The sequence below is a fragment of the Pseudomonas sp. B19125 genome (assembly GCF_044218855.1).
Taxonomy (GTDB): Bacteria; Pseudomonadota; Gammaproteobacteria; order Pseudomonadales; family Pseudomonadaceae; genus Aquipseudomonas; species Aquipseudomonas edaphica.
In genome coordinates, this window is sequence record NZ_CP162589.1 from 2,758,248 (window position 1) to 2,872,387 (window position 114,140).

Annotated in this window: 101 protein-coding genes and 4 tRNA genes (2 of these 105 cut by a window edge); 43 read left to right on the top strand and 62 right to left on the bottom strand. The window is 61.2% G+C overall.

Features of this window, described 5'->3' with window-relative positions:
* The 4 genes from AB4P96_RS12620 to AB4P96_RS12635 all read left to right on the top strand — a co-directional run.
* A protein-coding gene (locus AB4P96_RS12620; RefSeq protein WP_236447291.1) for an ABC transporter permease crosses the window boundary here: on the top strand, positions 1-68 show its 3' end. It extends 925 nt beyond the left edge of the window; only the last 68 of its 993 coding nucleotides appear in the window; the start codon falls outside the window, past its left edge; it ends in the stop codon at positions 66-68.
* Positions 69-94: 26 nt separating this feature from the next.
* Positions 95-1,174: an alcohol dehydrogenase catalytic domain-containing protein gene (locus tag AB4P96_RS12625; RefSeq protein ID WP_395600834.1), complete on the top strand. Its 1,080-nt coding sequence runs from the start codon at positions 95-97 to the stop codon at positions 1,172-1,174.
* Positions 1,175-1,177: 3 nt separating this feature from the next.
* Positions 1,178-2,710, top strand: coding sequence for an FGGY-family carbohydrate kinase (locus tag AB4P96_RS12630; protein WP_236461817.1), 1,533 nt, complete (start codon positions 1,178-1,180; stop codon positions 2,708-2,710).
* A 137-nt stretch (positions 2,711-2,847) separates the two neighbouring features.
* Positions 2,848-3,573: an SDR family oxidoreductase gene (locus tag AB4P96_RS12635; protein WP_099549978.1), complete on the top strand. Its 726-nt coding sequence runs from the start codon at positions 2,848-2,850 to the stop codon at positions 3,571-3,573.
* Here AB4P96_RS12635 and AB4P96_RS12640 read toward each other — a convergent pair.
* Entirely contained in the window at positions 3,570-4,574 is a 1,005-nt protein-coding gene (locus AB4P96_RS12640; RefSeq protein ID WP_395600835.1) for a LacI family DNA-binding transcriptional regulator, read from the bottom strand. The genes AB4P96_RS12635 and AB4P96_RS12640 overlap by 4 nt on opposite strands.
* Positions 4,575-4,632: 58 nt before the next feature.
* Positions 4,633-5,496 (bottom strand): LysR family transcriptional regulator, encoded by an 864-nt coding sequence (locus tag AB4P96_RS12645; protein WP_099549979.1) that lies wholly within the window; start codon positions 5,494-5,496, stop codon positions 4,633-4,635.
* A gap of 243 nt (positions 5,497-5,739) precedes the next feature.
* Between AB4P96_RS12645 and AB4P96_RS12650 the strand changes: the two genes are divergently transcribed.
* Together AB4P96_RS12650 and AB4P96_RS12655 are read left to right on the top strand one after the other, a co-directional pair.
* Positions 5,740-7,047 carry an IS4 family transposase gene (locus tag AB4P96_RS12650; protein WP_170040993.1) on the top strand — a complete coding sequence of 436 codons (1,308 nt, stop codon included), beginning with the start codon at positions 5,740-5,742 and terminating at the stop codon, positions 7,045-7,047.
* A 502-nt stretch (positions 7,048-7,549) separates the two neighbouring features.
* Entirely contained in the window at positions 7,550-7,831 is a 282-nt protein-coding gene (locus AB4P96_RS12655) for a hypothetical protein (RefSeq protein WP_395600836.1), read from the top strand.
* A gap of 396 nt (positions 7,832-8,227) precedes the next feature.
* Here the strand turns inward: AB4P96_RS12655 and AB4P96_RS12660 are convergent, their stop codons facing one another.
* The 13 genes from AB4P96_RS12660 to AB4P96_RS12720 all read right to left on the bottom strand — a co-directional run bounded on the left by AB4P96_RS12660 (position 8,228) and on the right by AB4P96_RS12720 (position 22,348).
* Entirely contained in the window at positions 8,228-8,482 is a 255-nt protein-coding gene (locus AB4P96_RS12660) for a hypothetical protein (RefSeq protein ID WP_017136281.1), read from the bottom strand.
* An 89-nt stretch (positions 8,483-8,571) separates the two neighbouring features.
* On the bottom strand, positions 8,572-9,972 hold the full coding sequence (locus AB4P96_RS12665) for an amidase (protein WP_169988113.1): 1,401 nt from the start codon (positions 9,970-9,972) through the stop codon (positions 8,572-8,574).
* Positions 9,969-11,237, bottom strand: a complete 1,269-nt coding sequence (locus AB4P96_RS12670; protein ID WP_395600837.1) for a Zn-dependent hydrolase — start codon at positions 11,235-11,237, stop codon at positions 9,969-9,971. The genes AB4P96_RS12665 and AB4P96_RS12670 overlap by 4 nt, the downstream gene beginning before the upstream one ends.
* Positions 11,238-11,251: 14 nt before the next feature.
* On the bottom strand, positions 11,252-11,947 hold the full coding sequence (locus tag AB4P96_RS12675) for an ABC transporter ATP-binding protein (RefSeq protein WP_017136278.1): 696 nt from the start codon (positions 11,945-11,947) through the stop codon (positions 11,252-11,254).
* On the bottom strand, positions 11,947-12,696 hold the full coding sequence (locus AB4P96_RS12680) for an ABC transporter ATP-binding protein (RefSeq protein WP_017136277.1): 750 nt from the start codon (positions 12,694-12,696) through the stop codon (positions 11,947-11,949). Before AB4P96_RS12680 ends, AB4P96_RS12675 begins: the two co-directional genes overlap by 1 nt.
* Positions 12,693-13,703 (bottom strand): branched-chain amino acid ABC transporter permease, encoded by a 1,011-nt coding sequence (locus AB4P96_RS12685; RefSeq protein WP_017136276.1) that lies wholly within the window; start codon positions 13,701-13,703, stop codon positions 12,693-12,695. Before AB4P96_RS12685 ends, AB4P96_RS12680 begins: the two co-directional genes overlap by 4 nt.
* Before the next feature lies 1 nt (position 13,704).
* Complete coding sequence (locus AB4P96_RS12690; RefSeq protein ID WP_056861341.1) at positions 13,705-14,565, bottom strand: branched-chain amino acid ABC transporter permease; 861 nt, start codon at positions 14,563-14,565, stop codon at positions 13,705-13,707.
* A 57-nt stretch (positions 14,566-14,622) separates the two neighbouring features.
* Entirely contained in the window at positions 14,623-15,825 is a 1,203-nt protein-coding gene (locus AB4P96_RS12695; protein WP_099549984.1) for an ABC transporter substrate-binding protein, read from the bottom strand.
* Between the two features lie 243 nt (positions 15,826-16,068).
* Entirely contained in the window at positions 16,069-16,836 is a 768-nt protein-coding gene (locus AB4P96_RS12700) for a FadR/GntR family transcriptional regulator (RefSeq protein ID WP_017136273.1), read from the bottom strand.
* Between the two features lie 109 nt (positions 16,837-16,945).
* Positions 16,946-17,704 carry an alpha/beta fold hydrolase gene (locus AB4P96_RS12705; RefSeq protein WP_395600838.1) on the bottom strand — a complete coding sequence of 253 codons (759 nt, stop codon included), beginning with the start codon at positions 17,702-17,704 and terminating at the stop codon, positions 16,946-16,948.
* A 100-nt stretch (positions 17,705-17,804) separates the two neighbouring features.
* Complete coding sequence (locus tag AB4P96_RS12710) at positions 17,805-19,208, bottom strand: efflux transporter outer membrane subunit (protein WP_169988120.1); 1,404 nt, start codon at positions 19,206-19,208, stop codon at positions 17,805-17,807.
* Positions 19,201-21,186: a MacB family efflux pump subunit gene (locus AB4P96_RS12715; protein ID WP_169988122.1), complete on the bottom strand. Its 1,986-nt coding sequence runs from the start codon at positions 21,184-21,186 to the stop codon at positions 19,201-19,203. The genes AB4P96_RS12710 and AB4P96_RS12715 overlap by 8 nt, the downstream gene beginning before the upstream one ends.
* Positions 21,176-22,348, bottom strand: a complete 1,173-nt coding sequence (locus AB4P96_RS12720) for an efflux RND transporter periplasmic adaptor subunit (RefSeq protein ID WP_169988125.1) — start codon at positions 22,346-22,348, stop codon at positions 21,176-21,178. Before AB4P96_RS12720 ends, AB4P96_RS12715 begins: the two co-directional genes overlap by 11 nt.
* 257 nt (positions 22,349-22,605) lie before the next feature.
* Between AB4P96_RS12720 and AB4P96_RS12725 the strand changes: the two genes are divergently transcribed.
* The 4 genes from AB4P96_RS12725 to AB4P96_RS12740 all read left to right on the top strand — a co-directional run bounded on the left by AB4P96_RS12725 (position 22,606) and on the right by AB4P96_RS12740 (position 26,775).
* Positions 22,606-23,088: a sigma-70 family RNA polymerase sigma factor gene (locus AB4P96_RS12725; protein WP_017136268.1), complete on the top strand. Its 483-nt coding sequence runs from the start codon at positions 22,606-22,608 to the stop codon at positions 23,086-23,088.
* Positions 23,089-23,207: 119 nt separating this feature from the next.
* Complete coding sequence (locus AB4P96_RS12730; protein WP_395600839.1) at positions 23,208-24,545, top strand: lysine N(6)-hydroxylase/L-ornithine N(5)-oxygenase family protein; 1,338 nt, start codon at positions 23,208-23,210, stop codon at positions 24,543-24,545.
* Between the two features lie 179 nt (positions 24,546-24,724).
* Positions 24,725-25,945: a putative DNA modification/repair radical SAM protein gene (locus AB4P96_RS12735; protein ID WP_138814781.1), complete on the top strand. Its 1,221-nt coding sequence runs from the start codon at positions 24,725-24,727 to the stop codon at positions 25,943-25,945.
* Positions 25,942-26,775: a TIGR03915 family putative DNA repair protein gene (locus AB4P96_RS12740; protein WP_017136265.1), complete on the top strand. Its 834-nt coding sequence runs from the start codon at positions 25,942-25,944 to the stop codon at positions 26,773-26,775. Before AB4P96_RS12735 ends, AB4P96_RS12740 begins: the two co-directional genes overlap by 4 nt.
* A 552-nt stretch (positions 26,776-27,327) precedes the next feature.
* Here the strand turns inward: AB4P96_RS12740 and AB4P96_RS12745 are convergent.
* The 7 genes from AB4P96_RS12745 to ctlX all read right to left on the bottom strand — a co-directional run bounded on the left by AB4P96_RS12745 (position 27,328) and on the right by ctlX (position 33,242).
* Complete coding sequence (locus AB4P96_RS12745; RefSeq protein ID WP_003192319.1) at positions 27,328-27,825, bottom strand: Lrp/AsnC family transcriptional regulator; 498 nt, start codon at positions 27,823-27,825, stop codon at positions 27,328-27,330.
* A 4-nt stretch (positions 27,826-27,829) separates the two neighbouring features.
* Positions 27,830-28,660, bottom strand: a complete 831-nt coding sequence (locus AB4P96_RS12750; protein WP_178111031.1) for an ABC transporter ATP-binding protein — start codon at positions 28,658-28,660, stop codon at positions 27,830-27,832.
* A gap of 3 nt (positions 28,661-28,663) precedes the next feature.
* Complete coding sequence (locus AB4P96_RS12755) at positions 28,664-29,377, bottom strand: ABC transporter permease (protein WP_056861353.1); 714 nt, start codon at positions 29,375-29,377, stop codon at positions 28,664-28,666.
* On the bottom strand, positions 29,374-30,075 hold the full coding sequence (locus tag AB4P96_RS12760; protein WP_017136263.1) for an ABC transporter permease: 702 nt from the start codon (positions 30,073-30,075) through the stop codon (positions 29,374-29,376). Before AB4P96_RS12760 ends, AB4P96_RS12755 begins: the two co-directional genes overlap by 4 nt.
* A gap of 176 nt (positions 30,076-30,251) precedes the next feature.
* On the bottom strand, positions 30,252-31,031 hold the full coding sequence (locus AB4P96_RS12765) for an ABC transporter substrate-binding protein (RefSeq protein ID WP_395600840.1): 780 nt from the start codon (positions 31,029-31,031) through the stop codon (positions 30,252-30,254).
* Positions 31,032-31,257: 226 nt separating this feature from the next.
* A complete protein-coding gene (locus tag AB4P96_RS12770; RefSeq protein ID WP_170040874.1) occupies positions 31,258-32,304 on the bottom strand; it encodes an ornithine cyclodeaminase in 1,047 nt (348 codons plus the stop codon).
* 11 nt (positions 32,305-32,315) lie between these two features.
* Entirely contained in the window at positions 32,316-33,242 is a 927-nt protein-coding gene (ctlX, locus tag AB4P96_RS12775; protein ID WP_395600841.1) for a citrulline utilization hydrolase CtlX, read from the bottom strand.
* Positions 33,243-33,525: 283 nt separating this feature from the next.
* Between ctlX and AB4P96_RS12780 the strand changes: the two genes are divergently transcribed.
* Entirely contained in the window at positions 33,526-34,419 is an 894-nt protein-coding gene (locus AB4P96_RS12780; protein ID WP_395600842.1) for a GNAT family acetyltransferase, read from the top strand.
* A 66-nt stretch (positions 34,420-34,485) separates the two neighbouring features.
* On the opposite strand, the gene AB4P96_RS12785 is transcribed toward AB4P96_RS12780, so the two are convergent.
* The 5 genes from AB4P96_RS12785 to AB4P96_RS12805 form a co-directional block, all read right to left on the bottom strand.
* Positions 34,486-35,505, bottom strand: a complete 1,020-nt coding sequence (locus AB4P96_RS12785; RefSeq protein ID WP_017136260.1) for a branched-chain amino acid aminotransferase — start codon at positions 35,503-35,505, stop codon at positions 34,486-34,488.
* A 224-nt stretch (positions 35,506-35,729) separates the two neighbouring features.
* The gene (gene lpdA / locus AB4P96_RS12790; protein ID WP_395600843.1) at positions 35,730-37,109 is read right to left on the bottom strand and encodes a dihydrolipoyl dehydrogenase; all 1,380 of its coding nucleotides are present in this window, start codon (positions 37,107-37,109) and stop codon (positions 35,730-35,732) included.
* A gap of 3 nt (positions 37,110-37,112) precedes the next feature.
* Positions 37,113-38,372, bottom strand: coding sequence for a dihydrolipoamide acetyltransferase family protein (locus tag AB4P96_RS12795; protein WP_138450569.1), 1,260 nt, complete (start codon positions 38,370-38,372; stop codon positions 37,113-37,115).
* Positions 38,373-39,431: an alpha-ketoacid dehydrogenase subunit beta gene (locus AB4P96_RS12800; RefSeq protein WP_138450567.1), complete on the bottom strand. Its 1,059-nt coding sequence runs from the start codon at positions 39,429-39,431 to the stop codon at positions 38,373-38,375.
* 1 nt (position 39,432) lies between these two features.
* Positions 39,433-40,668 carry a 3-methyl-2-oxobutanoate dehydrogenase (2-methylpropanoyl-transferring) subunit alpha gene (locus AB4P96_RS12805; protein WP_017136256.1) on the bottom strand — a complete coding sequence of 412 codons (1,236 nt, stop codon included), beginning with the start codon at positions 40,666-40,668 and terminating at the stop codon, positions 39,433-39,435.
* A gap of 195 nt (positions 40,669-40,863) precedes the next feature.
* Between AB4P96_RS12805 and bkdR the strand changes: the two genes are divergently transcribed.
* On the top strand, positions 40,864-41,352 hold the full coding sequence (bkdR, locus tag AB4P96_RS12810; protein ID WP_017136255.1) for a Bkd operon transcriptional regulator BkdR: 489 nt from the start codon (positions 40,864-40,866) through the stop codon (positions 41,350-41,352).
* Positions 41,353-41,473: 121 nt separating this feature from the next.
* Here the strand turns inward: bkdR and AB4P96_RS12815 are convergent, their stop codons facing one another.
* The gene (locus AB4P96_RS12815; RefSeq protein ID WP_017136254.1) at positions 41,474-42,337 is read right to left on the bottom strand and encodes an MBL fold metallo-hydrolase; all 864 of its coding nucleotides are present in this window, start codon (positions 42,335-42,337) and stop codon (positions 41,474-41,476) included.
* Positions 42,338-42,431: 94 nt separating this feature from the next.
* On the opposite strand from AB4P96_RS12815, the gene AB4P96_RS12820 reads away from it, so the two are divergent.
* The 5 genes from AB4P96_RS12820 to AB4P96_RS12840 all read left to right on the top strand — a co-directional run bounded on the left by AB4P96_RS12820 (position 42,432) and on the right by AB4P96_RS12840 (position 48,289).
* A complete protein-coding gene (locus tag AB4P96_RS12820) occupies positions 42,432-42,767 on the top strand; it encodes a helix-turn-helix transcriptional regulator (protein WP_017136253.1) in 336 nt (111 codons plus the stop codon).
* 51 nt (positions 42,768-42,818) lie between these two features.
* A complete protein-coding gene (locus tag AB4P96_RS12825; protein ID WP_017136252.1) occupies positions 42,819-44,063 on the top strand; it encodes an FAD/NAD(P)-binding oxidoreductase in 1,245 nt (414 codons plus the stop codon).
* Positions 44,064-44,870 (top strand): sulfite exporter TauE/SafE family protein, encoded by an 807-nt coding sequence (locus AB4P96_RS12830; protein ID WP_017136251.1) that lies wholly within the window; start codon positions 44,064-44,066, stop codon positions 44,868-44,870.
* A gap of 627 nt (positions 44,871-45,497) precedes the next feature.
* Positions 45,498-47,144 (top strand): MFS transporter, encoded by a 1,647-nt coding sequence (locus tag AB4P96_RS12835; protein WP_395600844.1) that lies wholly within the window; start codon positions 45,498-45,500, stop codon positions 47,142-47,144.
* Positions 47,141-48,289, top strand: a complete 1,149-nt coding sequence (locus tag AB4P96_RS12840) for an HlyD family secretion protein (RefSeq protein ID WP_017136436.1) — start codon at positions 47,141-47,143, stop codon at positions 48,287-48,289. Before AB4P96_RS12835 ends, AB4P96_RS12840 begins: the two co-directional genes overlap by 4 nt.
* 121 nt (positions 48,290-48,410) lie before the next feature.
* Here AB4P96_RS12840 and AB4P96_RS12845 read toward each other — a convergent pair whose 3' ends face one another.
* The 11 genes from AB4P96_RS12845 to AB4P96_RS12895 all read right to left on the bottom strand — a co-directional run bounded on the left by AB4P96_RS12845 (position 48,411) and on the right by AB4P96_RS12895 (position 58,157).
* The gene (locus AB4P96_RS12845) at positions 48,411-49,268 is read right to left on the bottom strand and encodes an aldose 1-epimerase (protein ID WP_099550002.1); all 858 of its coding nucleotides are present in this window, start codon (positions 49,266-49,268) and stop codon (positions 48,411-48,413) included.
* Positions 49,268-50,548 carry a TRAP transporter large permease gene (locus AB4P96_RS12850; RefSeq protein ID WP_017136438.1) on the bottom strand — a complete coding sequence of 427 codons (1,281 nt, stop codon included), beginning with the start codon at positions 50,546-50,548 and terminating at the stop codon, positions 49,268-49,270. The genes AB4P96_RS12845 and AB4P96_RS12850 overlap by 1 nt, the downstream gene beginning before the upstream one ends.
* Complete coding sequence (locus AB4P96_RS12855) at positions 50,548-51,075, bottom strand: TRAP transporter small permease (protein ID WP_017136439.1); 528 nt, start codon at positions 51,073-51,075, stop codon at positions 50,548-50,550. The genes AB4P96_RS12850 and AB4P96_RS12855 overlap by 1 nt, the downstream gene beginning before the upstream one ends.
* A gap of 64 nt (positions 51,076-51,139) precedes the next feature.
* On the bottom strand, positions 51,140-52,102 hold the full coding sequence (locus AB4P96_RS12860) for a TRAP transporter substrate-binding protein (RefSeq protein ID WP_170040744.1): 963 nt from the start codon (positions 52,100-52,102) through the stop codon (positions 51,140-51,142).
* 51 nt (positions 52,103-52,153) lie between these two features.
* Positions 52,154-53,029, bottom strand: coding sequence for an SMP-30/gluconolactonase/LRE family protein (locus AB4P96_RS12865; RefSeq protein ID WP_099550004.1), 876 nt, complete (start codon positions 53,027-53,029; stop codon positions 52,154-52,156).
* A gap of 30 nt (positions 53,030-53,059) precedes the next feature.
* Positions 53,060-53,878 carry an NAD(P)-dependent oxidoreductase gene (locus AB4P96_RS12870; RefSeq protein ID WP_099550005.1) on the bottom strand — a complete coding sequence of 273 codons (819 nt, stop codon included), beginning with the start codon at positions 53,876-53,878 and terminating at the stop codon, positions 53,060-53,062.
* 146 nt (positions 53,879-54,024) lie between these two features.
* Positions 54,025-55,287, bottom strand: a complete 1,263-nt coding sequence (locus AB4P96_RS12875) for an OprD family porin (protein WP_169988145.1) — start codon at positions 55,285-55,287, stop codon at positions 54,025-54,027.
* Between the two features lie 243 nt (positions 55,288-55,530).
* On the bottom strand, positions 55,531-56,388 hold the full coding sequence (gene copD / locus AB4P96_RS12880; protein ID WP_395600845.1) for a copper homeostasis membrane protein CopD: 858 nt from the start codon (positions 56,386-56,388) through the stop codon (positions 55,531-55,533).
* Between the two features lie 3 nt (positions 56,389-56,391).
* Entirely contained in the window at positions 56,392-56,757 is a 366-nt protein-coding gene (gene copC / locus AB4P96_RS12885) for a copper homeostasis periplasmic binding protein CopC (protein ID WP_099550007.1), read from the bottom strand.
* Entirely contained in the window at positions 56,751-57,218 is a 468-nt protein-coding gene (locus tag AB4P96_RS12890; protein WP_017136446.1) for a GNAT family N-acetyltransferase, read from the bottom strand. Before AB4P96_RS12890 ends, copC begins: the two co-directional genes overlap by 7 nt.
* Before the next feature lie 75 nt (positions 57,219-57,293).
* Positions 57,294-58,157 carry a diguanylate cyclase domain-containing protein gene (locus tag AB4P96_RS12895; RefSeq protein WP_395600846.1) on the bottom strand — a complete coding sequence of 288 codons (864 nt, stop codon included), beginning with the start codon at positions 58,155-58,157 and terminating at the stop codon, positions 57,294-57,296.
* A 188-nt stretch (positions 58,158-58,345) separates the two neighbouring features.
* On the opposite strand from AB4P96_RS12895, the gene AB4P96_RS12900 reads away from it, so the two are divergent.
* Positions 58,346-58,966 (top strand): TetR/AcrR family transcriptional regulator, encoded by a 621-nt coding sequence (locus AB4P96_RS12900; RefSeq protein ID WP_017136448.1) that lies wholly within the window; start codon positions 58,346-58,348, stop codon positions 58,964-58,966.
* 123 nt (positions 58,967-59,089) lie between these two features.
* On the opposite strand, the gene preA is transcribed toward AB4P96_RS12900, so the two are convergent.
* The 3 genes from preA to hydA form a co-directional block, all read right to left on the bottom strand.
* Entirely contained in the window at positions 59,090-60,364 is a 1,275-nt protein-coding gene (gene preA / locus AB4P96_RS12905; protein ID WP_395600847.1) for an NAD-dependent dihydropyrimidine dehydrogenase subunit PreA, read from the bottom strand.
* Positions 60,364-61,731 carry an NAD(P)-dependent oxidoreductase gene (locus tag AB4P96_RS12910; protein WP_177034307.1) on the bottom strand — a complete coding sequence of 456 codons (1,368 nt, stop codon included), beginning with the start codon at positions 61,729-61,731 and terminating at the stop codon, positions 60,364-60,366. The genes preA and AB4P96_RS12910 overlap by 1 nt, the downstream gene beginning before the upstream one ends.
* 145 nt (positions 61,732-61,876) lie before the next feature.
* Positions 61,877-63,316, bottom strand: a complete 1,440-nt coding sequence (gene hydA, locus AB4P96_RS12915) for a dihydropyrimidinase (RefSeq protein WP_017136451.1) — start codon at positions 63,314-63,316, stop codon at positions 61,877-61,879.
* Between the two features lie 592 nt (positions 63,317-63,908).
* Here hydA and AB4P96_RS12920 point away from each other — a divergent pair.
* Together AB4P96_RS12920 and AB4P96_RS12925 are read left to right on the top strand one after the other, a co-directional pair.
* On the top strand, positions 63,909-65,396 hold the full coding sequence (locus AB4P96_RS12920) for an NCS1 family nucleobase:cation symporter-1 (protein WP_236448116.1): 1,488 nt from the start codon (positions 63,909-63,911) through the stop codon (positions 65,394-65,396).
* Positions 65,397-65,584: 188 nt separating this feature from the next.
* Complete coding sequence (locus AB4P96_RS12925; RefSeq protein WP_395600848.1) at positions 65,585-66,868, top strand: Zn-dependent hydrolase; 1,284 nt, start codon at positions 65,585-65,587, stop codon at positions 66,866-66,868.
* 261 nt (positions 66,869-67,129) lie between these two features.
* Here the strand turns inward: AB4P96_RS12925 and AB4P96_RS12930 are convergent, their stop codons facing one another.
* From AB4P96_RS12930 to AB4P96_RS12940, 3 genes are read right to left on the bottom strand one after another with little or no spacing between them, the layout of a single operon-like run.
* A complete protein-coding gene (locus tag AB4P96_RS12930; RefSeq protein WP_170040751.1) occupies positions 67,130-68,548 on the bottom strand; it encodes an efflux transporter outer membrane subunit in 1,419 nt (472 codons plus the stop codon).
* Complete coding sequence (locus AB4P96_RS12935; protein WP_099550015.1) at positions 68,532-69,698, bottom strand: efflux RND transporter periplasmic adaptor subunit; 1,167 nt, start codon at positions 69,696-69,698, stop codon at positions 68,532-68,534. Before AB4P96_RS12935 ends, AB4P96_RS12930 begins: the two co-directional genes overlap by 17 nt.
* Positions 69,688-72,909: an efflux RND transporter permease subunit gene (locus tag AB4P96_RS12940; protein WP_395600849.1), complete on the bottom strand. Its 3,222-nt coding sequence runs from the start codon at positions 72,907-72,909 to the stop codon at positions 69,688-69,690. Before AB4P96_RS12940 ends, AB4P96_RS12935 begins: the two co-directional genes overlap by 11 nt.
* Positions 72,910-73,134: 225 nt before the next feature.
* Between AB4P96_RS12940 and AB4P96_RS12945 the strand changes: the two genes are divergently transcribed.
* Positions 73,135-73,545 carry a hypothetical protein gene (locus AB4P96_RS12945; protein ID WP_099550017.1) on the top strand — a complete coding sequence of 137 codons (411 nt, stop codon included), beginning with the start codon at positions 73,135-73,137 and terminating at the stop codon, positions 73,543-73,545.
* Here the strand turns inward: AB4P96_RS12945 and AB4P96_RS12950 are convergent.
* Positions 73,542-73,703 carry a hypothetical protein gene (locus AB4P96_RS12950; RefSeq protein ID WP_017136458.1) on the bottom strand — a complete coding sequence of 54 codons (162 nt, stop codon included), beginning with the start codon at positions 73,701-73,703 and terminating at the stop codon, positions 73,542-73,544. The two genes, AB4P96_RS12945 and AB4P96_RS12950, sit on opposite strands and share 4 nt — an antisense overlap.
* A gap of 197 nt (positions 73,704-73,900) precedes the next feature.
* On the opposite strand from AB4P96_RS12950, the gene AB4P96_RS12955 reads away from it, so the two are divergent.
* Positions 73,901-74,563: a peptidase C39 family protein gene (locus tag AB4P96_RS12955; RefSeq protein WP_395600850.1), complete on the top strand. Its 663-nt coding sequence runs from the start codon at positions 73,901-73,903 to the stop codon at positions 74,561-74,563.
* A 111-nt stretch (positions 74,564-74,674) separates the two neighbouring features.
* On the opposite strand, the gene pbpG is transcribed toward AB4P96_RS12955, so the two are convergent.
* Both pbpG and folD read right to left on the bottom strand, forming a co-directional pair.
* Entirely contained in the window at positions 74,675-75,598 is a 924-nt protein-coding gene (gene pbpG, locus AB4P96_RS12960; protein WP_017136460.1) for a D-alanyl-D-alanine endopeptidase, read from the bottom strand.
* A 208-nt stretch (positions 75,599-75,806) separates the two neighbouring features.
* Complete coding sequence (gene folD / locus AB4P96_RS12965) at positions 75,807-76,661, bottom strand: bifunctional methylenetetrahydrofolate dehydrogenase/methenyltetrahydrofolate cyclohydrolase FolD (protein ID WP_017136461.1); 855 nt, start codon at positions 76,659-76,661, stop codon at positions 75,807-75,809.
* Positions 76,662-76,937: 276 nt separating this feature from the next.
* On the opposite strand from folD, the gene AB4P96_RS12970 reads away from it, so the two are divergent.
* The 5 genes from AB4P96_RS12970 (at position 76,938) to AB4P96_RS12990 (ending at position 78,177) form a co-directional block, all read left to right on the top strand.
* Positions 76,938-77,014, top strand: a tRNA-Arg gene (locus tag AB4P96_RS12970).
* A 32-nt stretch (positions 77,015-77,046) separates the two neighbouring features.
* Positions 77,047-77,122: transfer RNA gene (locus AB4P96_RS12975), tRNA-His, on the top strand.
* A 56-nt stretch (positions 77,123-77,178) separates the two neighbouring features.
* Positions 77,179-77,263 (top strand) — tRNA-Leu (locus tag AB4P96_RS12980).
* 76 nt (positions 77,264-77,339) lie between these two features.
* A tRNA-His gene (locus AB4P96_RS12985) sits at positions 77,340-77,415 on the top strand.
* 168 nt (positions 77,416-77,583) lie between these two features.
* Positions 77,584-78,177, top strand: coding sequence for an RNA polymerase sigma factor (locus AB4P96_RS12990; RefSeq protein WP_099550018.1), 594 nt, complete (start codon positions 77,584-77,586; stop codon positions 78,175-78,177).
* Positions 78,178-78,179: 2 nt separating this feature from the next.
* Here the strand turns inward: AB4P96_RS12990 and AB4P96_RS12995 are convergent, their stop codons facing one another.
* The gene (locus tag AB4P96_RS12995) at positions 78,180-78,440 is read right to left on the bottom strand and encodes a hypothetical protein (protein ID WP_032865532.1); all 261 of its coding nucleotides are present in this window, start codon (positions 78,438-78,440) and stop codon (positions 78,180-78,182) included.
* Positions 78,441-78,664: 224 nt separating this feature from the next.
* Between AB4P96_RS12995 and tig the strand changes: the two genes are divergently transcribed.
* The 6 genes from tig (at position 78,665) to AB4P96_RS13025 (ending at position 87,222) form a co-directional block, all read left to right on the top strand.
* Complete coding sequence (gene tig, locus AB4P96_RS13000; RefSeq protein ID WP_017136463.1) at positions 78,665-79,975, top strand: trigger factor; 1,311 nt, start codon at positions 78,665-78,667, stop codon at positions 79,973-79,975.
* 91 nt (positions 79,976-80,066) lie between these two features.
* Positions 80,067-80,702, top strand: coding sequence for an ATP-dependent Clp endopeptidase proteolytic subunit ClpP (gene clpP / locus AB4P96_RS13005; RefSeq protein ID WP_003174822.1), 636 nt, complete (start codon positions 80,067-80,069; stop codon positions 80,700-80,702).
* A gap of 112 nt (positions 80,703-80,814) precedes the next feature.
* The gene (gene clpX, locus AB4P96_RS13010) at positions 80,815-82,098 is read left to right on the top strand and encodes an ATP-dependent Clp protease ATP-binding subunit ClpX (RefSeq protein WP_017136464.1); all 1,284 of its coding nucleotides are present in this window, start codon (positions 80,815-80,817) and stop codon (positions 82,096-82,098) included.
* Between the two features lie 199 nt (positions 82,099-82,297).
* Complete coding sequence (gene lon / locus AB4P96_RS13015) at positions 82,298-84,694, top strand: endopeptidase La (protein WP_065931108.1); 2,397 nt, start codon at positions 82,298-82,300, stop codon at positions 84,692-84,694.
* A gap of 148 nt (positions 84,695-84,842) precedes the next feature.
* The gene (locus AB4P96_RS13020) at positions 84,843-85,115 is read left to right on the top strand and encodes an HU family DNA-binding protein (protein WP_003174819.1); all 273 of its coding nucleotides are present in this window, start codon (positions 84,843-84,845) and stop codon (positions 85,113-85,115) included.
* A 232-nt stretch (positions 85,116-85,347) separates the two neighbouring features.
* Complete coding sequence (locus AB4P96_RS13025; protein WP_017136466.1) at positions 85,348-87,222, top strand: SurA N-terminal domain-containing protein; 1,875 nt, start codon at positions 85,348-85,350, stop codon at positions 87,220-87,222.
* Between the two features lie 165 nt (positions 87,223-87,387).
* Here the strand turns inward: AB4P96_RS13025 and nhaA are convergent, their stop codons facing one another.
* From nhaA to AB4P96_RS13040, 3 genes are all read right to left on the bottom strand, one after another.
* On the bottom strand, positions 87,388-88,716 hold the full coding sequence (gene nhaA / locus AB4P96_RS13030) for a Na+/H+ antiporter NhaA (protein ID WP_395600851.1): 1,329 nt from the start codon (positions 88,714-88,716) through the stop codon (positions 87,388-87,390).
* Between the two features lie 122 nt (positions 88,717-88,838).
* On the bottom strand, positions 88,839-90,140 hold the full coding sequence (locus tag AB4P96_RS13035; protein WP_395600977.1) for a chloride channel protein: 1,302 nt from the start codon (positions 90,138-90,140) through the stop codon (positions 88,839-88,841).
* 49 nt (positions 90,141-90,189) lie between these two features.
* Positions 90,190-91,377: an MFS transporter gene (locus AB4P96_RS13040; RefSeq protein WP_017136469.1), complete on the bottom strand. Its 1,188-nt coding sequence runs from the start codon at positions 91,375-91,377 to the stop codon at positions 90,190-90,192.
* Between the two features lie 117 nt (positions 91,378-91,494).
* Between AB4P96_RS13040 and AB4P96_RS13045 the strand changes: the two genes are divergently transcribed.
* Together AB4P96_RS13045 and AB4P96_RS13050 are read left to right on the top strand one after the other, a co-directional pair.
* Entirely contained in the window at positions 91,495-92,391 is an 897-nt protein-coding gene (locus AB4P96_RS13045; RefSeq protein ID WP_099550022.1) for a LysR family transcriptional regulator, read from the top strand.
* A gap of 92 nt (positions 92,392-92,483) precedes the next feature.
* Entirely contained in the window at positions 92,484-93,362 is an 879-nt protein-coding gene (locus AB4P96_RS13050; RefSeq protein ID WP_236447907.1) for a DUF2242 domain-containing protein, read from the top strand.
* A gap of 1 nt (position 93,363) precedes the next feature.
* Here the strand turns inward: AB4P96_RS13050 and aceE are convergent, their stop codons facing one another.
* Positions 93,364-96,024 (bottom strand): pyruvate dehydrogenase (acetyl-transferring), homodimeric type, encoded by a 2,661-nt coding sequence (gene aceE / locus AB4P96_RS13055; protein WP_395600852.1) that lies wholly within the window; start codon positions 96,022-96,024, stop codon positions 93,364-93,366.
* 145 nt (positions 96,025-96,169) lie between these two features.
* Between aceE and AB4P96_RS13060 the strand changes: the two genes are divergently transcribed.
* Positions 96,170-96,640, top strand: a complete 471-nt coding sequence (locus AB4P96_RS13060) for a MarR family winged helix-turn-helix transcriptional regulator (RefSeq protein WP_017136473.1) — start codon at positions 96,170-96,172, stop codon at positions 96,638-96,640.
* A gap of 141 nt (positions 96,641-96,781) precedes the next feature.
* On the opposite strand, the gene AB4P96_RS13065 is transcribed toward AB4P96_RS13060, so the two are convergent.
* On the bottom strand, positions 96,782-97,783 hold the full coding sequence (locus tag AB4P96_RS13065; RefSeq protein ID WP_017136474.1) for a hypothetical protein: 1,002 nt from the start codon (positions 97,781-97,783) through the stop codon (positions 96,782-96,784).
* Positions 97,784-97,971: 188 nt separating this feature from the next.
* Between AB4P96_RS13065 and AB4P96_RS13070 the strand changes: the two genes are divergently transcribed.
* A complete protein-coding gene (locus AB4P96_RS13070; RefSeq protein WP_017136475.1) occupies positions 97,972-98,106 on the top strand; it encodes a hypothetical protein in 135 nt (44 codons plus the stop codon).
* Between the two features lie 8 nt (positions 98,107-98,114).
* On the opposite strand, the gene AB4P96_RS13075 is transcribed toward AB4P96_RS13070, so the two are convergent.
* The gene (locus AB4P96_RS13075) at positions 98,115-99,149 is read right to left on the bottom strand and encodes an AraC family transcriptional regulator (protein WP_177034323.1); all 1,035 of its coding nucleotides are present in this window, start codon (positions 99,147-99,149) and stop codon (positions 98,115-98,117) included.
* Between the two features lie 4 nt (positions 99,150-99,153).
* On the bottom strand, positions 99,154-100,284 hold the full coding sequence (locus AB4P96_RS13080) for a carbon-nitrogen hydrolase family protein (protein WP_099550028.1): 1,131 nt from the start codon (positions 100,282-100,284) through the stop codon (positions 99,154-99,156).
* A gap of 212 nt (positions 100,285-100,496) precedes the next feature.
* Between AB4P96_RS13080 and AB4P96_RS13085 the strand changes: the two genes are divergently transcribed.
* Both AB4P96_RS13085 and AB4P96_RS13090 read left to right on the top strand, forming a co-directional pair.
* Positions 100,497-102,536: an FAD-dependent oxidoreductase gene (locus AB4P96_RS13085; RefSeq protein ID WP_395600853.1), complete on the top strand. Its 2,040-nt coding sequence runs from the start codon at positions 100,497-100,499 to the stop codon at positions 102,534-102,536.
* Positions 102,537-102,592: 56 nt separating this feature from the next.
* On the top strand, positions 102,593-103,483 hold the full coding sequence (locus AB4P96_RS13090; RefSeq protein ID WP_169988179.1) for a 1-aminocyclopropane-1-carboxylate deaminase/D-cysteine desulfhydrase: 891 nt from the start codon (positions 102,593-102,595) through the stop codon (positions 103,481-103,483).
* On the opposite strand, the gene AB4P96_RS13095 is transcribed toward AB4P96_RS13090, so the two are convergent.
* The 3 genes from AB4P96_RS13095 to AB4P96_RS13105 all read right to left on the bottom strand — a co-directional run bounded on the left by AB4P96_RS13095 (position 103,480) and on the right by AB4P96_RS13105 (position 106,106).
* The gene (locus AB4P96_RS13095) at positions 103,480-104,025 is read right to left on the bottom strand and encodes a cytochrome b (protein ID WP_017136480.1); all 546 of its coding nucleotides are present in this window, start codon (positions 104,023-104,025) and stop codon (positions 103,480-103,482) included. The two genes, AB4P96_RS13090 and AB4P96_RS13095, sit on opposite strands and share 4 nt — an antisense overlap.
* Before the next feature lie 114 nt (positions 104,026-104,139).
* A complete protein-coding gene (gene phnX, locus AB4P96_RS13100; protein WP_099550031.1) occupies positions 104,140-104,967 on the bottom strand; it encodes a phosphonoacetaldehyde hydrolase in 828 nt (275 codons plus the stop codon).
* A gap of 29 nt (positions 104,968-104,996) precedes the next feature.
* Entirely contained in the window at positions 104,997-106,106 is a 1,110-nt protein-coding gene (locus tag AB4P96_RS13105) for a 2-aminoethylphosphonate--pyruvate transaminase (protein WP_099550032.1), read from the bottom strand.
* A gap of 114 nt (positions 106,107-106,220) precedes the next feature.
* Here AB4P96_RS13105 and AB4P96_RS13110 point away from each other — a divergent pair, with 114 nt between their 5' ends.
* On the top strand, positions 106,221-107,078 hold the full coding sequence (locus tag AB4P96_RS13110; RefSeq protein ID WP_017136483.1) for a LysR substrate-binding domain-containing protein: 858 nt from the start codon (positions 106,221-106,223) through the stop codon (positions 107,076-107,078).
* A gap of 117 nt (positions 107,079-107,195) precedes the next feature.
* On the opposite strand, the gene AB4P96_RS13115 is transcribed toward AB4P96_RS13110, so the two are convergent.
* On the bottom strand, positions 107,196-108,068 hold the full coding sequence (locus AB4P96_RS13115; RefSeq protein ID WP_017136484.1) for a LysR substrate-binding domain-containing protein: 873 nt from the start codon (positions 108,066-108,068) through the stop codon (positions 107,196-107,198).
* A 255-nt stretch (positions 108,069-108,323) separates the two neighbouring features.
* Here AB4P96_RS13115 and AB4P96_RS13120 point away from each other — a divergent pair, with 255 nt between their 5' ends.
* The gene (locus AB4P96_RS13120) at positions 108,324-109,637 is read left to right on the top strand and encodes an MFS transporter (RefSeq protein ID WP_017136485.1); all 1,314 of its coding nucleotides are present in this window, start codon (positions 108,324-108,326) and stop codon (positions 109,635-109,637) included.
* A gap of 110 nt (positions 109,638-109,747) precedes the next feature.
* On the top strand, positions 109,748-110,455 hold the full coding sequence (locus tag AB4P96_RS13125; RefSeq protein ID WP_056858461.1) for a YebC/PmpR family DNA-binding transcriptional regulator: 708 nt from the start codon (positions 109,748-109,750) through the stop codon (positions 110,453-110,455).
* A gap of 890 nt (positions 110,456-111,345) precedes the next feature.
* Here AB4P96_RS13125 and AB4P96_RS13130 read toward each other — a convergent pair.
* Together AB4P96_RS13130 and zapE are read right to left on the bottom strand one after the other, a co-directional pair.
* Positions 111,346-112,650: a protein kinase gene (locus tag AB4P96_RS13130; protein WP_236462605.1), complete on the bottom strand. Its 1,305-nt coding sequence runs from the start codon at positions 112,648-112,650 to the stop codon at positions 111,346-111,348.
* A gap of 40 nt (positions 112,651-112,690) precedes the next feature.
* On the bottom strand, positions 112,691-113,785 hold the full coding sequence (gene zapE / locus AB4P96_RS13135) for a cell division protein ZapE (RefSeq protein ID WP_017136488.1): 1,095 nt from the start codon (positions 113,783-113,785) through the stop codon (positions 112,691-112,693).
* A 224-nt stretch (positions 113,786-114,009) separates the two neighbouring features.
* Here zapE and AB4P96_RS13140 point away from each other — a divergent pair, with 224 nt between their 5' ends.
* Positions 114,010-114,140, top strand: partial view of a spore coat U domain-containing protein gene (locus AB4P96_RS13140; RefSeq protein WP_169988243.1) — the 5' end (the start) only. It continues 361 nt past the right edge of the window; only the first 131 of its 492 coding nucleotides appear in the window; the start codon lies at positions 114,010-114,012; its stop codon lies off the right edge, out of view.

A 114,140-nucleotide genomic window follows, 5' to 3' on the forward strand; every position in this document is an offset into this window, starting at 1 on the left:
TCCAGAGCGTGATCAAGGGCGGGATCATTTTGCTGGCGATTTTCATCAGCCGTCAGCGCCATAAATAAACACCTGACAAGAAAGGACCGAACACATGGACAAGCACACCGAGATGCAAGCCGTCGTTTGCCACGGCCCGAAAGACTACCGCCTGGAGCGAATCGGCAAACCCAAGGCGCGCCCCAATGAACTGGTGATCCGTATCGCCGCCTGCGGCATCTGCGCCAGTGACTGCAAGTGCCATTCCGGCGCGGCGATGTTCTGGGGTGGCGATAACCCGTGGGTCAAGGCGCCGGTGGTGCCGGGCCATGAGTTTTTCGGCTACGTGGAAGAAGTGGGCGAGGGCGCCGGCGAGCACTTTGAAGTGGCGGTGGGCGACAAGGTGATCGCCGAGCAGATCGTGCCGTGCGGCAAGTGCCGCTTCTGCAAGTCGGGCAAGTACTGGATGTGTGAAGTGCACAATATCTTCGGCTTCCAGCGTGAAGTCGCCGAAGGCGGCATGGCCCAGTTCATGCGCATTCCCAAGACCGCCATCGTGCACAAGATTCCCGAGTCGGTGTCGCTGGAAGACTCCGCATTGGTGGAGCCGATGGCGTGTTCGATCCACACCGTCAACCGTGGCGAAATCCAGCTCGATGACGTGGTGGTGATCGCCGGTGCCGGTACGCTGGGGCTGTGCATGGTCCAGGTGGCTGCGCTGAAAACCCCGAAGAAACTGGTGGTGATCGACATGGTCGACGAGCGCCTGGAACTGGCCAAGCAATTTGGCGCCGACGTGGTGATCAACCCGTCCCGCGACAATGCCCGCGAGATTATCAACGGCCTCACCGATAACTATGGCTGCGACGTGTACATCGAAACCACGGGCGTGCCCGCCGGCGTGACCCAAGGCCTGGACCTGATCCGCAAGCTCGGGCGTTTTGTCGAGTTCAGTGTGTTCGGCGCCGAAACCAGCGTCGACTGGTCGATCATCGGCGACCGCAAGGAGCTGGACGTACGCGGCGCGCACCTCGGCCCGTATTGCTACCCGATCGCTATCGACCTGTTCGAGCGCGGCCTGGTGACGTCCAAGGGCATTGTTACCCATGACTTCCCGCTGGATGATTTTGCCGAGGCCTTCGCGTTGGCCAACTCAACCAAATCGATCAAGGTGCTGTTGAAGCCGGTGATTTGATCTATGAACTACGTAATGGGTGTCGATATAGGAACCCAGAGCACCAAGGCGCTGCTGGTGGATGGTCAAGGTACGATCATCGCCCAGCACAGCCAGGGGTATCGCGTCGATACCCCGAAAGTGCGCTGGGCCGAGCAATGGCCGCAGGTGTGGCTGGAGGCCGTCGAGGCGTGTGTGGCGCAGTGCATGGCCAAGTCCGGTGTGGCGGCCGGGCAGGTCAAGGCGCTGTGCATCAGCAGCCTGTATGGCGGTTCGGGGATTGCCGTTGACGCGCAGATGACGCCGCTGCACCCGTGCCTTATCTGGATGGACCGGCGCGCCGGCGAGCAGGTGGCGTGGGTGCGTGAGCACCTGGACCAGGAACGCTTGTTCGAAGTAACGGGCAACTCGGTGGACAGCTATTACGGCTTCACCAAGATGCTCTGGCTCAAGCAGCATCAGCCGCAGGTGTGGGCCGACACGCGCTACCTGCTGCCGCCCAACAGCTATATCAACTGGTGCCTTACCGGCGAATTGGCGGTGGACCATAGCAGCGCCGGCAATATCGGTGGGGTTTACGATGTGAAGGCGCGCGGCTGGTCCGCCGAGATGCTCGATGCATTGGGCATTCCACAGGCCATGATGCCCGAGCGATTGGTGTACTCCGGTGACGTGGTGGGCGGTTTGCTCGAAAGCTGGGCCACGCGCCTGGGCTTGCAGGCAGGCACGCCACTCCTCGCCGGCGGTGTGGATGCGGCGATGGCGACATTGGCAGCGGGTGTTACGCAGCCGGGTAACCATGTGGCGATGATCGGCACCAGCATGTGCTGGGGGTATTTGAACCAGCACGTGGACGCACATCACGGCCTGGTGAGCATGCCTCACGTCTACAACGGCCATCGAGACCTGTACATCTTTGGCGGTGCGATCACCGCCGGGGCGTCGGTCAGCTGGTTTCGCGAACAGTTCTGCCAGGCCGAAGAACAGCAGGCCCAGGCCACCGGCCAGGACAGCCTGGTGTTGCTGGAGCAGAGCGCCACCCAGGTTCCGGCGGGCAGCGAAGGTTTGTTGTTTTTGCCGTACCTGATGGGCGAACGCAGCCCGGTATGGGACGACCGCGCCAGCGGCAGCTTTGTCGGGCTGAACCTGTATCACAGCCGTATTCACCTGTACCGCGCGGTGCTTGAAGGCGTGAGTTTTGCCCTGCGCCACAACATTGAAGCCGGTACCCAGGGCGCGCATTCGCTGGACCCGCGCTTGATTGTGGTGGGAGGCGCGAGCCATTCGGATTTGTGGATGCAGATTATTGCCGATGTCACGCGCTACCCGGTCTACACCATTGTGCAGGAGGTGGAAGCGGCCTTGGGCGCAGCGTTGCTGGCGGCGCATACGGTGGGCTTGGTGAGTGATGACGAGATGGACAAAGGCTGGGTGCAGCTGGAACTGCGGGCGCAGCCCAAGCGCGAGAATGTCATGACGTATGACCGGGCGTTTGCCGAGTACCTGAAGCTGTATCCGGCCCTCAAGCCGATCATGCATAGCCTGCAAACCAACTGACCCAACACAGATCAAAAATGTGGGAGCTGGCTTGCCTGCGATAGCGGTGTATCAGTGCCAAATGTGCTGGCTGACACGCTGTTATCGCAGGCAAGCCAGCTCCCACAGGGATCTTCAGTGTTTATCGAGAAGTGACCATGACCACCACCTTCAACTTCACCCGCCAGCGCATTCTCGTCACCGGCGCCAGCAGCGGCATCGGTCGCGAAATCGCTCAACAGCTGATTGCCGCCGGTGCCGAAGTCTTCGCCCTTGGCCGCGACGCGCAAGCCTTGTCACAGCTGGGCTGCAACAGCTTATGCGTGGATATCGCCGACAGCATCGCCCTGGACAAAGCCCTGTCAGACTTGCCGCCGCTGAACGGCCTGGTCAACTGCGCCGGTATCTCACGCCTGGAGCCCGCCGCCGCCATCAGCGCGGAGGCGTTCGATCAGGTCATGCAGGTCAACGCCCGCGCCGCCGCACAGGTCGCCAGCCGAGTGGCGGCAAAAATGATCGAAGCGAAAATCCCCGGCAGCATCGTCAATGTCTCAAGCCAGGCGTCACTGGTGGCGCTGGACGATCACCTCGGCTACTGCGCCTCAAAGGCCGCGCTGGACGCGATCACCCGCGTGCAGTGCGCCGAGTGGGGGCGCTTTGGCATTCGTGTGAACAGCGTCAACCCCACGGTCACACTTACGCCAATGGCGACAAAGGCCTGGTCGGATCCGGCCAAACGCGACCCGGCGCTGGCGGCCATTCCGCTGGGGCGTTTCGCACAAACCGTGGAAGTCGCATTGCCGGTGCTGTTCCTGCTCAGCGATGCCGCCAGCATGATCAGCGGCGTGAGCCTGCCGATCGATGGCGGCTACACCAGCCGCTAGCCGTTTTCCAGCACGCCGGCGATCACCACTTTGTCCCGTGGCTTGTACGGGTCTTGCAAGCGGTCAAGCAGCAGGCGTACCGCGCTGCTGCCGGCCAGTGAGGCGTCGTGGGCCACGCAGGCGATCGGCACGCCGAAGATATCGGCGAAGGGCAGGCGGTCGATGCCGCAAATGGTCAGGCTGTCGTGGGCGATGTTGTGCATGCGCAAGGCACGCAGGGCGCCGAGGGTGATCAACTGGTTGAAACCCATGATTGCATCGGGCGCCGAGTGCTCGGCCAGGTAGTCGAGAGTGTGCAGGTAAGACGGCATCAGCGTGTAGTCACCGGCCTGCACTTCGACCTGAACATGGGGGTGTTCAGCCAGCACTTCGCGCAACCCTTTGAGGCGCTCCACGGTGATACGTGAGTGCTGCGGGCCGGTCAGCACCAGCAGGCGTTTAAGGTCGGGTGTCTGGCGCAGCAGGTAGTGCGCCGCCTGGATACCGCTGTGGTAGTTGTCGAGCACTACGCGGCTGAACGGGCTGTCGTGGATCGTGCGGTCGAGCAACACCACCGGAGTTTTGCCGTTGCCCAGGCGCTCCAGATAGTCGGGTTGGTAGCTGGGTTCGTCCGAGACCGGCGACAAGATAATCCCCGCCACGCGATAGCCCAGCAGGGTATCGACGGCTTTGCTTTCGAGTTCTTCCAGCTCATCGGTGTCCACCAGCATGATGGTGTAGCCGTGCTTCTTCGCCTCGCGGGAAATCGCCTTGATCATCTCGCTGTAGAACGGGTTGTCGACTGAGGCGGTGATCACCCCGATGATCAGGCTCTCACTGCGCTTGAGCCCGCGTGCGAAGGCATTGGGCACGTAGTCCAGCTCGCGCGCCACTTCGAGAATGCGCGCCAGGGTGGCGGGCTTGACCAGGTCGGGCTTGCTCAATGCGCGGGACACCGTGATGGTGGTCATGCCCACCCGTTTGGCGATGTCGCTGATGGTGACGGACTTTTTCTTGTTCATCGGTAAGGCTGCGCTGGGAAACATCCGCAGGCTAGCATGCGCGCGGGCGTAGGGTGATTCAAATCAGCGGGTCCCAGCGTTGTGACCAGTCGCTTTCGGCCTTGACCACTTCGCGCAGCAGCCCCAGCGCCTGTTGCAATACCGCCGAATCCCGCGCCCGTGAGTAGACCAGATAGGTCGGGAAGCTGAATTCCGGCGCTTTCGGGACGCGCTGCATGACGCCGCTGTCCAGGTAGCTTTGCACCACCCGCGTGCGAAAATACCCGGCACCGCCATTTTCCAGGATGTACTGCAAGGCCAGCGGCCCGAGGTTGAAACTCAACGCGGCGCGGGCTTTGTCGGGCAGCGCGGCGTCGTGTTGCTGGCGAAAGCCTGGGCCCCAGTCGATATACACGTAAGGGGCGGGTTTGCTTGTTAACTGCACCAGGATCAGTTTTTCTTCCAGTACTTGCTCGACCTGCAGGCCAGGCCAGTATTGCGGCTGGAATACCAGCGCGGCATCGAGCACGCCCAGTTCCAGTTGGCGCAAGAGGTATTCACCTTCACGCACTTCGGTGCGCAGCGCGTGGCCGGGGATCTGTTCGCGCAAGGCCTTGGCCCAGCCCAGCATCAACGGGTTGCACAGGCTGACTTCGCCGCCGATATGCAGCACATTGCGGTAGCCATCGGGCAGCGGGAGGTCGCGCTTGGCGGCTTCCCAGGTTTGCAGCAATTGGTTGGCGTAGACCACAAACGCCTCGCCATCGGCGGTGAGCCTGGCGCCTGCGCGGTTACGCACAAACAGTGTGCTGCCCAACTGGCTTTCCAGGCTTTTGACCCGTGCGGTGATGGCGGTCTGGGTGACGTGCAGTTTCTCGGCAGCCGCGGCCAGGCTGCCGCAGCGGGTGATTTCGAGGAAGGTGCGTGCCAGTTCGATGTCCATGAAGCCCCCGGGGATGAATGGGGGACAGTGTAATGGAATGTGCTTGGAACTGGGGTGTGTGTGGGTTTGTTGGGGGGCTGGGTGTATATCCGTTATTTAGGTCACGGCGGCTTATGGTTCCGCTCTTACAGCCATGCCTTTCAAGGTCTTGGTTTAAAATCCCCTAATCAATTCAGTCAGGACGACGAAGCTATGTGGGAAAAGGTTTTAGAACGGTTTGAAAAACAAGCACCAGCCAGTGTCATGACCAAGCTGGTCTTGGAGCAGGCCGTAGATGCCAAGTGGGTAGACAAGGTGTTCGATGATCATCGCCAGCGTCAGTACTCCCGTGAGCTTTTGTTTTCAACCGTTGTTGAGCTGATGTCCCTTGTTTCATTGGGCTTGAGGCCGTCATTACACGCGGCGGCGCGCAAGATGGAGGGCCTTTCGGTCAGCCTTGCAGCCCTCTATGACAAGATCAAGCGAACCGAACCCGAGCTTCTGCGCGCCCTCATTTCGGGCAGTGCCGAGCGTTTGATACCGACCGTAGAAACGCTTGGCCATTCATCGATCCTTCCCGGTTGGCAGTTGCGTATTGTTGATGGCAACCATCTGCCGGCCACTGAAAAACGTCTAGGTGCTCTGCGCAATGAGCGCGGCGCAGCACGCCCAGGATTTTCAGTAGTTGCCTACGATCCGGATCTGGATTTAGTCGTTGATCTTCAGCCGTGGGAAGATGCCTACGCCAGTGAGCGAGTCAGTGTTTTACCGCTACTGGCCCGCGCATGCGCGGGCCAGTTGTGGATGGCTGACCGGCTCTATTGCACGCTGCCCGTCTTGCAAGCCTGCGAGGACACGGGGGCTTCGTTCATCGTTCGCCAACCCAGCAAACATCCACGACTCGTCCAAGAAAGTGAGTGGCAAGATTCAGGAGCAGTCGATAGCGGCACCGTTCGCGAACAAATCATCGAAGTGACCAGTGGCCGCCGCTGGAGACGCGTTGAATTGAGCCTGCAAACAGCGAATGACTCAGGTGATGTGGTGATGTGGTTCTGGAGCAATTTGCCCGACACCATCAGTGCTCAACAGATAGCTGATTTGTACCGTCGTCGCTGGAGTATTGAAGGCATGTTCCAACGCCTTGAATCGGTACTGGAGAGTGAAATCACAAGCTTTGGCAGCCCGAAAGCCGCGCTGCTGGGCTTTGCCTCGGCGGTGCTGGCTTACAACGTTTTATCGGTTCTCAAACGTAGTGTTGAGCAGGCGCACCGGGAAACACAGCCAGAGGGTTGGGAAGCTTCGATTTTCCACTTGGCGGTGCATGTTCGCAGTGATTATCAGGGTTTGCAGATCGCATTGCCTGCGGAAAATTTCCCCCTTGAAAAGACCTCGCAAGGGCTGGCAGAGCGATTACTGGCCCTGGCGAGGTTGATCAAACCCAAGTCCGTCGCAAAGAGCCCTCGCGGCGCCAAAGTCGCTAAACCCAAGGAGTGGCTGGAAGGTAAGGCGGCACGGGCGCATGTCTCAACAGCTCGGGTGCTTAAGGCTGCCAAGGCGGATAAACAGGCCTAAACATGACGTTAAACGGACTCTTAAACATAGACCTTGAAAGGCATGGCTCTTACAGCGGGTCACTTTTGGCAAACGCCCGGAATGCCGGCCCAGCCAAAAGTAACCAAAAGGTCTTCGCCCCACCACTCGGCACCTCGCTTAGGCTCGGTGTGCCCTCACTCCGGCTTGAATCCGTGGGCCGCCGCGATGGGCCATCCTTGGCCCAGCGCGGCTAACCCGGCGTCCTGCCGGGTTACCCACGGATTCAAGCCTGCGTTCGGCCATCGTGGTTAACGGGGCGCCTCAGATCAAAAGCAAGATCAAAAGCAGAGCACGGCGGCCTAGTAGCCGACCTGAGTGGTTGAATCAAAAACGAAAGGCGAAAGGCGAAAGGCGGATTTGCATACACTGAAGAGCTGCTTTTCTGTGGGAGCTGGCTTGCCTGCGATGCAGACACCTCGGTACATCAGGCACACCGAGTTGATGCCATCGCAGGCAAGCCAGCTCCCACCTTTGACCGAGTATGGCTCTGCTGTTGCTGTTGCTGTTGCTGTTGCTGTTGCTGTTGCTGTTGCTGTTGCTGTTGCTGTTGCTGTTGCTGTTGCTGTTGCTGTTGCTGTTGCTGTTGCTGTTGCTGTTGCTGTTGCTGTTGCTGTTGCTGTTGCTGTTGCTGTTGCTGTTGCTGTTGCTGTTGCTGTTGCTGTTGCTGTTGCTGTTGCTGTTGCTGTTGCTGTTGCTGTTGCTGTTGCTGTTGCTGTTGCTGTTGCTGTTGCTGTTGCTCTGGCCCTTACATCCTTTTCGATGACGAAGTCAGCGGTCTTTTGATCTGCGCTTTTGATCTTGATCTGAAATCGCCCCGTCAAACACGATGGCCGGAATTCGACAGGGATTTGGGGGGTAAACCGGCAGGGATGCCGGTTTAGCCGCGCTGGGCCAAGGATGGCCCATCGCGGCGGCCCCCCAAATCACTGGCGGATTGCGGGCATGCCGAGCCACAGCGAGGCACCGAGTGTTGGGGCGAGGACCTTTTGCTTACTTTTCGGTCCTTCGAAAAGTGAGTCGCTGTAAGAGCGAAACCATAGGCCGCCGTTACCGCAGCAATGGATATGTACCCCGACCAACCCCCCCCGCCAAACCGCTACCGCAGGCAAGCCAGCTCCCACAGTTGATGATTGCATTTCAGCCCAAGGCAGGCCGAACCCTAGTGAATACCGATGGACCAACTCTGCGTGGTCTGGTCTTCGTGCCGCTGCTCCAGGTCATCCTCATACTGACAACGCGGCCCCTTGCACTTGTACTCAAACGTCACCGGCGCCTGGGTCTGAACCGGGAACAACGATTTGGCCGTCGCCGGTGCATCGTGTGGCACCGCCTCAAGCACAGGCGCTTCGTAGCTCAAGTCCAACGCTGTGGCATGGACCATAACCGGCAGGACGGCGAGCACTGCACTCGCCATAAAAGTCCTTGTAAATAGCATCTAAAACAACCCGCGCAACAAAAAATGAAGCGCGGATTATAAGCCGGATGCGACCGCACATGCAGGGTTCAGAGCACCCGCGGTGCTTCAAGGTGTTCAGTAGGAAAGGCTTTGGCATAGGCCTGACACACCCTCAACACCTGCTCATCCGCAAACCGCGCAGCCACCACATGCAAGCCCACCGGCAAACCATTCGCTGCCAACCCGCAGGGCACCGAAGCTGCCGGTTGCTGCGTCAAATTGAAGGGATAAGTAAACGGCGTCCACTCCATCCATTCTTTCATCGACGAACCCGGCGGCACATTATGCCCAGCTGCAAACGCTGTAATCGGCATCATCGGCGAGACCAGCACATCATAATGCTCATGAAACGCCGCCATCCTCGCCACCAACGCCGCACGGGCTTCAAGGGCGTCGTTAAAATCGCCGAGGCTCAACTGCTGGCCGTGTTCGGCAATACGCAGCAAACCAGGGTCCAGCAATTGTTTTTGCGCATCACTCATGGAACCCGTGAGGCGAGCCGCACCGGCTGCCCACAAGGTGCTGAATACCTCCAGCGGATCGCTGAAACCTGGGTCGATCTGCTCGACATGCGCCCCCAGCTGTACCAAACCCTCAACCGCCTGGGCGACCACTTTGGCCACCTGTGGGTCCACGTCCACATACCCGAACGTAGGGCTATAGGCCACGCGTAAACCCTTCAAATCCGTAGCGCCCGGCAACCACGGCGTATGGCGCGGCGCCCCGATCAGGCCATCACGCGCATCCGGTTGGGCCACGGTTTGCAGCATCAGTACCGTGTCTTCCACCGTGCGGGTCATCGGCCCCAGGTGCGACAAAATCGTCATGGAACTGGCCGGCCACTGCGGCACATACCCGAAAGTTGGCTTGATGCCGAACGTACCGGTGAACGCACAGGGAATGCGGATCGAGCCACCGGCATCGCTGCCCTGGTGCAGCACGCCCAGGTTCAGCGCCGCCGCCGCACCGGCGCCACCCGACGAACCGCCCGCTGTGGTGCGCGTGTCCCACGGGTTGCGCGTGATGCCGTACAGCGGGTTGTCGGTGACGCCTTTCCAACCGAATTCCGGCGTGGTGGTCTTGCCCAGCAGCACCGCGCCGGCTTTGCGCATAAAAGCCGAGAAGGGCGCATCCACATCCCACGGCCCGTCGGCAGAGGAGGTGCGCGAACCCTTGCGGGTGGGCATGCCAATGGTCAGCGTCAGGTCTTTGATCGAGGCAGGCACGCCGTCCAGTGCGCCGCAGGGTTCACCTTTCAACCAGCGTTGTTCCGAGGCCCGCGCAGCGTTCAATGCGCCTTCAGGGTCTACGTGGCAATAGGCGTTCACCACCGGGTTATAGCGCTCGATCCGCAGCAGAGCGTCTTCAGTGACGTCTACCGGTGACAGGGTCTTGTCGCGAAAATGCTGCAGCAGTTGCACCGCCGTCAGTTGGCCAATCTCACTCATGCCACCTCTCCCTGCGCCGCGTTGACCATGGCGCGCAGCAGCACCGCGCAGCCCGCCGCCAGGTCATCCGGCGCGGCGTTTTCGATTTCGTTATGGCTGATGCCGCCTTCGCACGGCACAAAGATCATCCCGGCCGGGCCGAGTTCGGCGACGAAAATCGCGTCATGCCCGGCGCCACTGACGATGTCCATGTGGCTCAAGCCCAATGCCTGCGCACCGTCACGCACGGCGTTGACGCAGGCTGGGTTGAAGTCCAGCGGCGGGAAGTCGGCGGTGGGCGTCAGTTCAAAGGTCAGGCCATGCCGGGCGCAGGTGGCTTCGATCACGCTGCGCACTTCATCGACCATGGTTTGCAGCTTATCGGCATGCAGGTGGCGCAGGTCGATGGTCATGTGCACCTGGCCTGGAATCACATTGCGCGAGCCGGGGTGCAGGTTCAGGCAACCGACCGTGCCGCAGGCGTGGGGTTGCTGTTGATGGGCGATGCGGTTGACCGCGCTGACCACTTCGGCGGCGCCTACCAGGGCGTCCTTGCGCAGGTGCATGGGCGTTGGGCCGGCGTGGGCTTCGACGCCGGTAAGGGTCAGGTCGAACCATTTCTGGCCGAGGCAACCCATGACCACACCGATGGTGGTGGCGCGGTCTTCCAGCACCGGGCCTTGCTCGATGTGCGCCTCGAAATATGCGCCGACCGGGTGGCCGAGCACCGCGCGGGAGCCGGCGTAGCCGATGCGCTGCAATTCGGCGCCCACGGACAGGCCTTGGTCATCGAGTTTGTCGAGGGTGTCCTGCAAGTCGAACTTGCCGGCAAACACCCCGGAACCCATCATGCACGGCGGGAAGCGCGAGCCTTCTTCGTTGGTCCACACCACCACCTCGATGGGGGCCAGGGTCTGGATATTCAGGTCATTCAAGGTGCGGATCACTTCCAGCCCGGCCATCACGCCGTAGCAGCCATCGAACTTGCCGCCGGTGGGCTGCGTGTCGATATGGCTGCCGGTCATCACCGGGGGCAGGGCGGGATTGCGTCCGGCACGCCGCGCAAAGATATTGCCAATGGCATCGACACTGACACTGCACCCGGCGGCCTCGCACCATTGCACAAACAGGTCGCGGGCCTGGCGGTCGAGGTCGGTGAGCGCCAGGCGGCACACGCCGCCTTTGACCGTAGCGCCGAGCTGAGCCAGGTCCATCAACGATTGCCACAAGCGGTCGCGGTTGATCAACGGGGCATTGCTCTTGAGCGGTTGCGCAAAACTATTCATGTGCAAATCTCCGGTCAGGCACTCAGGGCCAGGTAGCGGTTCTTGATGGTCGGGTCGGCGCGGAAGTCAGCGGCGCTGCCCTCGTATACGACGCGGCCCTGTTCGAGCACGTAATGGCGGTCGGCGAGCTTGTCGCAGACCATCAGGTTCTGTTCCACCAGCAACACCGGCAGGCCGTCGTCCTTGACCTTGCGCAGGATTTTCACCAGCTCGTCAACGATCACCGGCGCCAGGCCTTCGGTGGGTTCGTCGAGGATCAGCAGCTTGGGGTCGTTGAGCAGCGCGCGGGCGATGGCGAGCATCTGTTGCTCGCCGCCGGACAGTGCGTGGCCGGCGTTTTTACGCCGTTCCTTGAGGCGCGGGAACATGCCGTACACGTCTTCGAGTTGCCAGCGGCTGGTCTTGCGCACGGCGATACGCAGGTTTTCCTCGACCGTCAGCAGGCGGAAAATCCCGCGGTTCTCCGGCACCAGCGCCAAGCCCTGACGGGCGATTTCAAAGATCTTCTGGCCCACCAACGCCTGGCCGTTGAAGTGAATCTGGCCCTGGCGCGGGCAAATAATCCCGAGGATGCTGCGCAGCGTGGTGGTCTTGCCCGCGCCATTTCGGCCCAGCAGCGTCACCAGTTCACCGGGGTTGACGGTCAGCGACACGCCTTCCAACACATGGCTCTTGTCATAGTAGGAATGGATATTCTCGACAATCAGCATCAGGCAGCCTCCCCAAGATAAGCCGTACGCACACGCTCATCGGCACGCACGAATTCCGGCGTGCCCTCCACCAGAATCTGCCCGTGACTCATCACGGTGATGCGTTGGCTGATGGACATGACAATGCTCATGTTGTGTTCGATCAACAGCACCGTGTGGTCGCGGCCAAGGTCGCTGATCAGCTGGGTCATGATCGGAATGTCATCGATGCCCATGCCCGACGTGGGCTCGTCGAGCATCAGCAGTTTGGGTTTGGAGCAGATCGACATGCCCACCTCCAGCACGCGTTGCTGGCCGTGGGATAACTCGCCCGCCAGGGTGTCGGCGCGGCGGGTCAGTTGCAGGCGTTCGAGGACTTGATCGGCCATCTCCAGGTGCTCGCGCTTGCTGTCGACGCGGCGCCAGAAGTTCAGCGCCCGCGCACCGTCGCGGCCTTGGGCGGCCAGGCGCAGGTTTTCGCGCACGCTGAGGTTCTGGAACAGGCTGGTGAGCTGGAACGAGCGCGCCATGCCCAGGCCCACACGGCCGTGGGCCGGTTTGCGTATCAGGTTCTTGCCGTCAAAATGAATCGCCCCGGCGGTGGCCTGGCGCTCGCCGGTGAGGCAGTGAAACAGGCTGGTCTTGCCCGCGCCGTTGGGGCCGATAATGGTGTGAATGGTGCCGGCTTCGACCTTGAGGTTGACGCCGTTGACCGCATGGAACGCGCCATAGGCCAGTTCCAGGTCTTTGGTTTCCAGCAGGATGCTCATAGCCCTTCCTCCTTGGCGACGACGGCGGTCTTGCGGCTGCCGCGTACCCGTTCGAACAACGACGCGAGGCCGCCCCACAAGCCGCCGCGCATGAAGATCACCACAAAGATCAGGATCACACCCAGCAGCATCAGCCAGCGTGGCCACAGGTCGGAGAGGAAGTCCCCCAACAGCACGATGGAGCCTGCGCCCAGCAATGAGCCGAACAGCGAGCCGGTGCCGCCGACGATGGTCATGATCAGGATGTTCTCGGACATCGCCAGGTCGATGTTCGACAGCGGCACAAAGTGCAGCAGCATCGCGTACAGCGCCCCGGCGATGCCGGTGACCGCGCCGGACAGCACGAACACCAGGATCTTGAAGTGGCGCGTGTCATAGCCGATGGCCGAGGCGCGGGTTTCGTTTTCGCGGATCGCCATCAAGGTGCTGCCGAATGGCGAGGCGATCACTCGGCGCGCGCCGATAAAGATCAGCAGGAACAGCACCGCGACAAAGCCATAGAACACCCGGGCATCGGCCAGCGACAGCAGCACGGTGTCACCGATGCGGATTTCCGGGCGCGGCACACTGAGCAGGCCGTTGTCGCCGCCGGTCCAGTCGCTCAAGGTGTAGGCGACGAAGTAGGCCATCTGGCTGAATGCCAACGTGAGCATCACGAAGTAAATGCCGGTGCGCCGGATTGCCAGCGCGCCGACCAGAAGCGCCAGGAAACCACCGGCAATGGCCGCGCCGAGCAACGCGGTGAACAAGCCCAGTTGCAGGTGGATCATCAGCAGCGCCGCGCAATACGCACCGGCACCAAAGAAGATGCCTTGGCCGAACGACAACAGCCCGGTGTAGCCCAGCAACAGGTTGCAGGCCAGCGCGGCGAGGGCAAAGATCAGGATCTCGGTGGCCAGGGTGGCCGAGGGCAGAATCAACGGCAAGCCGATCAGCACCGCCAGCACCCACAGCAACATGGCTTTGGATTGGGTTTTGGCAAACGGCAGGGGGTTTTTCTCGCTCATGTCAGGCTCTCCCGAACAGGCCGTAAGGGCGTACCAGAATCACCACGGCCATCGCGCCGTAGATCATCAGGCTCGCGCCTTGGGGCCAGAGTGTGGTCATCAGGCTTTGCACCACGCCCACCAGCAAACCGCCGACCAGCGCACCGCTGAACGAGCCCATGCCGCCGATCACCACCACCACGAAGGCCACGCCGAGGATCTCCGGGCCGACAAAGGGTTGCGCGCCGCGCAACGGTGCAAACAGCACACCCGCGACACCGGCCAGGGCCACGCCGAGGGCAAAGGTCATGGAAAACAGACGGAAGATATTGGTGCCCAGCAGCGACACGGTTTCGGTGCTTTCACTGCCGGCGCGCACCAGGGCGCCGAAGCGCGTGCGCTCCAGCAGCAGCCACAAGGCCAGGCCGATCAGCGCGGAAAACACGATGAGAAACAGGCGGTAGTAGGGGTAGACGAAATCGCCCACCACCAGCACGCCGCGCAGCAGTTCAGGCACGGCGACACTTTTGCCCACCGGGCCCCAGATCATCACGCTGGCTTCCTGGATGATCAGCGCGATCCCCAGGGTCACCAGAATCTGGAACATGTGTGGCAAGTGGTAAATCCGCTGGATCAACAATCGCTCGATCACCCACGCCAGCGCGGCCACCACCAGCGGCGCGATCAGCAGCGCCAGCCAGAAGTTGCCGGTGAGGCTTACGGCGGTGTAGCAGATGTACGCACCCAGCAGAAAGAACGCGCCGTGGGCGAAGTTGACGAAGTTGAGCAGGCCGAAAATGATCGTCAGCCCGACCGCGATCAGGAAGTAGATCATCCCCAACCCAAGGCCGTTGAGGATCTGGAACAGGTAAAGATTAAGCATGCAGAAACCCTCGGCAGGCAGCCGCTCGCGCGGCCCTGCGCTAAGCAATTCAGGGGATCAGGCGAGCGTGCAGCCCGTCGCCTCGACCGGCGGGAACGATTGCCCGGCGCTGAGCACCTTGGCCAGGTCGTCCTTGTCGGCCATGTCGCCGGCGGCTTTGCCGATCAGCAGGTAGTAATCCTTGATCACCTGATGGTCGCCGGCGCGGATCGACTCCTTGCCGGTCGGGCCTTCGTAGCTCAAGCCTTGCAGGGCTTTGGCCACGGTCGGGCCGTCGAAGCTGCCGGTGCTGATGATGGTTTCCAGCATGACTTTGGTGCTGATGTAATCAGCCGCCAGCGGGTAGGTGGGGTTGATGCCGTATTTGGCTTGAGTGAGCTTGACCAGTTCACGGTTGAGCGGGGTGTCGACCTGGTGCCAATACTGGGCGCCGAGGTACACGCCTTCGAGCACGTCGCTGCCCAGTTCCTGGAACTGGTCGAGCCCGGCGGACCATACCAGCAGCACTTTCATGCGCTCCTTGATACCGAAGTTCACCGCCTGGCGCAGGGTGTTGGACGACTGGCTGCCGAAGTTGAGCAGTACCAGCACATCGGGTTTGGCGGCGATGGCGTTGGTCAGGTAGCCGGAGAATTCCTGTTCCTGCAATGAGTGGTAGCTGTTGCCGACGTGTTCCAGCCCGTTGTCTTTGAGCACGGTTTTCGCGCCTTCGAGCAAGGCTTCGCCAAACACGTACTGCGGGGTGATGGTGTACCAGCGCTTGGCGTTGGGCAGCAGCTTGATCAGCGGCAGCATGGTTTCGCGGATCGCGCCGTAGGTGGGCACCGACCAGCGGAAGGTCGCCTTGTTGCAGTCTTTGCCGGTGACTTCATCGGCGCCCACCGGGGTCATGAACACGCCGCCGACCTTGTCGACTTCCTTGGCCACCGCCAGCGCGGAGGACGACAACGTGCAGCCCTGGAAGAACCGCGCGCCGTCCTGCTGGATCGCTTCCTGGACCTTGCGCACGGCTTTGCCGGCATTGCCTTCGGTGTCGATGACCTTGTAGTTGAGCGGGCGGCCGAGCAACTCGGGGTGCTGTTCCACCGCCAGGCGCGAACCCATGTCGGCAAACTTGCCATAGCTGGCAAACGCGCCGGACATGGACTTGAGGCCGTAAAAGGTAAAAGGCTCGGCGGCGAATGCAGAGCGCACACTCAGCGGAAGGCTGAGCGCGGCTGCGGCGGTAAGACTGGCTTTCAACAACGTACGACGCTGCATGGGGTGACTCCCTGGTTTAGTTATTGGCAGGAGCGGCAAGGGCGATACGGTGGAGCAAGGGCCTGTGGGCAGGCCTGTTATTGAATTGGGTGAAACGGTGTAACGGTTGGAACCGGCTCAAGTGTGGGAGCTGGCTTGCCTGCGATGGCATCAGTCAGGTTCAACTGATACACCGAGGCGCCCGCATCGCAGGCAAGCCAGCTCCCACATTGATTGGGTTTTCATATTGGGATGGGGTGCGCCTCAGCTATGATCAAACTCCAGCAAAAAGTGCGGGCTGACCTCGCCTTCCAGCGCCGTCATGTGGTGTTCGGCGTCGCACATATGTTCATGCATCAGGTTGCGCACGGCCGTTTCATCACCGGCGCGAAAGGCCAGCAGCAACTGCTTGTGATAGTCCAGGTTGGCCGCGTCAAATTGTTTGCGCTTGGGCTTGTAGGCTTTTTTCAGCACCACCAGGTCGCGCAACAAGTCGTTGAGAAACTGCGCCATAAAGCTCAGCAGCGGGTTGGGGCAGGCCTTGGCCAATAGGTTGTGGAACTCCAGTTCCGCCAGGCGCTGTTCGCGCTGGCCGGCTTCGCTGTCTTCGGGGGCGCTGCAAAAATCCACGTTGTCTTGCAGGGCTTGATAGTCGTCTTCGCTCAAGCGACCCAGCACCGATACTGCCAGTTCTACCTCGATGACCTTGCGCAGTTGGTACACCTGCTCGCCATCCAGGTGCTGGAAGTGCAGGTAGTTACGCAACGCGCGGCTGGCCGGTTCAGTGCCGGCCTGGTTCAGGTAGGCGCCACCACTGGGGCCGGTGCGTGTACTCACCAGACCTTCCACTTCCAGGGCCTTGAGCGCTTCACGGGCCGAGCCTTTGGAGCACTGGAAGCTTTCCATCAGCTCGCGCTCGGTAGGCAGGCGGTCGCCGGGCTTGAGCGCGTCGGTGACGATCGAGCGTTTGACCGACTCGACAATCACATCGGAAAGCTTCTGGCGTTTGCGTCGTAGCGGGCGGCTGAGCATGCTGTTCTATTGATCCTATTAATGCGGATTAATAGCACTTAATAACGATTGAGCCGGAGCGTCAACGCAAGGTGTCGTTTTCGGCCTGAAGTGGTCGCAAATGCGCGGGTTATTCCCAACTGCCGAGGTCGAGGCAGCGTGTGGACGCGGGCGGCTGTTTGCCGAATACGAGAAAATCGCCGACCCAGCGGTTAATGCACCCGGCGGCGGTGCCAGGCCGGGCTGGCTCTTTGAGCAGCAATTGCTCGATGCCGGCAGCGACCGGCTCGGCCCGCTCGGCATTGACCAGCACCATGCGTGCGACGCGCTCGGGAAACAGCGCGGCATAGCGGCTGCCGAGGCGAGTGGCCTGCGCGTTGCCGAGGTAATTGAGCTGGGCCTCGCCGAGTTGGGCGCGCACATACTCCATATCACGCGCCGCTTGCTCTACGCCGCTGGGCTGGCTCAGGTCACGGGGGCTCAGTTCGATCACGTCATAGCGGTTGGTCAAGGTGCGATAGGCCTGGGTAGCATAGGACTCCCAACGGCTGGTCAGGTGCAGGGCGAAGGTTGCGCCTTGGCCCTTTGGCGGCTCGCCACCCTGGATAAACACCACACCTTCACGGCTGAGCGGCTGGCGGGCGCCCACGCGGGTCAGGGCCAGGCGCACACTGCCGCGTTTGGGCGCGGCATAGTCGCGGGGCACATTCACACTGGCGCATTGGGTGCGTTCCAGCACTTCGGGGTCCGGCCGCTCCTGGGCGGGGAAGGGGCAATCCAGCAGCCAGTCAATCGCGGTCGGCGCGATCAGCGGCTCGGGCAACGCCTGGCCGGCGATCAGCCAGAGGCCGATACACGCCAGGTTTTTTACCAGAACGCTGGGTTTCATCAGGAGGGTCCGGGCTGCCGTATGAGGACGGCTTTTTTACCAAGGACCCAGGGTCGAAGAATGTAGGGCGAATAAACGCTTTGTGTAGGAGTTTACAGTTTTATTGTCGGATCTGCGTATCCCAGCCGCCGCCCAGCGCTTTGTACAAGGCAATGCTGGCTTGCAGCCGCGACAGCCGCAGTTGCACATTCGAGTCTTGGGCCGCATACAAGGTGCGTTGGGTTTCCAGCACCGTCAGCAAGTCCTCGGCGCCTGCCTGGTAGCGGCTCTCGGAGATCTGGAAGGCGGCCTGGGCCTGTTGCAGCTCTTCGGCCTGCCATTGGCGTTGCTGGTCCAGGCGCGTGATGCTGCTGAGGGCTTTCTCCACATCGGCAAAGCCGTTGATGATCGCACCGCGATAGGTTTGCAGCAGTTCATCCTGGCGGGCGCGAGCCTTGTCGCGCTCGGCGCTTAATCGGCCATTGTTGAAGATCGGCGCGACCAGCCCCGAGGTCAGGTTGTAGAACGGGCTGCGCAGGATGTCTTCAGCTTTATAGGCGCCGGAGCCAACTGTCGCGCCCAAGGTTACGCTGGGCAGCATCGCTGCGCGTGCCACCGTGACGTCGGCACTGGCCGCCGCCAGTTGCGCCTCGGCGCGGGCCAGGTCGGGGCGACGACTGAGCAATTGGCTCGGCACGCCCGGGCCAATGGTTGGCCAGGTCAGCGCCTGGAACGGCTCGGTGCCCAGGTCCAGGGCTTGTACGGGTTGACCGAGCAGGGCGGCGAGGGTGATCCGCGATTCTTCGGCCACTTGCGCAATCAGCGGCAATTGCCGTTGTTGGCCGGCCACCAGGCTTTTCTGTTGGGCCAACTCCAGGGCGGTGGCGGAGCCTGCGCTGTAGCGGGTTTGCACCAGGTCCAGCACGTTGCGCGCATTGGCCAGGTTCAGCTCGGCGATCTGCTGGCGTTGCTGCGCGGCGAGGGTTTGCGCGTAGCGGTCGGCGACGTTGCTGAGCAGGGTCAGCTCCACGGTGGCCTGGTCGAACTCACTGGCGCGCAGGCTTTGCAGGGCGCTGTCGCGGGCGGCAACGCGGCCGCCCCAGAAGTCCAGTTCATAGCTGGCTGAGAGGTTGGCACCGAAACTGTCGACGGTCTTGTTGCTGTCGGTGGCGTCCAAGGAGGCATTGCCGCTGCCGCGCAGCAGTTTTTCACGGCTGGCGGTGAGGTTGAACTTGACCTCAGGTAACAACGGCGCCCCGGCAATTACCGCACTCGCCTGGGCCTGGCGCACGCGTGCCATGGCGGCGGCCACGTCATAACTGTCGCGTCGCGCCTGGTCGATCAGGCGGTTGAGCGGCGGGCTGCCGAAGTGTGTCCACCAGCGTTGGTTGGTCGCCTGCGTGGCATCGCGTTCGGCGTACTGCCAGGCGGGCGGCGGCGCGAGGCCGCTGTCGACGCTCGGCGGGTTGCCGGTACAGGCGTTGAGCAACAGGCATACGCCCAGCAGGGAAGATCGTTTATTCACTGGTCAACGCCTTAACCGGATCGAGCCGGGCAGCTTTACGGGCCGGCATAAAGCCGAATACGACACCGGTGACCAGCGCACAGCCAAACGCGCCAAACACCGCCACCAGGGAAAATTGCACCGCCACCTCGGCCAGTACCAGCACGCCGCCCACCAGCAGCGCGAGGGCGATGCCGAACAGGCCGCCAACCACCGAGAGCATCACCGCCTCGGTTAGGAACTGGCGCAGGATGTCGCGCTGGCGCGCGCCGGTGGCCATGCGAATGCCGATTTCGCGGGTGCGTTCACGCACGGTCATCAGCATGATGTTCATTACACCGATCCCGCCCACCAGCAGGGAAATCGCCGCAATCGAACCGAGCATCAGCGACAGCGTGTTGGCCGTGCGGGCTTCGGCCTGGATCATCGCGGCGTTGTTGGTCAACTGGTAGTCACGTTTACCGTTGTGCAGCTTGAGCATCAGTTGATCAATGGCCATTTCAGCCTCATGGACCTTGCGCGCATCGGCGGCGGCAATCGCCACGTATTCGGGGTTATAAGTGCCGAACAGGCGCACGCTGGCGGCGGTATACGGGATGGCGACCCGGTCATCGCTGTCTTTATTGCCGGAGGCGGAGCCTTTTTCGGCGAGGACGCCGATGACCTGGAAAGGCACGTTTTCGATCAGGATGTACTGGCCGATCGGGCTGGCGACGTTTTTGAACAGCTTTTCGCGGATACGGTGGCCGATGACCGCGACGGTGGCGCCGGCGCGCTCGTCTTCCTGGGTGAAATAGCTGCCCTCGACCACCGGCCAGTTGAAAATTTCGGGGAAGTTGACGTCGTTGCCACCCACATAGGCCAGGTAATCCAGGTTGCCAAAGCGAACCCCGGCGTCGTTGCCGTTGACCGGCATGATGCGCTTGACCTGGGGCAACATCGCCAGTGCCGCGACATCGTTGAGGGTCACGATACCCGGCGGCGTGCGCGGGTTGGGCGAGGAGCCGCTGAGGTAAATGATATTGGAGCCGAACGCGCCCATCTGCGCCATCACCTGGCGCTTGCTGCCTTCGCCGACGGCCAGCATCACCACCACGGACGCCACGCCAATCACGATCCCCAGCAGCGTCAGCGCGGTGCGAAAACGATTGATCCACATCACTCGCCAGGCCGCGCGGACCGCATCGAGCAGTTCGGCTTTCCAGGCACCGTTGTGCTCGGCACCGTCGGCCAGGCGCTGGCGCAGGTCGACGGCTTGCAGCGCGTCGCTGTTGGCCATGGCCGGTACATGGGTGTCACTGTGCGCCGAGTCGCTGATGATCTGGCCGTCACGAATCTCGATGATGCGGTTGGCCCGCGCCGCGACTTCGCGGTCGTGGGTAATCAGGATCACCACATGGCCCTGGCTCGCCAGTTCGTCCAGCAGCGTCATCACCTCGGCGCCGCTGTGGCTGTCGAGGGCGCCGGTGGGTTCGTCGGCGAGGATGATATGCCCGCCGTTCATCAGGGCGCGGGCGATCGACACCCGTTGCTGCTGGCCGCCGGAGAGTTGGTGCGGGCGGTTGGCGGTGCGGTCGGCCAGGCCCAGGCGCGTGAGCAGGGCCTTGGCGCGGGCATGCCGCTCGGTGGCGCTGATGCCGGCATAGATCGCCGGCATCTCGACGTTTTCCTGGGCCGAACCGGACGGAATCAGGTGGTAGCCCTGGAACACAAACCCAAAGGCCTCGCGGCGCAGCCAGGCCAGTTCGTCGCTGCCCAGGTGCGCGACGTTTTCGCCGGCGAACAGGTAGTCACCCTCGGAAGGGCGGTCGAGGCAGCCGAGGATGTTCATCAGCGTGGACTTGCCGGAGCCGGAGGCGCCGACAATGGCGACGAATTCCCCGGCGTGGATCGACAGGTCGATGCCGCGCAACACGTCGACCTGCGGGCTGTCACCGCCGCCGTAGGATTTGCGGATGTTCTTGAGTTCGATCAGCGGCGTGGTCAACTCAACCCCCATTGCCGTCGGCTGGGCCGATCAACACGTGGTCGCCCTCGCTGAGGCCGTCCAACACTTCGACGCGCAAACGGTCACTGATGCCCAGGCGCACGTCGCGTTCTTCGATTGAGCCGTTTTTGGCCACGACGCGGGCGGTCTGTTTATCGGTGCCGTGGCTGCCGAGCAAGGCCGCAACCGGCACGGTGAGCACATCCTTGACCTGGCTGGCGACGAAAAAAACTTGGGTGGTCATTTCGGCCATCAGGGCATTGTCGGCGTTGTCCACATCCAGCAGCACGGTGTAGAGCACCACGCGACCGCTCCCGCTTTTGCTGGTGCTGCTGGGGCTGCCGTTGCCCTGGCTGGTTTCATTCAGGGGCTTGGGCGGGATCGGCAGGATCTGGCGCACGGTACTGGTCCAGCGCCGGCCGCCGCCGCTGAGCGTGGTGAAATAGGCGGTCATGCCGGGTTTGACGTGGCCGATGTCGGCTTCGGAGACCTCGGCCCATACGGTCATCGGCGACAACTTGGCGATACGCAGGATCAACGGGGTCTGCTGCTGGGCGTTGAGGGTCTGGCCGACCCGCGCATCCACCGCCACCACCGTGCCGCTCATCGGCGCGAAGATGCGTGTATAGCCCAATTCGGCCTCGTCGCTGCGCAAGCTGGCCTGGGCCTGGCGGATCTGCGCCTGAAACATGTCGACCCGTGCCTGGGTGGCACTCAGCTCGGCCTTGGCGGTTTGCACGTCTTCTTCGCGGGTGGCGTTGCCGGCCACCAGGCGTTGCTGGCGCTGGTATTTCTGGCGCGCCAGTTGGTGCTGGGCTTTCTGCTCCTGCAACTGGGCCTTGAGGTTGTCGATGGCATAGCGGCTGGCATCGAGCTTGGCCTGCTGCGTGGCCGGGTCGATTTCGACCAGCAACTGGCCTTCTTTGACCTGGTCACCGGCCTCGACATGGATCTTGCGGATCTGCCCGGATGCCTGTGCGCCCACATCGACATACCGGCGTGGTTGCAGGGTGCCCAGCGCCGTGACGCTGTTTTCGATATTGCCGCGAGTGACGGTGACAGTGGCGAGGCTGTCGCGGCCCGGCGGCAGTATCTGCCAGGCCGCCAGGGCAACGATGGGAATCAGGCACGCGACAACCAGCAGGGCGCGTCGGGCGGGGCGAGGGCGTTTCATGCGTTGGTTCCAGCCGGGAAGTGTGGACCGCAGTTAGCGGAGGGCTGACAGTTATACGAGAAAATTGCCCGACGATTTAGGCGCTTACATAGGTAGTAACAGCTCTGTCGAATAAAAAAATCGACGGTTGATGCAAGACTTCTTTAAAAGTAGATGAGAATTACTATAAATTGCACGCACTCAAACTGCCATCATCCATGGCCTGTCTTCGTAAGCACTCAAGGAACTGATGCCGTCCCCCCAGACGGTCGGGAGTCATGTTGGAAAACTACTATCGCGAGCTGGTGTGTTTCCTCAACGCCAAGCTGGGCAACCGTCAGGTGGCCGAAGATGTGGTGCATGACGCCTACGTGCGAGTACTGGAGCGCGCCAGCGACACGCCGATCGAACAGCCGCGCGCGTTTTTGTACCGTACTGCGCTGAACCTGGTGATCGACGGCCATCGGCGCAATGCCTTGCGCCAGTCCGAGCCGCTGGAGGTGCTGGACAGCGAAGAACGCTTCGCCACCAGTTCGCCCCACGCCAGCCACGATCAGGCCCAGCGCCTGGCCCTGCTCGAACGTGCCCTGGCCGAGCTGCCCAGCGCCTGCCGAGACAGCTTCCTGCTGCGCAAGCTCGACGGCCTTTCTCACCCGCAGATCGCCGAGCGCCTGAGCATTTCCCGCAGCCTGGTGGAAAAACATATCGTCAACGCCATGAAGCATTGCCGGGTGCGCATGCGTGAGTGGGACGCGCACTGATCATAGATCAGTTAAATTTTATTTCATTGTCCTCGTTTCCTATCAACACATGGCCTGTTGTTCAGGCTTTGCAGGTATTCCCGCCCCACCGCCAAGGGGCTTATCCAGAGGACACTGGAATGACACAGGCAATTGCTTCGCCCGCGGTTCACGATCTGATCGGGATCGGTTTCGGCCCTTCGAACCTGGCGCTGGCCATCGCCCTGCAGGAGCGTGAAAAAGCCCAGGGCAAACTGGACGTGGTGTTTCTCGACAAGCAGGCCGACTACCGCTGGCACGGCAATACCCTGGTCACCCAGAGCGAACTGCAGATTTCGTTCCTCAAGGATCTGGTGACGCTGCGCAACCCCACCAGCCCGTACTCGTTCGTCAACTACTTGAAGGCCCACGACCGTTTGGTGGACTTCATCAACCTGGGCACTTTCTATCCGTGCCGCATGGAGTACAACGACTACCTGCGCTGGGTCGCCGGGCAGTTCCAGGCCCAGGCGCGGTATGGCGAGGAAGTGCTGGCCATCGAGCCGATCCTGCACCAGCAGCAGGTTGAAGCGTTGCGCGTAATTTCCCGTGATGCCCAGGGCGAACAGCATGTGCGCACCACCCGTTCGGTGGTGGTCAGCGCCGGCGGCACGCCACGTGTGCCGGCGGCGTTCAAGGCGCTCAGGGACGACGGCCGGGTGTTCCACCATTCCCAATACCTCGAGCGCATGGCCCAGCAGCCGTGCGTGGACGGCAAGCCTATGCGCATTGCCATCATCGGCGGCGGGCAGAGCGCGGCCGAAGCCTTTATCGACCTCAACGACAGCTTCCCGTCGGTGCAGGTGGACATGATCCTGCGCGGTTCGGCGCTCAAACCGGCGGACGACAGTCCATTCGTCAACGAAGTGTTCTCGCCGGCCTTTACCGACCTGGTGTTCCAGCAAGTCGGCGCCGAGCGTGAGCGCCTGGTGGCCGAGTACCAGAACACCAACTATTCGGTGGTCGACCTGGACCTGATCGAGCGCATCTACGGGATTTTTTACCGCCAGAAAGTCTCCGGTATCAACCGCCAGGCCTTCCGCACCATGACCGTGGTCGAGCAAGCCACGGCCGGGCCGCTGGGCATCGAACTGGTGCTGCGCAACAACGCCAACGGCGACACCAGCGTGAGCCATTACGACGCGGTGATCCTGGCCACCGGCTATGAGCGCCAGATGCACCGCGAACTGCTGGCGCCACTGCAAGCCTATATGGGCGACTTCGAAGTGGCCCGCGACTATCGGATCGTCACCGACGAGCGCTGCAAGGCCGGTATCTATATCCAGGGGTTCAGCCAGGCCAGCCATGGTTTGAGCGACACCTTGCTGTCGGTACTGCCGATTCGGGCCGATGAGATTGCCGCCTCGTTGTATGAAAACGATCGTCACCGTGGCAAGGCGCGCTCGGTGCAGGATTTACTGCTGGCCACTGCCAGCTGATTACTGTGGCGAGGGAGCTTGCTCCCGCTCGGGTGCGTAGCGCCCGCACGTTTTTGGGGCCGCTTCGCAGCCCAGCGGGAGCAAGCTCCCTCGCCACAAAAGGCGCGCTCCTACAGACGGCACTTGTGACAACGTCGGGCTATTGGTACTGTACAAAAAACCAGTATCGGTAGCCCTTCATGCAGTTGATCGAAAAACTCAGCATCCTCGCCGACGCCGCCAAGTACGACGCTTCCTGCGCCAGCAGTGGCGCGCCCAAGCGCAGCTCCGAGGGCAAGGCCGGGCTGGGTTCTACCGACGGCATGGGCATCTGCCACAGCTACACGCCGGATGGGCGTTGTGTGTCGTTGCTCAAGGTGTTGCTCACCAACTTCTGCCTGTACGACTGCCAATACTGCGTCAACCGCCGCTCCAGCGACGTGCCCCGTGCGCGTTTCAGCCCGGAGGAGGTGGTTACCCTGACCCTGGACTTCTACAAACGCAATTGCGTCAGCGGGCTGTTTCTCAGCTCCGGCATCATCCGTTCGGCCGACTACACCATGGAGCAGTTGGTTCGGGTCGCCAAACTGTTGCGCGAAGAGCATGACTTTCGCGGTTACATCCACCTCAAGACCATTCCCGAAGCCGACCCTGCGCTGATCGCCGAAGCCGGGCGTTATGCCGATCGCCTCAGCGTGAACATCGAGTTGCCCACCGACGCCAGCCTGCAAACCCTGGCGCCGGAGAAGCAGATCGGCTCGATCAAGCAAGCCATGCAGACCATCTACACCGGCGAGCAGACGGTGTTCAACGAGCCGCGCGCACCGCGTTTTGCGCCAGCGGGGCAGAGCACGCAGATGATCGTCGGCGCCGATGACACCGACGACAGCACCATCCTGCACGGTGCCGAGGCGCTGTATGGCAACTACAAGCTGCGGCGCGTGTATTACTCGGCGTTCAGCCCCATCCCCAACAGCCCGAAAAGTGTGCCGCTGGCCGCGCCGCCGCTGATGCGTGAACACCGCTTGTACCAGGCCGACTTTCTGTTGCGCAGTTACGGTTTCAGCGCCAATGAGCTGTTCCAAGGCCCAGGCCACCTGGCGCTGGATATCGACCCCAAGCTGGCCTGGGCGCTGGAGCACCGCGAGGTGTTCCCGCTGGACCTGAACCGCGCCGAACCCACGCTGATCGCGCGTATCCCCGGCATTGGCCTGCGCACCACCCAGCGCCTGGTCGACCTGCGCCGCGAACGCAAAATTCGCTTTGAAGACCTGGCGCGCATGCGTTGCGTGCTGGCCAAGGCCAAGCCGTTTTTCATCACCAGCGACTACCACCCGCAACAGGCGGACAGCACCAGCGTGCTGCTGCGCGAGCAACTGCGCGACCGCCCGCAGCCACAACAGATGGGGCTGTGGGGATGATCAGCCTGGAATGCGACAACCTCTTCAGCACCTGGCGCGAGCAGGCGCGCTGGCTGCTCAGCCATCAGGTCGACCCCAGCCAGGTGAGCTGGGGCGAGGCCGAAGTGGCGGACCTGTTTGCCACGGACGAGCCTGTACCTGAGCAGCTCGGGCCGTTTCAGGCGCGGATTCCCAAGGCGTTGCTGGAGTTGTTGGAATCGGCCGCCTGTTACCACGGTGATCAGCGCTGGAGCCTGTTGTACGAGGTGTTGTGGCGTGTCAGCCATGGCGACCGCACCGCGATGCTGGCCGGGGACAAGTTGGGCAGTGAGTTACAGCGGCGCATCAAACAGGTCAGCCGCGAGGCCCATCACCTGCATGCGTTTGTGCGGTTTATTGCCTTGCCTGCGCAGGCCGGCCCGCAGTTGCCGGAGTATGTGGCGTGGCATGAACCGGCCCATGACATCTTGAAGTCCGCCAGCCAGCATTTTGTCGGGCGCATGGGCCGCCATCGCTGGATGATCGCAACGCCTTTGGACGGTGTGTATTACGACGGTGAGCAGTTGATTCATCAACGCCAGTGCCCTGAGGCGTGGCAACAGTTGGCGCAAAATGTCGAAGATCCACACAGTGCGATGTGGCTGACCTATTACAGCCATATCTTCAACCCGGCGCGGCTAAACCCCAAAGTGATGGAAGGGCATTTGCCCAGCCGGTTCTGGAAGAATCTGCCGGAGGGCAAGCTGATACCGGGGTTGATCAGCGAGGCGCGCACGGGCAAGCAGAAGGATGGGCAGGCGAAGCTGATCGGGGCCAGGCCGGGCAAGAAAATCTCAAGCGGGCACAGTTAAAAATGTGGGAGCTGGCTCGATGATCGTTCCCACGCTCTGCGTGGGAATGCCGCCCTGGACGCTCCGCGTCCGCTTTGAGGTCGTGACGCGGAGCGTCACTGGATGCATTCCCACGCGGAGCGTGGGAACGATCTACAGAAGGATGGGCAGGCGAAGCTGATCGGGGCCAGGCCGGGCAAGAAAATCTCAAGCGGGCACAGTTAAAAATGTGGGAGCTGGCTCGATGATCGTTCCCACGCTCTGCGTGGGAATGCCGCCCTGGACGCTCCGCGTCCGCTTTGAGGTCGTGACGCGGAGCGTCACTGGATGCATTCCCACGCGGAGCGTGGGAACGATCTACAGAAGGATGGGCAGGCGAAGCTGATCGGGGCCAGGCCGGGCAAGAAAATCTCAAGCGGGCACAGTTAAAAATGTGGGAGCTGGCTCGATGATCGTTCCCACGCTCTGCGTGGGAATGCCGCCCTGGACGCTCCGCGTCTGCTTTGAGGTCGTGACGCGGAGCGTCACTGGATGCATTCCTACGCGGAGCGCGGGAACGATCTAGCGTGGGTTTCAGGCCAGTTCGGTCGCGGTGTTTTTGACCACCGCCAACTCCGGGTGCGCCACTAACTTATCGATGTGCAGCTCATCGTTGTTCAACCAGGTCTCCGTCAGCACCCGGTAATGCTCCATATCCCGGCAGCGCATGCGCAAGCTGTAGTCGAACGGCCCGCTGATCAGTTGGCACTCGAACACCTGCGGGCAGGCTTTGACGCAGGCCTCAAAGGCCTTCTGCGCCGAGCGCCCGCTCTGATTGGACAAGGCCACCAGCACCAGCAGCGACAGCCCTGGCGAGACCATCTGCACATCGATGATCGCCCCATAACCACGGATCACCCCGCGTCGCTCCAGCTTGCGCACCCGTTCCAGGCACGGCCTGGGTGTCAGGTGTACAAGCGAGGAAAGCTTTTCGTAGGTGATACGCCCCTGGTGGCGCAACACGTCGATGATCGCCTCATCGATGCGGTCCAGCGTGGGCGAAGAGTGGGGTCCGTTGGCCTTGGTATCCATGAGTTCACTTCAAACGGTTGGAAAGAAATTGCTGCAAGCGTTCGCTGTTGGGATGGTCGAGGATCTCGGCGCCGCCTTGTTCCTCGACTCGGCCCTGGTGCAAAAACAGCACTTGGCTGGACACCTGGCGGGCAAAGCCCATTTCGTGGGTGACCATCAGCATGGTACGACCTTCCTCGGCCAACGTCTGTATGACTTTGAGGACTTCTCCTACAAGTTCCGGGTCCAGCGCTGAGGTCGGTTCATCGAACAGAATAATTTCCGGCTCCATCGCCAATGCCCTTGCGATGGCCACGCGTTGTTGCTGGCCGCCGGACAGAAACGCCGGGTATTGATCGGCCACGCGGCCGGGCAGGCCGACCTTGTCCAGGTACAGGCGTGCGCGTTTTTCCGCCTCTGCCGCGCTCACGTCCAACACCCGGCGCGGGGCCATGGTGATGTTTTCCAGCACGGTCATGTGGCTCCACAGGTTGAAGTGCTGGAACACCATGGCCAGGCGTGTGCGCAGGTTTTGCAGTTGTTCCTGGTGCGGCGCGCGGGTGCCGGCGCGGCCCTGGCGCATTTCGATGCTGATGCCATCGAGGGTGATGACCCCGGCGTCCGGCTGTTCGAGAAAGTTGATGCAGCGCAGCATCGTGCTTTTGCCCGAACCGCTGGCGCCGATCAGGCTGATGACGTCGCCGTTGCGTGCATTGAGGGACACGCCCTTGAGCACTTCGTGGTCGCCGTAACGTTTGTGGATGCCTTCGACTTGAAGCTTGATCGCAGCGGTTGCCGGTTTGGCAACGGGGGCGTCAACAGGGTAAGCGGCCAGGGCCTGCGCGGACTGATTCATGGGTTAGCCTCGGGTAGGAACAAGAAAACGCATCCAGCGACGTTCGGCCAGTCGGAACAGGCCCACCAGTGCAAAGGACAGCAGCATGTAGAGCAGGGCGGCGATGCCGAAAGCCTGGAACGTCAGGAACGTCTCGGCGTTGGCGTCGCGGGCGACCTTGAGGATATCGGCGACGGTGGCGGTAAAGGCCAGCGAGGTAGCGTGCAACATCAGGATCATTTCATTGCTGTAGGCTGGCAGCGCACGGCGCAGCGCGGCGGGCACCACCACAAACAGGTTGAGGCGCCAGCCGTGCAGGCCATAGGCACGCGCAGCTTCGATTTCGCCGTGGGGAATGTTGCGGATCGCCCCGGCGAAGATTTCCACGGTGTAGGCGCAGGTGTTGAGCACAAACGCCAGCAACGTGCAGTTGAGCGCATTACGGAAAAACTGATTAAGCAGCGCGTTGTCCTGCACCACTTCCAGACTGTAAAGCCCGGTGTAGCAAATCAGCAATTGGATATACAGCGGCGTGCCACGAAACAGATAGGTGTAGACCTCCACCGGCCAGCGCAGCCAGACGTGCTGCGAGACGCGCGCCAGCGCCAGCGGGATCGACAGCACAAAACCTGCGACCACCGAGATGATAAACAGCCACAAGGTCATGGCGACTCCGGACAACCCTGTGCCATCGCTGAACAGGTAGGCCAGGCCGTATTGCTGGAACAGTTCGATCATCGCGCCATCCCCTTGATGCCGAGGTTGTAGCGCCGTTCGAGGCGCTTGAAGATGCGGTTGGAGAGGGTGGTGATCACCAGGTACACCAGGCCCGCGAGGATCAGGAAGTACAGTGGCTCATTGGTGGTCTTGCCAGCGTTTTGCGCAGCCTTGACCAGGTCCGACAGGCCGATGATCGACACCAGCGCCGTGGACTTGAGCAGCACCAGCCAGTTGTTGCCCAGGCCCGGCAGGGCAAAGCGCATCAGTTGCGGGAACAGCACCAGGTGAAAACGCTGCCAGCGGCTCAGGCCGTAGGCGGTGGCGGCTTCCAGTTGCCCGGCCGGCACACTGAGAATGGCGCCGCGAAAGTTTTCGGTGAAATACGCGCCGTAGATAAACCCCAGGGTGATCACCCCGGCGGTAAACGGATCGATTTCAAAGTAATCCCAGCCGAACACTTCGCTCAGGTCGTTGAGCCACAGTTGCAGGCTGTAGAAAATCAGCAGGATCAGCACCAGGTCCGGCACGCTGCGTATCAGCGTGGTGTACAGGGTGGCGGGCACGCGCAGCCATTTGGCGCTCGAAAGCTTGGCACCGGCGGCGATCAGGCCCAGGGCGAGGCTCAGGGTCAGCGCCAGCAACGCCAGCTTGAGCGTCATCCAGGCACCCTGGGCCAGCATCGGGCCGTAGCCTTGCAGGTTGAGGAGTTCGTTCATTGAGGGGGTCTCAAATGGGCGTAGATATACCCCTGTGGGAGCGGGCTTTTGTGGCGAGGGAGCTTGCTCCCGTTCGACAGCGCAGCTGGCGCCGGCTTTTTTTGGAGCGCTTCGCACTCCAGCGCAAGCAAGCTTGCTCGCCACAAAAGCCAGCTCCCACAGGGGCCGAGGTGGGCCTATTCGTTGTAGATATCCTGATCGCCGAAGTACTTCTTCTGGATCTGTGCGTAGGTGCCATCGGCCTGCACGGCGGCGATGCCCTTATTGATCAGCGCACGCAGTTCGGCGTCGTTCTTGCGCAAGCCCATGGCGATATCCAGCGGCAAGGTCGGGTCCTTGAAGGCCGGGCCCGTCTTGTAGTCGGCGCCTTCAGGCTTGGACAGGAAGTTGAGCTGGGCTTCGAGCTTGTCGGTCAGGGTGGCGTCGAGGCGGCCGTTTTGCAGGTCGGCGTAGTTCTGCTCCTGGGACTGGTACGCCTTGATCTGCGCGCCGAGCCTGGCCAGGTGCGCACGTGCATAGGCTTCCTGCAGTGAACCTTGCAGCACGCCCACCTGCTTGCCTTTGAGCGACTCCGGCGTGTCGCCGAACTCGGTGTTTTTACGGGTGATCACCGAGGTGGGGCTGAGGAACAGGCGGTCGCTGAAGTCGATGACTTTTTCGCGAGCCGGTGTGACCGCCATGGACGACATGATCGCGTCGAACTTGCGCGCGCGCAGGGCCGGGATCATGCCGTCGAATTCGTTGTGCACCCAGGTGCATTTGACTTCGAGCTTGGCGCAGATGGCGTTGCCCAACTCGATATCAAAACCTTGCAGGCTGCCGTCGGCAGCGACGGACTCAAAGGGCGGGTATTCGGGGAACACGCCGAAGCGGATTTCTTTCCAGTCCTGGGCGTGGGCGGCGCTCGCGCACAGTGGCAACAGCAACGCGGCGAAGAGTGATCGCAATGGAGTCATGTGACAGTCCCTATATTTTGTAATTGATGTAAGGGCGGTGAATAGCTGGGAGCAGAGAATGCTTCATGGTGGTGCGTTTTTTGTGTCGTTTACCCCGTGCATAAAGCGCAAATTGCGCTGTTAAAAAGCGCAATGCAGCGGAATCGGCTGCGGCACGCGCAAAATCGGCTTTTAACTGATGTAAATCCGGCCTGCCTTGGGCGCAAAGCGGCAGGCCAGAGCGGTTTCAGGCGCGCTTTTTGTGCTGTACGCGTGGCTGTTGGGCCAGGCGTGCAAACAGGTCTTTCGGGTCGGCGAGGTCCGGCACCAGCTCAAGTGTGCTGCCCACATCCAGCGCCTTGGCCACGTCCAGCACGTAGCGAAGAGCCGAGTAGTCTTCGATGGCAAAGCCCACCGAGTCGAACAGCGTGACTTGGCGCGCGTTCTCGCGGCCGGGCTGCTGGCCATTGATCACTTGCCACAGCTCGGTCACCGGCGAATCTTCCGGCATGTGCTGGATTTCACCTTCGATACGGCTTTGCGGTTCGTACTCGACGATCACCCGGGCGCGCTCGACGATGCGGCGGTCCAGCTCGGTTTTGCCGGGGCAGTCGCCACCCACGGCATTCAGGTGCATGCCCGGTTCGATCATGTCGTCGGTGAGGATGGTGGCATAAGCCTTGTCGGCCGTGACGGTGGTGACGATGTCCGCGCCTTTGACCGCTTCGGCCACGCTGGCGGCCAGGATCACCTTGATCGCCGGGAACGCCTTGAGGTTGGCCGCCAGCTTGGCAGTGGCCTTGGCGTCGATATCGAACAGGCGGATTTCGGTGATACCGAGCATGGCGTGGAAGGCCAGGGCCTGGAACTCGCTTTGCGAGCCGTTGCCAATCAACGCCATGCTGCGGCTGTTGTCGCGCGCCAGGTAACGGGCTACCAGGGCAGAGGTGGCCGCGGTGCGGATCGCGGTGGTCAGGGTCATTTCGGCCAGCAGCACCGGCTTGCCGGTGTCGACATCGCCCAGGGCGCCAAAGGCCATCACTGTGAGCATGCCGGCCAGGGTGTTCTTCGGGTGGCCGTTCACGTACTTGAAGGCGTACAGCGAGGCGTCGGACACCGGCATCAGCTCGATCACGCCGTCCGGCGAATGGTTGGCCAGGCGCGCGCACTTTTCGAAGTCCTGCCAGCGCAGGTAGTCGGCGCGGATGTATTCGGCCATTTCGCTGATGCAGGTTTGCAGGCCTTTTTGTGAAACCAGGTAGCTGAGGTCGTTGACGTCGATATAACGGGTCATGGCAAGACTCCTTATTGAAATGAGGCGCGGGCGGGCAGGTGCACTTCCGCCAGCATGCAGCGGGCACTGCCGCCGCCGATGCGTTCGATGTTGTCGATGTTCACCACCACCGGGCGGGTGTGGCGTTCTACATGCGTGCGCTGGGCCGGGTGCAGGGCGCTCCAGGCGCTGGCCGACATCACCAGCAGCGGCTGGCCGTCACGGTCGTGGACTTCAAGCATGTTGCCGGCGAAGGCTTCGAGCTGGTCGAAGTCGAGGGCAAGGATGTCTTTGCCGGTGTCGCGCAGCGAGCGTTCCAGGGCCTGGCGTTCGCTGGCATCGGGCAGGGCTTGCAGGCACACCACCGAGAGGTCGCGGCCGACACTCATCATCACGTTGCTGTGGTAGATCGGCGCGTGGTGGCGGTCGACGGCGTGGAAGACGCAGAGTTGGTAGTCGAGGTGTTCAGCGAACTGGCGCAGAGCGTCTTGGTGGGTACGCCCGGAGTGGCAGGCATAGCTGATACGGTGCTGGCGGTCGAGCACCATGCTGCCGGTGCCTTCGAGGAAGATGTTCTGTTGTTCGAGGTGGCTGAGGTCGATGGTGCTGTGGATCGCAAAACGCTGCTCCAGCACTTGCAGCACACCTTTGTTGCGCTCCAGTCGTCGGTTCTGGCCTTCCATCGGGTACAGCACCAGGCTGCCATCGGCGTGGCTGCTCCACCAGTTGTTGGGGAAGATCGAGTCGGGCGTGTGGGGCGCCGGGGTGTCTTGCACCACCAGCACCTCTACGCCATGTTGGCGCAGGGTATCGACATAGCCGTCGAACTCCTGCAGCGCTTTTTGCTGCACGCTCAGCGGGTCAAGTGGCTGGCGTTGGAAGCGGTTGTTGATCGCGGTGTCCGGGTTGAAGGCAAAGCGCGCCGGGCGAATCATCAAGACGGTGTTGGTGGTTTGCATGGGGGCACGAATCCATGGGTGAGCAGTGGGGCTATTTTGTGCGCTGTGGCGGGTGAATCCCGGCTGATATAGCGGGGCGGCTCAGCCGGGAAAGCTGAAAAGTGGGGTAGGGCAGCCGAATCGGCTGGCGAGTTGAAATGCAATCAAACTGTGGGAGCTGGCTTGCCTGCGATGGCGGTCTGTCTGCGCCAGATGCGCTGACTGACAGACCGCTATCGCAGGCAAGCCAGCTCCCACATTAGTATGGTGGCGGTCGTGAAACCCGAGCCAGGAAGGAGAATGCATGTCTACCGCTGTTCGTCTTGCCCAACCCACCGATGCCGAGTGCATCAGCCAGGTCATCCTGGCCGCCTTGCACAGCAGCAATGCGCGGGACTACCCGGCGGAGGTGATTGCTCGGGTTGCCAGCAACTTCACACCCGACGCCGTGCTGGCCTTGCTCCAGCGCCGGGTGGTGCTGGTGGCGACCCAGGATCAGATGATCGTCGCCACCGCCGCCCTTGATGGCAATGTGGTGCGCTCGGTATTCGTCAACCCGGCATTGCAAGGGCAGGGCATTGGCCGGCTGCTGATGATCGAGATTGAGCTGCGGGCCGTTGAAGCCGGGGTGACGGTCCTGAGCGTGCCGTCATCGCTGACGGCCGAGCCGTTTTATACCAAGCTGGGCTTTCACACGGTACGCGACGTTTACCATGGCAATGAGCGCACGCTCGTGATGGAAAAGGCCTTGTTATCGCGCCATCCCATCGGGCCATATCGCGATCGTCCGCACCGATCCCAGGTGGTAGCGTTGTGGCAGCAGGCGTTTGGCTATGACACTGCGCATAACCTGCCAAGCCTGGCAATCGACAAAAAGCTGGCGGTAAACGATGGGTTGTTCTTTGTGGCGACGGATAAAAAGGCCGTGATCGGCACTATTCTGGCCGGCTATGACGGGCATCGCGGCTGGTTGTATTCGGTGGCGGTGCACCGCGATTATCGTCGGCAGGGCCTGGGTGCTTCGCTGGTGCGCTATGCCGAGCAGGCGTTGACTGCGTTGGGTTGCATGAAAATCAACCTGCAGATTACGGGCGGCAATGACGCGGTGGTGGGGTTCTACGAGGCGTTGGGGTATGGGGTGGAGCCGAGGATCAGCATGGGCAAGAAGATTGCGGTGAATATTCCCAAGGACGTGTGAGCACACCGAAATCAAATGTGGGAGCTGGCAAGCCCACTCCCACATTGGGTTTTGCGTTTTTTGGGGTTAGACCTTGACGATCCAACCCTCTGGCGCTTCAACGTCGCCGGTCTGCACGCCGGTCAGTTCTTTGTAGAGCGCCTGGGTGATCGGGCCCACTTCGGTTTCGCTGTGGAACACGTGCAGCTTGCCGTCGTACTGGATGCCGCCGATTGGCGAGATCACGGCAGCGGTGCCGCAGGCGCCGGCTTCCTTGAACTGGTCCAGTTTGTCGATGAACACGTCGCCCTCGACCACTTTCAGGCCCAGGCGGGTCTCGGCCAGTTCGATCAGCGACAGGCGGGTGATGCCTGGCAGCACCGAAGGCGACTTCGGCGTGATGAACTGGTTGTCGCGGGTGATACCAAAGAAGTTGGCCGAACCGACTTCCTCGATTTTCGAGTGGGTCATCGGGTCCAGGTAGATCGCGTCGGCGAAACCGGATTTCCTTGCTTCAGCGCCCGGCATCAGGCTGGCGGCATAGTTGCCACCGACCTTGGCGGCGCCGGTGCCCTGTGGCGCAGCGCGGTCGAACGTGGAGATCTGGAAATTGTGTGGCACCAGGCCGCCCTTGAAGTAGGCGCCGACCGGGATGGCGAATACCGAGAAGATAAACTCCGGTGCGCTACGCACGCCGATGTTTTCACCGGTGCCGATCACGAACGGGCGCAGGTACAGCGCGCCGCCACTGCCGTACGGCGGGATGAACCGCTCGTTGGCCTTGACCACTTGTTTGCAGGCTTCGATGAAGTCTTCGGTGGTCACATGCGGCATCAGCAAGCGTGCGCAGCTGCGTTGCATGCGGGCCGCGTTCTGGTCCGGACGGAACAGGTTGATCGAGCCGTCCTTGCAGCGGTAGGCCTTGAGGCCTTCAAAGCACTGCTGGCCATAGTGCAGGGCGGTGGAACCCTCGCTGATGTGCAGCACGTTATCGTCGGTCAGGGTGCCCGCTTGCCACTCGCCGTTTTTCCAGGTTTGGAGAAACCGCTTGTCGGTCTTGATGTAGTCAAAACCCAGCTTGTCCCAATTGATGCTTTCGTTACCCATGACACCCTCTATCTCTGGTCAACCGCCTGGTCGAAGGCAGGCTTGTCGGTTTTTTACTGGATGGGCGCAACAATACTTCATTCTTGGCCGGTGTGGGAGCAGGTGGGCGGACCATTGAGCGTGTGTATTGGCTGATACACCGCTATCGCAGGCAAGCCAGCTCCCACATTTGGAATACATTGCCCTGTGGGAGCTGGCTTGCCTGCGATGGCCTCACCCCGGTTTTAAAGGTGCAGCGCGTGGCCCAATGCTCTTAAAGCCGCTTCCTGAACCGCTTCGCCGAGGGTCGGATGCGCATGGATCGTGCCCGCCACATCTTCCAGGCGCGAACCCATCTCCAGGCACAGGCCAAAGGCCGTAGACAGCTCGGACACACCAACCCCCACCGCCTGCCAGCCGACAATCAGGTGGTTGTCACGCCGTGCTACCACGCGCACAAAGCCGGTTTTCGACTCCAGGGTCATCGCCCGGCCATTGGCCGCGAACGGGAAGCTCGACACAATGCAGTCGAGGCCAGCCGCCTTGGCTTCGTCCGGGGTCTTGCCGACCACCACCAGCTCAGGGTCGGTAAAGCACACCGCCGGGATCGCCGCCGGGTTGAACTCGCGGTGTTTGCCGCCGATCAGTTCGGCGACCATCTCGCCCTGGGCCATGGCCCGGTGCGCCAGCATCGGCTCACCGCTCAGGTCGCCGATGGCGTACACATTGCGCATGCTGGTCTGGCAACGGTTGTCGATCTTGATCGCCGCGCCGTTCATCGCCAGGTTCAGCGCTTCGAGGTTCCAGCCCTGGGTGTTGGGTTTGCGGCCCACGGCCACCAGCACCTGATCGGTTTGCAGCGACAGCGTGTCGCCGTTCGGGTCACGTACCTGCAGGCTGTTGTTTTCGAAACCGGTGACGCTGTGGCTGAGGTACAGCTTGACCCCCAACTGCTTGAGCGATTCGGCCACCGGCAGCGTCAGTTCGCCATCGTAGGCCGGCAGGATACGCTCCTGTGCCTCGACCACACTGACCTCGGCGCCGAGCTTGCGATAGGCAATGCCCAGCTCCAGGCCGATATAGCCGCCGCCCACCACAATCAGGCGCTTGGGCACGCGGGTCGGCGCCAGTGCTTCGGTTGACGAGATGATCGGCCCGCCAATCGGCAGCATCGGCAGGTTGACGCTTTTCGAGCCGGTGGCCAGCAGCAGGTGCTCGCACTGAATGCGCTGGTCGCCGACGTCGACGGTCTTGCCGTCCACCACCTTGGCCCAGCCGTGGATCACCTGCACTTTATGCTTCTTGAGCAAGGCGGCCACGCCGGTGGTCAGGCGATCAACAATGCCGTCTTTCCATTCCACGCTCTTGCGGATGTCCAGGGTCGGCACATCCACTTCAATGCCCAGTTGCGACCCTTGGCTGTGGTGCACGGTTTGCTGGAACTGCTCGGCCACGTGGATCAAGGCTTTGGAGGGAATGCAGCCGATGTTCAGGCAGGTGCCGCCCAGCGCCTGGCCCTCGACCAGAATGGTCGGGATGCCCAGTTGGCCGGCACGGATCGCCGCCACATAACCGCCAGGGCCGCCGCCGATAATCAGCAGCGTGGTGTTCAATGTCTGAGGCATGCCTTACTCCAAAAACAGGCTGGCGGGTTGTTCGAGCAGGCCACGAATGGCCTGGATGAATTGCGCCGCGTCCATGCCGTCGACCACACGGTGATCGAAGGAGCTGGAGAGGTTCATCATCTTGCGCACCACGATCTGGCCCTTGATTACCATCGGCCGTTCAACGATGCGGTTGACGCCGACAATGGCGACTTCCGGCAGGTTCAGCACCGGCGTGCTGACAATGCCGCCCAACGCGCCGAGGCTGGTCAGGGTGATGGTCGAGCCCGACAGTTCATCGCGACTGGCCTTGCCATTGCGCGCGGCGCTGGCCAAACGTGCGATTTCCTCGGCGTTGCCCCACAGGCTGCGGGCTTCGGCGTGACGTACCACCGGCACCATCAGGCCCACATCGCTTTGGGTGGCGACGCCCACATGCACCGCGCCCAGGCGGGTGATGACTTGGGCTTCGTCGTCGTAGCGTGCGTTGATCTGCGGGAAGTCGCGCAACGCCACGACCATGGCGCGCACGATAAACGGCAGCAAGGTCAATTTGCCGCGTGTGGCGCCGTGCTTCTCATTAAGGTGCACGCGCAGCTCGTCCAGCGCCGTGACGTCGATTTCTTCCACGTAGCTGAAATGCGCGGCGCGGCGGGTGGCGTCCTGCATGCGCTGGGCGATCTTCCGGCGCATGCCGATCACCGGGATCTGTTCTTCGCTGTTGCGTTCGGCGTAAGGGTTGGCGGTTGCCGAAGCCTGGGTTGCACCTTGTTGCAGGTAAGCGTCCAGATCTTCGTGCAGCACCCGACCCGCCGGGCCGCTGCCCTGCACCAGACGCAGCTGAATCCCGGCATCCAGCGCGTGTTTGCGCACGGCAGGCGAAGCCAAAGGGCGTTCGTTTGCGTCACGCGCAACCGGTGCCGCAGCGGGTTTGGCGGTTGGCTTTGCTTCGGCCACAGGCGCAGGCTTGGCTTCAACCACTGGCGCTGGCGCAGCTTTCACCGGCTCAGCCACCACCGGCGCATCCTTGGCATTCCCGGCGCCTTCGACTTCAATGCTGATCAAAATACTGCCCACCGCCATGACTTCGCCGGGCTCGCCGCCCAGAGAAATCACTTTGCCGTGCACCGGCGAGGGAATGTCCACCATCGCCTTGTCGGTCATCACATCCGCCAGCACCTGGTCTTCAACCACCAGGTCGCCGACTTTTACATGCCATACCGACAGTTCAACTTCTGCAATGCCTTCGCCAATGTCCGGCATCTTGATAACGTGCGTGCCCATTCAGACCTCCATGACCCGTTTCAACGCCGCGCCCACGCGGGACGGCCCTGGGAAATACGCCCACTCTTGCGCGTGCGGGTAGGGCGTGTCCCAACCGGTGACGCGTTCGATCGGCGCTTCCAGGTGATGGAAGCAATGCTCTTGCACCAGCGACACCAGTTCGGCACCAAAGCCGCAGGTGCGGGTGGCTTCATGCACCACCACGCAACGGCCGGTCTTTTTCACCGAGTTGACGATGGTTTCCAGGTCCAGCGGCCACAGGCTGCGCAGGTCGATGACCTCGGCGTCGATGCCGGTTTCTTCGGCGGCGACTTGCGACACGTATACGGTGGTGCCGTAGGTCAGCACCGTCACCGCCGAGCCCGGACGCACGATGGCGGCCACGTCCAGCGGTACGGTGTAGTAACCGTCCGGCACTTGCGCTTGCGGGTGTTTGGACCAGGGTGTGACCGGGCGATCGTGATGGCCATCGAACGGGCCGTTGTACAGGCGCTTAGGCTCGAGGAAGATCACCGGGTCGTCGTTTTCGATCGAGGCGATCAACAGACCCTTGGCGTCATACGGGTTGGACGGCATCACCGTGCGCAGGCCGCAGACCTGGGTGAACACCGCTTCAATACTCTGGCTGTGGGTCTGGCCGCCGTAGATGCCGCCGCCGCACGGCATGCGCATGGTCAAGGGTGCGGTGAACTGGCCGGCCGAGCGATAACGCAGGCGGGCGGCTTCGGAGATGATCTGGTCGGTGGCCGGGTACACGTAGTCAGCGAATTGAATCTCGGCGACCGGGCGCAGGCCGTAGGCCCCCATGCCCACGGCAACGCCGACGATGCCGCTTTCGGAGATCGGCGCGTCAAACACCCGCGAGCTGCCGTACTTGTTCTGCAAACCTTCGGTGCAACGGAATACGCCGCCGAAGTAGCCGACGTCCTGGCCGAACACCACCACGTTATCGTCACGCTCAAGCATCACATCCATGGCCGAGCGCAGGGCCTGGATCATGGTCATGGTGGTGGTGGTCATGGCGGTTTCCAATTCGATGCTGTTGTTGTGATCGTTCATGTCAGACCCCCAACTCTTGACGCTGGCGCTTCAAGTGCTCCGGCATCTCTTTATAAACGTCTTCGAACATGGTCGCGGCGCTTGGAATCTGGCCGCCGGCCAGGGTGCCGTACTGTTCGGCTTCTTTCTGCGCCTTGACCACTTCGGCCTCAAGCTCGGCACTGACCGCCGTGTGCTCTTCTTCGGACCACTGGCCAATCTTGATCAGGTGCTGCTTGAGGCGCGCAATCGGGTCGCCGAGCGGGAAGTGGCTCCAGTCATCGGCCGGGCGGTATTTGGACGGATCGTCCGAGGTAGAGTGCGGGCCGGCGCGGTAGGTGACCCACTCGATCAGGGTTGGCCCAAGGTTGCGGCGCGCACGCTCGGCGGCCCAGGCAGACGCTGCATACACGGCGATAAAGTCGTTGCCGTCCACACGCAGGGAGGCGATGCCGCAACCCACGCCGCGTCCGGCGAAGGTGGTGGCTTCACCGCCGGCGATAGCCTGGAATGTGGAGATGGCCCACTGGTTGTTGACCACGTTGAGAATGACCGGCGCGCGGTACACGTGGGCGAAGGTGAGGGCGGTGTGGAAATCCGATTCGGCGGTGGCGCCGTCGCCGATCCAGGCTGAGGCAATCTTGGTGTCGCCCTTGATCGCCGAGGCCATGCCCCAGCCCACGCCTTGCACGAATTGGGTGGCGAGGTTGCCGGAAATGGTGAAGAACCCGGCGTCCTTGACCGAATACATGATTGGCAACTGACGGCCCTTGAGCGGGTCGCGCTCGTTGGACAGCAGTTGGCAGATCAGGTCCACCAGCGGCACTTCGCGGGCCATCAGGATGCTTTGCTGGCGATAGGTGGGGAAGCACATGTCGTCTATATTCAAGGCCAGCGCCTGGGCGCTGCCGATGGCTTCTTCGCCAAGGCTTTGCATGTAGAACGACATTTTTTTCTGACGCTGGGCGACCACCATGCGGTTGTCGAAGATGCGCGTCTTGAGCATGGCGCGCATGCCTTTACGCATGATCTCGGCGGATACCCCTTCAGCCCACGGGCCAAGAGCCTGGCCCTGGTCGTCAAGCACGCGGATCAGGCCCTTGGCCAGGTCAGCGGTGTCGGCGGGTTCTACGTCGATGGCGGGTTTGCGCACCGTACCTGCGTCAGTCAGGCGCAGGTAGGTAAAGTCGGTCTTGCAGCCTGGGCGGCCCGAGGGTTCGGGAACGTGCAGGCGCAGTGGTGCATACGGCTGGTTCATGGCTTTCTACGCTCGATCTTGTGAATTTCTTGTAGTGGGCGCGCTAGCTGACAGTCAGTCTCCGGATAGGAGAAATCTTGTCCTACAAACATCATAGGCGTGGCGTAGAAGAATATTTATCTGTGTTTCATTGCGCTCAAGACCATTTGCGGATAAAAAAACTGCATAAACATAATAAACAGGTGATTTTGTCTCATGCGCAAACTGGACCGTACCGATATCGGCATTCTCAATGCCCTGCAGGAGAACGCCCGCATTACCAACGCCGACCTGGCCCGTTCGGTCAACCTGTCGCCCACGCCATGCTTTAACCGGGTGAAGGCCATGGAGGAATTGGGGCTTATCCGTGATCAGGTCACGTTGCTGGACGCCGATCTGCTGGGGCTGCACGTGAATGTGTTCATTCATGTGAGCCTGGAAAAGCAGAATGAACTGGCATTGCAGCAGTTCGAAGGCGCGATTTCTGACCGGCCGGAAGTGATGGAGTGTTACCTGATGGCGGGCGACCCGGATTATCTGATCCGGGTGCTGGTGCCGACGATCCAGTCGCTGGAGCGTTTCATGATGGACTTTCTGACCAAGGTGCCGGGCGTGGCCAATATTCGCTCGAGCTTTGCGCTCAAGCAGGTGCGCTACAAGACCGCGCTGCCGTTGCCGGCTAATGGCATCAGCCTGGGTTCCTGACACAACACAGGACAATTGTGGGAGCTGGCTTGCCTGCGATAGCGGTGGGCCAGTTGACACACGGGTTACTGATGCATCGCTATCGCAGGCAAGCCAGCTCCCACAAAGGAATCGGCGCTTTTTACAGTTGGTTAAGCGGAATCTTCAGATACGTCACCCCGTTTGCTTCCGCCGGCGGCATATTCCCCGCGCGCACATTTACCTGAATCGCCGGCAGCAATAGCGTCGGCATTCCCAACCCGGCATCACGCTGGGTGCGCATCTCTACAAACGCCGCCTCATCCACCCCGTCATGCACATGAATATTGCCCGCGCGCTGCTCGGCGACCGTGGTCAGGCACTTGGCCTCGCGGCTTTCAGGCGGGTAGTCATGGCACACGTACAGTTCAGTCTCCAATGGAAAGGCCAGCAGCTTGCGCATCGACGCATACAACTGTCGCGCGTCACCACCAGGGAAGTCGCAACGCGCGGTGCCTACATCCGGCATGAACAGCGTGTCGCCTACCAGAATCAAACGACCGTCGATCAGGTACGCCATGTCGGCCGGGGTGTGGCCAGGCACATGCAGCGCCTGGGCCTTCAAGTTGCCGATATGAAAGATTTCATCCGGCGCAAACAGGTGGTCGAACTGCGAGCCATCGACGCGGAATTCCGGCTCCAGGTTGAACAGGCTCTTGAACACATCCTGGACCTTACTGATGGATTGGCCGATGGCGATTTTGCCGCCGAGCGTGCGGCGCAGGTAAGGCGCAGCGGACAAGTGATCGGCATGCGCATGGGTTTCCAGCAGCCACTGCACCTGCAAGCCGTGCTCACGCACGAACGCGATGACTTTATCGGCTTGGGCGGTATCCGTGCGCCCGGACGCGGGGTCGTAATTGAGTACCGAATCGGCGATGGCGCACGGGCCGCCATCGTGTTCATAAATGACGTAGGTGAAGGTCGACGATGCCTCGTCCAGAAAGGCTTGAATCAACGCTGGCATGGCGGCGGTCCCCGGAAGCGAAAAAAGTGGTTACAATCAGTTTACGTTTACACATAATGTTTTGAGCTTAAGTGACATAAAGGACCCGAGGCAAATGGAATCTACTCTGAGTGAGGGCGAAGTCGCCCAGTTGCGCGCATCGGCGTCCAAGGCGTGCTCCTTGCTCAAGGCACTGGCCAATGAGGACCGCCTGTTGATCCTGTGCCAGTTGACCCAGGGCGAGCGCAACGTCGGCGAGCTGGAAACCATGACCGGCGTGCGTCAGCCCACACTGTCACAACAGTTGGGCATTTTGCGTGACGAAGGGTTGGTCGCCACCCGTCGGGAAGGTAAATACATTTTCTACGGGCTGGCCAGCCACGAAGTGATTCAAGTGATGAAGACCTTGTCCGGCTTGTACTGCGGCGCGGTCATAAAAAGCTGGGCGTGACGCCATACGGCAACGACCCTTGTGTGCATTGACGATAAAAGGCAAAAGACCATGACCGAGCAACACTGGGGACCGACCATCAGTGGCGACATCGTAGTCATCGGCGGCGGCTCGGCAGGCATCGGCCTGCTGGCCAGCTTGCTCAAACGCGACCCGCAGCTGAACATCACCCTGATCGAACCTAACGACTATCACTGCTATCAGCCGGCCTGGACGCTGGTCGGTGGCGGCGCCTACGACCTGAAAAAGACCCGACGGCCGTTGGCCGACGTACTGCCCAATGGCGTCGCCTGGGTGCAGGCCGCTGTCGCCGAGTTGCTGCCCGACGAGCAAACCCTGGTGCTCGACAACGGCCAGCGCGTGAGCTGGAACAACCTGATCGTGTGCCCCGGCCTGCGCCTGGCCTGGGAAAAAATCGACGGCCTGGAACAGACCCTTGGGCAGAACGGCGTGACCTCCAACTACAGCTACGAGCACGCGGCCTACACCTGGCAGTTGGTGCAGCAATTGAAGAGCGGCAAGGCGATCTTCACCCAGCCAGCCATGCCGATCAAATGCGCAGGCGCGCCGCAAAAGGCCATGTACCTGTCCTGCGATCACTGGCTCAAGCAGGGCAACCTGAAAAACATCGACGTCGAATTCAACCTGGCCGGTGCTGCGCTGTTTGGGGTGGCGACCTTTGTGCCGCCGTTGATGAAATACGTAGAGAAATACAACGCCCGCCTGGCGTTCAACGCCAACCTGGTCAAGGTCGATGGCCCGGCGCGCAAAGCCTGGTTTGAAGTCAAAGACGCCGAAGGCAAGGCCACCGTCGAAGAAAAATCCTTCGACCTGTTGCACGTGGTCCCGCCGCAGGTTGCCCCGGATTTTATCCGCCAGAGCTCGTTGGCCGACCCCGCCGGTTGGTGCGAGGTGAACCCGCACAGCCTGCAACACCTGCGCTACCCGCATATCTTCGGCCTCGGCGATGTGTGCGGCACCACCAACGCCAAGACCGCAGCCGCCGTGCGCAAGCAGATCGTGGTGGTGGCCGAAAACCTGCTGGCCCTGCGCAAACAGGCGCCGCTGCCGCTCAAGTACGACGGCTATGGTTCCTGCCCGTTGACGGTGGAGAAGGGCAAGGTGGTGCTGGCCGAGTTCGGCTATGGCGGCAAGCTGCTGCCGACCTTCCCGCTGGACCCGACCCAGGCACGTCGCTCGATGTGGTTCCTCAAGGCCACGCTGCTGCCGTGGTTCTACTGGAACGGCATGCTCAAGGGCCGCGAGTGGCTGACCCGCCTGAGCAAGGTGGATTAAATGCTGCTGGCAAGTCTGTTGGGTTTATTGATGGGCCTGGTCATGGGCCTGACCGGCGCGGGCGGTGGCATCCTCGGGGTGCCGGCGTTGGTGCTGGGGCTGGGCTTGACCATGACCCAGGCGGCGCCGGTGTCGTTGCTCGCCGTGGGCGCGGCGGCGGCGGTCGGCGCCATTGACGGGTTGCGCCATGGCCTGGTGCGTTACCGCGCCGCGTTATTGATCGCCTTGCTCGGTGCGCTGTTTTCGCCACTGGGTGTGTTTATTGCGCACCAGTTGCCCGAACACCTGCTGATGGGCCTGTTCAGCGCCTTGATGGTGCTGGTGGCGTGGCGCATGTTGCAACGCGAAAAGGTCGAGGCCGGGCCAAGCGACCATGGCGCCGCGTCCTGGGGCCAGAAAAACTGCATGCTCAACCAGCAGACCGGGCGCCTGGCCTGGACTGCCAAATGCAGTGCCACTCTGGCCGCGTTGGGTGCGGTAACTGGCGCGGTATCGGGCTTGCTTGGCGTGGGTGGTGGCTTCCTGATCGTGCCGGCGTTCAAGCAACTGACCGATGTGCAGATGCGCGGGATTGTCGCCACCTCTTTGATGGTGATCAGCCTGATTTCGCTGATCGGCGTGGCTGGGTCGATGCAGGCCGGTGTGAGTATTGAGCCGATGGGCTGGGTGTTTATCGGTGCGAGTATTGTCGGCATGTTGGCCGGTCGGCGTTTGTGTTCGGTGATCCCGGCGCGGGCGTTGCAGGTGGGGTTTGCCAGCCTGTGTGTGGTGGTGGCTGCGGGGATGCTGGTCAAGGCTGCGCTTTGATGCTGATGTGCAACACAATTTACATGTGGGAGCTGGGTTGCCTGCGATGGCGGTCTTTTGGTGGTGTACATATCCGTTGCTGCGGTAACGGCTGAGTAGGGTTCCGCCCTTACGGCGGCTCACTTTTGGAAAGACCCAAAAGTAAGCAAAAGGTCTTCGCCCCAACACTCGGTGCCTCGCTATGGCTCGGCATGCCCGCAATCCGCCAGTGATTTGGGGGGCCGCCGCGATGGGCCATCCTTGGCCCAGCGCGGCTAAACCGGCATCCCTGCCGGTTTACCCCCCAAATCCCTGTCGAATTCCGGCCATCGTGTTTGACGGGGCGATTTCAGATCAAGATCAAAAGCGCAGATCAAAAGACCGCTGACTTCGTCATCGAAAAGGATGTAAGGGCCGGAGCAACAGCAACAGCAGAGCCATACTCGGTCTAATGTGGGAGCTGGCTTGCCTGCGATGGCATCAACTCGGTGTACCTGACACACCGAGGTGTCTGTATCGCAGGCAAGCCAGCTCCCACAGTTTTGACCGTGCCCGCACGAGACATGGCAAGATGAACGCCTCTCAGGTTTACTGGTCCCTGAGTAACGGATTTACCGACCTTGCACGTCGGCTCATCAAGGTCATGCGATGGATAAATACACCCCCCACACTTGGCAACCCCACGAGCGGCCGAGCCTGCCCGGCTCGCCGTCGACGCCGCTGCACCCTACGCACAAGCGTTGGCTGTTTGCGTTGGTCGGGATCCTGGTGGCAATTACCGGCGGGCTCGGCAATGCCCTGGTGATTGCCAACCTGCAATATCTGCAAGGCGCACTGGGCGCCACCACCGCAGAAATGGCCTGGCTGCCGGCCGCCTATGTGATGACCAACGTGTGCATGAACCTGCTGCTGGTGAAGTTTCGTCAGCAGTTCGGCCTGCGCGCGTTTACCGAGGTGTTCCTGGTGCTGTATGCGCTGGTGACCTTCGGCCATTTGTTCGTCAACGACTTGAGTTCGGCGATTGCAGTACGGGCAGCTCACGGTATGGTCGGTGCGGCGCTGAGTTCGTTGGGCTTGTACTACATGATCCAGGCGTTCCCGGCCAAGTGGCGGCTCAAAGCCTTGGTGCTGGGCTTGGGCACCGCGCAGTTGGCGCTGCCACTGGCGCGATTGTTCTCTGAAGACTTGCTGCAAATTGCCGAATGGCGCGGGCTGTACCTGTTCGAGCTGGGCATGGCGCTGATCTGTCTGGGCTGCGTATTCATGCTCAAACTGCCGCCCGGCGACCGTTTCAAAACCTTTGAAAAACTCGACTTCCTCACCTTTGCCATTCTCGCCAGCGGCGTGGCGTTGCTCTGTGCGGTGCTGTCGTTGGGGCGTATCGACTGGTGGCTGGAAGCGCCCTGGATCGGCGTGGCCTCGGCCTGTTCGCTGGTGTTGATCATGGCCGGCCTGGCCATTGAGCATAACCGCGCCAACCCGATGTTGATGACGCGCTGGCTCGGCAGCGGGGCGATGATTCGCCTGGCGCTGGCGGTGGTGCTGATTCGCATGGTGCTGTCCGAGCAGTCCACCGGTGCGGTGGGCTTTATGCAGATGCTGAACATGAGCTACCAGCAGATGCACACCCTCTACGTGGTGATGCTGGCCGGTGCGATTGCCGGGCTGGTGGTCAGCGCGCTGACGATCAACCCGGCGCACCTGCTGATGCCGTTGATCATCTCCCTGGCGTTGATGGCCACAGGCTCCGTGATGGACAGTTTCTCCAGCAACCTGACCCGCCCGCAAAACCTGTATATCAGCCAGTTCCTGCTAGGCTTTGGCGGCACCTTCTTCCTGGGGCCAACCATGGTGCTGGGCACAAAAAACGTATTGACCAACCCGCGCAACCTGGTGAGCTTCTCGGTGATGTTCGGCATCTGCCAGAACCTCGGCGGCCTGATTGGCGCGGCGTTGCTGGGCACGTTTCAGATCGTGCGCGAGAAATACCACTCCAGCATGATCGTCGAACACCTGACCCTGCTGGACCCACGCGTGGCGGCGCAGGTGCAGAGCGGCGGCTCGGCCTACGGCGGTGTGATTGCCGACCCGGAACTGCGCAACCTCATGGGCATTCGCAGCCTGGCCACGGCGGCCACGCGTGAGGCGAATGTGATGGCCTACAACGACGTATTCATGCTGATCGCGATCATCGCGATCCTCACCATGCTCTGGATCTTCACCCGCAGCCTGTGGCTGATGAGTACCACCAAAGCAGCAGCCCCTCCCGTTCAACCCAGCGGCGTTACTTCATGACCGAAACCACCACCACGACCACGACCAACGCCATCGCCTCCACTCCGGAAGGCACGCCACCACCGGGCTCGACCGTCACGGAGCCGCGCTCGCTGCGAGTGCGCATCATCTCATCGCTGGGTTTTGCCGCGATTGCCATCGTCGGTGTGTTGATCGTGCTGTATGCCTGGCAATTGCCACCCTTCAGCAGTGCGGTGGAAACCACCGAGAACGCCCTGGTGCGCGGCCAAGTGACGATTATCGGCCCTCAATTGAGTGGCTACGTGTATGAAGTGCCGGTGCAGGACTTCCAGTACGTCAAGGCCGGCGACCTGCTGGTGCGCCTGGATGACCGTATCTACAAGCAGCGTCTTGACCAGGCGCTGGCGCAATTGGCAGTGCAGAAAGCCTCCTTGGCCAATGTGGTGCAGCAGCGCAACAGCGCCGAAGCCACCATCAAACTGCGCCAGGCCGCGCTGGTGGACAGCCAGGCCCAGGCGCGCAAAAGCACCGCCGACTTGCGCCGCAATGAAGAGTTGATCAGCGACGGTTCAGTGTCCAAGCGCGAGTTGGACGTGACCCGCGCCGCGAATGCGCAGACCGTCGCGGCGGTGGCTCAGGCCCAGGCCAACCTGGAAATCGCCCGTCAGGACCTGCAAACCGTGATCGTCAATCGTGGTTCCCTCGAAGCGGCGGTGGCCAGTGCCGATGCGGCCGTGGAGCTGGCGCGTATCGACCTGTCCAACACCCGCATCATTGCGCCGCGTGACGGCCAGTTGGGGCAGATCGGTGTGCGCCTGGGCGCCTACGTCAACTCCGGCGCGCAGTTGATGGCGCTGGTGCCGCCGCAGTTGTGGGTGATCGCCAACATGAAAGAAACCCAGATGGACAATGTGCAGGTCGGCCAGCCGGTGACGTTCACCGTGGACGCGCTCAACCACCGCAAGTTTCACGGCACGGTGCAGCATATTTCCCCGGCGACCGGCTCGGAGTTCAGCCTGTTGCAGGCGGATAACGCCACCGGCAACTTTGTGAAGATCGCGCAGCGGGTGCCGGTGCGGATTACGGTGGACCCGGATCAGGCCGAGAGCGAGCGCCTGCGGCCGGGGTTGTCGGTGGTGGTGAGTATCGACACGGCGGGCCGCCTGAAAAACAGCCCGCCTTGACACCCCGCCGATCAAAAATGTGGGAGCTGGCTTGCCTGCGATAGCGGTTTATCAGGTCCAGGTGTGCAGGCTGACACACCGCCATCGCGGGCGAGCCCGGCTCCCACAGGGTTTTTTGGGGTTATAAAGGTTGGTATTTCAGGGTGAAATTGAGGTGAGTTGACTGGCCTTTTTCCAGCAGCTTCAGGCCGGGCCTGCCCGGCAGGTGATGCGCATTCACCGGATGACTCACCGGCTCGATGCAAAAGAACCCCAACCCCGGCGGGCAGAACAGCAGGAAGTAATCGGCGCCGCTGGCCTGGCACTCCAATGCATAGCCCAGCTCCGGCTGTTCGATGCGGCAACGCCCGTCCCACTGGCAAAACCCATTGTCCACCAGGCCTTGCGGCAGCCCTTTGAGCTGAGTGAAATCCCATTCGGCAGGCACCGGCGCCAGCCCGGTTGGCAGCTTGGACGCATCACTCATCCACACCTGCGAAGCCTTGGCCTGCAACCGCGTGCCGGGCCTTCTTGGCAAATACGGATGCAATCCCAAGCCATGCCACGCGGCTTTTTCGGCCAGATGCGTTACGCGCAACTCGATACTCAGTTCGCCGCCACGTAAGCGAAACCGCTGCTCGGCGCGATAGGCAAACGGCGTGTCGCACACCACCTCCAGCACCACTTCATCCGCCGTCTGGCTGACCACCTGCCACGCCTGTTGCCAGGCCGAACCGTGAATCGGCAGCGGGTCGAGCGGGCTGTTGGGCGTGAGTGCCAGCCAGCCGCCGGGGTTGTCGAAACCGCCGTGGGCAACTCGATTGGACCACGGCGCCAGCGGGTAACACGCCAGCTTGCCCGGCAGCCCGGTGTTCAGCGCAGCTTCGTCGCTATGGCGCAACAGCGGCTGCCCGGTCGCGCGCACCGTCCAGTTGACGAGGCTGCCACCTACGGCCGGGGCGAGGGTGAGATGGGTCAGGCTGTCTTCCAGTTCAATCATCAGAGCACCAGCCCGGGAAGCCACAGGGACAACGCGGGAATGTAAGTCACTGCCATCAATATCAGGAACAGTACCGCATAAAACGGCAGCAGCGCCGTCACGGTTTTCTCGATACTGACCTTGCCCACCGCCGCACCCACAAACAGCACCGCACCCACGGGTGGAGTGATCAGGCCGATCCCGAGGTTCACCAGCATGATCATGCCGAAGTGCACCGGGTCCACGCCAATACCGAGGATCACCGGCAGCAGAATCGGGGTGAGGATCAAGATCAGCGGCGCCATGTCCATCACCGTGCCGAGCAACAGCAGCATCACGTTGATGCACATCAGGATCACGTAGCGGTTGTCCGACAGGGTCAGGAACAGCGTGGTGATTTTTGCCGGGATCTGCATCAGGGTCATGATGTAGCCGAAGCTGGCGGCGAAGGCGATCAGGATCATCACAATGGAAATGGTGCGCACCGTGCGGTGCATCAGCTTGGGCAGCTCACGCCATTTGTAGTCGCGATAGATGAACATGGTCACGAAAAATGCCCACAGCACGGCAATCGCGGCCGACTCGGTGGCAGTGAAAATGCCCGAGAGGATGCCACCCAGGATGATCACCATGGCCATCAAGCCCCAGAGCGCGTCGGCGCAGATCTTCAGCGCTTGTTTAAGCGGGATGACCTCGCCCTTGGGGTAATTGCGCTTTTTCGCGAAGATCAGGCACAGCACCATCAGGCATGCACTCATCAGCAGCCCAGGCACCACGCCGGCCATGAACAATGAGGCAATCGAGACCGTGCCGCCGGCCGCCAGGGAGTAGAGCACCGAGTTATGGCTGGGCGGCGTCAGCAAGGCTTGCACCGAGCCGCTGACAGTGACGGCGGTAGAGAACTCACGCGGGTAGCCACGGCGCTCCATTTCCGGGATCAACACCGAACCGACCGAGGCGGTATCGGCCACCGACGAGCCGGAAATCGCGCCAAAAAACGTCGACGCCACGATGTTCACCAACGACAGGCCGCCGCGCACAAACCCCACCAGCACCCCGGCAAACGCGACCAGGCGGCGTGACATGCCGCCCTCGGCCATGATCGCTCCGGCCAGCACAAAGAACGGAATCGCCATCAGCGAAAACTTGTTCACCCCGCCCGCAACCTGAATCATCAAGGCCTGGAACGGGATGTCGATCCACCACGCGCCGATCAGCGCCGACAGCCCGAGGGCGTAGGCCACCGGCATGCCGATCAGGATCAAGGCGATAAAACTGCCCAGCAGCATCAATGCGTCCATCAGGCAGCCCCTTCGTTTTCTTCAACCAGATCAAAGCGCACCACGCGGCGCTGGCTCTGGTCACCGAGCAAGAGTTTTTCCAGCACGAACACCAGCGTCAGCAGCCCGCCGATCGGGATTGGCATATAGGTGATGCCCACGCGCAGGGTGGGGATCGCACTCATGAACTGGTTCCAGGTGGACAGGCACAGCTTGCTGCCCCAGACGGTCATGAACAGGCAGATGGTGGCCATCAGCAGTTGCGTGATAACGCCGACGATTTGCCGTTGGCGCGCTGGCAGGCGGTCGGTGACCACGGCCACCGACATATGCGCGCCGGCACGGTAACTGGCGGCGGCGCCGATAAAGGTGAACACCAGCATCAGCAGGATGGCGGTGGGCTCCGGCCAGCTTGCGCCGGTGCCGAGGATGTAGCGGGCGAAGATGCCCCAAGGAATGATCAGCGCGACCCCGAGGACCGAGAGGCCGGCGACCCAGATGCAGGTCATGTAAATGCGGTCGTTGATGCGCAGCACTAAATTCTTCATGGCGTTCACCGTAACCGGGCGCGTCGATGCCGACCGCGCCGGGCCTGACTATAGGAAAGGGTGATTACTCGACCGCGTCGATGCGCTTGATGATGTCGGCGTAAGCCGCACCGTACTTGGCGCGAACCGCTGCGGTGGCGTCATAGAAGGGTTTTTTGTCGACGGTGATGAACTCGACGCCGGCCTTCTTGAGCTTTTCCTCGCTGCTGGCGGACTTGGCGTCCCACAGCGCGCGCTCATCGGCCTGGGCGGCCTTGGCGGCTTTTTTCACCAGGTCTTGCTGGGCGGGCGTGAGTTTGTTCCAGGTGATCTTCGACATCACGATGGGTTCGGGCAGGATCAGGTGCTCGGTGAGGGTGTAGAACTTGGCGTTCTGGAAGTGGTTGTGCTCCAGCATGGTCGGCGGGTTGTTTTCCGCGCCGTCGATCACGCCGGTCTGCAAGGCACTGAAGATTTCGCCGGTGTCCATGGCAATACCGTTGGCGCCCATCGCGTTGAAGGCTTCGATGAAGATCGGGTTGCCCTGTACACGAATTTTCATGCCCTTGAGGTCTTCGATCTTGCGCACCGGCTTCTTGGTGTAGAGGTTGCGCGTGCCACCGTCCATCCAGGCCAGGGCCACCAGGCCGAACTCGGAGTCGGTGATCTTGGCGAGGATTTCATCGCCGATCTCGCCGTCGATGATTTTGCGCATATGCGCCTGGTCGCGGAACACGAACGGCAAGTTGAACACGTTCACGTCCGGCACCACCGGCCCGACGATGCCGAGGCTGACGCGGGTCATCTGCACCGCACCGACCTGGGCCTGTTCGACCACTTCTTTTTCGGAACCCAGGACACCGCCCGGGAAGTATTTGAAGGTCAGTTCGCCGTTACTTGCCTGAGTCAGGGCCTTGCCCATGTTCTGTTCAGCGACGACGGTGGGATAGCCGGCGGGATGGATGTCGGCGAATTTGATTTCCAGCGCGTGGGCGGCGGTACTGAGGGTAAAGAATGCAGCGGCGAGCAAAGTGCGTTTGAAGTCCATAGGGTGTCACTCCTGTCTTATTGTTGTTGTATTCAAGGCACAGCGATGCAGCTAGAGGGTGAACGTGGGCTCCGGCAATCCGCTGACGCCGGGGTTGAGGGCAAACACGCCGCCGGCGACCGACTGCTCACTGTGGTCATCACGAATCGAGGTGACGAACAAGGTGTCCAGCCGGCTGCCGCCGAAGGCGCACATGGTGGGTTTTTTTACCGGCACGCTGAGGGAGCGGTCCAGACGGCCATCCGGGGTGAAGCGGTGAACCAGCCCCGCGTCGTTGGCGCAGATCCAGTAGCAACCCTCGGCGTCGACTGCCGCGCCATCGGGGCGCCCGAGGAATTGATGCATGTCGATAAATACGCGGCGGTTGGATGGCGTGCCGGTGTCGATGTCGTAATCGAACGCCCAGACCTGCTGCACCAGCGGGTGTGAATCCGAGGCGTACATCGTGCGGCCGTCCGGGCTGAACGCCAGGCCATTGAGGGTGATGAACCCGTTCAGTTGCGCATGCGGCGCGGCGCCTGACGCATAGCGGTACAGGGTGCCTTCGGCCGCATTCAGGCCCATGTTCAGCACCATGCTGCCAGCCCAGAAACGGCCCTGGCGATCGCAGCGGCCATCGTTGAGGCGCATGTCCGGGCGTGGGTGCTCGATGCTCGCCAGAGGCGTGGTGTCGAGGCTGCCGTCGTTATGCGGGGTGAGTTGGAAAAACCCGCTTTCCATGCCCGCGAGCCAATTGCCCGCGTCGGTGCGGGCAATACAGGCGAGCATCTGCGGGGCTTTCCAGGCGGCGACGTGGCCGGTGGCGGCGTCCCAGCGTTGCAGGCCACCGTTGGGGATGTCCACCCAGTACAGCGCGTTTTCCTGCGGCACCCACACCGGGCATTCACCCACGGCATTGCGGGCGTCGACGATCAGTTCAGCGGTCATGGCAACTCATTCCCTTGGGTTGATGTACGTTCAGTCACCAAACGGCCCCGCCGCGCAGAACGCGCCGCCCTGGTAGACCGCGGCCGGGTCATCGGCGGCCACTGGCGGCTGGGTTTCGACCTTGGTGCGGAACACCTCGGAGCTGTCCTTGGGCACAAAACCCAGGTGCGCGGCGTAGCGGTTGTCCCACCAGGTGTCGAGGTTATCCGACATGCCGTAGACCACGGTGTGGCCGACATTGGGCGTGTACAGCGCGCGCTCGAGCAGTTGGGTCAGGTCATCGAAACTCAACCAGGTGTGCATCATCCTGCGGTTCTGGGGTTCCGGGAACGAGGAGCCGATGCGGATGCTCACGGTCTCGATGCCGTAGCGGTCGAAGTAGAAGCTGGCCATGTCTTCGCCGTAGGATTTGGATAAGCCGTAGTAGCTGTCCGGGCGACGTGGGGAGTGGGCGTCGATCTGTTCGTCTTGCTTGTAAAAGCCGATCACATGGTTGGAGCTGGCGAAGATCACGCGTTTCACGCCATGACGGCGGGCGGCTTCGTAGATATGGAAAACACCGCTGATGTTGGCGCCGAGCACTTCTTCGAAAGAGCGCTCCACCGACACACCGCCGAAGTGCAGGATGGCATCGACGCCTTCCACCAGTTGGTGCACAGCCTGTTTGTCGGCCAGGTCACAGGGTTGCACTTCTTCGAACTCACCGGCCGCCGGGGCCATGTTGGCGATGTCCGACAGGCGCAATACCTGGGCATAAGGGCGCATGCGTTCGCGCAAGACTTTGCCCAGGCCGCCGGCGGCGCCGGTGAGCAGCAGGCGGTTGAAGGGGACAGGCGTGGTGGTGGTCATGGGAATTCCATTGTTGTTGTAGGTTGTCGTATGACTTGGTGGAAGTATCGTTTTGGACTCCCTGGATTGTCAACGCCCTTGCAGGCAAGTGATGCTCAAAAGGTGGGAGCTGGCTGCTACACATGTCAGTGCCTGCAGGGAGCGCGTTACAGCAACGAGATCGGGTAGCTGACAAAGATCCGATTCTCATCAAACTCGTTGTTGCTGAAATCCCGACGCATGGTCGAGTTGCGCCAGCGCACATTCAAATCCTTCAGTGTGCCGCTCTGCACCGTGTAGGCCAGCTCCGACTCGCGGCCCCATTCCTTGCCGTCGGTGATGGCGCCAGTGTGTACGTTATTGCCGCTGATATACCGGTTCATCATGGTCAGCCCCGGAATGCCGAGCACCACGAAGTTGAAGTCATGGCGTATCTGCCAGGATTTTTCCTTGGCATTGTCGTAGCTGGCGTTGTAGCTATCGTTGGCCAGGGTGCCGCCGCTGGTGCCGTTGACCCTCATCCACACGCTGTCGCCGGTGAGTTTTTGCAGGCCGACATAGAAGGCGTTGCCTTTGTATTTGGCCGAGAGCAGGGCGGAATAGGTTTTGTTATCGAGGTTGCCGGCCAGGGCGCTGCCGTCCTCCTTGCCATTGAAGAACCCCAGGTTGGCGCCAAACGTCCAGTCGCCGACCGGCTGGCTGTGGGTCAGGTTCAGGTATTGCTGCTGGTAGATGTCGGTGAGTTCGGCGTACCACACGCCGACCTGGGTGCGTTTGTCGTTGAAGGTGTATTCGCCGCCGCCGAAGTTGAAACGGTCGGAGGTGAACGCGGCTTTGCCGTTCATGAACATGTCTTCCATGCTCCCATCGTTGCGTGGGCTATTGCCGCGAAATTGCCCGCCGTAGAGCGTAAGCCCGGCGATTTCATTGGAGGTTACCTGGCCGCCACGAAAGGTCTGCGGCAAGGAGCGGCCGTCGTCCGAGCGCAGGATCGGCAGCACGGGCATCCATTCGCCAACTTTCAGTTCGGTTTTGGACAGCCGGGTTTTCAGTGCCACGCCCAGGCGTCCGAAATTGTCGGCAGGGCGGCCATCTCTGTCGAGCGGCAACAGTTGGGTGCCGCCGGTGCCTTTACCGCCATCGAGCTTCTGAGAATACAGGCCGAGTACGTCAATCCCGAAGCCCACGGTGCCTTGGGTAAAGCCGGATTTGGCGTCGAGAATGAAGTTCTGCGTCCATTCTTCGGCCTTGGCCTGTGGGTACGTGGGGTTGGTGAAATTGCGATTGAAGTAGGCATTGCGCAGGTTGAGCGTGGCTTTGGCATCGTCGATAAAGCCTTCTGCCTGGGCGCTGAGGGGCAGGGCGAGTGCCAGGCTGCTGAGGCTGATAAGACCGAGACGCGAGGAGGAATTGCGGGCGAATTGAGGCACAGTGAAGCTCCCTTCCATTTTGTTGTTTTTATTATTTGTTATACGTTGTCGTACAACATTGCGAGGGATATTTGCGGGGTTTTCGGGGGCTGTCAAGCAGAAGTTATACGATGACCAAGTGCGCATCGATGAAAAGCGGGCACGGTCCATGTGGGAGCTGGCTTGCCTGCGATGGCATCGACGCGGTGTAACTGTGGGGCCGCGGTGTCTGCATCGCAGGCAAGCCAGCTCCCACAGAGATCTTCAGCCGGCCATCACCATCGGTGGCAAGGTGCCCAGCAGGGACACCGCGGCTACTGCTGCAATACCCAGCAACCATTCGAGCATCACACTGGCTTTCAAACTGCCCACTCGCTCCTCACAGCGCTCGATACGCAACCGGTTCAACAGCGCCAGCGCCAACATACCCAGCACCAGCAGCACCTTGATCAACAGAATCAGCGCAAACCCGTTAAACAGCGGCGTGGGCCACAGCTGCCCGGTCAGCACGCGAACATTGATCAAACCCGTTACCAGCAAACCGGCAACCAGGCCATAACCTAAGCCGCTGAAGCGCTTGAGGATCGGCTCCAGCGCAGGCTTTGGCGACAGCCGCAGAATCAGCACCAGCAGCAACAACCCGCCCAGCCAGGCGCCGACGCACACCAGGTGCACCACTTGATTGAGGATCAGCAATTGCCCGCTCAGCCCATTGAGCATGGCGCCATGGCCGACCGGTGCCAGCGTCGCCAGCAGCAGTGCGGTCAACGGCAGGCGCAAGGCCGGCCGGGGTTTGAGCAACACCACTACCAGCAGCAGGTTCAGCAACAGATGCCAGACCCACACCTGGCCGAAAAAGGTTTTGCCCAGCACCAACTGCACGGTGGCCGGTTGCAGCGCCGCGTCCCAGCTGCCCGCCATGCTGGCGGTGATCAACAGCAGCCAGGCCACGCCGGAGAACAACCCCAGCCAGGCCAGGGCGCGGGTGATGCGCAGCAGTTGCCGGTCGAGTGCCGGTTGCACTTCGTTGCCCAGCAGCCAGGGCCTGAAGGCACAGGCCCCGAACATCAACAGCACGACGATGAAATGCACGAAGCGGCACAGCACCAGCAGGGTTGTCATGGGTTATTGGCCGACCTTGAAGCTGTATTCACCGTTGCTCTTGTGGGTGTCGACCGAGACGGCGTTCCACACCACTTTGTAGTTGCCGGCGGCCAGCGGCGCGGCGGGTGTGACCACCAGGGTTTTCTTGTCGGCGTCCGGGGTTTCCAGGCCTTTGATGGCGAGTTCGGTGCCGTCTTTGCTCAGGGACACTTTGGTGAAGGTGGCCTCGACGCCTTCGCTGAAGGTCAGGCGCAGGTCGGCGGGCGCAGCAACCGTGCTGTCTGCCGCCGGTGTCGAACTTTTGAGATGGGCGTGGGCAAATGCCGCAGAGGCGCCCAGCAGGGAAGCGAGCAGGGTGACAGTGGTGAGGGCTTTCTTGATCAGCATTGTTCAGTACCTTCAAGTGAGTGAGTCGGTAATGCCATGTGCAACAAGGGAAAGGGTTTGCCTTCGCCATCCAGCGGCGAGCGCGCGACTTGGATAAAACCATAATGCAGATAGAAACCCACGGCCTGCGGGTTTTGTTCGTTGACGTCCACGGTCAGCGTGTCATGACGGGCGCGGGCGTGGTCGAGCAATTGGCGGCCGACGCCCTGGCCGCGGCGCTCGGGGTCGATAAACAGCATTTCGACGTTATGCCCGCCAGTGCCGATAAAACCGGCGATACCGTGGTGGTCTTCATACACCCACACGTCGAGGGCCGGCATTGGCAGGTAGGCGTCGCGCACCAGCGGCAGCAAACGCTGGATGTCGTCCTCGGGGAGGAAGTCATGGGTGGCTCGCACCGAGCGCTCCCACAGTGCGCCCAGCACCGGGTCGTCGGCGGCCACGCGAGGTCGAATAGTCATTGCAATGATCCTTCAAGTGGACCGCGATCCTAACCAATCCGTTTTTGGCGGGAAAGGTTCGCGTAGGAAGTTTCATCACTCGGCGGCCAACCGCAGCCTTTTTATCCTGTACATATCGCTGTCTGCGTGGCTGAGCAGGGTATCGGCGTCTGCACCGTCGGCCGGATAAAACGCCACGCCCACACTGCACGACGGCATCTTGACCGAGCCAAACTCAGCGCCCAGCGGCTCGGCCATGGCCGCGAGTATCTGCGCGACTTTGGCGCTAACCGTTTCGTGTGACTGCACATCGGTCAGCAACACCGTGAATTCGTCGCCGCCCATGCGCGCCACCAGGTCGCTGTCACGCACGCAACGTTCCAGCCGCCGTGCAATCACGCAGAGCACGCGATCGCCCACCGCGTGGCCATGCACATCGTTGATGCCCTTGAAGTCATTGACGTCCAGAAACAGCAACGCCAGCCCGGTGTTATGACGCTGTGCGGTGTGCAGGGCCGACGCCAGGCCATCGTTGAACAACGAGCGGTTGGTGAGCGCCGTCAGTGGGTCATGGTGGGCGAGGAAGCGCAGTTCCTCCTCGGCCTGGGTGAGCGCCGTCACGTCGCGCGCCACGCCGATGCGCGCGCCGACTTCTTCGGACCAGAACGCTGCCCACAGGATGTGCACCACGCTGCCATCCTTGCGCAGATAACGGTTGCGAAAATCCACATGGGGCCGGCCATTCATGACCCGCACAATCGAAGCCCGCGTGCGTGCCAGGTCTTCGGGGTGCATGTAGTCGGTGATGGGGGTGCCGGTCAGTTCGTCGGCGCGGTAACCGAGCAGGGCTTCGCAGGCATCGCTGACAAACACGATCAGGTTGTCACTGTCGACCACGAAGACCGTGTCCAGCATCAAGTGGATCAATTTCGGGTAGAGGGCGTGCAGGTCAACGGCCATAGGTCAGGGGTGTCCGGTTCAGATGCGCCGATCATAGCTCGATCACGCAGGCTGACGCCTTGGAATACTGCGGGCTTTGAAGCGCTGGCGCCGATCTGGCGATCAATGGCGTGTAGCCTAATGAGGCGGTTCATGATGTGATGGTTGAAAATGAATTGTATTTAAAAGTGACTGGGGCTCCATCATCCATGGGCAATCACAAGATCGGCATCCGGCGCAGCAACGTCGAGAAAATCCTGTTGGCGGCAGAGAAAGTCTTTGCCGAGAAGGGCTATGGCAGCACCGCCATGGCCGATATTGCCGAAGAAGTGCAACTGCCGCGCTCCAACCTGCATTACTACTTCAGCACCAAAAGCGAGCTGTACAGCGCCGTGCTGTTCGACCTGCTGGACCTGTGGAAGCAGGACGCCCTGAGCTTTGAAACCTTCGATGACCCGCGCGTGGTGCTCAGCAGTTACATCCGCGCCAAGATGCAGCGCTCACGCACGCGGCCGCATGGTTCGAAAGTCTGGGCGAATGAAATCATCCACGGCGCGCCGACCCTCGGTGAGGCGCTGGACGAAAGCCTGTACGACTGGGCCAAGATGAAAGAGGCGAAAATTCGTCAGTGGGTGGAAGACAAACGCATCCTGCCGGTGGAGCCGTCGAGCCTGCTGTATATGATTTGGGCCTCGACCCAGCACTATGCGGACTTTGATCACCAGGTGAAGATCTTGAATGATCACCAGCCGTTGTCGGACAGGCAGTTCGAGAAGGCAATCCAGACGGTGACCAGTGTGATTTTGCGTGGGATTGGCTTGGAGCCTTGATGATCGTTCCCACGCTCTGCGTGGGAATGCCTCACTGGACGCTCTGCGTCCGCTCTTGGGACGCGGAGCGTCCCTGGCTGCATTCCCACGCGGAGCGTGGGAACGATCATTTCAAAAGGTAACTTACACAGCCTCGCGGTAAGGGTTACGCGGATCCTGCGTCCAGTTCAAAAACGGCTTGCCCGTTTCTATCGGCACCATCTCGATGCAATCGGCCACCGGGCAAGTGATCTGGCACAAATTGCAGCCAACACACTCATCATCGATCACCTCGTATTTATGCGTGCCATCCGCCTGTTTCAAGCTGGCAATCGCCTGGTGCGAGGTGTCCTCGCAGGCAATATGGCAACGCCCGCAGCCGATACACGCCTCCTGATCGATCTTGGCAATTACCTGATAGTTGATATCCAGGTACTTCCAGTCCGTGGTATTGCCCACCGCCCGCCCGGAATACGCCTGCAGGTTGGCGTAACCCTGGCTGTCCATCCACCGCGACAGCCCGTCCTTCATCTCTTCCACAATCCGAAACCCATGCAGCATCGCCGCCGTGCACACCTGCACCGCGCCACAGCCCAGTGCGACAAATTCCGCCGCGTCGCGCCAGTTGCCAATGCCACCGATGCCGCAGATCGGCAGGCCCTGGGTCTGCGGGTCGCGGGCGATTTCAGCCACCATGTTCAACGCAATCGGCTTGACCGCCGAGCCGCAATAACCGCCATGGGTACTTTGCGTGCCGACCACCGGCAGGGCGACCATGCGTTCCAGATCCACACTGGTGATGGAGTTGATGGTGTTGATCAGCGACACCGCATCCGCGCCGCCGCGATACGCCGCGCGTGCCGCCACGCGGATGTCGGTGATGTTCGGCGTGAGCTTGACGATCACCGGCAGCGAGCAGTAGGTCTTGCACCAGCGCGTCACCTGTTCTACATACTCCGGCACCTGGCCGACCGCTGCGCCCATGCCACGCTCGGGCATGCCGTGGGGGCAGCCGAAGTTCAGCTCGATGCCATCGCAGCCGGTGGCCTCCACCAGCGGCAGGATGTTCTTCCAGGACTCTTCAACGCACGGCACCATCAGCGACACGATCAGTGCGCGGTCGGGCCAATCCTTTTTCACCTGGGTGATTTCCTTGAGGTTGATCTCCAGGGAGCGGTCGGTGATCAACTCGATATTGTTGATGCCCAGTACCTCGCGGTTGGCGCCATAGTGCGCCGAGTAACGGGAGGAAACGTTGACCGCCGCCGGGTCTTCACCGAGGGTTTTCCACACCACGCCGCCCCAGCCGGCTTCGAAGGCGCGGACCACGTTGTAGGCCTTGTCGGTGGGCGGCGCGGAGGCCAGCCAGAACGGGTTGGGGGCTTTGATACCGGCAAATACAATCGAGAGATCGGCCATTACGCAGCCTCCACGTTCAGCATGAGTTGGGCGTGCATGGCTTCGGCGGCCAGCTTGCCGTGTTGCACCGCCTGCACGGTGAGGTCCTGGCCGAGGCTGACGCAATCGCCACCGGCATAGACGCCTGGGATACTGGTTTGCAGCTGCTCGTCGACGAAGATGCGTTCGCCCACGCGGTGCAGTTGCTGAGCCAGCGGGTCGTGCAGCGCCTCGTTGTCAAAACCCTGGCCGATGGCTTTGAAGATCGCGTCGCAGGCCAGTTCAAAGGTCTCGCCAGTGGGGAGCAGGCGACCGTTCTCCATGTGCGTGCGCAAAAAACGCATGCCGCGCACACGGCCTTGATCATCCAGCAACACTTCATCCGGTTGAGCCCAGGTCAGCAGCCGTACCTGATTGGCCTTGGCAATCTCTTGTTCATGGTGAGTGGCGCCCATGTCGGCCAAGCCACGGCGGTACACCAGGTTGACATCGCGGGCGCCCAGGCGGGCCATTTGCACGGCCATGTCGATGGCGGTATTGCCGGCGCCGAGCACGATGCAGCGGTCGGCCAAGGGCAGTTGGCTCAAGTCATCGGCCTGGCGCAGTTCGCGGATATAGTCGGTGGCGGCGAGCAGGCCGGGCGCGTCTTCATGGGGCAAGCCCAGCTGTTTGCTGGCGGCAAGGCCGAGGCCCAAGAATACCGAATCGAATTGCTGATGCAGTTCGCTCAATGTCAGGTTGCCACCCAGGCGCTGGCCGTGGCGGATCTCGATGCCGCCGATCTGCAGGAGGAAATCCAGCTCCTTCTGGGCGAAGTCATCCACCAGCTTGTATTTGGCGATCCCGTATTCGTTCAGGCCGCCAGCTTTTTCCCGTGCTTCGAAAATCACCACGTCATGGCCATGCAGGGCCGCGCGGTGTGCGCAAGCCAGGCCCGCAGGCCCGGCGCCGACCACGGCGATGCGTTTGCCGGTCGGTGCAGCGCGCTGGAACGGGTGTTCGCGAAAGTGCGCGTTGTCGATGGCGTAGCGCTGCAACAGGCCGATCAGCACCGGCGCGCATTCTTCGGCGTTATTACGCACGCAGGCTTGCTGGCACAGAATCTCGGTGGGGCACACGCGAGCGCAGCTGCCGCCGAGGATATTGGCCGAGAGGATTTTCTGCGCGGCGCCCTGCACGTTCTCGGTGTGGATATTGCGGATGAACGATGGGATATCGATTTCGCTGGGGCACGCATTCACGCAAGGCGCGTCGTAGCAATACAGGCATCGCGAGGCTTCCAGTTGCGCCTGGCGGGCGTTGAGGGGCGGCGCCAGGTCGGTGAAGTGGCTGGCGAGTGTCGGCCCATCTTCATGGGGATGGGGGAGGTGGGTCAGGGTCTGGATCACGGTTTTGGCCTCACGGTTTTTTTGGGATTGCCTCTGGCGGGCATTTTTGTTGCCTGTACCGGCCTCATCGCAGGCAAGCCAGCTCCCACATTTGAATGTGTTCGCACATCAACATGTGGGAGCTGGCTTGCCTGCGATAGCGGTCTCAGCGCTTTACAGCAGTGGGCCTGGAATGCTCAGCCCGCTTGCTCAACTGCTCAAACACCGCCGGGTACGCCGGCCGTTCCACATACCGCCCGGCACCGCGCTCGGCGCGCAAATCACCATCGGCCCATACCAGCTTGCCCTGGCTGATGGTGTGGCTCGGCACGCCGCGCACGGTCTTGCCTTCGAAGATGTTGAAGTCGACTTTCTGATGGTGGGTCTTGGCCGAAATCGTGCGTGTGCCCTGGGGGTCCCACAGCACCAGGTCTGCATCGGCACCCACGCGGATCGCGCCTTTGCGCGGGTAGAGATTGAAGATCTTCGCGGTATTGGTCGACGTCAGCGCGACGAACTCCTGCATCGACAACCGCCCGGTGTTCACGCCCTCGTGCCACAGCAGTGCCATGCGGTCTTCGATACCGGCGGTGCCGTTGGGGATCTTGCTGAAGTCATCACGGCCGGCAGCTTTTTGCTCGGCGCAGAAGCAGCAGTGGTCGGTGGCGGTGGTGTGCAGGTTGCCGGACTGTAAGCCGTGCCAGAGTGCTTCCTGATGCCCACGCGGGCGGAACGGCGGGCTCATCACGTAACCGGCGGCGGTTTGCCAGTCGGGGTGCTGGTACACGCTGTCATCCAGCAGCAAGTGCCCGGCGAGCACTTCGCCGTAGACCGGCTGGCCTTTGCCACGGGCGTAGGTGATTTCATCCAGTGCCTCCTGGGTCGACACATGCACCAGGTACAACGGCGTGCCGATGGTCTCGGCGATGCGAATGGCGCGGCTGGCGGCCTCACCTTCCACCTGGGACGGACGCGACAGTGGATGCGCTTCCGGCCCGGTAATGCCCTGGGCCATCAACTTGCGTTGCAGGTGATACACCAGCTCACCGTTCTCTGCGTGCACCGTCGGCACCGCGCCCAGTTCCAGGCAGCGTTCGAAGCTGGCGACCAAGGTGTCATCCGCCGCCATGATTGCGTTCTTGTAGGCCATGAAGTGCTTGAAGCTGTTGATGCCATGGTGGCTGACCAACTCGGCCATCTCCTCGCGCACCTGCTCGCTCCACCAGGTGATCGCCACGTGAAAACCGTAGTCGGAGGCGGATTTTTCCGCCCAGCCGCGCCACTGGTGAAAAGCCTCCATCAGCGATTGCTGCGGGTTGGGAATCACGAAGTCGATGATCGAGGTGGTGCCACCTGCCAGACCCGCCGCCGTGCCACTGAAAAAGTCTTCACTGGCCACAGTGCCCATGAAGGGCAGTTGCATATGCGTATGCGGGTCGATGCCGCCGGGCATCAAGTATTGGCCGCTGCCATCGAGTGTTTCAGTGCCGGCGGGCACCTCCAGATTAGTGCCAATAGCGCGAATTAGACCGCCTGCGCATAACACATCGGCGCGGTAACTTTCATCATGGGTAATAACGGTGGCGCCACGGATCAACAGCGACATGTCGAGTTCCTCACAGGCTTGACCGGCTTGTGCCAGTTCTAAGTGTTGTAATGCTGCTTGCCGATGCAGGGTTTAATCCTGTCATCGGTGACAGGAATAGAAACTAGCCCGAGTTTTTCGAATGGGCAAGAAGATTTTTTATAAGCATATATCGTTATTAATTTGTTGATTTATAAGGATAAAAACTAAAAATCACCAAAATGTAGCGCCCCTTCACCATTTTGACGCACTTGACAGGTTCTTGAATTGAGCAACATTTCTTATTGCAAATCAGGCGCTTGAGACATGCCGCTTGACGGCGTGGGTAAATAAAAATAATTGTGTTGCACCAGATTGAGTCCTGACAGTTCGGGCAACTTTCGCGTTATTTAGCCTGAGTAAGGCGACAAGTACCCAGGGCACAATCGGAAAGCTGATAAACATCAGCGAGTTATATAAGCGGTGCGGGTTCAGATGCGGTTGTCGGCACGGATTTTGAGTGCAGTGGCGGCTGGCCGAGCCCGTGATGTCATGTTGTTTACGAGGTACTCCGGCCATCCGGCGCCACGCGCTGGATGAGCAACAATAATTTTAAAAAAACCGTGGAGCGGCCATGCAACAGAACAGATCGCAAGTCATTGAACGCAACGGCCTGTATGAACTCGACGCCGGCCCCGACGTCCTCGACAGCCCACGCTACAACCACGACATGGCACCGACCAAGGTGCATGAACGCACCTGGAACAAGTGGCACATCACTGCGCTGTGGGTCGGTATGTCGATCTGCGTGCCGACCTACACCCTGGGCGGGGTGCTCACCGCCTATTTCGGGCTGTCGGTGGGCGAGGCGCTGATCGCGATTTTGCTCGCCAACATCGTGGTGCTGATCCCGCTGACCCTTAATGCCTTCCCGGGTACCAAGTACGGCATTCCGTTTCCGGTGCTGTTGCGTTCGTCCTTCGGCATCCTCGGCTCCAACGTGCCGTGCCTGATTCGCGCGCTGGTGGCCTGTGGCTGGTTTGGCATCCAGACGATGTTCGGCGGGCTGGCGATTCACCTGTTCCTGGGCTCGATTTTCGAAGGTTGGAAGTCCCTTGGTGGCACCGGTGAAGTGATCGGCTTCATGATTTTCTGGACCCTGAACCTGTGGGTGGTGCTGCGCGGCGCCGAGTCGATCAAGCGCCTGGAAACCTTGTCGGCGCCGCTGCTGGTGGCGGTGGGAATAGGCTTGCTGGTGTGGGCGATGCCGAATGTGTCGCTGAGTGAACTGATGGCGATTCCACCCAAGCGCCCCGAAGGCGCAAGCCTCACCGGTTACTTCATGGCCGGGCTGACAGCCATGGTCGGGTTCTGGGCCACCTTGTCGCTGAACATTCCCGACTTCAGCCGCTACGCCAAAAGCCAGAAGGACCAGATTCTCGGGCAGATTTTCGGCCTGCCGCTGACCATGTTCCTGTTCGCCGCCCTCGGCGTGATCATGACCGCGGCGTCGGTGAAGCTGGTGGGCGTCAGCGTCTCCGATCCCGTCACCCTGATCGGGCACATTCAGAGTCCGGTGTGGGTGGCTATCGCCATGGCGCTGATCATCATCGCCACCTTGTCCACCAACACCGCCGCGAACATCGTCTCGCCCACCAACGACTTCCAGAACATCGCGCCCAAGCTGATCAACCGCACCACGGCGGTGATTCTTACCGGCCTGGTCGGGCTCGCGTTGATGGCCCACGAACTGCTGAAAAAACTCGGGCTGATCGTCTCGAATGTGAGCCTGGAAACCGTGTATTCCAACTGGTTGCTGGGCTACTCCAGCCTGCTCGGCCCGATCGCCGGGATCATGGTGGTGGACTATTTCATCACGCGCAAACAGCAGTTGGACCTGGCCGGTTTGTACCGCGATGACGTGTACCCGGCGTGGAACTGGAGCGGCTTTGTTGCCTTCGGCGTGCCGGTGGTGCTGACCTTGCTGTCGCTGGGCAGTGATGCGTTCAGCTGGTTTTACAGCTACGGCTGGTTCACCGGCTCGGCGTTGGGTGGGGTGCTGTATTACGGCCTGAATGCCAAGCGTGGCATCAGACCGGTCGCCGCCAAATCACCTGTGTAAATACAGCTAATGTGGGAGCTGGCTTGTCGAGTCGTCGCACCGCTGCGATTGCATCACCACGGTTCGGCGGGAATACCGAGTCGCCTGTATCGCAGGCAAGCCAGCTCCCACACAAGCCAGCTCCCACACAAGCTCGGTTCACATTGGATCGAGTTAAATCATAAGAAACACAGCCTGAGGAGATCCCCATGAACGCTGCCCTGGACGTTCTGCAATCGACCCATCAGCACATCAACCGCGACCGCCTGTGGCAGTCGCTGATGGACCTGGCCAAACTTGGCGCCACGCCCAAGGGCGGTGTTTGTCGCCTGGCCCTTACCGATCTCGACCGCAAGGCCCGCGACCTGTTTGTGCAGTGGTGCGAAGCAGCCGGTTGCACCGTGATCATCGATGGCATCGGCAATATTTTCGCCCGGCGCCCTGGCCGCAATCCCAACCTTCCACCGGTGATGACCGGCAGCCATATCGACACCCAGCCTACGGGCGGCAAGTTCGACGGCTGCTTCGGCGTGCTGGCGGGCGTGGAAGTGCTGCGCACTCTCAATGACCTCAAGATCGAAACCGAAGCGCCGCTGGAAGTGGTGGTGTGGACCAACGAAGAAGGCTCACGCTTCCCGCCGTGCATGATGGGCTCGGGCGTGTTTGCCGAGAAATTCAGTTTGGCTGATACCTTGGCCAAGGTTGATGTGGACGGCGTCAGCGTGGGCGATGCGTTGAATGCGATTGGCTACGCGGGCACACGGCCGGTCAGTGGCCACAAGGTGGGCGCGTATTTCGAAGCGCATATCGAGCAAGGCCCGATTCTTGAGGACGAGAAGAAAACCATCGGCGTGGTGCTGGGGGCATTGGGGCAGAAGTGGTTCGACCTGAAACTGCGCGGTGTTGAGGCGCATGCGGGGCCGACGCCGATGCACCTGCGCAAGGATGCTTTGGTGGGTGCGGCCGCCGTGGTGGCGGCGGTGAATGCCGCGGCGTTGGGGTATCAACCGCATGCGTGCGGCACTGTCGGTTGCCTGCAAGCCTATCCAGGTTCACGCAATGTGATCCCCGGTGAAGTGCGCATGACCCTGGACTTCCGTCACCTGGAACCGGCGCGGCTGGATTCGATGATTGCGCAGGTGCGCAAGGTGATCGATGAGACCTGTGCCAAGCATGGGCTGACGTTCGAGCTGGAACCCACTGCTGACTTCCCGCCGTTGTACTTCGACAAAGGCTGCGTGGACGCGGTGCGCGATGCGGCGAACGGGTTGGGTTTGTCGAACATGGATATCGTCAGCGGGGCAGGGCACGACGCGATCTTTGTCGCTGAGCTGGGCCCGGCGGGGATGATCTTCGTGCCATGTGAAGGAGGTATCAGCCATAACGAAATCGAGAATGCCGCGCCGGATGATCTGGCGGCAGGGTGTGCGGTGTTGCTGCGGGCGATGGTGGCGGCGTCGGCGGCGATTGCCAGTGGGAAGCTTGCTGCCTGATAGGGGGCTATCGCAGTACAGGTATCTAAGCAACTTCTGTTGAATACAAAGTCTGTGGCAAGCGGGCTGTTGTGGCGAGCAGGCTTGCCCTGCGTTGGGCTGCGCAGCAGCCCCAAAAAACAGACGCAGAGTTGCAGATCGTTCCCACGCTCTGCGTGGGAATGCCGCTCTGGACGCTCTGCGTCCGCCCTTAAAGTCGTGACGCGGAGCGTCACCGGCTGCATACCCACGCGGAGCGTGGGGACGATCTACAGGGGAGTCTCAGGCTCCGGGTTGCCAGCCACCGCCGAGGGCCGTGACTAACCCTACACTCGCCTGCAATTGCCGCGTTTGCACGGCCTGCAAGGTCCGCTGCGCCTGCAACGCCGCCGTTTGCGCGGTCACCACATCCAGATAACTCACGGCCCCGGCCTGATAGCTGTTCATCGCCAATGCCTGCGTATGCTGCGCCGCATCCGCTGCCGCTTGCTCATCCTGGGCTTCCTGCTGCAGGTCCCGCAATTGCGCCAGGTTATCTTCCACCTCACGCACCGCTTTGAGCACATGGCTACGGTACTGCGCCGACGCCTCTTCAAACTCAGCCTTGGCCTGCCGTTCATTGGCGCTCAGCCGCCCACCATCAAAGATCGGCAGATTCACCAACGGCCCCAGCGCCCAGTAGCGGTTGCCGGCAGACAGCAGGTTGCCAACCCCTTGGGTCTGCCCACCGATTAACCCGGTGAGACTGAAATCCGGATACCACGCCGCCTTGGCCACGCCAATATTGGCATTGGCCGCAAACACCCGCCGTTCCGCCGCCGCAATGTCCGGACGACGTTGCAGCAGGTGGCTCGGCAGTTGCGATGGGATGCCCGGCAGGGCAATCAATTGCCGGCTTGGCGGCAACGTGAAGTTGCTGGCTGCCACACCCACCAATTCACCAATGGCGTGCTCGGTAAGGTTGCGTTGCCCGCGCACTTCATCCAGCTGGGCTTTGGCTTCGGCCAACTGGTTTTGCGCACGGGTCAGGTCGAGTTCGGAAGCAATCTGGCCTTCGTATCGGCTGCGCGTCAGTTGCAGCGCCTGGCTGAAATCCTCCAGCGAGCTATTGAGGATCCGACTCTGTGCATCCAGCCCATTGAGCTGCACATACAGGGTCGCCAATTGATGCTGCAGGCTCAGGCGCGCCACTGCCAGGTCATCCCCGGAGGCTTGTGCCTGGGCGTCACCCGCTGCGACCTGGTTGCGGATCTTGCCCCACAGGTCCAGGTCGTAGCTCAGCGAAAACGCCGCGGTATTGCTGTTGTACACCGATGGCTGCGTATCGCCACGCAGCGGCCGCGAATCCGATTGCCGCTGGCGCAATGGCTGCGCGCTGGCGGTGATTTGCGGGAACAGCCCGGCATGCAATTGGCTGGCATACGCCTGGGACGCATCAAAGTGCGCCAGTGCCGCCGCCAGGTCCGGGTTGGCCTTGAGCAGTTGCTGTTGCAGGTCATTGAGGTGCGAATCGTTGTAGAGCTTCCACCATTCGGGTGCCAGTTGGTCGGACGGTTGTGCGCTGTGCCACGGGCCATCGCTGGTCTGTTCGCGGTAGCCGGCCGGCAGGTCAACGGCGGGCACCTTGTAGGTGGGCGCCATCGAGCAACCCTGCAAGGCCAATAGTACCAACGCCGCTAGGGGGTTAAACCTTGCGCGCATGCGCACCTCCGGCTTGGGCAAGCTCTACCGGGTCGCCTTCGCGCAGGGCGTCGGGCGGGTTGTCGACCACGCGGTCGGCGGGTTTGAGGCCTTGGTCGATCACCAGGCGTTCGCCCAGGTCCAGGCCGATGTGGATGTCTTGCAGGTGCACATGGTTCTGCGCGTCCAGCACCGCCACTTGGGTGCCTTGGGCGCGGAAGATCAAGGCGCTGGCCGGGATGCTCACGCCGTGGGTGTCGGCCGGAATCGGCAGCGTGGCTTCGGCGTAGTCACCGGGCAGCAGTTCGCCGTTGGGGTTGTCGGCGACAAACTGCGCAAGCAGGGTGCCGGAACGGCGGTCGATGGCGGTGGAGTCGCCGATCAGGCGCGCCTTGAAGTGCTCGCCAGGGTGCTCGGGTACGGTCAGCTCGGCCTCAAGCCCAGGGTGGATCACCGACGCGTAGTTCTGCGGCACCGGCACATACAGACGCAGTTGGTGAGTGTCGGCGATGTTGAACAGTTCCGGGTCGCTGTCGGTGTCGGCCTTGATCAACTGGCCGATATCGGTGTTGCGCGCGGTGATGGTGCCGGCGAACGGAGCGCGGATGGTCTTGTAGCTTTCCAGCGCCGACAGCCGCGCATAGTCGGCAGCGGCGGCCTCGGCGTTGGCTTTGGCGGCAGCGGCGTTGGAGGTTTTTTCATCCGCCTCCTGACGCGACACCGAATGGCTGGCGAGCAGGTTCTGCCAGCGTGTGGCGGTGGTTGCGGCCAGGCGTGCGTTGGCCTGTTCCTGGAGCAGGCGCGCGTGGGTTTGCGCCAGTTGCTGGTCGAGGTCCGGGCTGTCGATTTCAGCGAGGATTTGCCCGGCTTTGACCTGGCTGCCGATGTCGACTTTCCAGTCCTTCAAGTAACCGCTCACCCGCGCATGGATCGGCGCCTTGCTCCAGGCGTCGAGGTGCGCGGGCAGGCGCAGGGTATCGCCGGCCGCGTTCTGCTTGGGCTGGAACACCATCACCTGAGGGATGGCGGCGGTTTCGGTCCAGGCCGTAACCGCCTCTTCGTGGGTGGTGCGGGCGTGCAGGCCGTTAGCGACCAACAGGGCGGCCAAGGTGAGGCCGCCGACACCCAGGAGCATCAGACGCTTGCGCGAGGGTTTGTGATCAGACGACATGTGAAGTTTCTCCAGCAGCTGCGCGAGTAGGGTGACGACCGTGGACCAGGCTGAAGACCACGGGTACAAACAACAATGTGGCGATGGTGGCGAAGATCAAGCCACCGATAACGGCGCGGCCGAGCGGGGCGTTCTGCTCCTCGGAAATCGCCAGCGGCAACATGCCGATGATCATCGCCAGGGCGGTCATGCACACCGGGCGGAAGCGCGTGTAACCGGCTTCCATGGCCGCCTTCAGCGCGTCGCCATGTTCGGCCAGGCGTTCACGGCAGAAGCTCACCACCAGGATTGAGTTAGCGGTAGCCACGCCCATACAGAGGATGGCGCCGGTGAGTGCCGGCACCGACAACGAGGTGCCGCTGAGGAACAGCATCCACACAATCCCCGCCAGTGCGGCCGGCAGTGCAGTGATGATCACAAACGGGTCAGCCCACGACTGGAAGTTGACCACGATCAGCAGGTAGATCAGCACCACGGCGCCGAGCAAGCCGAAGCTCAACCCGCTGAACGCTTCATGCAGCGCATCGATCTGCCCGTGCAGGCTGATCACCGCGCCTTTGGGGCGCATGGAGGCGGTGTCATCCAGCACCTTTTGCACGTCACGGGCCACGCCGCCGAGGTCGCGGCCTTGCACGTTGGCATACAGGTCCAGGGTCGGCTCGATGTTGTAGTGGGTCACCACCGCCGGGCTTTGCACGCGAGAGATGCTCGCCACGCCGCCGAGGATTTGTGATTGCCCATCGGCACCGGTCACCGGCAAGGCTTCCAGTGACGGCAAGCTGTCGAGGCGGTATTGCGGGGTGGCGGCGACGATGGAGTACGACACGCCGTTGGCCGGGTTAAGCCAGAACGTCGGCGCCACCTGTGAGCTGCCCGCCAGCGAGGCGACCATGCTGTTGGTCACGTCACGCTCGGTGATGCCCAGGCCATTGGCACGCATACGGTCGACGTTCACTTGCAACGACGGGTAGCCGGTGGACTGCTGGATGCGCAGGTCGGCAATGCCCGGAATATGTTGCAGGCGGCGCTCCAGTTCGATGGCGTAGGCGCGGTTTTCCGCATCGCTGCGCCCGGAGATTTTCACGTCCAGCGGCGCCGGGGCACCGAAGTTGAGAATCTGGCTGCTGATGTCGGCAGGCAGGAACGCAAAGTGGCTGCCGGGGAAGCTTTGCGGCAAGGCTTCACGCAGTTTTTTCACGTAGTCGGCGGTCGGCGCGTGGTCCTTTTTCAAGCTGACCTGGATGTCGCCGTCCTGCGGGCCGATGGTGCCGCTGCTGCTGTAGGCCATGTCGATGCCGCTGAGCGGGATGCCGATGTTGTCGACGATGGTGTCGAGTTGCTCGGCCGGGATCACTTCGCGAATCCGCGCTTCAATGCGGTCGAACGCCGCCGCGCTTTCTTCAATACGCGTGCCCAATGGCAGGCGCACATGGAGGGCAAGCGCTCCGGCGTCGGTGGCCGGGAAGAAGTCCTGGCCAAGACTTGGCAACAGCAGGAACGAGGCCAGCACGCAGGCCAGGAAACCGACGATAAAGCGCTTGCGTGCGCCCAGCGCCAGGGTCAGCAGGCCGTGGTAGGTGTCACGGATATTCGAGAAATGGCGTTCGAAACCCTGCTGGAAGTTCAGCACCGATTGCAGCACACGGTTGCGCGGTTTCTTGTGCTGTTCACCTTCGTGATGGTTGATGAACTCATCTTCCGGGTGATGCCCAGGCCCTTGCTCCGGCGCGTGCGGCTTGAGCAGAAACATCGCCAGGGTCGGTACCAGGGTCCGCGAAAGAATGAACGAGCTGGCCATGGCGAAAATCACCGCCAGCGCCATCGGCCGGAACAGGTAACCGGCGATGCCTTGCAGCAGGAACATCGGCACAAACACGATGCAGATACACAGCAGCGACACAAACGCCGGGCCGACGATCTGCGCGGCGCCGTCGAGGATCGCGGTCTTCACCGCCTTGCCTTGTTCCAGGTGCCAGTTGATGTTTTCGATGGTCACCGTGGCATCGTCCACCAGAATCCCCACCGCCAACGCGAGCCCGCCGAGGGTCATCACGTTGAGGGTTTGCCCGGTGGCCGCCAGCAATGCAATGGCCGACAACACCGCCAACGGAATCGAAGCGGCGATGATCAAGGTGGAACGCCAGCTGCCAAGGAACAGCAGGATCATCGCACTGGTCAGCAGCGCCGCGATGATGCCTTCCTGGGCCACGCTGCCCACCGATTGTTTGACGAACACCGAGGCGTCGCCCAGCAGTGAGGTCTTCAGCGACGGCGGCAGGGTTTCGTTGATGCGCGGCAGCATCTGGCGGATGCCGTCGATGATCGACAGGGTAGAGATGCTGCCGTTTTTTAACGCTGGCATCAGCACTGCACGGTGGCCGTCGACGCGCACGATGTTGGTCTGCGGCGGCGAGCCGTCACGCACGTGGGCCACTTGGCCGATGGTGATGATTGCGCCGTCGACCGTCTTGATCGGCAAGTCGTTGAGCTCATCAATCGCCTTGGGGCTGTTGTTGAGCAGGATCGTGTATTCGTTGGGGCCGAGTTTGGCGGTACCCACTGGAATGATCTGGTTTTGCAGCGCCAGGGCGTTGCCCACGTCCTGTGCCGACAAGCCTTTGGCGGCCAGCGCCTGCGGGTCGAGGTCGAGGGTGATCTGGCGTTGCTTGCCACCCATTGGCGTGGGCATGGCCAGGCCGGGCAGGGCGCTCAAGGGCAGGCGGATATTGTTCTGTACCAGGTCGCGGATCTTGGCTTCCGAGAGGCTGGGGCTGGAAAACGCCAGTTGCAGGATCGGCACCGTGGAGGCGCTGTAGTTGAGGATCAGCGGCGGCGTGATGCCCGGTGGCATCTGCTTGAGCACGGTCTGTGACACGGCCGTGACTTGGGCGTTGGCGGTGCGGATATCCACACCCGGTTGGAAGAAGATTTTGACGATGCCCATGCCGGGCAGCGATTGCGATTCGATGTGTTCGATGTCGTTGACAGTGGTGCTCAAGGAGCGTTCGTAGGTGTAGATCACCCGACCGGCCATGGCGTCCGGCGACAGGCCGTTGTACTGCCAAACCACAGCGACGACGGGGATGCCGATATCGGGAAAAACATCCGTGGGGGTTCGCAGGGCCGCCATCGGCCCGATGATGCAGATGAATATGGCCAACACGATAAACGTGTAGGGCTTTTGCAGTGCGGTCTTTACCAGCCCGAGCATGCGTGAACCTCCGAGGGAGCAGGATTGCAAACCCCGGCAGTCTTGCCCGACCCACCTAACACGCACCTTTCAGCCAGGTGAAGGAACATTTAGTTAACGGCTGAAGATCGTTTCATATGTATTCATTTGTTCTACATAGGGCCGCTCTCCAAGCTTGTAACCCATCGGCGGCGATACAGTTGAATCGCCTTCAACGTTTTTACTGATGCCCTTTGGAGCCCTGCCATGTCATTCAAACCTCTGTTGTTGATCCCCGCGCTTGGTGTTGTTTTGTTGTTGTCAGCCTGCGCCGGCCCCATCCCTAAAGCTGACCCGAGCGAGGCATGGATTGGTCTGAAGGAAGAAGCGCCAAATGACCTGATGGCCGAGCGCGTCGACGGCCACCGCGTGGATGACGGTCGCTATTTTGAAGTGACGCCGGGGGACCATCGTTTGGATGTGACACTGTTTGAAGAAGAGCCGGGCGACGACAACCAGCAAGACTGCCAGGGCCGGGTCGAGTACAAGAACTTCAAGGCGGGTGAGCACTACACGCTGGTGGAATCCAGCCTGGGCACTACCGTGCGTGCCGTGCTCAAAGACGGTCGCGGCAAGGAGGTTGCAGCGACTCAGGACTTTAATTGCATGCCTGGCTAGGCGTGATGCACCGCGGCCTTGTGCGGCTTGGCGGGTGCAGCCGGTGTGACATGGGGGTGGTGATGCCGACGCGTTACGCGCATCACGCCCCACAGCATGGCGGCGGCTACTGACAGCCAACCGCAGACCAACAGGAAAATCGTTGTTGCAAGGCTCATTCTGGCCTCCTTTCGCCCCGCTGGGGGCACACACAGTCTTCTCAATGGACAGTCTAGCCAGCTGACGGTTGCGTGCTATTGACCAATGGTCGAATCGGTCCAACTTGTTGGCTATATCAGCAGCCTGTCGCTACTCCCTAAACGCGATTGGGCTATGATCTGGGCCCTTACCGGCCGTTGATCAAGAGAGTAAAAAATTGCGCTTACGCTCGAACGTTAAAACCTCCTTGCTGCTGGCGTGCGCCCTCGGGCTGGCGGCGTGTTCCGGGCACCCGTCGAAACTGGCGGGGTTGCCGGAGCGCGTTGAACTCACGGGAGTGCCGGCTTATCGCAGCGAGGCCTATCAGAGCGGTCCTTCAGCTTTAGCCAGCATGCTGTCGCAACAAGGCATTGTCATGACACCCGGCTTGCTGGACAAACCGCTGCACTTACCGGGTGGCGAGGCGAACCTTGAGCGCAATATGCAGGTGCTGGCGCGTGAATACGGGCTGATGGTGTACCCGCTGGACAGCCAGCTGACGGCCGTGCTGGCGCAAGTGGCGGCGGGTTACCCGGTGATGGCGCGGATCAACCCGAGCATGTGGTCGGGCACGCGTTATGTTGTGGTGGTGGGGTTCAATCAGCAGAAAAGCACCGTGCTGCTGCGCTCGGGCATGGACCGACGGCTGTTGATGAGCTTCAGTAATTTTGAGTCGGCGTGGAAGAGCGCGGGGCACTGGGCGATTTTGACCCAGCGCCCGAGCCAGTTGCCGGCGAATGTGGATGTGCAGCGCTGGCGCGATTCTGCCAATGCCACGGCGCAGGCCGGGCAGGAGCAGGCGGCGGCGCAGGCGCTCAAGGTGCTGACGGAAAGAAAGTAAAAACGCTGAAGGCTATAGCCTGTGGGAGCTGGCTTGCCTGCGATGCAGGCAACTCGGTTTATCTGTTGCACCGCGTTGATGCTATCGCAGGCAAGCCAGCTCCCACATTATTCAGCGGCGTACTTCAGCGGCGTTCGGGCGATTCTTCAGGTTCTTGTCGGCCTTGTAGCGCAAGGCCACGTCCGGCACCGAACCGCCGCGCCCGGTTTCGACCCAGTTGCGGATACGCGTGGCATCGGCAAAGTGGGTGAACTTGCCGAACGCATCAAGGATCACCAGCGACACCGGGCGGTTGCCCATGCTGGTCACCAGCACCAGGCAGTGGCCGGCCTGGTTGGTGAAGCCGGTCTTGGTCAGCTTGATATCCCAGTTGGCGCGGTTGATCAGGTGATCGGTATTGGAGAACCCCAAGGTGTAGTTGGGCTTGCGGAACGCCACGGTCTTTTCCTTGGTGGTGCTCAGTTGGCTCAGCATCGGGTATTTACGCGCGGCGGCCAGCAGCTTGCTCAGGTCGCGGGCGGTGGACACGTTGTGAATCGACAGGCCGGTGGGCTCCACGTAGTGCGTGCTGGTCATGCCCAGTGCCTTGGCCTTGGCGTTCATCGCTGCAATAAACGCCGGGTAGCCGCCCGGGTAGTGGTGGGCCAGGCTGGCGGCGGCGCGGTTTTCCGAGGACATCAGGGCGATCAGCAGCATTTCCTTGCGCGGCATTTCGCTGCCGATTTTCACCCGGGAGAACACGCCTTTCATTTCTGGCGTGTCCTTGATGTTGATGTCGATGTACTCATCCATGTTCTGTTTGGCTTCGAGCACGATCAGGCCGGTCATCAGCTTGCTGACGGAGGCAATTGGCACCACCACGTCGGGGTTGCTGGAATAGATGACTTTGTTGGTCTGCAGGTCGACCAGGATGGCGCTGCCGGAAGCAATCTGCAGTTTTGAAGTATCACGCGGGGCGAGGGTGGTTTCGCTGGCGTGCGCGAAGGTGCCTGTAAATGCAAAAAATAGGCTGACAAGAGAGAGACGAATTTTCACGCGGGTGAACTCGCTAAAAAAGTAAGGAAAATGCCGTTCGAGAACGGTTTTTTGATAAATGCCGTTACATTTTAGGAGTATGGACGAAGAACTGTCGAATGTTCTTCTAGATCCAGACGAAAGTGCTTAAAAACTAAGAAAAAAGGGTTTTTAGCCATTCAATAAAAAGCCCTGCGATAAGGCAGGGCTTTTTCAGTACGGCAGGTTATTAGCCGTGCAGGCTTTCTGCGGCATACAGGGTGTTTTCCAGCAGGCACGCACGGGTCATCGGGCCGACACCGCCGGGTACCGGGGTGATCCAGCCGGCACGGGGCAGGGCGGTTTCGTACACCACGTCGCCGACCAGCTTGCCGTCGTCCTGACGGTTGATGCCCACATCGATCACGATCGCGCCTTCCTTGATCCACTCGCCCTTGACCAGGCCCGGCTTGCCCGCGGCAACCACCACCAGGTCGGCACGGCCAACATGGCCGGCGAGGTCTTTGGTGAAACGGTGGGTGACAGTCACGGTGCAGCCGGCCAGCAGCAGCTCCATGGCCATCGGGCGGCCAACAATGTTGGAGGCACCAACGACTACGGCATCCAGACCGTACAGATCGACGCCGGTGCTCTCCAGCAGGGTCATGATGCCCTTCGGGGTGCAGGGGCGCAGCAGCGGGATGCGTTGGGCCAGGCGGCCGACGTTATAGGGGTGGAAGCCGTCGACGTCTTTGTCCGGGCGGATGCGCTCCAACAGTTTGGAGGCGTCCAGGTGCTCGGGCAGTGGCAGTTGCAGCAGGATACCGTCAATGGCCGGGTCGTCGTTGAGGCCGTCGATCAGGTCGGTAAGCGCCTGCTGGGTGGTCTCGGAAGGCAAGTCGTAGGCCTTGGAAATAAAGCCGACCTCTTCACAGTCTTTACGCTTGTGCGAGACATAAACCTGAGAGGCAGGATCGCTGCCGACCAGGATCACCGCGAGGCCAGGCGTGCGCAGACCTTGCAGGCGGCGCTCGGTGACTCGTTTGGCGATCTGCTGGCGCAGGCTGGCGGCGATTGATTTGCCGTCGATAAGTTGTGCAGTCATTACGCGTGATTAACCATCGAGAGGGGGAAGAAAAGTGCGCGCATTCTCGCACGCCATGACGTGAGGGCAAAGGCGCTTGGTCTGCAAATTGCCCTAACCCCTTAAATAAAATCAGTTTTTTTCAAAAAAGATTTGACGGGTATCAAGGCCGTCTATACTATTCGTCGCACTTGTCGGGCACAGCCTAGCACTGGTTAAGAAGGTCGAGCAGATAGAGCTGTTCTGCAAGGCTGGAAGCACTTAGTTTGTAATCTTCAACGAGTACAGATTAATAAGGCGCCCGTAGCTCAGCTGGATAGAGCATCCGCCTTCTAAGCGGATGGTCGCAGGTTCGAGTCCTGCCGGGTGCGCCATTAGGCAGCTTTGGCACAAGTAGCGCTATATGGTGGGCGTAGCTCAGTTGGTAGAGCACGGGATTGTGACTCCCGTTGTCGAGGGTTCGATCCCCTTCGTCCACCCCATATTTAGAAAGGCGCCAGATTAATCATCTGGCGCCTTTGCTTTAAGAGTTTCAAGCGCGGATGTGGTGGAATTGGTAGACACACTGGATTTAGGTTCCAGCGCCGCGAGGCGTAAGAGTTCGAGTCTCTTCATCCGCACCAATTAAGCGTCACCCAGCCATCAGGCAGGGTGAGGCCAGGCAAGGAAGGTGTTCGAGTTCCTTGTTGAAGCAATATGGTGGGCGTAGCTCAGTTGGTAGAGCACGGGATTGTGACTCCCGTTGTCGAGGGTTCGATCCCCTTCGTCCACCCCATATTTTAAAAAGCGCCAGATCAATGATCTGGCGCTTTTTTTTGCATCCAAAAAATGCCCTGCCGCGTATGTACTGACGAGGATGGCCGTGGATGGGCCTGGATCCTCATCCGCTGCTACGTGGAGGGTCTGAAAAATGTTGGCACAACAGCAGGATCAAAGTCAGGGAATGGCGGTTGGCGAGGCGCATTTGCTCGGGCGCCTGCTGTTGGGGGAGCAATCGGCCTATTGCGACCTGGTCAAAACCCATCAGGGCGCCATGCGTGCGGTGGCTTCGGCGATCGCCGGGCATCGGCATGTCGATGATGTGGTGCAGGATGCCTGGTTGGCGATTGTGCGCGGGCTGAGTGGTTTTCAGGGGCGCTCCAGCCTCAAGACCTGGGTGCTGACGATTACGGCCAATAAAGCCAAGGGTCGCTATGGCCGGAGTCGGCGCGAAGTGTTTTTCGATGACTCGCAGGGTCAGGAGCGCTTTTGCGCCGCCAGTGGCCAGTGGCTGTCGGCACCGGCGGGCTGGCATGAAGATACGCCCGAGGCGCTGGTCAGTGAAGACGAACTGCGCGCCTGTATCGAGCGCGCGTTGCAGGAACTGTCGACGCTTCAGAGCGCTGCGCTTGTGCTGCGTGAGCGGGTAGGGCTTGAGCTTGAGGAGATTGCCGAGTTGCTGGGCGTCAGTCTGTGCAATGCGCGGGTGCTGCTGCACCGGGCGCGCAGTCGGGTTTTTGCCGCCATCGACCGGCATCAGGCCTGTGGCGTTGATTGACGTCAAGAAAAAACAAGCATTCTCAATGCCTTGGCGTTAGAATCGTTGCCGGTTTTGAGCGTGTAGAACTGATCCGCGGCTATATAAGGGTCGGTACAGCTATTTAATAGCGAATAACGGCGCAGTACCTGAAAAAGGGCTGTGCCGTTTTTGTTTGAGTGTTTTGAGTTTCCAGGGTAGGGCGTTTCATCGTATTTGTGTTTCTCGATGCTGCTGCCACACCCTTCGACCTTGCTTGCAGGGTCGCTCGCCGGGGTGTGCATCCAACCTCTTCTATATATAGAAGGGCTGGCGCTAGAGCCCTGGCGTGATGCGCTGTATTTGCTAACGGGATGAGGTGCATGCGTGCACTTGAACCTATAAATGGCCTGCTGTTTTTCCACCCGTTTTCAGTAGGGTGACTTCTTGAGTTTGACCCACTAGAATGCATGCCCTTGATTCTGGGGTCGGAAACGGCCGGCTAACGTCTGTGCAACGAGGAATATCCATGCAAGTTTCTGTTGAAAATACTACTGCCATCGAGCGCCGCCTGAGCATCACCGTGCCGGCAGAGCGTATTGAGACTGCGGTCAACAAGCGTCTGCAGCAGACTGCCCAAAAGGCCAAGATCGCTGGTTTCCGTCCAGGCAAAGTGCCAATGAGCGAAATCAAGCGTCGTTTTGGTGCCGATGCGCGTCAGGAAGCTGTTGGTGACGTGATCCAGGCTTCCTTCTACGAAGCCGTTGTCGAGCACAAGCTGAACCCAGCGGGTTCGCCTTCGATCGAGCCTAAGTCCCTGGAAGCCGGTAAAGACCTGGAATACGTTGCCGTATTCGAAGTGTTCCCGGAATTCACCGTTGCCGGTTTCGAAGACATCGCCGTTGAGCGCCTGAGCGCTGACGTGGCAGATGCCGACCTGGACAACATGCTGGAAATCCTGCGCAAGCAGAACACCCGTTTTGAAGTGGCCGACCGTGCCGCCCAGAACGAAGACCAGCTGAACATCGATTTCGTTGGCAAGGTTGACGGCGAAGCATTCGCTGGCGGCTCCGCCAAGGGCACCCAGCTGGTGCTGGGTTCCAACCGCATGATCCCGGGCTTCGAAGACGGCCTGGTTGGCGCCAAGGCCGGTGAAGAGCGCGTTCTGAACCTGACTTTCCCTGCTGACTACCAGAACCTGGACCTGGCCGGCAAAGCCGCCGAGTTCACCGTGACCGTCAACAGTGTTTCCGAGCCTAAGCTGCCTGAGCTGAACGAAGAATTCTTCGCCCAGTTCGGTATCAAGGAAACCGGCATCGACGGCTTCCGTACCGAAGTTCGCAAGAACATGGAGCGTGAGCTGCGTCAGGCCATCAAGTCCAAGGTCAAGAACCAGGTGATGGATGGTCTGCTGGCCGCCAACCCGATCGAAGTGCCGAAGGCCCTGCTGTCCAACGAAGTGGATCGCCTGCGCGTTCAAGCGGTTCAGCAGTTCGGTGGCAACATCAAGCCTGACCAGCTGCCGGCCGAGCTGTTCGAAGAACAAGCCAAGCGCCGCGTTGTGCTGGGTCTGGTCGTGGCTGAAGTGGTCAAGCAATTCGACCTCAAGCCTGACGAAGATCGCGTTCGCGAAATGATCCAGGAAATGGCTTCGGCCTACCAGGAGCCTGAGCAGGTCGTGGCTTGGTACTACAAGAACGACCAGCAACTGAACGAAGTACGTTCGGTTGTGCTGGAAGAACAAGTTGTGGATACTGTTCTGCAGAAGGCTAAGGTGACCGACAAAGCGGTCTCTTACGAAGAAGCAGTCAAACCGGCGGAAGCAGCACAAGCCGACTGATTGTCCAACTCGTTCGAAATATAACCATAAGCCAGCCTCGCGCTGGCTTATGCGTTTTCAAGACATGACTATTTGGGAGTAACTGCAGAGCATGTTCCGTAATTCCTATATTCAGCAGAACTCTGATATCCAGGCCGCTGGCGGCTTGGTCCCGATGGTTGTCGAGCAATCTGCTCGTGGCGAACGCGCCTATGACATCTACTCGCGCCTGCTCAAGGAGCGAGTGATTTTTCTGGTCGGCCCGGTAGAGGACTACATGGCCAACCTGATCTGCGCGCAACTGCTGTTCCTTGAAGCGGAAAACCCGGACAAGGACATCCATCTTTACATCAACTCCCCGGGCGGCTCGGTTACTGCAGGCATGTCGATCTACGACACCATGCAGTTCATCAAGCCAAACGTGTCGACCACGTGCATCGGCCAGGCCTGCAGCATGGGCGCTTTCCTGCTGACCGCAGGTGCCGAGGGCAAGCGTTACTGCCTGCCGAACTCGCGCGTGATGATTCACCAGCCGTTGGGCGGTTTCCAGGGCCAGGCATCGGACATCGAAATCCACGCCAAGGAAATCCTGTTTATTCGTGAGCGTCTGAACACGCTGATGGCCAAGCACAGCGGGCACACCCTGGAAGAAATCGAGCGTGATACCAACCGCGACAATTTCATGAGCGCTGAAGCTGCTCGTGAATACGGGTTGATCGACGCAGTGATCGAAAAGCGCCCCGCTTAATATAAGCACCTCAAAATAAGGCTGGTCGGCATGTCCGACCACCGGCGGGCTTGAAAAAGCCCGCATAAGCCTTCATCTTGTGTTGCAAGCCTATCGGATTTGGATCGAACGAATGACTGACACCCGCAACGGCGAGGACAACGGCAAGCTGCTCTATTGCTCCTTCTGCGGCAAAAGCCAGCATGAAGTACGCAAATTGATTGCCGGCCCCTCGGTGTTTATCTGCGACGAGTGCGTCGACCTGTGCAATGACATCATCCGCGAGGAGGTGCAGGAAGCCCAGGCCGAGAGCAGCGCGCATAAATTGCCTTCGCCTAAAGAAATCAGCGGCATCCTTGATCAGTATGTGATTGGTCAAGAGCGTGCAAAAAAGGTTCTGGCGGTAGCGGTGTACAACCACTACAAGCGCTTGAACCAGCGTGACAAGAAAGGCGACGAAGTCGAACTCGGCAAGAGCAACATTTTGCTGATCGGTCCTACAGGCTCGGGTAAAACCCTGCTTGCAGAAACCCTCGCTCGCCTGCTGAACGTTCCATTCACCATCGCCGACGCCACCACCCTCACCGAGGCTGGCTACGTGGGTGAAGATGTCGAGAACATCATTCAGAAGCTGCTGCAAAAGTGCGACTACGACGTAGAGAAGGCCCAGATGGGTATTGTCTACATCGACGAAATCGACAAGATTTCGCGCAAGTCCGACAACCCGTCGATCACTCGGGACGTTTCCGGTGAAGGCGTGCAGCAAGCCCTGTTGAAACTGATCGAAGGCACGGTCGCTTCCGTACCGCCACAAGGCGGCCGCAAGCACCCGCAGCAGGAATTCCTTCAGGTTGATACGCGCAACATCCTGTTCATCTGTGGCGGTGCTTTCTCGGGGCTGGAAAAGGTTATTCAGCAACGTTCCACCCGTGGCGGCATCGGCTTCGGTGCAGAAGTGCGCAGCAAGGAAGAAGGCAAGAAGGTGGGCGAGTCCCTGCGTGAAGTCGAGCCTGACGATCTGGTCAAGTTCGGTCTGATCCCGGAATTCGTTGGCCGTCTGCCGGTCCTGGCCACGTTGGACGAGCTGGATGAGGCTGCTCTGATTCAGATCCTCACCGAGCCGAAAAACGCCCTGACCAAGCAATACGCCAAGCTGTTCGAGATGGAAGGTGTAGACCTCGAGTTCCGTACCGACGCGCTCAAATCAGTGGCCAAGCGGGCACTGGAGCGCAAGACCGGTGCACGTGGCCTGCGTTCGATCCTCGAAGGCGTGTTGCTCGACACCATGTACGAAATCCCCTCGCAATCCGAGGTGAGCAAGGTGGTGATCGACGAAAGCGTTATCGAAGGCAAATCCAAGCCACTGTATATCTACGAAAACAGTGAGCCGGCTGCCAAGGCTGCACCTGACGCGTAAGCGTCAAGCCGTCGCAGTACAAGCAAGGGCCTTTCGAGGCCCTTTCTTTTTATGTGGCGGTTTTTCGGGGCGGTTTGTGTTTTGCGGTTAAATTCGCGTTTATTCATGCGTTTAACTGCTGGCATTGAGCTTGTTTTTTTTGCGTACAGCCCCCATCTTGGTTTCAAGCTAATTTTTCAACTGTCATAGAGGCGAAATCATGAAGACAACCATTGAATTGCCTCTCCTGCCGTTGCGTGATGTCGTCGTCTATCCGCACATGGTTATCCCGCTGTTCGTGGGGCGCGAGAAGTCTATCGAAGCCCTCGAGGCTGCGATGACGGGCGACAAGCAGATCCTGCTGTTGGCCCAGAAGAATCCTGCTGATGATGATCCAGGCGAAGATGCCCTGTATCGGGTCGGTACCGTTGCGACTGTTCTGCAATTGCTCAAGTTGCCCGATGGCACCGTCAAGGTGCTGGTCGAAGGCGAGCAGCGTGGTGCGGTCGAGCGCTTCATGGAGGTGGACGGTCACCTGCGCGCCGAAGTGGCGCTGATCGACGAAGTCGAAGCCCCTGAGCGCGAATCCGAAGTGTTTGTGCGCAGCCTGCTCTCGCAGTTCGAGCAGTATGTGCAACTGGGCAAGAAAGTCCCGGCTGAAGTGCTGTCGTCCCTAAACAGCATCGATGAGCCAAGCCGCCTGGTCGACACCATGGCCGCGCACATGGCGCTCAAGATCGAGCAGAAGCAGGACATCCTCGAAATCATCGACCTGCCGGCCCGTGTTGAACACGTGCTGGCGCTGCTGGATGGTGAAATCGACCTGCTGCAGGTTGAGAAGCGCATCCGTGGTCGCGTGAAGAAACAAATGGAGCGCAGCCAGCGCGAGTACTACCTGAATGAGCAGATGAAGGCCATTCAGAAAGAACTCGGCGACAGCGAAGAAGGCCACAACGAAGTCGAAGAGCTGAAAAAGCGCATCGACGCCGCCGGCCTGCCTAAAGACGCCCTGACCAAGGCCATGGCTGAGCTGAACAAGCTCAAGCAAATGTCGCCAATGTCGGCCGAAGCCACCGTGGTGCGTTCCTACATCGACTGGCTGGTGCAGGTGCCGTGGAAAGCTCAGACCAAAGTGCGCCTGGACCTGGCCCGTGCCGAAGAGATCCTTGACGCCGACCACTACGGCCTCGAAGAAGTCAAAGAACGCATCCTCGAATACCTCGCCGTGCAAAAGCGCGTGAAGAAAATTCGTGGCCCGGTGTTGTGCCTGGTCGGCCCTCCGGGTGTAGGTAAAACTTCCCTGGCCGAGTCGATTGCCAGTGCCACCAACCGTAAATTTGTGCGCATGGCCCTTGGCGGTGTGCGTGATGAAGCGGAAATTCGTGGCCATCGCCGTACGTACATCGGTTCGATGCCAGGAAGATTGATTCAAAAGATGACGAAGGTGGGTGTGCGCAACCCGCTGTTCCTGCTCGATGAAATCGACAAAATGGGCAGCGACATGCGTGGCGATCCGGCCTCGGCGTTGCTCGAAGTGCTCGACCCCGAGCAGAACCACAATTTCAACGACCATTACCTGGAAGTCGACTACGACTTGTCCGACGTAATGTTCCTGTGCACCTCCAACTCCATGAACATCCCGCCAGCCCTGCTGGACCGGATGGAGGTGATTCGTCTGCCGGGTTACACCGAAGACGAGAAGATCAACATCGCCGTCAAATACCTCGCGCCCAAGCAGATTTCGGCCAATGGCCTGAAAAAAGGCGAGATCGAATTTGAGGTCGAAGCGATCCGCGACATCGTGCGTTACTACACCCGCGAAGCCGGTGTGCGTGGCCTTGAGCGTCAGATTGCGAAGATCTGCCGCAAAGCGGTCAAGGAGCACTCGCTGGAAAAACGCTTCTCGGTGAAGGTGGTTGCCGATTCCCTGGAGCACTTCCTGGGCGTGAAGAAATTCCGTTACGGCCTGGCTGAGCAGCAGGATCAGGTAGGGCAGGTGACGGGCCTGGCGTGGACCCAGGTGGGCGGCGAACTGCTGACCATCGAAGCGGCGGTTATCCCGGGCAAAGGCCAGCTTATCAAGACCGGTTCGTTGGGTGATGTGATGGTCGAATCGATCACCGCCGCGCAGACCGTGGTGCGCAGCCGCGCCAAGAGCCTGGGGATCCCCCTGGACTTCCACGAGAAGCACGACACCCACATCCACATGCCGGAAGGGGCGACCCCCAAAGACGGCCCTAGCGCCGGTGTAGGCATGTGCACGGCACTGGTGTCGGCACTGACTGGCATTCCTGTGCGTGCCGATGTGGCGATGACCGGGGAAATTACCCTGCGGGGTCAGGTATTGGCCATCGGTGGTCTGAAAGAGAAATTGCTCGCTGCACACCGAGGCGGTATCAAGACCGTGATCATTCCGGAAGAGAATGTTCGCGACTTGAAGGAAATTCCTGACAATATCAAGCAGGATCTTCAGATTAAACCGGTTAAATGGATTGACGAGGTCCTGCAAATTGCGTTGCAATACGCGCCGGAGCCCTTGCCGGATGTGGCTCCGGAGATTGTCGCGAAGGACGAAAAACGCGAGTCCGATTCCAAGGAAAGAATTAGCACGCATTAATGCGAATGAGCCTGGGGGCTTCCTTGACAGCTTTTTAGAGCCCTTGTTATAAAGCGGCTCTTAAGTGTCTGTAGGCCATTCAGCACTGGTTTTTGCTTTCACCAAAAAACTTAGAATCATACTCAATAGATATATAAGGGGACTTAGAGTGAACAAGTCGGAACTGATTGATGCTATCGCCGCATCCGCTGATATCCCGAAAGCTGCTGCTGGCCGTGCGCTGGACGCAGTAATCGAATCCGTCACTGGCGCTCTGAAGGCCGGCGACTCCGTGGTACTGGTAGGCTTCGGTACTTTCTCTGTGACTGACCGCCCAGCTCGCACTGGCCGTAACCCACAGACTGGCAAAGCACTGCAAATCGCTGCTGCCAAAAAACCAGGTTTCAAAGCCGGTAAAGCCCTGAAAGAAGCGGTTAACTAAGCTTCGTTCAAGCCTTGCCTACCCGGGTCAGACGCAGGTCTGGCCTGGCAGCGGAGCGGCAGCTGACCCACGTATCCATCGGGTCGCCAGGGCCTGGGGTGTTGGTTCAAAACCCCGTCCGCTCCGCCAGTTACGAGAAGGCGCATCCTCGGATGCGCCTTTCTTCTATCCGGACTCTACCCACGCTCCACGGTTGCCTAATTTTTGAAGATCAACCGTTTCTGGGGGACGCATGCTGCAAAATATCAGGGACAATTCACAAGGCTGGATTGCCAAGACCATTATCGGGATCATCGTCGCATTGATGGCGTTCACCGGTATCGAGGCCATTTTCCAGGCTTCGGGTAACAACAAGCAGGACGTAGCCAAGGTCAACGGTGAAGAAATCACCCAGACCGAACTGGGCCAGGCCGTTGACATGCAACGTCGCCAGCTGATGCAACAGCTGGGCAAGGATTTCGATGCTTCGCTGCTGGACGAAAAACTCCTGCGCGAAGCGGCTCTGAAGGGCCTGATCGATCGCAAGCTGTTGCTGCAAGGCGCCGCTGATTCCAAGTTCGGCTTCTCTGAAGCTGCGCTGGACCAAGTGATCCTGCAGACGCCGGAATTCCAGGTGGACGGCAAGTTCAGTGCCGAACGCTTTGACCAGGTGATCCGTCAGCTGGGCTACACCCGTATGCAATTCCGTCAGATGCTGACCCAGGAAATGCTGATCGGCCAGGTTCGCGCAGGCATCGCCGGCAGCGGTTTCGTCACCGACGCCGAAGTGCTGGCTTTCGCCCGTCTGGAAAAACAGACCCGCGATTTTGCCACCGTCAACATCAAGACTGACCCTGCGGCGGTGAAGCTCACCGACGATGAGGTCAAGGCTTACTACGACAAGCACGCCAAAGAGTTCATGACCCCGGACCAAGTGGTCATCGATTACCTGGAACTGAAGAAGTCTTCCTTCTTCGACCAGGTCACCGTCAAGGACGAAGAGCTGCAGGCTGCCTATCAGAAAGAAACCGCCAACCTCGCTGAACAGCGTCGTGCCGCGCACATTCTGATCGAAGTCAACGACAAGACCACCGACGCGCAAGCCAAGGCCAAGATCGAAGACATCCAGGCACGCCTGGCCAAGGGTGAGAAGTTCGACGCCCTGGCCAAGGAGTTCTCCCAGGATCCAGGTTCGGCCAACAATGGCGGTGACTTGGGCTTTGCCGGCCCTGGCGTCTACGACCCGGACTTCGAAACCGCCCTGTATGCCTTGAACAAGGACCAGGTGTCGGCGCCGGTGCGCACCACTTTCGGTTGGCACTTGATCAAGCTGTTGGGCGTTGAAGCACCTGAAGTGCCATCGTTTGCCAGCCTGAAAGACAAGCTGACCCGCGAGCTCAAGACCCAGCAGGTCGAGCAGCGTTATGTCGAAGCGACCAAGCAATTGGAAGACGCGGCATTCGAAGCCTCCGACCTGGCTCAGCCGGCGTCCGACCTGAAGCTGACCGTGCACACGTCCGCGCCGTTTGGCCGTGAAGGTGGCGAAGGTGTTGCGGCCAACCGTGCCGTGGTCACCGCAGCGTTCAGCCCGGAAGTGCTGGATGAAGGTGCCAACAGCAGCGCTATCGAGCTGGACCCGGAAACCATCATCGTGCTGCGTGCCAAAGAGCATCTGAAGCCTGCGCAACTGCCGCTGGAAAGCGTGTCGGCTGCGATCCGCACCCAGATGACCAAAGAGCGCGCCATCGCGGCTGCCAAAACCCATGCCGACGAGTTGATCGCCAGCCTGCGTGACGGCAAGACCCCGTTGAACCAGCCGATCGACGGCCAGGCCTGGAAGGTCACTGAAGCGGCGACCCGTAACGCTGAAGCGATCGAGCCGGCCGTGCTGCAAGCCCTGTTCCGCATGCCTAAGCCTGCGGCCAAAGACAAGCCGACCTTCACCACCGTGACCCTGGCTGACGGTAGCCTGGTGATCGTGCGCTTGAACGGCGTCAACGAAGCTGCAGCCCCTACCGACGAAGAAAAGGCGCAATACCGCCGCTTCCTCGCCTCGCGTATTGGCCAGCAGGACTTTGCTGCCTACCGCAAGCAGTTGGAAACCAAGGCTGACATCAAGAAGTTCTGATGTTGGTTTTAATAGAAAAGCCCCCGGTCTGAAAGGACCGGGGGCTTTTTTTTTGCGCAATTATCGGCTCAGAACTGATCGTTCCCACACTCTGCGTGGTAATGCATCCCGTGACGCTCTGCGTCACCCGTACGCAAGTACAGAAAGCGGGACGCGCAGACGGGCTCAGAACTTCAGTTTGCCCCAGCTCAAGCCAATCACAGCTGCCACGGTCGAGGCCGTCAGCACACTCAGTTTGGCCGCTGCCAACAGTTCCGGGTCGGAGAAGGCCAGGGACGAGATAAAGATCGACATGGTAAAACCAATCCCCGCCAGCAGGCCGACCAGGCCGACACCGCTCCAGGTGACTCCGTCGGGCAGCTTGCAGATATTGAGTTTGACCAGCGTGATGCTCGCCAGCATCACGCCCAACGGTTTGCCGATCACCAGGGCGAAGATCACGCCCATAAACACGCCATGGGGCAGCGGATGCTCAAGGTTCAAGCCTTGCAAGCTGACACCGGCATTGGCCAGGGCGAACAACGGCATCACACCGAATGCGACCCACGGATGCAACGCCGACTGCACGCGCTGCACCGGCGGCATCAGTTCGCGCTGGGCTTCGCGCAGTTGCTTGAGCGGCTTGGCGACCTGGTGCGAGTCTTCGGCCGGTCGCGAGAGGCGATCCATCAGTTCGTTGAAGGTGCGGCCGATGGTGTCCAGTGGGCGTTCGGTGGTCGGTTTGGAGCTGACCGGCGTCATCAGGCCCAGGATCACCCCGGCGAGGGTCGGGTGCACGCCGGTCTTGAGCAGGCCGAACCAGACAATCGCCCCCGGCAGCAGATAGATCGCCGCCTTGCTGATGCCCATTCGTTGGAACACCAACACCAGGGCTAACCCACCTGCGGCAACCACCAGACCCATGTAGTCCAGGCTTGCAGTGAAAAACACCGCAATGATCAGGATTGCAACGATGTCGTCGATAATGGCCAGTGCCAGCAGCAGGACGCGTACACCGCTGGGGATGGATTTGCCCAACAGCGCCAGCACGCCGACGGCAAAGGCAATGTCGGTGGCGGTGGGCACGGCCCAGCCAATCGCGGCGGCGGTGCCATGGTTGAGCGCGGTGTAGATAATGGCCGGCATCACTACGCCACCCAGTGCGGCGCCCAGCGGCAGGGTCGCGAGTTTCAGGTTGGCGAGTGCGCCGTCCTTTATTTCCTGACGTATCTCCGCACCTACCACCAGGAAGAAAATGGTCATCAGGCCGTCATTGACCAGAAAGTGCAGGGAGCGCGACACATTGAAATCGCCCAGCCCGAGGGTAATCGGGGTGTTCCAGAAGTGTTCGTAGGACGCGGCGGCCGGGCTGTTGGCCCAGATCAACGCTGCAATGGCCGCCAGCAACAGGACGATGCCGCTGACGGCTTCGATGCGTGAAAACCGCTCAAGGGCCGACAGTGCGCCCTCGGTCAATGCCTGGGGGCGAGGGATGGCAGGGTGTTTTTTGGGCACGACAAGTCTCCATTGGCGGCCCGACCAATGCTTTGCTTTAACCTGCGTTGTGCCCTATGCAGTCACGCACCCAGGGTGATGATAGGAAGTTGATGAATAAGTTGTAAACAATGTTGTCAGGGTTAAGGGCTTTTTGTCGGTGGGTGCAGAAACCCGCGCGCCAATTGCTGGTACAACTCCGGCCCCATCCGCGAACTGACGGCTTTGGCAATCAGCGCCACCGCCATCAGGCTGATCACCATCCCGTGGCTGTCGATCATCTCCATTACGATGATCGCCGAGGTGATCGGCGATTGCGTCACGGCAGCCAGGAAGCCCACCATGCACAGCGCAATGATCGGTTGCGCTGCCAGCGTGAAAAACTCGGCTGCGTTGGCGCCCACGGCCGCGCCGACCGCCAGCGACGGGGCAAAAATGCCGCCCGGAATTCCGGAAAAATACGTCACGACCGTCGCCAGAAAACGCGTGACAGGCGCATGCCACGGCAGGCCGACATCGGCGGCAATGATCTGCGAAGTAATCCCGTAGCCGCTGCCGAAGGACATCCCGCCGCTGAGCCAGCCCAGGATTGCGACCACCAGCCCACACGCCCCGGCGAACCAAACCGGGTGGGCGCGCCGCCATTCCCAGACCACAAACCTGTGGTAGCGCTGGGGCCACAGCAGCATGCGACTGAACAGCCCGCCGAGCACGCCACAGCCGATGCCTGCCGCCAATACCGGAACAATGATGTCGAGCTTGATCCCTTCAACGTCCAGGTGGCCAAAATAGTTGTAATTGCCCTGCAGGGCGATGGCGACCATCCCCGACAAAATAATGGTGCTGAGCAATACCCCGCTGGTGCGGGTTTCTAGCTTGCGCCCCAATTCTTCTACTGCGAAGGCGACGCCGGCCAGCGGCGTATTGAACGCGGCGGCGATACCGGCGGCGCCGCCGGCCAGGATCAAGTCTTCGCTGCGGATGATGCGTGCATTGGGCAGGTAGCGATGAAAGAAATGCATGATCGATGCCGCCACTTGCACGGACGGCCCTTCGCGCCCGGCAGAGAAACCGCCGGTCAACGCCAGTGTTCCGAGGCCTATCTTGGCCAATGCGATGCGCAATGACACCAGCTTGCTGACGTCCTGTCCTTTGTTGGCCAGGCGAGTAGCGGCGATGACCTGGGGAATGCCACTGCCTTGGGCTCCGGCAAAAAAACGTGTGGTCAGCCACACCACCAGCATGCCCACCAGCGGTGTGTAGAGGAAGGGCAGCCACGGATGGGCGCTGGATTGCTCGGCGAACTGAGTGAGCGCCACGTCAGCCAGGCGCGCAAACATCACCACCATCAGCCCGGCGATGGTGGCGCCGGCCCACAGGGTGATCCGGGTGCGCCAACGCAGCGAGGTAAAGCGGCGGCGCAGTGAAATGAACGGTTTGATCACCCAGGTGAATTCCGAATAAGTTTCAGGGTGTTTCAAGATTAACCGTATATCAAGCGCTTGTCCTCGCGATGCGCCGTGTCGCGGCCAATGCCAAAAGCACCAACCCGGCAACCGCCCACGGGAACAACGCCACCCCCGATGTTTGTAGCAACATACCGCCTGCTAGCCCGCCGCCGGCAATTCCCAGGTTCCACACCGTCACCAGCATTGACTGCGCTGCGTCAGCCGAGTCGCCGGCAGACTTGGCCAGTGCCGTTTGCAACAGCGCCGGCAAGCCACCAAAGGCCAGGCCCCACAGCGCCACGGCGGCATACACCGCACGGGTGGAGGTCATCCACACGCCCAGTGCCAGGGCCGATACGGCGAACATCACGCAACTGATGATCAGCAGGCGCCGCAAGTGTTGATCAATCAGCATGCCCGTCAGCCAGATGCTCAACAGGGCCGCCAAGCCGAATACCAGCAGTATCCGGTCGATGTCGGCGACTATTCCGGCAGGCACCAGTAACGGCGCGATGTAGGTGTAGAGAATGTTGTGCGCCAGCACGTAGGTAAAGGTCACCCACAACACTGGACGAATACCTCGCAGGCTCAGTACCTGGCGCAAGCCCAGGCGCTTTTGTTCCGGCTGGCCGGCGAAGTCCGGCAGTTGCCAGCGCGCCCACACCAACAGCAACAGCGTCAGCCCGGTCATGATTGCAAAGCTCAGGCGCCAGCCCACCGCAGCGCCGAGGAACGTGCCGGCAGGTACACCCAGTGACAAGGCCAGCGGTGCGCCGAGCATGGCCACAGCAATCGCCCGGCCTTGCAGGTGCGGGGCCACCATTCGGCTGGCGTACCCGGCCAGCAGTGCCCAAAGCAACCCGGCGAACACCCCGGCAAAAAAGCGCGCGGCCAGGGTCAGCCCGTAATGGGTGGACAGTGCCGTCACGCTGTTGACCAAGGCAAAGCCGCCGATGGCAATCAGCAGCAAAGGGCGCCGCCGCCAGCCTCGGGTCAGTAGGGTAAGGGGGATGGCCGCGAGTAACGAGCCAAGGGCATACAGGGTCACCAGTTGGCCGACTAACGCCTGTGAAACCTGCAGCCCTTCGCCCATCTGAGGCAGCAGCCCGGCCGGCATGGCCTCGGTGAGAATCGTGATAAACCCTGCGCACGCCAACGCCAGTAAGCCGGCGAGAGGCAGTGCGTCCTTTACGGCCGTGGCGGCCGGGCCGGTAATCGAAGGGCAGTCGCTCATGTTGCGTCTCCATGCAAAAGGTCAGGAGGCAGAGTAGGGGGCTGCGGGTTGCGGAAAAACAGGCTAAGGTTCCGAACTTATCGGACGTCAACGTCCGCAATCAAAAAGGGTAGGGCAATGGACAGTCTGAGCGGCCTTTCGGTGTTCGTGCAGGTTGCGGAAACCCGCAGCTTCACCGCAGCTGGCCGCGTTTTGGGGGTGTCATCTTCGGCGGTGGGCAAAAGCATCGCGCGCATGGAAGAACGCCTGGGCGTACGGCTGTTTCATCGCAGCACACGCAGCGTCACCCTGACCGGCGAAGGCGCGTTGTTCCTCGAGCGCTCGCGGCGGATTCTGGCCGAGGTGGAGGCGGCCGAGCAGGAGCTGACTGAGGCCGGCGCCACGCCCCGAGGCACGTTGCGCATCAGCTTGCCGCAGGTGCGTGGCCTGTTGATGCCGGTGCTCAGCGACTTTATGCGCGCCTACCCGGACATCGAGCTGGATGTGGATTTTTCTGACCGCATGGTGGACGTGATCGAGGAAGGTTTTGATGCGGTGATTCGTACCGGCAAGCCGGAAGATTCGCGGCTGATGGCACGTCATCTGGGGCATTACCAACTGGTGTTGGTGGCCTCGCCAGGCTACCTGGCGCAATACGGCACCCCGCAACACCCGCAGGACTTGAGCGACCATGCCTGCCTGCGCCACAAATTCTGCGCCACCGGCAAGCTGGAACCCTGGCCACTGCGCCATGTGCCCGGCGTGGCGGAGCCGGTGTTACGTGCGCCGCTGATCAGCACCACCATCGAGTCCCTCAACTATGTGGTGCACGAAGGTTTGGGCATCGCCTGCCTGCCGGACTTCATGGTCAAGGAGGCGGTGCGCCAGGGGCGTCTGCAACGGGTGCTGGATGAGCACCTGGTCCACCGTGGCAGTTTCTGGATGCTGTGGCCCTCGAGCCGCTTTGCCTCGGCCAAGCTGCGGGTGTTTATCGACCATATGTCTGCCGGGCTTTTCCCTGCGCAGGCGGTGTAATAACGCTGTGACGTTTTACCGACAGGAATGTGCGCGCCAACCCTGCGTTCTGTTGCACAATAGCGCCCTGACTGTTTTCCTCAGGATTTTCGATGTCGACATCATTTCACTTGCGTAGCCTCGGGTTGGCGCTGGTGCTGGCGGGCGCTGCGGGCTGCTCGTCACCCAAGACCGCTATTTATGAACATGAGAATTTCGACGACTCCGGTACGTTCTCCCGTGATTACCCGGTCAGCGATGTGGCGGCCTGTGAAGCGGCGCGACGTGCGCTGTTGAGCCAGGGTTACATCATCACCAGCAGCGACCCCAAGCTGGTGGTGGGTAACAAGAGTTTCCAGCAAACCGGCGAAACCCATCTGCAAATCAGCTTCAACGTGGTATGTGCCGATGATGGCAAAGGCGCCAAGCACTCAACCATGTTCGCCAACGCCTTGCAGGACCGCTACGCGCTGAAGAAGGTCAACAACTCCGCCAGTCTCGGCGTGGGTGTGTTGGGCTCGGTGTCGATGCCGATCGGCTCAACCGATGATTCGATGGTCAAGGTGGCCAGCGAGACAGTGACGGCACCGAAGTTTTACGATCGCTACTTCTCGCTGGTGGATGTGTTCCTGCCCCAGGACGTGAAGGCGGCCGAGCATATTCCAGAGAAGCCCAAGGCTGAGCTGGGCATGCCGGAGCCGAAAGCGGCTGCGCCTGCCGATAAGCCTGCGCCTGCCGATAAGGTAGCGCCCGCCGATAAGGTAGCGCCTGCCGATAAGATAGACGCGCCCAAGGACGCACCGGTAGCGCCCGCCGTGTCGGAACCGCTGGCACCGCCGCCAGAGGCGGCACCGATTGCGCCACAGGCCGAGCCGGTGCCGACCACTGCGCCAACACCTGCACCGGCTGCGGAACCAGCGCCTGCGCCGACCAACCCGAACCTGCCGGCGCCGACAGAGGCGATCCCACCGCTGCCAACGCCTGGGCGGTAACTCAGACCGCTACGGGGTTCGTCTTGTCGACGTTGATCCCGTAGCGGCTGATGGCCTCGCTCACCTTGTCACGCCCGATCACGCCGTCATCGGCCAGCGCCTTCAGCGCCGCCAGCACGATGAAGTGGCGGTCCACCTCAAAGAATTCGCGCAGGGTTTCGCGGGTGTCCGATTGCCCAAAGCCATCGGTGCCCAGCGCCACAAAACGGCGGCCGTGTACAAAGGGGCGGATCTGGTCGGCGAATAGCTTCATATAGTCCGTCGCCACCACCACCGGCCCGCTGTGTCCGGCCAGGCTGGTTTCCACGTAACTCGCACGCGGTTCGTCCTGCGGATGCAGCAGGTTCCAGCGCTCCACCGCGTGCCCGTCGCGGCGCAATTCGGTCAGGCTGGTGGCGCTCCAGACATTACTGGCTACGCCAAAGTCCTTGTCGAGCAGTTGCGCTGCGCCAATTACTTCGCGCAGGATCGAGCCGCTGCCCATCAATTGCACCTGCGCCTGGGGGGACGTGCTCAGCGGATACAAGCCTTTGAGAATCCCGTCCTCCACGCCTTCGGGCATGGCCGGGTGCGGGTAGTTCTCGTTGAGCAGGGTGATGTAGTAGTAAATGTCCTCTTGTTCGACGTACATGCGCCGCATGCCTTCGCGAATGATCACCGCCAGCTCGTAGGCAAAAGTCGGGTCATAGGCGACGCAGCAGGGGATCACCGACGCCAGGATGTGGCTGTGGCCGTCGTCATGCTGCAAGCCTTCGCCCATCAGCGTGGTGCGGCCGGCCGTGGCTCCCAGCAGAAAGCCGCGAGCGCGGGCATCGCCGGCGGCCCAGGCCAGGTCGCCGACGCGCTGGAAACCGAACATCGAATAGAAAATGTAGAACGGCACGGTCATCAAGCCGTGATTGCTGTAGGACGTACTCGCCGCAATCCACGAAGAAATAGCCCCGGATTCATTCAGGCCTTCCTGCATGATCTGTCCGTCTTTGCTCTCTTTGTAGTAGCTCAATTGCCCGGCGTCTTGTGGGGTGTAGAGCTGGCCGACGGCGGAATGAATGCCGATCTGGCGGAACAGGCTCTCCATGCCGAAGGTACGCGACTCGTCCGGCACGATGGGTACGATCAGCTTGCCCAGGTGCGGGTCTTTCAACAGCGTGCCGAGGATGCGCACAAACGCCATGGTGGTGGAGATGGCACGCTCGCCGGTGTCTTTGAGTTGGGTGGCAAAGGCGCTCAGTTCGGGAATCTGCAAGGCCTCGACTGCAGTGTGTCGTGCTGGCACATAGCCGCCCAACGCCTGGCGACGGGCAGCGAAGTAGCGGGCTTCTTCGCTGTCGGCGGCGGGCTTGAGGTAAGGGATTTCGTCGAGCTGGTCATCGGCCACTTCCAGGCCGAAGCGGTCGCGAAAGGCTTTTACTGCATCAGCGCCCATCTTCTTCAACTGGTGATTGATGTTCTGGCCTTCGCCCGCTTCGCCCATGCCAAAGCCCTTGACGGTTTTGGCCAGGATCACCGTCGGTTGGCCCTTGTGGCGCACGGCAGCGGCGTAGGCATTGTAGACCTTGTCCGGGTCGTGGCCACCGCGTGAGAGTTTCCAGATATCGTCGTCGGACATGTCGGCAACCAGCGCCAGTAATTGCGGGTATTTGCCGAAGAAATGTTCACGCACATAGGCGCCGTTCTGGGATTTGTAGTTCTGGTAGTCGCCGTCCACGCACTCCATCATGCGTTGTCGCAACAGGCCGCTCTGGTCCTTTTCCAGCAGCGCATCCCAGCCGCCGCCCCAGATCACCTTGATCACATTCCAGCCGGCGGCGCGGTACAGGCTTTCGAACTCCTGGATCACCTTGGCATTGCCACGCACCGGGCCATCCAGGCGCTGCAGGTTGCAGTTGACCACAAAGATCAGGTTGTCGAGCTTCTCGCGGCCGGCCAGGGAGATGGCCGCCAGGGATTCCGGCTGGTCCATTTCGCCGTCGCCCAGAAACGCCCACACCTTGCGGCCTTGGTGTTGCTTGAGGTCACGGAACTCCAGGTAGCGCATAAAGCGCGCCTGGTAGGCGGCGGTAATCGGGCCCAGGCCCATCGATACTGTCGGGAACTGCCAGAAGTCCGGCATCAGCCGTGGGTGCGGGTAAGAGGACAAGCCCTCGCCACCGGCCTCGCGGCGGAAGTTGTCCAGCTGCGCTTCGCTGATGCGGCCTTCGAGGTAGGCGCGGCCGTAAATGCCCGGGGAGGAGTGGCCCTGGATGTACACCAGGTCGCCGTCGAAGGTATCGGTTCGGCCACGGAAGAAGTGGTCGAAGCCTACGTCGTACAGGACGGCGGCCGACGCGTAGGTCGCAATATGCCCACCAACACCCGAGTGTTTACCCGCACGCAGCACCATCGCCATGGCATTCCAGCGAATAAACGCATTGGTGCGCCGCTCGATGGCCAGGTTGCCGGGGTAGGGCAATTGGCGGTCAACCGCGATGGTGTTGACGTAAGGCGTGGTCACCCGTCCGTAGAAGTCACCATGGCGCGCAACGTCGAAATCCAGCAACTGATCAATCAGGTAGTGGGCACGCGGGCGGCCTTCGGTGGACAGCACCGATTCGATGGACTCCAGCCACTCGCGGGTTTCCTGTGGATCGTCGTCCAGTCTTACTGCGTTATTGGGGGTCATGTGAGGCTCCAGGGTAGGCGGATTTCAAGCAGCGGGCTCCTTGTGGGAGTTGCGCAAATGTAATTGCAATTGCAACTACATGACTGAATCTAGCGCGGGATGAGCTACTATTGCAACCTTCTTGAAATTCCCCGGATGGTGTTGCATGTCGTCGAAAGAGCCAGATGTATGGTTCCGTTTTGTCAGGGCCCACAGGACGGTCATCCGAGAAATCGAACGCCGCCTGGCTGCAGCAGACCTGCCGCCCTATGCCTGGTATGACGCGTTATGGGGCCTGGAAAGCGGCCCCGACGGCACACGGCGCATGCACGAATTGGCCGATGTGCTGGCGATTGAGCGCTACAACCTCACACGCCTGGTAGACCGCCTGGAAAAGGACGGCCTGGTAGTGCGTTCACGCTCCGACGGCGATGGCCGCGCAGCGTTTGCCTCGATCACCGAGGCCGGCCGGGTGTTGCGTAAAAAGATGTGGAAAATCTACGAAAGCACGGTGGATGAGCTGTTCCTGTCGCAAATCGAGCCTGAGCAGCGCCAGCTGTTTGCCGATACCTTGGAGCGCACTGCGGGGTTGGCGGTGGAGGCGGGCGTGCAAACCCGCAGTCGACGCAAGGCCTGAGGTGCAATGCGAGCTTGTGTGGGAGCTGGCTTGTCGAATCGTCGCACCGCTGCGATAGCCTCACCGCGGTGTACCTGACACCTTGAGGTGACTGCATCGCAGGCAAGCCAGCTCCCACATGTTTGACCGCGTGCCCATGCATCACAGTGGATACCGACGCATCGCCGTTTCGACCTGCTCGACACCAATACGGCCTTCATCGGCCAACGCCCGCAGCGCACACACCACAATCCAATACCGACTGGGCGCAGAAACCTGCACCGACCCCGCACCCAACCCGACAAACCGCGCCTGCACATACGCCGCCAACTGATCGACAATCACCTGCGGATAGCCGGTCACGGCAATCACCGGCGCGCTGCTCCCGGCCAGGCACTCATGCAGATGGCAGCTTTGCCGGGCAGCCATCGGGTGCAGGCGATTCCAGCGCTCGGCCGCCGCTGCCTCACGGGCCAGCCGCGTGTAGCTTGGGCAGCTCCATACCTGCGCCGTCACGCCCCAATCCTGTTCAAGCAATTGCGCCGCGTGGGTCACGTCCTCGAGCGCTCGGCCCGCACCCAGCAAGCGCACCTCCCCAGTGTGAGTACGCTGGAGCGGGTACATGCCCTTGAGCGCGTTTTCACGATCCTGCTTATCCAGCCTCGCTGTGCGCTGTTGATCATGCAGCGCGAGGTAATAAAACCCCGGCTTGCCGTCGACATACAGCGCGCGAATCCCGGCCAGCACAATCGCCCGGGCTTCTTCGCCGGACGCCGGGTCATACGGCGTGCAGTGCGGGTTGGTCGCCAGCCACAACGGCAGCGACGGTTGCGCGCCCCTGGGCCAGGCAGAGGGCTGGTTCTCGACGTCGTTGCAGAGGATGCCGCGCTGCGTGGCGGCCTGCGACAGCCCACATAACTGCGCCGACGATGCTGCACGGTGCAGGTACAGCATGGGTTTTTCGCCGGTATTGCGCGCAAACCAACTGGGCCAGTTGCCCACACGGCGGCTGCGTGACTGGCCACGAATCACCCAGGCCTGTCGGCTGAATTCCAGGGTATTGGCCATGTTCATGACCGTGTACAGCGGCGAGCCGGGCGGCGGGGCGGCACTGCTCAGCGCATCGATACAGCGCTGCGCGGCTTGGGCGGTAGAGACAGGCATGGTCGAGGCTCCTTGCTGCGAAGTCTCGTACCCTAATGGAAATCTGTTATTGATTGCAAATGCAATGATTGCAATAGCACCTCAAAATTCCGACGCTAAATCGATCCAACCCTGCTACGTTTTATCTTGAAGTGCAGGAACGTCATGGCGCCGACATTTTTTCGTCATCACGGCACTTTAGGCTGGGCTTGCAGGTCATTTATCTGCAAGCGCTTTTAACCAAGAAGGAGTCCGCCATGGACGAATACCAGGAAGAACTGCTGGAGTACCACGCGTTTGAACTGGATCCGCTGGATCCGGCCGATGACGCCACCGAGCTGTAACACCGACTTCAGGCGGAATGCCGCTGACTGCGGCGAAATTCCCCTGGGGTCTGGTTGTTCCACCGCCTGAACGCCCGTTGAAAGGCTTGGGCTGAGGCAAAACCGAGCAAGTAGGCGATCTCGCCGAACGCCAGTTCCGTGTCGCGAATGTAGGTCATGGCCAGATCGCGGCGGGTATCGTTGAGAATTGCGCGAAACTGCGTGCCTTCGTCGGCCAGTTTGCGGCGCAGCGTCCAGGTAGGCAGCTTCAAGCGTGCCGCCACTTCTTCCAGGTCGGGTTCCCGGCCACCATTGAGCATCGGCCCAAGCAACCTTGTGATGCGCTCGCGCAGGCTGCGGGTGCGGGTGAGCTGCTCCAACTCCTGTTCACATAGCTTCAACAACAGATGCCAGGTGCTGGGGCAATGCTGCGGGTTACGCAGACTCAGGGTTGGCTGGTTGAGGCGCAGTTGGTTGGCCTCGGCACCGAAATGCACGGGGCTGTCACCCAGCACGCGGTACTGGTCGCTGTACTCAGGGGCTTCAAACTCGATGTCGATGCGCTGGGCCTGCACCGGTTGTTGGGCCAGGCTCGACAATTGCTGCAGCCAGCCGGCGATGATCGAGTCCACCACAAAGCGGTTGTAGGCGTTGTATGGGCTGATGGAATAGAAGCGCAGCCAAGCGCCTTCGGCGTCCTCATGAAAGCTCGACTGGCCACGATAGTTGGAGCCGTACAGCGCTTCAAACCGCGTCAGTGCGCGCGCCGCTTCGCGTACGTTCGGCGCCTGTGCGGCGGTGACGCCGGCCAATCCCGCCTGGCTCAGACGGCTCAATTGACCCATGCGCAAGCCCAGGCCGGGGTCGCCGGTCAGTTGGATGGCGGCGTGGCCCAGGCGCATATAGCGCGGGATCGACAGGCGCGCCCCGGCTTCCGCAAGGCGCGCCGGGTCCAGGCCGTATTGCAGCAGCAGCGGCTGCGGGTCCAGGCCGTGGCTGTGGACGGCGTCGGCCAAGGACTGAACAAAGCCCACCGACAAGTCCCCAAGGCGCACCGGTTTCACGGCGTTACAGCCAGATATTCAGCAGGCGCGCGCCACGGGCGTCGTTGCCCGCCGTGACGTGCCCGTCGTTGCTGAGGAAGCTGTGCCCGGCGGTGCCCAAGTCCCAGAACTGCCCACGCAGGAACACACTCATGCCGGCGCTGGCCTGGCTGATGGGCTGCTGGCTGATCAGGGTGAGGCGGCGCCAGGCTTCGCCTTCGCTGAGTTCTTCGGGCTTGAGGCTGATTTCCGGCGGCGTGGACACGCTTTTAAAGCCGCGCCATGGGCGGTCCCAGGTGTCGCGGCCGGTCACGAAGGCCGGCACGGCCACCAGTTGCGCACCTTGCTCGTTGAGCTTGCGGTAATTGTCCGGGTACCAGCTGTCGCTGCCGATCAGGATGCCCAGGCGCCCGGCCGGGGTGTCGACCACGCTGACGATATTTTCGTCACCCGGGGCGATAAACCCGCGCTCATCGTAAATCGGGTAAAGCTGGCGCTGTGGCTCGCCGATGGGCAGGCCATCGGCCGCAAACACCACGCTGGCGTTGTACAGCGCGCCATGGCCAATGTGCAGTTGGCCCTGGCTGACACTGGGGTTGGGCAGCGCGATGGAGCCGGCCACCAGGGTCACGCCGAATTCTTTGGCTAGGCCGCCGAACAGCACTTGATAGTCGCGTGCCATGGCCGGTGCCTTCATACGCAGGTAGGCGTCGTCCATGCGGTTATCGCCTTTGGCGCTGATCCAGGCGCGGGCAAACTGCAACGGGTTGCTGGCGGACAGCCAATTCATGGCGTCCTTGAGGTGAGTGGCCTGGTACAGCTCATTCTTTTCGCCGCTGAGCATCAGCCAGGTGCCGATATGTTCCGGCAGCACGACGACGGTCTTGGCGTTGATCAAACCTTGGTCGCGGGCCTTTTGCAGGTAGGCCGAGAGTTTCAGGTGCAAGCGTTCCAGGCTCTGGTAATCAGCAGGGAACAGCTCGGGTTGGATGCCCAGCAGGTTGCCACGGTCGGCGGGCTCGCCTTCATTGACGGCCAGGGTGATACGCAGGTCCGACAGGTAATGCGCCACGGGGCGCTCCTGGGTCCAGACCAGATACGCGGCGATGGCGGCAACCAGGGCCATGGAGACGGTTAACGCTAGAAGTTTACGCATGGGGCAACAGACAACAGACCGTGTGCAGGGTTCGCCGACTAGGGTAGGGCTGATGCACCGGCTTGCCAAGGGGCACTGTGCATTTGGATCAATAACTTGTCAGTTACGGTCATTGAGCGGTCGTCCATCGCCTCTTAGTCTGTGGGACATAAACCGATGGCAAGCCGTTCGAGCCTGCCACGTCCCGTGATGATCCGTTGTGGAGCTGTACCATGACCGCTGCTGCCTACCCGCACCTGCTGGCCCCGTTGGACCTGGGTTTTACCACCTTGCGCAACCGCACCCTGATGGGCTCGATGCACACCGGCCTGGAAGAAAAGCCCGGCGGCTTCGAACGCATGGCCGCCTATTTTGCCGAGCGCGCCCGTGGCGGCGTTGGCCTGATGGTCACCGGTGGCATCGGCCCGAACGATGAAGGCGGCGTATATGCCGGTGCCGCCAAGCTGACCACCGACGAAGAAGCGCAAAAGCACAAGATCGTGACCCAGGCCGTGCACGCAGCGGGCGGCAAGATCTGCATGCAGATCCTCCACGCCGGTCGTTATGCCTACAGCCCCAAGCAGGTGGCGCCGAGCGCGATCCAGGCGCCGATCAACCCGTTCAAGCCCAAGGAGCTGGACGAGGAGGGCATCGAGAAGCAGATCCAGGATTTCGTCACCTGCTCGCTGCTGGCCCAGGTGGCCGAGTACGACGGCGTGGAAATCATGGGGTCCGAAGGCTACTTCATTAACCAGTTCCTCGCCGCCCACACCAACCATCGCACCGACCGTTGGGGTGGCAGCTACGAAAACCGCATGCGCCTGGCCGTGGACATCGTGCGCCGGGTACGCGAAGCAGTAGGTCCGAACTTCATCATTATCTTCCGCCTGTCGATGCTCGACCTGGTGGAAGGCGGCAGCACCTGGGAAGAGATCGTGCAACTGGCCAAGGCCATCGAAGGCGCCGGTGCGAGCATTATCAACACCGGTATCGGCTGGCACGAAGCGCGTATCCCCACCATCGCCACCAAGGTGCCGCGTGGTGCGTTCAGCAAGGTCACCGCCAAGCTGCGTGGCGCGGTGCAGATTCCGTTGATCACCACCAACCGCATCAACACCCCGGAAATAGCCGAGCAGATTCTGGCTGAAGGCGATGCGGACATGGTCTCGATGGCGCGCCCGTTCCTGGCCGACCCGGAGTTCGTCAACAAGGCCGCTGCCGGCCGCGCGGATGAAATCAACACCTGCATCGGCTGCAACCAGGCCTGCCTGGATCACACCTTTGGCGGCAAGCTGACCACCTGCCTGGTCAACCCGCGTGCCTGCTACGAGACCGAGCTGAACTACCTGCCGGTCAAGCAGATCAAGAAAATTGCGGTGGTCGGTGCCGGGCCTGCGGGGCTGGCGGCGGCCACCGTGGCGGCTGAGCGCGGCCACCAGGTGACCCTGTTCGATTCGGCCAGCGAGATCGGCGGCCAGTTCAATATCGCCAAGCGCGTGCCGGGCAAAGAAGAGTTCTTCGAAACCCTGCGCTACTTCAAGCGCAAATTGCAGACCACCCACGTCGAGCTGTGCCTCAACACCCGCGTGGATGTGGCGCAACTGGCGGCGGGCGGTTACGACGAGATCATCCTGGCCACCGGCATTGCGCCGCGCACGCCGGCGATTTCGGGCGTCGACAACGCCAAGGTGCTGAGCTACCTGGATGTGATTCTGGAGCGCAAGCCGGTGGGCAAGCGCGTGGCGGTGATCGGCGCCGGCGGCATCGGCTTCGACGTCTGCGAGTTCCTCGTGCACGAGGGCGTGTCCACCAGCCTGGACCGCGAGGCGTTCTGGAAAGAGTGGGGCATCGACACCCAACTGCAAGCCCGTGGCGGTGTGGCCGGCATCAAGCCGCAACCCCACGCACCGGCACGTGAAGTGTTCCTGCTGCAACGCAAGACCTCCAAGGTCGGCGATGGCCTGGGCAAGACCACCGGCTGGATCCACCGCACTGGCTTGAAGAACAAGCAGGTGCAGATGCTCAACAGCGTTGAGTACCTGAAGATTGATGACGATGGCCTGCATATCCGCATCGGCGCCGAGGGCGAACCGCAGGTGCTGGCAGTGGACAATATCGTCATCTGCGCCGGGCAAGACCCACTGCGCGAACTGCAGGATGGGCTGGTCGCAGCCGGCCAGAATGTGCACCTGATCGGCGGCGCCGATGTGGCGGCCGAACTGGATGCCAAGCGCGCCATCAACCAGGGTTCGCGTCTGGCTGCCGCGCTGTAAAACGACCCAAGGGGCGGTGTTAGACTACCGCCCCTTTTTCATTCAGATATCCCCCGATGGGTCCCTTCGACTGGTTTCCCCAGGCACCGCTTGAACCGTTGCCCCTCGACTGGCTGAACGGGGTCGAGTTGGCCGTGCTGCGCCTGGACTGCATCGATCCACTGATCAGCGGCAACAAGTGGTTCAAGCTCACCCAGCACCTGGCCAATGCGCAACAGGCCGGTGCCGATGGGATCATCAGCCTGGGCGGCGCTCATTCCAACCATCTGCACGCGTTGGCGGCGGCCGGCAAACATTTTGATTTCCCCACCGTCGGCCTGTTGCGCGGCCACCCTCAAGACACGCCCACCATCCTTGATCTGAAAGCCTTCGGCATGCACCTGCATTGGCTGGGGTACGGCGGTTATCGTGCGCGTCACGACGCCGGTTTCTGGCGGCCATGGCGCGAACAGTATCCCCATCTTTATCCCGTGCCCGAGGGCGGCGGTGGAAGGGCCGGCGCAATGGGTTGCGGGGTGTTGGTTGAGCAGGTGCGCGCTCAACTGAACAGGCTCGGCTGGGCTGATTACGACGCGTGGTGGTTGGCGGCGGGCACCGGCACCACACTGGCCGGGTTGGCGCTGGCAGAGGCGGGCGTGCATCCGGTGTTCGGCGCCTTGGCGGTGCCGGATGATCACGGGGTTGCCCAGAACGTGCAGGCCATCGTGCAGCACGGCTATGAATTGCTGGACGCGAGCCGAGGCGGCTTTGCCAAGGTCGACCCGTTATTGCTCGATTTTATCCAGGCGACGGAACAGGCAGGCGGCTTACCGTTGGAGCCGCTCTATACTGGCAAGGCCTTGCTGGCGTTGAAGCAACAGATCGAGGCCGGACGCTTCGCCCCCGGCACTCGCTTGATCTTCGTGCACACCGGCGGCCTGCAAGGCCGCCGGAGCATGGAGAGCTAGCGTTTGGGCATCATGCGTAACACGGTGTTATCGCGCATGAAGTAATGGTGATACAGGCCGGCCACGGCATGCAGGCCGATCAGCCAATAACCGACGGTGCCGCCCAGCTCGTGCCATTCTTTGATCTGTTTGGACAGGTCTTTGTTTTCGCCAATCAAGGGCGGCAACTCGATCCCGTAAAACATCACGGAATGGCCCTGGGCACTGACGATCAGCCAGCCGAAAATCGGCATGCCGATCATGAACAGGTACAGCGCCAGATGCATCAGTGTTGCCAGTGCCGATTGCCATTGCGGCGGTGCCGGCACGATCTTTGGTGCAACGCCCAAGGTGCGGGCAAACAGGCGCAGCCATACCAGCACAAACACTGTCAGGCCGAACATGTAGTGCATTTCTACAATCAGGGCCCGCCCGCCACTGCCTTTGGGAAAGATCCCGCGAAACTCAATGCAGGCGTAAACCACCGCCAGCAGCACCACCATCAACCAGTGCAGCGCAATCGACATGGTGCTGTAGCGGGTATCGGAGTTTTTCCACGGCATCGCTTGGTTCCTCACTCATCAGGGCATACTTCCGTTCTTTCGCGACGGAATCCTATAACTGTATGCCGGTTTTGAGCGGTGCGCCTGACGTAAATGCTGTTGTTTTGATCTCAATCAGTCGCTTTGCGGCATTTCACCGCGGGCCAGGCGCTGGTTGATATCGGTGATCACCGCAGGCAGGTCGTTGATGGTGTCGATCAGGTAGTGCGGTCGCGAACCCTCGAACAACTTCTCGATGCGTGTGCGCTCGCTGGCCAGGGCGGTGGCGTCCAGATCACGAAATTGCTCGTAGGTCAGGCCCAGCGCATTGCCGGAGCAGGTCAGTGCCACGGTCCACATGCCGGCGCGACGGCCTTCGAGGATGCCCGGTACGGTATCGTCGACCTTCACGCACGCCGCCACATCGTCAATGCCCAGCGCGATCACGTTGGCCAGTGCCTGGGCGGGCCACGGGCGGCCGTTGGGCACTTCGTCGGTGGCGACCACGTGGTCGGCGATGTAGCCGTTGGTGGCGGCCAGGGCGACCACCTTGTCCATCACCTGTTTGGGGTAGCCGGAGCAGGAGCCGATCTTGATGCCTTGCACACGCAGGCGGGCGATGGTGTCGAGGGCACCGGGGATCAAGGCCGAGTGCTCGGCGATTTTCTCGATCTGCAAGGGCATGAAACGCTGGTAGATCGAGGTCACGTCGTCATCGGTCGGCGTGCGGCCAAAGGCTTTGCGGTAGCGTTCGGCGACCTGCGGTTGGTCGCAGAGCGTGCGGATATGGTCCCACTTGCCCATGCCCATCGGGCCACGGGCTTCTTCGATGGAGACTTGCACGTCGAACTCGGCAAACGCCTCGACAAAGATCTGCGTGGGCGCGAAAGAGCCGAAGTCGACCACGGTGCCGGCCCAGTCGAGGATCACGGCCTGGAGGGTGTTGGGGTTTTGATAGTTCATGGTTCAAGTCCTGTGGGTAATGGGGGCAATCAGATGTCCAGCACTTCCATTTCTTGCAGCACCTGGCCGATCGCCTCGACCGCCGCCTGCATGCCCTGCGCGTCAACGTGGCCGATGCAGCCGACGCGGAAGGTTTCTACTTGGGTCAATTTGCCGGGGTAGAGAATGAAACCCTTGGCCTTGACCCGCTCGTAGAAGTCCTTGAACTGGTAGCGCGGGTCTTTTGGCGCATGGAAGGTGACGATGATCGGCGCCTGGATGGCGGCTGGCAGGAAGCTGCGCAGGCCCAGTGCGGCCATGCCGTCGAGCAGCGTCCGGCAGTTGTCGGCGTAGCGTTGATGGCGTGCGGGCAGGCCGCCTTCTTCCTGGTATTGCAGCAAGGCTTCGTGCAGCGCGGCGACCACGTGGGTCGGCGGGGTGAAGCGCCATTGGCCGGTCTTGGCCATGTAGTTGTGCTGGTCGAACAAGTCCATCGCCAGGGAATGGCAGTTGCCTTGGGCGCCCGCCAGTGCCTGTTTGTCGGCGAAGACAAAGCCCATGCCCGGCACGCCTTCCAGGCACTTGCCCGAGGCGGCGATCAGCGCGTCAAACGGCACTTCGCGGGCGTCGATCGGCAGTGCGCCGAAGGAACTCATGGCGTCGATGATCAGGCGTTTATCGTGCTGTTTAACCACCTGCGCGATGTCCGGCAGCGGGTTGAGAATGCCGGTGCTGGTTTCGCAGTGGATCAACGCGACGTGAGTGATCGCCGAGTCGGCGTGCAGCAGGCGGTCGACGTCGGCGGCGGTGGTGGGTTCGTCTTCAGCGGTTTCGAAGGTGCTGAAGTCGCGGCCGAGCACTTCGCAGATCTTCGCCAGGCGCTTGCCGTAGGCGCCGTTGATCAGCACCAGTACCTTGCCGTTGCGCGGCACCAGGGTGCCAATGGCCGCTTCGACGGCAAAGGTGCCGCTGCCTTGCAGGGGCACGCAGTGGTGGCTGTCGGTGGCGTGCAGGATCGCCAGCAATTGTGTGCAGACGCTGGCGGTCAGTTGGTTGAAGCGGTCATCCCATGACCCCCAATCCACCATCATTGCCTGACGGGTGCGGTTCGAAGTGGTCAAGGGGCCAGGGGTTAGCAGGATCGGCGCGGCAGTGCTCATCTCAAGTCCTCGCAAGGTCATTGGGGGGTGAAGCTACGGCGCCTAAATTGCAGTTTGGCTTGTCATCAATCAAATTGTTTGTTGTTATGCGAGCTATCAGTGAGGCCGATAGCTATGAATTTGTTTCAACTGCGTGCATTCGATGCCGTGGCCCGCGAGGGCAGCTTTACCCGTGCCGCCGCACGGCTGTTCATCAGCCAGCCGGCGGTGACCGGGCACATCAAGGCCCTGGAAGAGCACTACCAGATCGCGCTGTTGCGCCGTACCGCCCGGCGGGTGGAATTGACCGAGGAGGGCACGCGTCTGGCCGCGATCACTCGGGCAATTTTCGGTCTGGTGGATGAAGCGCAGGCGTTGCTCGAAGCCAATCGGCAGTTGCTCAGCGGACGCCTGGAAGTGGCCGCGGACGGCCCGCATCTGGTGATGCCGATGATCGCCAGCCTGCGTGCCCGTTACCCCGGCATCACCGTGAACCTGCGTCTGGGCAATGCCCAGGAAACCCTGGCGGCGCTGCTCTCCGAGCATGCGGATGTGGCGGTGCTGACGGAGGTGGAACCGCGCAATGGCCTGCACCTGCAGCCGTTGAGTGAGTCGCGGATTTGCGCGCTTGTCCCGGCCAGCCACCCGTGGGCGGCACTGCCCAAGGGCATTCGCCTGGAACAGCTCAACGAGGTGATCATGGTATTGCGCGAGCCCAGCTCCATCACGCGGCGAACCTTCGATGATGCGTGTGGAGCTGCGGGTGTGCAGCCCAAGGTGCTGCTGGAACTGGACAGCCGCGAGGCGGTGACCGAAGCCGTGGCGGCCGAGTTGGGCGTAGGCGTGGTGTCGTCAATGGAAGTCAGCCAGGACCCGCGTGTGCAGGCCGTGACGATTCAGGGCGATGGGTTGTTGAACCGGCATATGCTCGGCTGTATGGAGCGGCGCCGCTCGTTGCGGCTGATTCAGGCGTTCTTTGAGTTGGCGTCTTGAGTTGAAGACCGAGTCGAGGCCATCGCGGGCAAGCCCGGCTCCCACATTGGTCCGGTTACTCAGGTACTACTCGGTCAACTGTGGGAGCCGGGCTTGCCCGCGATGAGGCCCTAAAACTCAGCGCAAACTGTCCCGCACAATATCGAGAAACGTCGCCACCACCCGCCGCGAACTCTGCTCCTTGAGGCACACCAGCGTTTCCTTCATGCGCTGGCTGCAATCGCGGATCGGCAGGGCATACACCCGCGAGTCGGCGCCGAGTTCCGCTGCCGACACCACGCCCACACCAATCCCCACCACCACCGCCTCCCGCGCGGCTTCGCGGCCTTCCACCTGGATCGCCGGGCGGATGCGCAGCCCGGCCTGACGCATTTCCTGCTCCAGGGTCTGACGGGTGACCGAGCCGATTTCCCGCAGTACCAGCGGCGTGTCATCCAGGTCGGCGAGGCAGATGGATTCACGCCCGGCCCACGGGTGGTTGCGCGCCACAAAGGCGAGTAGCTGCTCATCGGGCAGCGGCAACGACAGCAGGCGTTCATCGTCGACATCGCGCCCCAGCAGGGCCAGGTCGGCCTGGTAGTTGTACAGGCGAAACAGCGATTCATCCGTGTTGCCGGTTTCGATCTTGACGCTGATCCCCGGATACAACTGGCAGAAGCGTGCGATCTGCGGCAACACGTGCACGGGCGCGTCCACGGCCAGGGTGAGGGTGCCGGTGAGCAGGGCGCGGGAGTCTTGCAACAGCTCTTCGGCTTCGGCCTCGATCACAAACAGGCGCTGGGTGATGCCGAGCAGACGCTCGCCCAGGTCGGTGAGGCGCACGGCGCGTTTGTTGCGGTGAAACAGCAGCACGCCGAAGCGTTCTTCGAGCTTGCGCACCTGGTCGGAAATCGCCGGTTGCGTCAGGAACAGGCGTTCAGCGGCCTGAGTGAAACTGCCGTGTACGGCCACGGCGTGGAAGGCTTTGAGCTGGGCGTGGGAAACCGACATCGCAGATCCTCTTACAAGCTGAGCTTATAGGTGAAATACGATAAATCGATTTTACCTATTAGTCAGCCATTGCTTTGATACGCCAACCGCCGACGGCTGAGTCCTACAACCGCGGCGGCCATGGGTTCTGGCAAACCGGACCCATCTGACCAATGCCGCGCCCTCCAGGGCTTGGCATTGCAGTGCTCAACCATAAAAACAACAGGCATTTGCTTCTAGATCCTGCCGGCACACTCACCTGAGGTCAGAACCACAATGAATATCCAAACGGGTAGCATCAAGCGTTGGCGCGTGCAGATTTTCGCCATCACCTGGCTGGCGTACGCCGCGTTCTATTTCACTCGCAAAGCGTTTTCGGTGGCCAAGCTGGGCATCGTCGATGACCCCAGTTTCCCCCTCGACAAAATGATGATGGCCAACCTTGATGGCCTGTACCTGGCGGCCTATGCCGTGGGGCAATTCACCTGGGGCATGCTGGCGGACCGCTTCGGGCCACGGGTGGTGGTGCTGGGCGGATTGTTGATTTCTGCCGCAGCGGCGTTGGTGATGGGCACCTTTGCCACCTTGCCGATTTTTATCAGTTGCATGTTGATCCAGGGGCTGGCGCAGTCCACCGGCTGGTCGGGGCTGTGCAAAAACCTCGGCAGTTTCTTCCCGGCGCAGCAACGCGGGCGGGTGTTGGGGTTGTGGAGTTCGTGCTACGCCTTTGGTGGCCTGGTGGCATCGCCCTTTGCCGGCTGGTGGGCTTACACGCTGATCGGCACGTGGCATGCGGCGTTTATTTCCAGCGCGGCGGTGGTGGCGGTGGTGGCTGTGCTGTTCTTTATCTTCCAGCGCAATACACCGCAGGATGTCGGCTTGCCGGCTGTTGAGCCGGAGCCGGTCGTGGCGGCCGACACACAGCGCGTCAGCGTGCTGGAACCGCTGCGCGCGATCCTGCGTAACCGTACGGTGCTGGTCTTGGGCCTGGCGTACTTTCTGTTGAAACCGGCGCGTTACGCGATCCTGTTGTGGGGGCCGGTGATCGTTTATGAGCAAATGCCCTCGGTGGGCAAGGTGGGTGCGGCCATCGTGCCCACGGCGTTCGAGTTGGCCGGGTTGCTGGGGCCGATCATGATCGGGCTGGCGTCCGACAAACTCTTCGGCGCCCGGCGCATGCCGGCCTGTGTGCTCAGCCTGCTGGCGCTGACCGTGGCCCTGGCGTTGTTCATGGGCGCGCTGCACACCGGTAGCGTGATGCTGGTGATGGCCCTGCTGTTTGTGATGGGCCTGACGCTGTATGGGCCTGACTCGATGATCAGCAGCACGGCGGCCATCGACTTCGGCACCGCCAAGGCCGGCGCCACGGCCGCAGGCTTTGTGAACGGTTGCGGTTCGGTGGGGGCGATCCTTGGCGGCCTGCTGCCGGGCTACTTCGATACGGTCACGGTGTTTATCGTATTTGCCGGCGCGGCGTTGTTTTCTTCACTGGTGCTGATGCCTTACTGGAACGCCAGGCCCGCCGCGCTGGCGCAGGTTGGCGACTTTGTGCCCGACCGCAACGTCACGATCAAACCCTTGCGCACCTGAGGCACTTGGCCGGTTTTTTGGTGGATTAGAGTGTTTTTGCGCTATAAACTCTGCCCCCAAAGCGCCGGCCAGTAGACGTTTCGGCGCGATGGACGAAAAGAGAGTGAGTCATGGGCGCACAGTGGAAAGTCAAACATAAAGAAGCGGCATCCAATGCCAAGGGCAAGATCTTCGGCAAGCTGGTGAAAGAAATCACCATCGCCGCCCGCAACGGCGCGGACACCGCGACCAACGCCCACCTGCGTTTGGTGGTAGAACAGGCCAAAAAGGCCTCGATGCCCAAGGAAACCCTGGAACGCGCGATCAAGAAGGGCGCCGGTCTGCTCGGCGAAACCGTGCAGTACCACCGCGTGACCTACGAAGGTTTTGCCCCGCACCAGGTGCCGCTGATCGTTGAATGCGTGACCGACAACATCAACCGTACCGTGGCAGAAATCCGCGTGGCCTTCCGTAAGGGCCAACTGGGCGCTTCCGGTTCCGTGGCGTGGGACTTCAACCACGTCGGCCTGATCGAAGCCTCGCCGGACAGCCCGGACGCCGACCCGGAAATGGCCGCCATTGAAGCCGGCGCACAGGATTTTGAAGACGGCGAAGAAGAAGGCAGCACCTTGTTCATCACCGAAACCACCGATCTTGATGCGGTGCAAAAAGCACTGCCAGAGCAGGGTTTCACCGTGTTGTCGGCCAAGCTGGGCTACATCTCGAAGAACCCGGTCAGCGGTTTGACCGATGAGCAGATGGCTGAAGTCGAAGCCTTCCTGGAAGGCTTGGACAACCATGATGACGTGCAGGATATGTTCGTCGGGTTGGCTGGCTGATTTATCGCTGAATAAATGCCGGCAAAAAATGTGGGAGCTGGCTTGCCTGCGATAGCCATAGGCATCTACACAACCGGTTAACACGAAGTCTGTGGCAGGTGGGCTGTTGTGGCGAGCAGGCTTGCCCTGCGTTGGGCTGCGAAGCGGCCCCAGTAAAGGCACTGCAATTCTCCTGAAAGAACTCAGCGACTGGGTTTGGGGCTGCTTCGCAGCCCAACGCAGGACAAGCCTGCTCGCCACAGGAGAAATAGGCTGCTTTTAAAAGTTGTGTAGATTCCTATGCTGCGATAGCGGAGGAACATTCACCTACTCAGTGACTGATCCACCGCTATCGCAGCATAGGTCTCTACACAACCGGTTAACACGAAGTCTGTGGCAGGTGGGCTGTTGTGGCGAGCAGGCTTGTCCTGCGTTGGGCTGCGAAGCGGCCCCAGTAAAGGCACGGCAATTTTGCTGAAAGTACTCAGCGTCTGTTTTTGGGGCTGCTTCGCAGCCCAACGCAGGACAAGCCTGCTCGCCACAGGAGAAGTTGGCTGCTTCAAAAGTTGTGTAGAGACCTATGCTGCGATAGCGGTGGAACATTCACCTACTCAGTGACTGATCCACCGCTATCGCAGCATAGGTCTCTACACAACCGGTTAACACGAAGTCTGTGGCAGGTGGGCTGTTGTGGCGAGCAGGCTTGCCCTGCGTTGGGCTGCGAAGCGGCCCCAGTAAAGGCACTGCAATTTTCCTGAAAGAACTCAGCGACTGGGTTTGGGGCTGCTTCGCAGCCCAACGCAGGCGGTGCGACGATTCGACAAGCCTGCTCGCCACAGGAGAAATTGGCTGCCTTCAAAAGTTGAGTAGATACCTATGGCTATCGCAGGCAAGCCAGTTCCCACATTGGTTTAGTGGTGTGGCAGAGCGTGCAGCAATGCTTCGATTTCTTCGAAGCTCGGGCGCGCCAATACATCGGGCTGGCAGCAGCTTTGTTGCAGCGCCACCAGTGCTTCATTATTGAAGCCTTCTTCTACCCGCTCCAACAACTCCCCCAGCAACACCCCGAATGCACGCACTTCAATGCGTTGCAACGCCCTGGTTTCCTGCGTGTCTGCCGTGACATGGAACGACGCCGCGCCAAAATCCCCAAGCAAACAATCACCCGTGGCGTTCCACAGAATATTGTGGCCGTACAGGTCGCCATGGGTAATGCCATGTCGGTGCAGATGCGCCGCCACCGAGGCGATGCCGCGTGCCATGCGCAAAGCCACTTCGGCACTGAAGCGCGTACCCGGTGCGTAGATATCGCGGGTGCATGACGCCAGGCTCGGCAAGGCCGCGAGGTTGCGGTAACTCGGGTCGATCAGGTCCATCACCAGGGCTGCCTGGTCCTCCGGGTGGCCGACCACGCGCCCCTCCACCTTGATCAGATTCGGGTGCAGCCCGGCGGCGATGCAGGCCTGCATTTCATGCAGCGGCGAGCCGTCGCTGGTGATCGTGCCTTTGTAGAGTTTGACCGCGACCGGCAACGCTGGCGGCTTCCACAACGCCTTGCGGATGATCCCCGAAGCGCCTTCGCCCAACACCTCGCCCAGTTCCAGTTCAGCCCAAGGGATATTCGGCGTTGCATCATCGCTCGCCACTTCAACGGCGATTTCCACCGGGTTACCGGCATAGGCCAGCCAGGTCAGGCTCGGCAGCGTCAGCAGCCATGGCGGCAGTTGGGTGAAGCGGTTGGAGGCGATACGCAGCAGCTCGAGGTTTTTGCAGTTGAGCAGACTATGCGGCAGGTCCGTCAGGTGGTTGCCGGCCAGCATCAGCTTTTGCAGGAGTGGGCGCTCGCCCAGCTCGCCGGGTAACTGGCTGATGCAGTTGTCGGTGAGGATCAGCCAGCGTAACTGTGGTGGCAGCGCGGCGGCGGGTACGTGGCTGATCTGGTTGGCTTTAAAGCCGATCATGCTCAGGTTGGCGCACTGGCCCAGGCAGGCGGGTAGCTCAGTGAAGGCGTTATCCGAGCAGAACAGCACGCGCAGGTGCGCCAGCCGATACAGGTCGTCGGGCAGGCTGCTCAGGGCGTTGCCGGTGAGGTTGAGGATTTCCAGGCTGTCGGCCAGCTCGAAGATTTCCGGCGGAAATTCGGTCAGCCCGCAAGACAGGTCCAGGCGTTTGATACCGGCCAATTGGCCAGCCTTGAGTTGGGCGAGGGTATTCATGAACGGCGCGGTCACTCGGCAAGGTGGGCGTGAAAGGCGCTCATGATACCGGGTCGGGCGCGGGTTGCGGGCACACCGTTTGTAATTGGTTCAGCCGGCTGGCGGTGCGGGCGAGGTCAATGGCCTGGCCTTCCAGGGCACGCGCCAGGGGTTGCTGGCCGATCAGGGTCAGGCGCTTGTCCTGGTCGTAGAGCACGTCCACCAGGTTGATAAAACGCTGTTGCACGGCGATCGGGCAGTCAGCCAGGGAGGGCAGGCCGTCGATGACCCAGTGGTCGAAATCCTCGCACAGCAACAGGTAATCCATCACGGCGGTGAGCTGTTCACACAGGTCGTTGAAGGTGAACACGATGCTGCGCGCCTGATGGCTGCGGCAGAGCAATCGGCGGTTGCCGACCTTCAGGGTTTGCGCCGCGCCAGGTGTGGCGGGCAGCCCGAGGACTTCGCGCTGGGCGGCGCTACCGGGCCATACATACTGGCCGCCGGTGAAACGCTGTTCGGCATGGGCCTGGGGCAAGCTGCGAAAATCCTCGGGCGAGCTGACTTCCAGCACCTGCATGCGCGTGGCGATCAAGTCGATCACCGGCTTGAAGCGCTGGTGGTACAGCGGGTTGGGCAGCAGGCCGTCGGGGGCGTAGTTTGAGGTCACCAGCACCAGCACGCCACGCTGGAACAAGGCCTGGAACAGGCGGCTGATGAGCATGGCATCGCCGATATCGTGGACGTGGAATTCGTCGAAACACAGCACCCGGCAATCGGCCAGCAGCTCGTCCAACGTCACGCCCAGGGCGTCGTCCTGTTCGCGGTGCTGGAACATGCCTTGGTGCAGGCGGGTGAAAAATGCATGGAAGTGCACGCGTTGCTTTTGTGCAATCGGCAGCGCCTGGAAAAACCCATCGAGCAGCCAGCTTTTGCCACGCCCCACCGGGCCGTGCAGGTACAGGCTGCGCGTCGGCTGGCCGGCGAGCAGGTGCCGGGTTTCGCGGGCGAGGGCGGTAATCGCCTGGGTTTGGCCGGCGCTGAGGGTATAGCCCTGGTCTCGGGCCTTGTTTTCAAAGAACGCCGGGATAGGCGAGGCGCCTGTCAGCGCGGTTTTTTTACCCAGCAGACGCTGAATCAGGGAAAACACAACCAATGCACGTCACTCTGTATGTCGGTGGTTGCCCACTTTAGGGCGCTCGCGTCGATTTGACCAATACAGAACGGCGCCCCCCGCTATCTCGAAAAGGCATGTAACGCCCGCCACCCGGCCCAGACTGGCAGTTTCGCCCTTTGAGGCTAACCTCTTACAGAGCAATCACCCCTGTACAAGGATTTGGGGCCGTGAAGGGACGAGGCGTTTTGGCAGTCATGGGCACGATGCTCTGCAGCACGGTTTACGCTGCGCAACTCCAGGTGGAGGTGCGCATCGACGTGCAACGGGGCTGCCAGTTGGTGGGCACCACCCGCAGTGCGGGCATCGAGCAACTTGGCGTGTTGGATTTTGGCAG

Coding starts and splice junctions, on each gene's coding strand:
- AB4P96_RS12995 (WP_032865532.1), bottom strand. CDS start 78,440: ATGCACACCCCGGCGAGCGACCCTGCAAGCAAGGTCGAAGGGTGTGGC.
- AB4P96_RS12780 (WP_395600842.1), top strand. CDS start 33,526: ATGTCTACCGCTGTTCGTCTTGCCCAACCCACCGATGCCGAGTGCATC.
- AB4P96_RS13090 (WP_169988179.1), top strand. CDS start 102,593: ATGGGTCCCTTCGACTGGTTTCCCCAGGCACCGCTTGAACCGTTGCCC.
- AB4P96_RS12795 (WP_138450569.1), bottom strand. CDS start 38,372: ATGGGCACGCACGTTATCAAGATGCCGGACATTGGCGAAGGCATTGCA.
- AB4P96_RS12815 (WP_017136254.1), bottom strand. CDS start 42,337: ATGCCAGCGTTGATTCAAGCCTTTCTGGACGAGGCATCGTCGACCTTC.
- AB4P96_RS12675 (WP_017136278.1), bottom strand. CDS start 11,947: ATGCTGATTGTCGAGAATATCCATTCCTACTATGACAAGAGCCATGTG.
- AB4P96_RS13115 (WP_017136484.1), bottom strand. CDS start 108,068: ATGTCGGTTTCCCACGCCCAGCTCAAAGCCTTCCACGCCGTGGCCGTA.
- AB4P96_RS12655 (WP_395600836.1), top strand. CDS start 7,550: ATGGCTCTGCTGTTGCTGTTGCTGTTGCTGTTGCTGTTGCTGTTGCTG.
- AB4P96_RS12685 (WP_017136276.1), bottom strand. CDS start 13,703: ATGAGCGAGAAAAACCCCCTGCCGTTTGCCAAAACCCAATCCAAAGCC.
- AB4P96_RS12735 (WP_138814781.1), top strand. CDS start 24,725: ATGCAGTTGATCGAAAAACTCAGCATCCTCGCCGACGCCGCCAAGTAC.
- AB4P96_RS12945 (WP_099550017.1), top strand. CDS start 73,135: ATGTCATTCAAACCTCTGTTGTTGATCCCCGCGCTTGGTGTTGTTTTG.
- AB4P96_RS13110 (WP_017136483.1), top strand. CDS start 106,221: ATGAATTTGTTTCAACTGCGTGCATTCGATGCCGTGGCCCGCGAGGGC.
- AB4P96_RS12700 (WP_017136273.1), bottom strand. CDS start 16,836: ATGCTCAGCCGCCCGCTACGACGCAAACGCCAGAAGCTTTCCGATGTG.
- AB4P96_RS12825 (WP_017136252.1), top strand. CDS start 42,819: ATGACCGAGCAACACTGGGGACCGACCATCAGTGGCGACATCGTAGTC.
- AB4P96_RS12840 (WP_017136436.1), top strand. CDS start 47,141: ATGACCGAAACCACCACCACGACCACGACCAACGCCATCGCCTCCACT.
- AB4P96_RS12805 (WP_017136256.1), bottom strand. CDS start 40,668: ATGAACCAGCCGTATGCACCACTGCGCCTGCACGTTCCCGAACCCTCG.
- clpX (WP_017136464.1), top strand. CDS start 80,815: ATGACTGACACCCGCAACGGCGAGGACAACGGCAAGCTGCTCTATTGC.
- AB4P96_RS12640 (WP_395600835.1), bottom strand. CDS start 4,574: ATGAACAAGAAAAAGTCCGTCACCATCAGCGACATCGCCAAACGGGTG.
- AB4P96_RS12650 (WP_170040993.1), top strand. CDS start 5,740: ATGACCAAGCTGGTCTTGGAGCAGGCCGTAGATGCCAAGTGGGTAGAC.
- AB4P96_RS12800 (WP_138450567.1), bottom strand. CDS start 39,431: ATGAACGATCACAACAACAGCATCGAATTGGAAACCGCCATGACCACC.
- AB4P96_RS13025 (WP_017136466.1), top strand. CDS start 85,348: ATGCTGCAAAATATCAGGGACAATTCACAAGGCTGGATTGCCAAGACC.
- folD (WP_017136461.1), bottom strand. CDS start 76,661: ATGACTGCACAACTTATCGACGGCAAATCAATCGCCGCCAGCCTGCGC.
- AB4P96_RS12755 (WP_056861353.1), bottom strand. CDS start 29,377: ATGATCGAACTGTTCCAGCAATACGGCCTGGCCTACCTGTTCAGCGAT.
- clpP (WP_003174822.1), top strand. CDS start 80,067: ATGTTCCGTAATTCCTATATTCAGCAGAACTCTGATATCCAGGCCGCT.
- AB4P96_RS12765 (WP_395600840.1), bottom strand. CDS start 31,031: ATGACTCCATTGCGATCACTCTTCGCCGCGTTGCTGTTGCCACTGTGC.
- AB4P96_RS13125 (WP_056858461.1), top strand. CDS start 109,748: ATGGGCGCACAGTGGAAAGTCAAACATAAAGAAGCGGCATCCAATGCC.
- AB4P96_RS12665 (WP_169988113.1), bottom strand. CDS start 9,972: ATGAGTGAGATTGGCCAACTGACGGCGGTGCAACTGCTGCAGCATTTT.
- AB4P96_RS12940 (WP_395600849.1), bottom strand. CDS start 72,909: ATGCTCGGGCTGGTAAAGACCGCACTGCAAAAGCCCTACACGTTTATC.
- AB4P96_RS13120 (WP_017136485.1), top strand. CDS start 108,324: ATGAATATCCAAACGGGTAGCATCAAGCGTTGGCGCGTGCAGATTTTC.
- AB4P96_RS12900 (WP_017136448.1), top strand. CDS start 58,346: ATGGGCAATCACAAGATCGGCATCCGGCGCAGCAACGTCGAGAAAATC.
- AB4P96_RS12690 (WP_056861341.1), bottom strand. CDS start 14,565: ATGCTTAATCTTTACCTGTTCCAGATCCTCAACGGCCTTGGGTTGGGG.
- AB4P96_RS12725 (WP_017136268.1), top strand. CDS start 22,606: ATGTTGGAAAACTACTATCGCGAGCTGGTGTGTTTCCTCAACGCCAAG.
- AB4P96_RS12770 (WP_170040874.1), bottom strand. CDS start 32,304: ATGACCCGTTATATCGACGTCAACGACCTCAGCTACCTGGTTTCACAA.
- copD (WP_395600845.1), bottom strand. CDS start 56,388: ATGACAACCCTGCTGGTGCTGTGCCGCTTCGTGCATTTCATCGTCGTG.
- AB4P96_RS12625 (WP_395600834.1), top strand. CDS start 95: ATGGACAAGCACACCGAGATGCAAGCCGTCGTTTGCCACGGCCCGAAA.
- AB4P96_RS13130 (WP_236462605.1), bottom strand. CDS start 112,650: ATGAATACCCTCGCCCAACTCAAGGCTGGCCAATTGGCCGGTATCAAA.
- AB4P96_RS12820 (WP_017136253.1), top strand. CDS start 42,432: ATGGAATCTACTCTGAGTGAGGGCGAAGTCGCCCAGTTGCGCGCATCG.
- AB4P96_RS12670 (WP_395600837.1), bottom strand. CDS start 11,237: ATGAATAGTTTTGCGCAACCGCTCAAGAGCAATGCCCCGTTGATCAAC.
- AB4P96_RS12760 (WP_017136263.1), bottom strand. CDS start 30,075: ATGAACGAACTCCTCAACCTGCAAGGCTACGGCCCGATGCTGGCCCAG.
- AB4P96_RS13040 (WP_017136469.1), bottom strand. CDS start 91,377: ATGAGCGACTGCCCTTCGATTACCGGCCCGGCCGCCACGGCCGTAAAG.
- AB4P96_RS12835 (WP_395600844.1), top strand. CDS start 45,498: ATGGATAAATACACCCCCCACACTTGGCAACCCCACGAGCGGCCGAGC.
- AB4P96_RS12895 (WP_395600846.1), bottom strand. CDS start 58,157: ATGGCCGTTGACCTGCACGCCCTCTACCCGAAATTGATCCACTTGATG.
- AB4P96_RS12720 (WP_169988125.1), bottom strand. CDS start 22,348: ATGAAACGCCCTCGCCCCGCCCGACGCGCCCTGCTGGTTGTCGCGTGC.
- AB4P96_RS12950 (WP_017136458.1), bottom strand. CDS start 73,703: ATGAGCCTTGCAACAACGATTTTCCTGTTGGTCTGCGGTTGGCTGTCA.
- hydA (WP_017136451.1), bottom strand. CDS start 63,316: ATGTCGCTGTTGATCCGTGGCGCCACCGTTATTACCCATGATGAAAGT.
- AB4P96_RS13050 (WP_236447907.1), top strand. CDS start 92,484: ATGTCGACATCATTTCACTTGCGTAGCCTCGGGTTGGCGCTGGTGCTG.
- AB4P96_RS12785 (WP_017136260.1), bottom strand. CDS start 35,505: ATGGGTAACGAAAGCATCAATTGGGACAAGCTGGGTTTTGACTACATC.
- AB4P96_RS12990 (WP_099550018.1), top strand. CDS start 77,584: ATGGCGGTTGGCGAGGCGCATTTGCTCGGGCGCCTGCTGTTGGGGGAG.
- AB4P96_RS13080 (WP_099550028.1), bottom strand. CDS start 100,284: ATGCGTAAACTTCTAGCGTTAACCGTCTCCATGGCCCTGGTTGCCGCC.
- phnX (WP_099550031.1), bottom strand. CDS start 104,967: ATGAACTATCAAAACCCCAACACCCTCCAGGCCGTGATCCTCGACTGG.
- AB4P96_RS12935 (WP_099550015.1), bottom strand. CDS start 69,698: ATGTCGTCTGATCACAAACCCTCGCGCAAGCGTCTGATGCTCCTGGGT.
- AB4P96_RS12930 (WP_170040751.1), bottom strand. CDS start 68,548: ATGCGCGCAAGGTTTAACCCCCTAGCGGCGTTGGTACTATTGGCCTTG.
- AB4P96_RS12855 (WP_017136439.1), bottom strand. CDS start 51,075: ATGAAGAATTTAGTGCTGCGCATCAACGACCGCATTTACATGACCTGC.
- lon (WP_065931108.1), top strand. CDS start 82,298: ATGAAGACAACCATTGAATTGCCTCTCCTGCCGTTGCGTGATGTCGTC.
- AB4P96_RS12730 (WP_395600839.1), top strand. CDS start 23,208: ATGACACAGGCAATTGCTTCGCCCGCGGTTCACGATCTGATCGGGATC.
- aceE (WP_395600852.1), bottom strand. CDS start 96,024: ATGACCCCCAATAACGCAGTAAGACTGGACGACGATCCACAGGAAACC.
- AB4P96_RS13060 (WP_017136473.1), top strand. CDS start 96,170: ATGTCGTCGAAAGAGCCAGATGTATGGTTCCGTTTTGTCAGGGCCCAC.
- lpdA (WP_395600843.1), bottom strand. CDS start 37,109: ATGCCTCAGACATTGAACACCACGCTGCTGATTATCGGCGGCGGCCCT.
- AB4P96_RS12715 (WP_169988122.1), bottom strand. CDS start 21,186: ATGGGGGTTGAGTTGACCACGCCGCTGATCGAACTCAAGAACATCCGC.
- bkdR (WP_017136255.1), top strand. CDS start 40,864: ATGCGCAAACTGGACCGTACCGATATCGGCATTCTCAATGCCCTGCAG.
- AB4P96_RS13095 (WP_017136480.1), bottom strand. CDS start 104,025: ATGCCGTGGAAAAACTCCGATACCCGCTACAGCACCATGTCGATTGCG.
- AB4P96_RS12925 (WP_395600848.1), top strand. CDS start 65,585: ATGAACGCTGCCCTGGACGTTCTGCAATCGACCCATCAGCACATCAAC.
- preA (WP_395600847.1), bottom strand. CDS start 60,364: ATGGCCGATCTCTCGATTGTATTTGCCGGTATCAAAGCCCCCAACCCG.
- copC (WP_099550007.1), bottom strand. CDS start 56,757: ATGCTGATCAAGAAAGCCCTCACCACTGTCACCCTGCTCGCTTCCCTG.
- AB4P96_RS12845 (WP_099550002.1), bottom strand. CDS start 49,268: ATGATTGAACTGGAAGACAGCCTGACCCATCTCACCCTCGCCCCGGCC.
- AB4P96_RS12890 (WP_017136446.1), bottom strand. CDS start 57,218: ATGACTATTCGACCTCGCGTGGCCGCCGACGACCCGGTGCTGGGCGCA.
- AB4P96_RS12745 (WP_003192319.1), bottom strand. CDS start 27,825: ATGGATACCAAGGCCAACGGACCCCACTCTTCGCCCACGCTGGACCGC.
- AB4P96_RS12635 (WP_099549978.1), top strand. CDS start 2,848: ATGACCACCACCTTCAACTTCACCCGCCAGCGCATTCTCGTCACCGGC.
- ctlX (WP_395600841.1), bottom strand. CDS start 33,242: ATGCAAACCACCAACACCGTCTTGATGATTCGCCCGGCGCGCTTTGCC.
- AB4P96_RS13065 (WP_017136474.1), bottom strand. CDS start 97,783: ATGCCTGTCTCTACCGCCCAAGCCGCGCAGCGCTGTATCGATGCGCTG.
- AB4P96_RS12750 (WP_178111031.1), bottom strand. CDS start 28,660: ATGAATCAGTCCGCGCAGGCCCTGGCCGCTTACCCTGTTGACGCCCCC.
- AB4P96_RS12630 (WP_236461817.1), top strand. CDS start 1,178: ATGAACTACGTAATGGGTGTCGATATAGGAACCCAGAGCACCAAGGCG.
- AB4P96_RS13085 (WP_395600853.1), top strand. CDS start 100,497: ATGACCGCTGCTGCCTACCCGCACCTGCTGGCCCCGTTGGACCTGGGT.
- AB4P96_RS12860 (WP_170040744.1), bottom strand. CDS start 52,102: ATGGACTTCAAACGCACTTTGCTCGCCGCTGCATTCTTTACCCTCAGT.
- tig (WP_017136463.1), top strand. CDS start 78,665: ATGCAAGTTTCTGTTGAAAATACTACTGCCATCGAGCGCCGCCTGAGC.
- AB4P96_RS13045 (WP_099550022.1), top strand. CDS start 91,495: ATGGACAGTCTGAGCGGCCTTTCGGTGTTCGTGCAGGTTGCGGAAACC.
- AB4P96_RS12740 (WP_017136265.1), top strand. CDS start 25,942: ATGATCAGCCTGGAATGCGACAACCTCTTCAGCACCTGGCGCGAGCAG.
- AB4P96_RS12705 (WP_395600838.1), bottom strand. CDS start 17,704: ATGAAACCCAGCGTTCTGGTAAAAAACCTGGCGTGTATCGGCCTCTGG.
- AB4P96_RS12695 (WP_099549984.1), bottom strand. CDS start 15,825: ATGCAGCGTCGTACGTTGTTGAAAGCCAGTCTTACCGCCGCAGCCGCG.
- AB4P96_RS12865 (WP_099550004.1), bottom strand. CDS start 53,029: ATGACCGCTGAACTGATCGTCGACGCCCGCAATGCCGTGGGTGAATGC.
- AB4P96_RS12660 (WP_017136281.1), bottom strand. CDS start 8,482: ATGGCGAGTGCAGTGCTCGCCGTCCTGCCGGTTATGGTCCATGCCACA.
- AB4P96_RS12850 (WP_017136438.1), bottom strand. CDS start 50,548: ATGGACGCATTGATGCTGCTGGGCAGTTTTATCGCCTTGATCCTGATC.
- AB4P96_RS12830 (WP_017136251.1), top strand. CDS start 44,064: ATGCTGCTGGCAAGTCTGTTGGGTTTATTGATGGGCCTGGTCATGGGC.
- AB4P96_RS12680 (WP_017136277.1), bottom strand. CDS start 12,696: ATGAGCATCCTGCTGGAAACCAAAGACCTGGAACTGGCCTATGGCGCG.
- AB4P96_RS13105 (WP_099550032.1), bottom strand. CDS start 106,106: ATGAGCACTGCCGCGCCGATCCTGCTAACCCCTGGCCCCTTGACCACT.
- AB4P96_RS12645 (WP_099549979.1), bottom strand. CDS start 5,496: ATGGACATCGAACTGGCACGCACCTTCCTCGAAATCACCCGCTGCGGC.
- AB4P96_RS12920 (WP_236448116.1), top strand. CDS start 63,909: ATGCAACAGAACAGATCGCAAGTCATTGAACGCAACGGCCTGTATGAA.
- AB4P96_RS12870 (WP_099550005.1), bottom strand. CDS start 53,878: ATGACCACCACCACGCCTGTCCCCTTCAACCGCCTGCTGCTCACCGGC.